Here is a 115,343-nt window from a genome sequence, read left to right on the forward strand (position 1 = left end):
CTTCGAGGCGCCGCAAGGTGAGATCGAAACCGCGCTGGCCGCGATCTGGGCCGAAGTGCTCAAGGTCGAGCAGGTTGGTCGCCATGACCACTTCTTCGAGCTGGGCGGCCATTCGCTGCTCGCGGTGAGCCTGATCGAGCGCATGCGCAAGGCCGGCCTGGATGCCGACGTGCGCGTGCTGTTCGCCCAGCCGACCCTGGCTGCGCTGGCGGCTGCTGTTGGCTCCGGGCGTGAAGTGGCAGTGCCTGAGAACCGTGTGCCGCAAGGTGCGACGCAGATCACCCCGGACATGCTCAGCCTGATCGACCTGGACCAGGCCAGCATCGATCGTATCGTCGCCACCGTGCCGGGGGGGCCGGCCAACGTGCAGGAAATCTACCCGTTGGCGCCGCTTCAGGAAGGCATCCTCTTCCACCACCTCAGTGCCGAGCAGGGTGACCCATACCTATTGCAGACCCGCCTTGCCTTCGACAGCCTGGATCGGTTGCAGGCCTGCGCCGAAGCCCTGCAACAGGTCATTGACCGCCACGACATCCTGCGCACCTCGGTGGTCTGGGAAGGGCTGGGCGAGCCGGTGCAGGTGGTCTGGCGCCAGGCCCAGCTTGCAGTCAACGAAGTCACCGGGCTCGGCGAAGAGGCGGTGATCGAGCGGTTGCACGCGCACTTCGATGCCCGCCTGCAACGCCTGGACCTGACCCAGGCGCCGCTGCTGCGCCTGACGTACGCCTTGGACCCGGCCCTGCAGCGGGTGGTGGCCGTCCTGCACTTCCACCACCTGGCCCTGGACCACACGGCGATGGAGGTGATCGTCCACGAGCTGCAGGCGATTCTCTCCGGTCGCCAGCACCTGTTGAGCGCGCCCGTGCCGTACCGCACCTACGTGGCCCAGGTACGCCTGGGCGCCGCCGAGGCGGGGCACGAGGCGTTCTTCCGCGACATGCTCGGCGATGTCGACGAGCCCACCCTGCCGATGGGCCTGGCCGATGTGCAGGGCGACGGGCGCGATATCGAGGAGTCGCGCCTGCCGCTGGATCCGGCCTTGTCGCGCCGGGTGCGCGAGCAGGCAAGGGCCCTTGGGGTCAGCGCCGCGAGCCTGATGCACCTGGCCTGGGCACGCGTGGTGGGTGTGCTGGCGGGGCGTCGCGACGTGGTGTTCGGCACCGTGCTGATGGGCCGCCTGCAAGGCGGCGAGGGCGCCGACCGGGCGCTGGGGGTGTTCATCAATACCTTGCCGCTGCGCATCGACACCGCCAAGGGCACCCGCGCCGCGGTGCAGGCCACCCACCAGCGGCTGTCGGCGCTGCTCGGGCATGAGCATGCGTCGTTGGCGCTGGCCCAGCGTTGCAGTGGCGTGCCGGCCTCGGCGCCGCTGTTCAGTGCCTTGCTCAACTACCGCCACAGCCCGACGGATACGGTCGGTGTGGATGCCGCAAGCTTCCAGGGCATGCATCAGCTGGGTGGTGAAGAACGCAGCAACTACCCGTTGACGCTGAGCGTGGACGACCACGGGGAAGGCTTCAGCCTCAGCGTGCTGGCCCAGCTGGGGATCGGTGCCGAACGGGTCGCAGGTTGGATGACCGCCGCCGTGAGCCAGTTGATCCAGGCGTTGGAGCAGGGTGGCGCGGCGCAGGTCGACAGGCTGCCCATCCTCGACGTTACGCAGCGAAGCCAGGTTCTCGAAGGTTTCAATCCCACGGACATGGACTACCCACAAGGGCAGACCGTGCACGCGCTGGTCGAGGCCCAAGCGCCTGAAGCATTAGCTGTTGTACAGGGTGAGTTGCGTCTGACCTACGGCGAGCTCAACCAGCGTGCCAACCGCCTGGCTCATCACCTGATCGAGCGTGGCGTGGTCTTGGGCGACCGTGTGGCGCTGTGCCTGGAACGTGGTCCGCAACGGATGGTGGCGATGCTGGCCGTGCTCAAGGCCGGCGCGGCGTATGTGCCGGTCGATCCGGGCTATCCGGCGCAGCGGATTGCCTATCTGCTCAGCGACAGCGCGCCAGCGCTGGTGCTGGTCGAATCGACCACCGAAGCGTTGGTCGGCGATGTAGCTAAAGTCTTGATGGATGGCGATGACTGGCTCGACCAGGCGGCCAGCAACCCTGTGGTTGCAGGGCTGGACGCGCATCAGTTGGCCTATGTCATCTACACCTCCGGTTCCACCGGCCAGCCCAAGGGGGTGATGGTCGAGCACCGCACCCTGGCCAACCTGATCCACTGGCATTGCCAGGCGTTCGCGCTAGGCGAGGGCAGCCATACCTCCAGCGTCGCCGGTTTCGGTTTCGACGCCATGGCCTGGGAAGCCTGGCCGGCCCTGTGCGCCGGGGCGGTGCTGCACCTGCCGCCGGCGTCCATCGGCGGCGAGCATGTCGATGAACTGCTCGACTGGTGGCTGGAGCAGCCGCTGCACGTGAGCTTCCTGCCGACACCAGTCGCCGAGCAGGCGCTGCGCCGCGAACGCCAGCACCCGACCCTGCGCACGCTGCTGGTCGGCGGTGATCGCCTGCGCCAGTTCGACCGTGATCCGGGCTTTGCGCTGGTCAACAACTATGGCCCGACCGAAACCACCGTGGTGGCGACGTCGGGGCAACTGCAACCGGGCGGTGCGCTGCATATCGGCAAGCCGACCGCCAACACCTGCGTCTATGTGTTGGACGAGCAACGCCAACCCGTACCGGTGGGTGTGATTGGCGAGTTGTACATCGGTGGTGCGCAGGTCGCCCGAGGTTACCTCAACCGTCCTGAACTGACCGCCGAGCGTTTCCTCGACGATCCGTTCAACGGCGGCCGGATGTACCGCACGGGCGATCTGGTGCGCTGGAATGCCGACGGCACGCTGGACTACCAGGGCCGCAATGACGACCAGGTGAAGATCCGTGGCGTGCGGGTCGAGCTGGGCGAGATCGAAGCCGCGCTGAAGGCTGAGCCGGGTATCGCGGATGCCGTGGTACTGGTGCGCAACGAACGCCTGCTGGCCTGGTTCACAGCAACCGCCGTGGTCGATCTCGACACCCTGCGCCAAGGGCTGCAAACCCGTCTTCCGGGCCACTTGATACCGCAAGCCTTCGTGCACCTGGACGAGTTGCCACTGACCCGCCACGGCAAGCTGGACCGCAAGGCTTTGCCGGAGCCGGCCATACTCGCCGACCAGGCCTACGCCATGCCGGAAGGCCCCGTGGAGACCATTATCGCGGCACTCTGGGCCGAGGTACTGGGCATTGCGCAGGTCGGTCGCCACGACAACTTCTTCGAACTCGGCGGCCACTCGCTGCTCGCGGTAAGCCTCACCGCGCGCCTGCGCCAGGCCGGCCTGCAGGCCGACGTGCGCACGTTGTTCGGCCAGCCAACGGTAGCGGCGTTGGCGGCGACCCTGGGCCATGGCCGCCAGGTCGAGGTGCCGGCCAACCGGATCCCGGCCGGCTGCACCCGGATCACTCCGGACATGCTGCCACTGGTGGACCTCGAACCGGCCGCCATCGAGCGCATCGTCGCCACGGTGCCGGGCGGCGCGGCCAACGTGCAGGACATCTACCCACTGGCGCCGTTGCAGGAAGGCATCCTTTACCACCACCTCAGCTCGCCGGAGCACGATCCCTATGTGCTGCAGTCGCGCATGGCCTTCACCAGCCGTGACCGGCTGTACGCCTTCGTCGATGCGCTGGGCAAGGTCATCGCCCGTCATGACGTGCTGCGTACTTCAGTGCTGTGGGACGGCCTGCCGCAGGCATTGCAAGTGGTCTGGCGCCAGGCTGACCTGGCGTTGCTCGAGGTGGCTGAAGAGGCAGCGGTGCCCCACGCTTTGGCCCTGGATCAGGCGCCACTGGTGCGCCTGTACCACTGGCCGGACGCGCAGGGCGCCGGACGGCAGGCTGTGCTGCAGTTCCACCATATCGTCCTCGACCATACCGCGCTGGATGTGCTCGGCCGGGAACTGGTCGGTTATCTGCAAGGTGCGTCGGTGCCCGCCGAACAGGGCGCGCCGTACCGCAACTACGTGGCCCAGGCGCGGCTGGGCGTCAGCCAGGCCGAGCACGAGGCGTTCTTCCGCGAGCAGTTGGGGGATATCGACGAGCCGACCCTGCCGTTCGGCCTGAGTGATGTGCAGGTCGATGGGCTCGGTATCGAAGAGGCCCAGCTGTGGCTGGACGAACCCCTGGCCACCGCTCTGCGTCAGCAGGCCCGGCAGCTGGGCATCAGCGTCGCCAGCCTGTTCCACCTGGCCTACGCCCGCTTGCTGGCCGCCGCCAGCGACCGTGACAGCGTGGTATTCGGCACCGTGCTGCTCGGTCGCCTGGAAGGCGGCGCGGGAGCGGACCAGGCGCTGGGCATGTTCATCAACACCTTGCCGCTGCGCCTGGACCTTGCAGGCATCAACCTGCAGGACGCTGTGCGTCAGACCCAGCAGCGCCTGAGCGCCTTGCTCGCCCATGAACATGCCTCGCTGGCCCTGGCCCAACGTTGCAGCGGCGTGCCGGCCCCGGCGCCGCTGTTCAGCGCGATGCTCAACTACCGCCACGGCAGCCAGGCGGACGAGGAGCAGCGTCAGGCCCTGCAAGGCATCGAGACCCTCGACAGCAACGAGCGCAGCAACTATCCGCTGAGCCTGAGCGTGGACGATATTGGCGAGCGCTTCCGCCTGGTCACCCTGGCCCCGGCGGCGGTCGGCGCCGCGCGTGTCTGCGAGCAGATGCGCCGGGTGCTGGAGGCCATGGCCGAGGCCTTGGCCCATCAGCCACGGCAAGAGCTGCTGCAACTACCAGTGCTGTCGGGCGAGGAACGCGACCAGCTGGTGCACGACTTCAACCGCACGGCGCAGCCCCACGACCTGAATCGGACCCTCCAGGAACTGTTCGAGGCCCAGGCCTTGCGCAGGCCCGAGGCCGTTGCGCTCAGCGCCGAGCAGGGTGAACTCAGTTATGAGCAGCTCAATGCCCAGGCCAACCGCCTGGCCCATCACCTGATCGCGCTGGGTGTGCGGCCCGACGACCGGGTGGCGATCTGTGTCGAGCGCGGGCTGTCGCTGGTGGTCGGCCTGCTGGCGATCCTCAAGGCCGGTGGTGCCTATGTGCCGCTGGACCCCGACTATCCAGCCGAACGGATCCGCCACATGCTGGTCGACAGCCAGCCAAGGGCGGTCCTGGTGCAGACGGCCACCCGGGCGCTGATGGGGGATCTGCCACTGACGCAGGTTGATCTCGACCAGGCGGACTGGACCCGTCAGCCAAGCCACAACCCACAGGTGCCGGGCCTGACCGCCGCCAACCTGGCCTATGTGATCTACACCTCCGGCTCCACCGGGCTGCCCAAGGGGGTGATGGTCGAGCACCGCAACGTGGTCAACCTGGTGCGCTGGAGCGCCGGGTTGTTCCCAGGTGAGGGTGCGTTGTTGCACAAGACCCCGGTGAGCTTCGACGCCTCGGTGTGGGAGCTGTTCTGGCCGCTGTGCAGCGGCGTGCGCCTGGTGCTGGCGCGCCCGGACGGCCACCGCGACCCGCAGTACGTGGCCGAACTGATCCGCCAGCAACAGGTGGGCGTGGTGCAGTTTGTGCCGGCGCTGTTGCAACAGTTCCTCGAACACGACGCCAGCGCGGCCTGCGACAGCCTCACTGATATCGTCTGCGGCGGTGGCGAGCTGACCGAGGTCCTGGTGCGCCAGGTGCGCGAGCGCCTGCCACGGGCAAGGCTGCATAACGTCTACGGGCCGACCGAAACCACGGTCGATTGCAGCGTCTGCACTTTGCACCCGCAGGATCCGCTGACGCCGGGGGCGCTGCCGATTGGCCGGCCCATCGACAACACCCGTCTGTACGTACTCGATGGCCACGACCAGCCTGTGCCATTGGGCGTCGCCGGCCAACTGCACATCGGCGGCGCCGGTGTGGCGCGTGGCTACCTGGGGTTGCCGGAGCAACAGGCCGAGCGCTTCATCGCCAGCCCGTTCGCCGACGGCGAGCGCCTGTACCGCAGTGGCGACCGTGTGCGCCAGCGCGCGGACGGCAGCCTTGAGTTCCTCGGCCGCACCGACCACCAGATCAAGCTGCGCGGCCTGCGCATCGAGCCGGGCGAGATCGAAGCCTGCCTCACCCGGGTGCCTGGGGTACGTGAAGCCGTGGTGCTGGTGCACGACGCCCAGCCGGCCGGCCCGCGCCTGGTGGCCTACGTCACCGGCGACGTGCCGCCCGCCGAGGCCTTGCGCGAAGCGCTGCTGGGGCAACTGCCCGAGTACATGGTCCCGGCGCTGTTCATGGCCCTCGACACCATGCCGCTGACCCCCAATGGCAAGCTTGACCGCAAGGCGCTGCCGCAGCCGGACCTGCCAGCGCGGGCCTACGAGGCGCCGCAGGGCGACACCGAACAGCTGCTGGCGCGTATCTGGGGCGAGCTGCTGGGCGTGGAGCGGATAGGGCGCCACGACAACTTCTTCGAACTGGGCGGCCACTCGCTGCTGGCCGTGACCCTAACCTCGCGCTTGCGCGAGGCGGGCCTGGAGGCCGACGTGCGCAGCCTGTTCGAACACCCGACGCTGGCAGGCTATGCCGCCATCACAGACAGAATGGAGATCGTCCTGTGAGCATCAACGAACTACTGGCGACCTTGGCCGCCAACAATGTCCAGCTGGCCCTCAAGGATGGCCAGCTGGTAGTCCAGGGCAATCGCCAGGCCCTGAGCGACGCCGCGTTGGTGGCGCGGCTGCGCGAGCACAAGCCGGCGCTGCTGGGGATGCTCGAGCGTGGCGAGTACGTGGCGGCGCGCCAGGGCAACGTCGAGGTACCGGAAAACCGCATTCCGGCCGGCTGCACTCGGATCACCCCAGCCATGCTCAGCCTGGTCGAACTCGACCAGGCCAGCATCGACCAACTGGTCGAAGGCGTGCCCGGCGGCGCGGTCAATGTGCAGGACATCTACCCGCTGGTGCCGTTGCAGCAAGGCATGCTGTTCCACCATGCCAGCGCCGGCGACCACGATCCCTACGTGATGCAGGCGCGCTTCGTGTTCGCCAGCAGCGCCCGGGTCGAGACCTTCGCGCAGGCCCTGCAAGGGGTAATCGACCGTCACGACATCCTGCGCACCTCGGTGCACTGGAAGGCCCTGGAGACGCCGGTGCAGGTGGTCTGGCGCCGGGCCCGGCTGCGGGTCATCCAGCTCGCCGAGGGCCAGCTGCCGGACAGCGGCTTCGACCTGACCCAGGCACCGTTGATCCGCCTGCAATGCCAGGCGCCGGAGGCGGATGGGCAGGTCCACGCGACCCTGCAGTTCCACCACGTGGCCATGGACCACAGCGCCCTTGAGGTGGTGCGCCACGAGATGCTCGCCTTCCTGCTCGGCGAAAGTGCCCGGCTGGGCCGCCCGCTGCCGTTCCGCAACCATGTGGCCCAAGCCCTGCTGGGCATCGGCGAGGCCGAGCACGAGGCGTTCTTCCGCGACATGCTCGGCGGCGTGGACGCGCCGACCCTGGCCTATGGCCTGGCCGATGTGCAGGGCGATGGCGCGGCGCTGAACGAGCACGCGCTGGACCTCGACCTGGCGTTGTGTCGCGAGCTGCGCGCCCATGCCCGCAGCCAGGGGGTGAGCGTCGCCAGCCTGTTCCACCTGGCCTGGGCACGGGTGCTGGGCGGCCTGACCGGGCGCGACCAGGTGGTGTTCGGCACCGTGCTGATGGGCCGCCTGCAAGGCGCCGAGGCTACCGACCGGGCGCTGGGCATCTTCATCAACACGCTGCCGTTGCGGGTGGACCTTAACGACGCCGACTTGGCCTGCGCGATCAAGGCCACCCACCAGCGCCTGAGCACGCTGATGCGCCATGAGCACGCGCCCCTGGCCCTGGCCCAGCGCTGCAGCGGCGTGGCAGCGCCGTCGCCGCTGTTCAATGCCTTGCTCAACTACCGCCACAGCGCGGCCTCGGGCTCCGAAGCGGTGCTGCGCGCCGGCTGGGCCGGGATCGAGATCGTGCATGCCGCCGAAGCCACCAACTACCCCTTGACCTTGAGTGTCGACGACTTCGGCGAAGCCTTCCGCCTGACCCTGCTGGCCAGTCCCGAGGTGCCGGCACGGCGCGTCTGCGCCTATCTGGAGCAGACCCTGCGCAGCCTGCTTGCGGCGACGCCCGCCACTGAAGTCAGGGCGCTGCCGATGCTGCCTGCCGACGAGCGTGAGGAGCTGCTGGAAACCTTCAACCAGACCCCGGGCATCGAACAGCCGCACGGTCCGCTGCATCGGCGCATCGAGGCCGTGGCCCAGGTCCATCCCCATGCCCTGGCCGCCACTGCCAACGAGCAGTCGCTGACCTACCAGCACCTGAACCAGCGCGCCAATGCCCTGGCCCACCACCTGATCGATCTGGGCGTTCGTCCCGACGACCGCGTGGCAGTGTTCGCCCGCCGTGGCCTGGACACGCTGATTGGCCTGGTCGCGGTGCTCAAGGCCGGCGCCGGCTACGTGCCGGTGGACCCGGCCCACCCGGACGAGCGTGTGCGCTACCTGCTCGACGACAGCGCGCCAGTGGCCGTGCTGACCCAACACGGCTTGCGGGGGCGCCTGGGTGGCATCACGGTGCCCGTGCTGGTGCTCGATCAGCCTGACTGGCCGCAGCGGTTGGACGACCCCGTCGTCGCCCTGGGACCGGAACACCTGGCCTACGTGATCTACACCTCGGGCTCCACCGGGCAGCCGAAGGGGGTGATGGTCGAGCACCGCACCCTGAACAACCTGGTGGACTGGCACTGCCGGGCCTTCGATCTGTGCCTGGGCCGGCACACTTCGAGCCTGGCCGGTTTCGGCTTCGACGCCATGGCCTGGGAGGTCTGGCCGGCGCTATGCGCCGGGGCCACCCTGCACCTGGCACCCGCCGGCGAGGGCCACGAGGACCTCGATGCGTTGCTGGCCTGGTGGCGCGAGCAACCGCTGGATATCAGCTTCCTGCCGACGCCGGTGGCCGAATACGCTTTCAGTCATCAGCTTGGACACCCGACCCTGCGTACCCTGCTGATCGGCGGCGATCGCCTGCGTCAGTTCAATCGCACCCAGACCTTCGCCGTGGTCAACAACTACGGCCCGACCGAGACCACCGTGGTGGCCAGTTCCGGGGTGCTGGAGGCGGGGGGGCCGCTGCACATCGGCGGCCCCGTGGACAATGCCCGCCTGTACGTGCTCGATGCCGGTCTGCAGCCCGTGCCATTGGGCGTGGCGGGCGAGCTGTACATCGGCGGTGCCGGGGTCGCCCGTGGCTACCTCGGCCGCCCGCAGCTGACCGCCGAGCGCTTCCTCGACGATCCGTTCTCGGCAACGCAGGGCGCGCGCATGTACCGCACCGGCGATCTGGTGCGCTGGCTGGCCGACGGCACCCTCGACTATCTGGGGCGCAACGACGACCAGGTGAAGATTCGCGGGGTGCGCATCGAGCTGGGAGAAATCGAGAACCGGCTGAACAGCCTGCCGGGCATCGGCGAGGCCGTGGTGGTGGCCCGCGAGGACCAGCCAGGCCAGCCGCGGCTGGTGGCCTATTTCACCGCGCAAGCCGGCCTCGAGGCGCCCTTGCCTGAGATCCTGCGCACGCAACTGCTCGCCCATCTGCCGGAGTACATGGTGCCGGTGGCCTTCGTCGCCCTGCAGGCGCTGCCGCTGACCGCCAACGGCAAGCTCGACCGCCGGGCGTTGCCGGCACCGGAGCGTTCGGCGCTGTTCGAGCGTGGCTACGTGGCCCCCGAGGGTGAACTGGAAAGCGCCCTGGCCCAGCTGTGGGCCGAACTGCTGCAGGTGGAACGGGTCGGGCGGCATGACCATTTCTTCGCCCTGGGTGGCCATTCGCTGCTGGCCATGCGCATGGTGTCCCAGGTGCGCCTGCGGCTCGGCGTCGAGCTGACCCTGGCCGAGCTGTTCGCCAATCCCGAGCTGGCCGCCGTGGCCCAGGTGCTGGCCAGCGCCGGGCACAGCGCGCTGCCGGCCATCGTTGCGGTGTCCCGCGAGCAGCCCCTGCCGTTGTCGTTCGCCCAGCAGCGCCTGTGGTTCCTGGCCCAGCTGGAGGGCGGCAGCCAGGCCTATAACGTGCCGCTGGCCCTGGGCCTGCGCGGCTCGCTGGATGCCGACGCACTGGAGCGTGCCCTGCTGTGCATCGTCGCGCGCCATGAGGGCCTGCGCAGCCGCTTCGTGCCCGCAGGCGACAGTGCCGAGGTGCACATCGCCGACAGACCGCAACCGGGCTGGCTGCGGCGCCTGAGCCTGGCGCCCGATGACCTGGCCGCGCACCTGCAGGCCGAGGCCACCGCGCCGTTCGACCTGGTCGAGGGGCCCTTGCTGCGCGCCAGCCTGCTGCGCCTGGAGGATCAGCACCATGTGCTGCTGCTGACCCTGCACCATATCGTCGCCGACGGCTGGTCCCTCGGCGTGCTGACCCGTGAGCTGGGCGCGCTGTACCCGGCCATGCGCCAGGGCCTGGACGATCCGTTGCCGACCCTGGGGATCCAGTACGGTGACTACGCCGTGTGGCAGCGGCGCTGGCTGGCCGGTGAGCAGCTGCAACGCCAGGCCGACTACTGGCGCCAGGCCCTGGATGGCGCGCCGACCCTGTTGAGCCTGCCGAGTGATCGGCCACGGCCGCCACGCCAGGACTTCAGCGGCGCCAGCCTGGCGCTGCAGTTGGATGCGCGTCTCGGTGCCGGCCTGCGGGCGCTGGCCCAGCGGCATCAGGCGACCCTGTACATGGTGCTGCTCAGTGCCTGGGCCGCGACCTTGGCACGTCTGTCCGGGCAAAATGAGGTCGTGGTGGGCTGCCCGGTGGCCGGACGCGGCCATGCCGAGCTGGAGCCGCTGGTGGGGTTGTTCGTCAACACCCTGGCGCTGCGCATCGACATGTCGGGCGCGCCGAGCAGCGAGCGCCTGCTGGGTCAGGTGAAGGCCCGCCTGCTCGACGCCCAGGCGCATCAGGACCTGCCGTTCGAGCAGGTGGTGGAGATCGTCCGCCCGGCGCGCAGCCTCGGCCATACGCCGTTGTTCCAGACCACCCTCAACTGGCTGGCCACCGAGGGCGCCGCGCCGAGCCTGGCGGGATTGCGCCTGGAGGGCGTGGCCCAGGCCAACCAGGTGGCCAAGTTCGACCTGTCGCTGAGCATGGGCGAGCAGGGCGAGGCGCTGGTCGGCAGCCTCGAGTACGCCACGGCGCTGTTCGATGAAAGCAGCGTGCGCCGTTTCGCCGGTTACTTCGAGCGCCTGCTGCAGACGATGGTCGCCAACGACCAGGCCTCCCTGGCCGAGGTCGAACTGGTCGGTGACGTCGAACGCCGGCGCCTGCTGCAGACCTTCAACGGCAGTGCCCGGCCATTCCCGGTCGACCAGACCCTGCCGACCCTGATCGAGGCCCAGGCCACCCGTGCCCCACAGGCGCTGGCCGCCGTGGCCGGCGATGCACGCCTGAGCTACGGCGAGCTGAACCAGCGCGCCAACGCCCTGGCCCATCACCTGATCGAACGGGGCGTGGGGCCCGACGACCGGGTGGCGGTGGTCGCCCGGCGCGGGTTGGATACCCTGGTGGCGCTGCTGGCGGTGCTCAAGGCCGGTGGCGCCTATGTGCCGGTGGATCCGACGCATCCGGATGAGCGCCTGCGCTACCTGCTCGAAGACAGCGCCCCCGTGGTGGTCCTGGCCCAGCAGGCGTTGCTGGCGCGCCTGGAGGGGTTGGCCGTGCCCGTGCTGGCACTGGACCGGGCGGACTGGCCGGCGCGCACGGACAATCCCGGGCGGCACGACCTGTTGGCCAGCCACCTGGCCTACGTGATCTACACCTCCGGCTCCACCGGGCAGCCCAAGGGCGTGATGGTCGAGCACCGTACCCTGGCCAACCTGGTGCACTGGCACTGCAAGGCCTTCGAGCTGGGCGCCGGCGAGCACACTGCCAGCGTCGCCGGCTTCGGCTTCGACGCCATGGCCTGGGAGGTCTGGCCGGCCCTGTGCGCCGGCGCGGTGCTGCACCTGCCACCGGCCGAGCTGGGCAACGAACAGCTCGACGGGCTGCTGGCCTGGTGGCTGGAGCAACCGCTGAAGGTGGCCTTCCTGCCGACACCGGTCGCCGAATATGCCTTCACCCAGGGGCTGCGCCATCCGACCCTGCGCACCCTGCTGATCGGTGGCGACCGCTTGCGCCAGTTCACCAGCGATCCGGGCTGCGTGGTGGTCAACAACTACGGCCCCACCGAGGCGACGGTGGTCGCCACCTCCGGCCTGGTGCTGCCGGGCGGGGCGCTGGACATCGGCCGGCCGATCGCCAATGCCCGGGTCTACCTGCTGGACGAGGCGCGGCAACTGGTACCGTGCGGCGTGACCGGCGAGCTCTACGTGGGCGGTGCCGGGGTGGCGCGGGGCTATCTGAACCGTGCGCAACTGACGGCCGAGCGCTTCCTCGACGACCCGTTCAGCGAGCAGCCCGGCGCACGCATGTACCGCACCGGCGACCTGGCCCGCTGGAACGCCGACGGCACCCTGGACTACCTGGGCCGCAACGACGACCAGGTGAAGGTGCGCGGCCTGCGCATCGAGCTGGGGGAGATCGAGGCACAACTGCTGGCCTTGCCCGGCGTCGCCGAAGCGCTGGTGCTGGCCCGCGAGGACCAGCCCGGCCAGCCGCGACTGGTGGCCTACTACATTGCCGGCCCCGAGGCGCAGCCGGTCGGTGCCCTGCGCGCCGCCCTGCAGCAGCGCCTGCCGGCCTACATGGTGCCGGCGGCCCTGGTGCGCCTGGATGCCTGGCCATTGACCGCCAACGGCAAGGTCGACCGCCGGGCGCTGCCGTTGCCTGAGCGCGAGGCGTCGGCCAGCCAGGCCCACGAAGCCGCCGAAGGCGCCCTGGAAACGGCCCTGGCCGAGCTCTGGTGCGAGCTGCTGCAGCTGGAACGGGTGGGGCGCCAGGACCGCTTCTTCGAACTGGGCGGCCATTCGCTGCTGGCCATGCGCATGGTCGGCCAGGTGCGTGCACGCCTCGGCCGGGAGTTGTCGCTGGGCGAGCTGTTCGCCGATGACCGTCTGCTGGCGGTGGCGGCGACCCTGGCCGAGCGCGGCGGCGAGGTGCTGCCGGCCATCGAACCGACGCCCCGTGGCCAGTCCCTGCCGCTGTCGTTCGCCCAGCAGCGCCTGTGGTTCCTGGCGCAGATGGACGATGCCAGCGCCGCCTACCATATTCCCCTGGGCTTGGTCATGCGCGGCCCGCTGGACCGTGCGGCGCTGGAGCGGGCACTTGCGCGCATCATCGAGCGTCACGAAAGCCTGCGCAGCCACTTCACCCAGGAAGGCGCCGAGGCGCGGGTGCGCGTGGCCCCAGGGCGCGGTGGCTTCGCCCTGGCCTGGCACGACCTGCGCGGCGCCGAGCAGCAGCTGCCCGAACTGATGCACGCCGAAGCGCTGCTGCCCTTCGACCTGGCGCACCAGTTGCCGGTGCGCGGCCGCCTGCTGTGCCTGGCGGCGGAGCATCATGTGCTGCTGCTGACCTTGCACCATATCGTCGCCGATGGCTGGTCGATGGGGGTGTTCACCCAGGAGCTGGCGGCGCTGTACCAGGCCTTCAGCGCAGGGCGCGACGACCCACTGCCGGCGCTGGCGATCCAGTACGGCGACTACGCCCTGTGGCAGCGCCGCTGGCTGGCCGGCGAGGCGCTGCAGCGCCAGGGCGAATACTGGCAACAGGCACTGGCCGGCGCGCCGGTGCTGCTGACCGTGCCGACCGACCGGCCGCGGCCGGCCCGCCAGGACTATCACGGTGACCGGGTCGAGATACGTTTGGACCGGCGTCTGAGCGAAGACCTAAAGGCACTGTGCCTGCGCCACGGGGTCACCCCGTTCATGCTGTTCGGCGCCGCATGGGCGGCGCTGCTGGCGCGGCTGTCCGGCCAGGCCGAGGTGGTGATCGGCACGCCGGTGGCCAACCGTCGGCAGGCCGAGGTCGAAGGGCTGATCGGGCTGTTCGTCAACTCCCTGGCCCTGCGCATCGATACCGCCGGACTGCCGGACGTCGGCGCGCTGTTGGCGCGGGTCAAGGCCTGCGTCAGCCAGGCCCAGGACCATCAGGACCTGCCGTTCGAACAGGTGGTGGAACTGCTGCACCCGCCGCGCAGCCTGGCCCATACCCCGCTGTACCAGGTGTCGCTGGCCTGGAACGGCGTCCCGGCCGAGGCCCTGCAACTGGGCGACCTGCAACTGGAGGCGCTGGGCGGCGCGCAGACCTTCGCCAAGTTCGACCTGACCCTGAGCCTGGGCGAGACCGCCGACGGCTACGGCGGTGCCCTGGAGTTCGCCACGGCGCTGTTCGACCGGGCGACCATCGAGCGCCATGTCGGCTACCTGGAACAACTGCTATGGGCGATGGCCGGCAGTGACCAGGCGGTGCCGGCGAAGGTCGAGCTGCTGGGCGCCGCCGAGCGTCGCCAGGAGCTGGTGACCTGCAATGCCAGCGAATTGGTCGGCGGCTTGCAGCAACCGGTGCAGGCGTTGTTCGAGGCGCAGGTGGCGCGCATGCCGCAGGCGTTGGCGGTGCAGGCCGAGGACGGCCAGATGAGCTACCGGCAACTGAACGAGGCGGCCAACCGCCTGGCCCATCAACTGATCGCCCAGGGCGTGGTCGCCGACAGCCGGGTCGCGGTGTGCCTGGCCCGTGGGCCGCAGTTGCTGGTCGGACTGCTGGCGGTGCTCAAGGCCGGCGGCGCTTACGTGCCGCTGGACCCGGGCTACCCCGACGAACGCCTGGCCTACATGCTTGCCGACAGCGCGCCGCTGGCGTTGCTGGTGGATGCCGGCAGCCGCGGGCGCTTCGCCGACAGCCGGGTACCGCGCCTGGACCTCGATCAGCCGGCCTGGGCCGGCCAGTCGCCGGACAATCCGCAAGTCCCGGGGCTGGGGGCCCGCCACCTGGCTTACGTGATCTACACCTCCGGCTCCACGGGCACGCCGAAAGGGGTGATGGTCGAGCACCGCAGCCTGTGCAACCTGGTGCACTGGAGCTCGCGGCTGATCGCCCCGACCGTCGAGGGCGCGCTGCTGCACAAGACCCCGGTGAGCTTCGACGCCTCGGTGTGGGAATTGTTCTGGCCGCTGTGCGCCGGCCTGCGCCTGGTGCTGGCGCGTCCGGACGGCCAGCGCGATCCGGCCTACCTGGCGGCGCTGATCCAGCGCCAGCGGGTCAGCGTGGTACAGTTCGTGCCGGCGCTGCTGCAGCAGTTCCTTGCCCTGGAGGCCAGCGCGGCCTGCGACAGCCTCACCGATATCGTCTGCGGCGGCGGCGAGCTGACCACGGCATTGCTGCAACAGGTGCGCGAGCGCCTGCCACAGGTGCGGCTGCACAACGTCTATGGCCCGACCGAGGCTACCGTCGATTGCAGCGTCTGGACCCTGGAGCCTGGGCAAGCGCTGCCTGTAAGCGCGCCACCGATCGGCCGGCCGATCGCCAATACCCGGCTGTACGTGCTCGACCGCAACGGCCTGCCGGTGCCCCGTGGCGTGGTGGGCGAGCTGCACATCGGCGGCGTCGGCGTGGCCCGTGGCTACCTGGGCCTGCCGGAACTGGATGCCGAGCGCTTCGGCGACAGCCCGTTCGTGGTCGGTGAGCGCCTATACCGCAGCGGCGACCTGGTGCGCCGCCGCGCCGACGGCGAGCTGGAATTCCTCGGCCGCGACGATTTCCAGGTCAAGCTGCATGGCCTGCGCATCGAACTGGGCGAGATCGAGGCGTGCCTGGCCAGTCATCCGGCCATTCGTGAAGTGGCGGTGCTGCTGCGTGGCGAACGGCTGGTCGCCTGGTTTACCGCCCATGATGAGGCGCCTGGAATCGAGTCACTACGTCGGCATGCCCTGGCGCAGCTGCCGGACTACATGGTGCCGTCGGCCTATGTGGCGATGCCGGCCATGCCGCTGACCGCCAACGGCAAGCTCGACCGCCAGGCGCTGCCCGAGCCCGGCGCCGAGTCTGTGCTCAGCCGTGCCTACGAGGCGCCGCAAGGCGAGGCCGAAACCCATCTGGCAGCGCTTTGGGCCGAGCTGCTGAACGTGTCGAGGGTAGGGCGCCAGGACCACTTCTTCGAACTGGGCGGCCACTCGCTGCTGGCGGTGACCCTGATTGCCCGCCTGCGTGCCGAGGGCCTGGAGGCGGATATCCGCGTGTTGTTCGCCGAGCCGACCCTGGCCGCCCTGGCCGCGACCCTGGGCCAGCATGGCGGGCCCCGGGTGCCGGCCAACCGTATTGGCGCCGGCTGCCGACGCATCACCCCGGACCTGCTGGCGCTGGTGGCGCTGGACCAGGCGGCCATCGACCGCATCGTCGCCCAGGTCCCGGGTGGTGCCGCCAATGTGCAGGACATCTACCCGCTGGGGCCGCTGCAGGCGGGGATTCTCTACCACCACCTGGCCAGCGAGGGTGATGATCCGTACCTGTTGCAGGCGCGTTTCGCCGTGGCCGACCGCGCGCGGCTGGAGGCGCTGCAGCGGGCCTTGGACCAGGTAATCGCCCGTCACGATATCCTGCGTTCCTCGCTGTACTGGGACGGCCTCGCCGAACCGGTGCAGGTGGTGTGGCGCCAGGCATCGCTGCCGGTACAGGAGGTGACCCCGCAGACGCCGCCGGTCTTGCGCCTGGACCTGACCCGCGCCCCCATGCTGCGCTTGCTGCACAGCCAGGACCCGGCCAGCGGTCGCATCACCGCGACCTTGCTGTTCCACCACCTGGTCATGGACCATGTGGCCCAGGATGTGCTGCGCGCCGAACTGCAGGCCTGCCTGCTTGGCGAGCAGCACCGGTTGCCCGCGCCGGTGCCGTACCGCAACTACATCGCCCAGGTGCTGCACGGCGCGGACGAGGCCGGGCACGAGGCGTTCTTCCGCGAACAACTGGGCGACATTGACGAGCCAACCTTGCCCTACGGACCGCATCCGCTGGCGCATCAGGGCGCCGAGGCCGAAGCTCGGATACTGCTGGACGACGGGCTGGCGCGATGCCTGCGCGAGCAAGCGCGATTGCTGGGTGTCGGTGCCGCCAGCCTGATGCACTTAGCCTGGGGGATGGTGCTGGGGCAGTTGTCGGGGCGCGACAGCGTGGTGTTCGGCACCGTGCTGCTCGGTCGCCTGCAGGGTGGCGAAGGCGTGGAGCGCGCCCTGGGCGTGTTCATCAACACCTTGCCGCTGCGTCTGGAGGTGGGCCGCCTGCCGGTACGCGAGGCGTTGCTCGACACCCACCGCCGGCTTACCGGGCTGCTGGTGCACGAGCATGCGCAACTGGCCCTGGCCCAGCGTTGCAGCGCGCTGCCGCCCGGCGCGCCGCTGTTCAGCGCCTTGCTCAACTACCGTCACAGTGCCACGGCCCTGGTCCGCGACAGCGCGGCCGGGCGTGCCTGGGAAGGCATCGAGCTGCTGCATGCCGAGGAACGCAGCAACTACCCGCTGGCCATGAGCATCGACGACCTGGGCGAAGGCTTCGGCCTGACCGCGCAGTGCGCGCCGGGCCTGGATGCGCGGCGCCTGTGCGGTTATCTGCAGCAGGCGCTGGAAAACCTGGTCGAGGCCCTGGCGCAGGATCCCGAGCGAGGCCTGGAACAGCTGGACATCGTGCCGGCCGACGAACGCCAGCGGCTCTTGGTGGGTTACAACGCCACGCAGCGTGACTACCCGCGGCAACTGCCCGTGCAGCATCTGTTCGAGCAGCAAGTGGCGCGGCACCCGCTTGCGCTGGCGGCGCGCCATGATGAACGTCAACTCACCTATGGCGAACTCAACGAGCAAGCCAACCGCCTGGCCCATTGGCTGATCGGCGAGGGCGTGGCGGCAGGTGACCCGGTGGCGATCCTGCTGCCGCGTTCGTTGCCGTTGCTGGTGGCGCAACTGGCCGTGCTCAAGTGCGCGGCCATCTATGTGCCGTTGGACATCAACGCCCCGGCCGAGCGTCAGGCATTCATGGTTCAGGACTGCCAGGCGGTGGCGCTGCTGACCCTCGGCAGCCTGGCGGCGGAATGCGAGGCGCGGCGCATCGATCTGGATTGCCTGGCCCTCGACGACCAGCCGGCGCACAACCCAAACCTCGCGCAGGAGGCCGACGCGGTGGCCTACGTGATGTACACCTCGGGCTCCACCGGCACGCCGAAGGGAGTGCGGGTGACCCATCGCGGCATCACCCGGCTGGTGCTGAACAACGGCTATGCCGACTTCGACGCCAGCGACCGTTTCGCCTTTGTCTCCAACCCGGCGTTCGACGCCGCCACCCTGGATGTCTGGGGCGGCCTGCTCAACGGCGGCCAGGTGCTGGTGATCGATCACCAGACCCTGGTCGAGCCGGCGCAGTTCGCCAGCGCGTTGCGCCAGGGCGGCGCCAGCGTGATGTTCGTCACCACGGCGCTGTTCAACCAGTATGTGCAGCTGATCCCCGAGGCCCTGGCAGGGCTGCGGGTCCTGCTGTGCGGCGGCGAGCGCGGCGAGCCCGCCAGTTTCCGGGCGTTGCTGGCGCGGGCGCCGAGCCTGCGCCTGGTGCACTGCTACGGGCCCACCGAGACCACCACCTTCGCCACCGCCTGCACCGTGCGGGCCGTGGCCGACGGCGCCGAGCACGTGCCGATCGGCGGCCCGATCGGCAATACCACGGCCTATGTCCTCGATGCACACGGGCGGCTGTTGCCCGAAGGCGTGACTGGCGAGCTGTACATTGGCGGCGACGGCGTCGCGCTGGGCTACCTGAATCGCCCGCAACTGACGGCCGAACGTTTCCTCGACGACCCGTTCGGTGCTGGGCCTGGCGCGAGGTTGTACCGCACCGGCGACCTGGCCCGCTGGCGTGATGACGGCCAGCTGGAATGCCTGGGCCGCACCGACGATCAGGTGAAGATCCGTGGTTTCCGCATCGAGCTGGGCGAGATCGAGCAGCACCTGGCCCAGTGCCCGGGCGTCGACGAAGTCGTGGTCATGGCCCTGCGCCTGGAACAGGGGCCGCTGCGCCTGGTGGCCTGGTACACTCGCACCGACACGGCCCTCGATGGTGTGGCGCTGCGTGGCTTCCTGCGCGAACGGCTGCCGGAGTACATGCTGCCGGCGGCGTTCGTCGCGCTTGCGGCGCTTCCGTTGACCAACAATGGCAAGGTCGACCGCCGGGCGTTGCCACTGCCAGGTGCCCAGGACCTTGCAGTGGCGGTGTTCGAGGCCGCTGCAACGCCGGTCGAGCAGGCGTTGGCCGCGCTGTGGGCGCAGGTGCTGGAAGTCGAGCGGGTGGGGCGCCATGACAGCTTCTTCGAACTGGGCGGGCATTCGCTGTCGGCGATCCGCCTGGTGGGCGAGATGCGCCAGGCCGGCCTGCACACGACCCTGGCGGAGTTGTTCCAGCACCCGACCATCGCCACCCTGGCAGCGCGCCTGGGCGAGGGCGCGGACGAGGACGAAGGCCTGGTCACGGTGCGCGCCGCAGGCAGCCAGCCGGCATTGTTCCTGATCCACGAGTTCAGTGGCCTGGACCTGTACTTCCCGGTCCTGGGGCGGCATATCGAAGGTGATTTCCCCGTCTACGGCCTGGCTGGCGTCGCCCCCGGGGAAGCGCAGCTGAACACCATGGAGTGCCTGGCGGCGCGCCTGGTAGGGCGGATCCGCGCCGTGCAGCCCCACGGGCCGTATCGGCTGGCGGGCTGGTCGTTCGGCGGTGTGCTGGCCTACGAGGTGGCCGCGCAGTTGCTGGGCGCGGACGAGCCGGTGGCCTTCGTCGGCCTCATCGACACCTACGTGCCGCGCCTGAGCGACCAGGGCAAGGCGCGCTGGCAAGGGCCGCATCTGTTGCAAGGACAGCTGTTGCTGCATTGCCGGGTGCATTGGCAGGCGCAGGGCGAGGCGGGGGCGGCGCAGTTGGCCGAAATCGAGGCATTGCAGCCCGGGGCGCTGGCCTTCGATGCGCTGCTCGCCCACTGCCGTGAGCGCCAGCTCCTGGTGCCCGGCCTGGTCCAGGCCAGCGACGGGCAATTGCGCCACTTCTTCGAGCGTCACCTGGCCCATGGGCATGCCTTGGCGCATTACCGCCTGGCACCGTTGCCGGTGCCACTGCACCTGTTCCTGGCCGAGCAGCGCAGCGCCGGCATCGTCACCGACAGCCCGACCCTGGGTTGGGCCGAGGCCTTGCCGGGGCAGGCGTTGCATTGCCTGAGCGTGCCGGGCGACCACCAGAGCATGGTGCAGGATCCGCAGGCGGCGGTGTTGGGCCAGGCCATCGCGCAGGCGATGCAGGCCGCTCCCGGTCTGTTGCCGCCGGCGCACCAGCCGCTGCTGGCGATCCAGAGCGGTACGCCGTCCCATGTGCCGGTGTTCTGCGTGCCGGGGGCCGGTGACAGCGTGACCAGTTTTATCGGCCTGGCCGAGGCGCTGGGGCCGGACTGGCCGGTGCATGGCTTGCAGGCCCGGGGCCTTGCCGTGGGTGAGGTGCCGCACAGCGCGGTGGAGGCCGCCGCCGACTGCCATGTCCGGGCCATCGAGGCGCTGTACCCCGAAGGCCCGTTGAACCTGGTCGGGCATTCGTTCGGTGGCTGGGTGGCCCATGCCATGGCGCTACGCCTGCAGGCCAAGGGGCGTGAAGTGCGCTCCCTGACCCTGATCGACAGCGAGGCGCCGGGCGCGGGGGGCAGTTGCGGCAAACCGTACACCTTTACCCAGGCCCTGCAGCGGCTGATCGAGTCGTTGCAGCTGTCCACCGGCAAGTCGTTGGGCATCGAACCTGCGGTCTTTGCCGAAGCTGACGATCAGGAGCAACTGCGCCAGTTGCACGCGGCCATGGTGCGGGTCGGCCTGATGCCGTCGCGTTCTTCGGCTCAGGCGCTCGAGGGCGTGGTGCGGACCTTCGCCACGGCCCTGCGCACGGTGTACCGTCCCGACGGCGGGTTCAACGGTCTGGCGCGGCTGGTACTGGTGGCTGATCCGAGCCTGGATCTCGCCGGCAACCAGCGTGAACAGCAGGCCATGGAGCAGGGCTGGCGCGAGTGGCTGCCGCAACTGGAGGTATGGCAGGGGCCGGGCAACCACTTCAGCATCCTCAAGGTGCCGGATGTGTTCAGCCTGGCGGCGTGGTGGCATGACGGGCAGGCCCTGTATCACGGCAGGGTGAAGCAGTAACACCGTCGTGGGCGCGGGCCATGCCCGCGCCCACGGGACCTCAGCGGATTCTGGAAGAACGGTTTTATGGAAAAGACGAAGTTTCGCAAGATCACCCTTGGGCTCGCCGCGGTCCTGGTCGCCGGCATCGTGCTGTACGCGGTGCAGGCCCCGGCCAAGCCGCCGCAGTACATCACCGCCACGGTCGAACGTGGCGACATCGAGAACGCGGTGCTGGCCACCGGCACCCTGGAGGGCATCCGCCAGGTGGACGTTGGCGCCCAGGTTTCCGGGCAGCTCAAGTCGCTGAAGGTCAAGCTCGGTGACAAGGTCAGCGAGGGCCAGTGGCTGGCCGAGATCGACCCGCTGGTGCCGCAGAACACCCTGCGCCAGGCCGAGGTCGACGAGGAGAAGCTGCAGGCCGAGCGCCGCTCGGTGCAGGCCAAGCTCAAGCAGGCCAGGCGGGTCTACGAGCGGTACGAGGTGCTGCAGGACGACGAGTCGATCTCGCGCCAGGATTTCGAGAGCGCCGAGTCCGAGTTCGAGGTGCAGCAGGCCAACCTGCGCTCGTTGGACGCGCAGATCAAGAGCGCCCGGGTACAGATCGACACCGCCAGGGTCAACCTCGGCTACACCCGCATCGTCGCGCCGATCAATGGCCATGTGGTGGGCATCGTCACCCAGGAAGGCCAGACGGTGATCTCCAACCAGTTGGCGCCGGTGATCCTCAAACTGGCCGATCTCGACACCATGACCATCAAGGCCCAGGTGTCAGAGGCCGACGTGATCCATATCAGCCCCGGCCAGCAGGTGTACTTCACCATCCTCGGCGATGACCAGCGCTATTACGCAAAGCTGCGCGGCACGGAGCCCGCGCCGCAGAACTACCTGGAGAGCAGCGACAAGAACAGCGGCGCGGCCAAGCAGGCCAGCGCGGTGTTCTACAACGCACTGTTTGAGGTGCCCAACCCCGAGCACCGCCTGCGCATCTCGATGACCGCCCAGGTGCGCATCGTCCTCGACACCGCCCAGGGCGTGCTCACCGTGCCGGTGGCGGCACTGGGCCCTCGCGACGCCGACGGCAGCTTCCCGGTACGGGTGATCGATGGCAAGGGCTTCGCCCAGGTGCGCAAGGTCCAGGCAGGTATCAACAACAACGTCAAGGTGCAGGTCAAGGACGGCCTGGCCGAAGGCGACCGGGTGGTGATCGGCGAGCCGGTGTCGGGCGAGGCGGGGGCGTGAGCATGAACATGACCGTCGAGCTGTCACCGCACCTGGCGCGGCCCGCTGGCCAAGAGCAGCCGCTGTTGCGCCTGCAAGGGGTCAGCCGCAGCTTCATGGCCGGCGACCGTGAGTTCCTGGCGCTCAAGGGCATCGACCTGCAGATCCATGCTGGCGAACTTGTGGCGATCATCGGCGCCTCGGGCTCGGGCAAGTCGACCCTGATGAACATCCTCGGCTGCCTGGACCATGCCAGCGCCGGCAGCTACCAGGTCAGCGGCCAGGAAACCCGTGACCTGGACGACGACGCCCTGGCCGCGCTGCGGCGCGACCATTTTGGTTTCATCTTCCAGCGTTACCACCTGTTGCCGCACCTGGATGCCCTGCGCAACGTCGAGATCCCGGCGGTGTATGCCGGCGTGTCCCAGGCCGGGCGCCATGCCCGCGCCCGCGAACTGCTCGGCCGGCTGGGCCTGGCGAGCCATCTGGCGCACCGCCCGAGCCAGCTGTCCGGCGGCCAACAGCAGCGGGTGAGCATCTGTCGGGCGCTGATGAATGGCGGCGAGGTGATCCTCGCCGACGAACCCACCGGCGCCCTCGACACCGCCAGCGGCAAGGAGGTGATGAACATCCTGCTGGAACTGCACGCTGCCGGGCACACGGTAATCCTGGTGACCCACGATCCCAAGGTCGCCGCCCACGCCGAGCGGATCATCGAGGTCAGCGACGGGCAGATCGTCAGCGACCGCCGCACCCGGCCCGAGGCACCGGCGCCGACCGCCGCGGCCGCGCCGACTGTCGAGCAGGCGCGGCCGCGGCTGGTGGCCAGCCTGGGTTTGTTCCGCGAGGCGTTCAAGATGGCCTGGATCGCCCTGGTCTCGCACCGCATGCGCACCTTGCTGACCATGCTCGGGATCATCATCGGCATCACCTCGGTGGTGTCGATCTCGGCCATCGGCGAAGGCGCCAAGGGCTACGTGCTCAGGGACATCCAGGCGATCGGCAGCAACACCATCGACATCTATTCGGGCACCAGTTTCGGCGACAGCCGGGCCAAGGCCATCGAGACCTTGATGCCGGCCGATGTGACGGCGCTCAACGCGCTCTACTACGTCGACAGCGCCACGCCGGTGATCGGCCAGAGCTCGCTGGTGCGCTACCGCAACATCGACGTCGACGTACAGCTCAACGGCGTCAGCGAGCAGTACTTCCAGGTGCGCAACATTCCGCTGGCCTCGGGGATCGTGTTCAGCGCCGACGACGCCCGGCGCCAGGCGCAGGTGGTGGTGATCGACCACAACACGCGCAAGCGCCTGTTCGGCGACGGGGTCAACCCACTGGGGCAGGTGATCCTGGTCGGCAAGCTGCCGTGCACGGTGATCGGCGTGACCGCCGAGAACAAGAACCTGTTCGTCGCCGGCAACACGCTCAACGTATGGATGCCCTACGAGACCGCCGCCGGGCGGGTGCTCGGCCAGCGCCACCTGGACAGCATCAGTGTGCGGATCAAGGACGGCATGCCGAGCAAGCGGGTGGAGGAGGAGGTCAACAAGCTGATGCTGCAGCGCCATGGCACCAAGGACTTCTTCACCAACAACCTCGACAGCATCATGCAGACCGTGCAGAAGACCAGCCGCTCGCTGACCTTGCTGCTGTCGCTGATCGCAGTGATTTCACTGGTGGTCGGGGGGATCGGGGTGATGAACATCATGCTGGTATCGGTCACCGAGCGGACCCGGGAGATCGGCATTCGCATGGCGGTGGGGGCGCGGCAGTCCGATATCCGCCAGCAGTTCCTGGTGGAGGCGGTGATGGTCTGCCTGATCGGTGGGGTGATCGGGATCGGGTTGTCCTATGGGATCGGTTATTTGTTCGCGTTGTTCGTCAAGCAGTGGGAAATGGTGTTTTCGCTGGGATCGATCGTCACGGCGTTCGTGTGTTCGACGCTGATCGGAATCGTGTTCGGCTTCGTGCCGGCGAGGAATGCGGCGCGGTTGGACCCGATCGAGGCGTTGGCGCGGGATTAGACGGTGTTGCGCCTGCCGGCGCGGCACAATGGTTCATCATGTCGCATATGGCATTCGTGCGTTTCTCGTGCACACTGTGTAGGGCCATGCTGTCAGTGGCGTAATCCATGGTACGAGGAGCGCAATGAGCGGACATTGTCTGGGCCTGTCTGTGTTGTTGTCGTTCGCCTTGGCGGTGGCGCCCAAGCTTGCCGTTGCCGTTGCCGCTGACGCCTGCCAGCACCTGACCGCCACCGGCAATCCGGACTATCCACCCTACCTGTGGCGTGATCCGCATGACCCCGGGCGGCTGATCGGCGCCAACGCCGACCTGCTCAAGCAGGTGGCCAAGGAACTGGGGCTGGTGGTGGACGTGGTGTATGTCGGGCCGTGGTCCAGAGCCCAGGAAGAGGTGAATACCGGGCGTGTCGACATGCTCGCGGGGTATTTTCGCACCCAGGCGCGGGAGCAACTGGTGGACTTCGTCAGCCCGCCGTTCCTGTTCAACTCCAGCGTGGTCTGGGTACGCAAGGGCGAGGGCTTCGCCTACAGCGACTGGTCCGACCTCAAGGGGCGGCGTGGCGGAACACTGGTCAACAACAGCCACGGTCAGGCCTTTGACGACTATGCGCGGGCGCAGCTCGTGCTCGAGGCCGTGCCCAGCGTCACCCAGGCCTTCCAGAAACTGCTGCTCAAACGCAGCGACTATGTGATCTTCGAACACTACCCAGGCCTGGCCCTGGCCCGCATGCTGGGCAAGGAACAGGCGCTTGAAGTGCTCGACCCACCGGTCTCCAGCGAGGGGTTGTACCTGGCACTGTCGCACAAGTCGGGCTGCAACAAGCCGGCGCTGCGCGAGCAGCTGGCGCGCAAGATGAAGGCGCTGGTCGGCGGGCCATTGCCCGAGCAACTGGTGGCCGAGAACCTGCAGCGCTGGCAGCGTCAGCAGACGGGCCAATAACGCATCCGCCTGCCTGTCGCAAGAAGGTCGCCGCGTTGATCGAGCGAGCGCTGGGCTAGCCTTTGCACCTGGCCACGACCACCTGGCAGGTGTGCGGGGTGCCGCCCGACCTGCCGGCGTAGCGCACGCAGCTGTCCAGTGACTTCTTGCTGGCCATGGCCAGGGTGGGGCCGAAGGCCAGGCCGCCTTCGCCGCTGCTGGGCAGAGCCTTGGCGTAGCAGTTTGCGCCTTGGGCCGCGTAGCGGGTGGTGGAGTGTTTGCTTGAACAGCCGGCAGTCAGACACAGCGCGAAGACAAGCAGGGTGAGCAACGCTGCCTGGGTGGGTGGGATGGCCATTGCGAGCTCCTGGGGCAGCAAGTTTGCAGGGGGGCGGCCTGTTTAGATTAGCTGGAGTCGCTTCGTTTGGCTTGGGTTTCGTCGTGACGCGATGAGGCCCGAAACGACAAGTGGCAATATGCCTTCAATTGCTGGGCAATGCGCTCTAGCCCAGTCCCTGCGGCGCCTCCTGCCGTTCATTGGATCCATTGAGCTTCGCGAAAACCCCGTGCGTTTCGCCAAAGCTTGAGTACAATCATCGGCTTTTTCCGGGCCTTCCCCCCGGCCTGTTCCTGGAAGTGCTAATGCTGATCGGTAGTTACTCATCCTCGCTGGTGTTGATCTCGCTGTGCGTGGCCATCCTTGCCTCTTATACGGCCCTGGACCTCACCGGGCGCATCGCCACGGCCAAGGGGCGCGCGGTGTACCTGTGGATGGGCGGCGGGGCGTTTGCCATGGGCATCGGTATCTGGTCGATGCACTTCATCGGCATGCTGGCGTTCAGCCTGCCGATCGAGCTGGGTTATGACACCACGCTTACGGTCCTGTCGCTGCTGATCGCGGTGGCCTCCTCAGGCTTTGCGCTATGGCTGGTGAGCCAGCCGCGACTGCCGTGGCTGCAGTTGGTGTTCGGCGCCTTGATCATGGGCACCGGCATCGCCTGCATGCACTACATGGGCATGGCCGCGCTGCGCATGCAGCCGGGCATCGACTACGACCCGACGCTGTTCGGCGTGTCGCTGGCCATCGCGGTGGGGGCGTCGGCGGCGGCGCTGTGGATCGCCTTCCGCCTGCGTCAGCACACTCCCTATGTGCGTCAGATCCGCGGCGTCGCGGCGGTGGTGATGGGTATCGCCATCGTCGGCATGCACTACACCGGCATGGCCGCGGCCAGCTTCCCGGCGGGCAGCTTCTGCGGCGCGCTGACCACGGGCCTGGCCGGCGACGGCCTGGACTACCTGGTGCTGATCACCACCCTGGCGGTGCTGGCGGTTGCCCTGTTGACCTCGGTGCTGGACGCCCGCCTGGAGGCGCGCACGGCGGAACTGGCCCGCTCGCTGACCCTGGCCAACCAGGAGTTGACCCAGCTGGCCCTGCACGACACCCTGACCGGCCTGCCCAACCGCACGCTGCTGGCCGACCGTATCGACCAGGCCATGGGCCGGGTGGCGGAACAGGGCGGCTGCTTCGCCCTGATGTTCATCGACCTGGACGGCTTCAAGCCGGTCAACGATGCCTTCGGCCACCATGTTGGCGACCTGTTGCTCAAGGCCGTGGCGGCACGCCTGCGCGGCCATCTGCACAGCCAGGACACCCTGGCGCGGATCGGCGGCGACGAGTTCGTGCTGCTGGTGGAGCTGGATGAGCCGGACGACGCCATGAACGTCGCGGTCAAGCAGGTCAACCTGATGGCCAGGCCATTCCGCGTGGCCGAACACGACCTGCAGCTGTCGGCGAGCCTGGGCATCGTGCTGTACCCGGGCAACGGCCTGGACCAGCATGAGCTGCTGCGCAATGCCGACGCAGCCATGTACCACGCCAAGAGCGCCGGCAAGAACGGCTACAGTTTCTTCGACGCCTCGATGAACAGCAACGCCCGCCAGCAACTGCAACTGCTGCAGGACCTGCGCACGGCCCTGGAGCACAACCAGTTCCGCCTGCATTACCAGCCCAAGTTCGACGCCGTGCAGCGCCAGCCCATCGGCGCCGAGGCCCTGCTGCGCTGGGAGCATCCGCAACATGGCCTGATACTGCCGGACCGCTTCATCGGCCTGGCCGAGAAGACCGGCCTGATCATTCCGATCGGCGAGTGGGTGCTGGGCGAAGCGTGCCGGCAGATGCGCCAGTGGCTGGACGAGGGCAACCAAGACTGGCGCATCGCGGTCAACCTGTCGGCCATTCAGTTCTGCCATGCCGGGCTGGTCGACAGCGTGGCCCAGGCCCTGAGCGAGAACGGCCTGCCGGCCAACCGCCTGACCCTGGAAATCACCGAAACCACCGCCATGCGCGATGCCGACGCCAGCCTGCATGTGCTGCAGCGTCTGTCGGACATGGGCGTGGACCTGTCCATCGACGATTTTGGCACCGGGTATTCCAGCCTGATGTACCTCAAGCGCCTACCAGCCAATGAGCTGAAGATCGACCGCGGCTTCGTGCGCGATCTGGAACAGGACAGCGACGATGCGGCGATTGTCTCGGCCATCGTCGCCCTGGGCCAGGCGCTGGGCTTGCGGATTGTCGCCGAAGGGGTGGAAACCGACCGCCAGCAGGACTTCCTCACCCGCCTGGGCTGCGATTCGCTGCAGGGCTACCTGCTTGGCCAGCCGGTGCCGCCCGAGCAGTTCATGAAAGGGTTGCAGACGTTGAAGGCGCGCCAGGAACAGGCAATCTAGACGGCGCTGCGCATGGGGCTGGCCAGCAGGTCGAAGATTTCCATCTCGGCTTCCACAGCCTCGATGATCCGCTCGACATCGGCGGCGGGCATGATGGTGGCGCAGGGGATGCCGGCGATTGCCAGCAGGGTCTCGCCAGTGACCCGGTCGAACAGCCGGGCGACCATGCTGCGCGGGGCATCCATGCTGGCCTCGAAGCCCAGCGGATGGAAATGCCAACGCATCACCTGGCAGGCGTTGGGGAACGTCATCTTGTTCATGCCAGCCTCCTTGTTCGTGTCCTGAACGCGGTGATTTCGTAGCGGTAACACTGTGGCCTTCCTGGCAGTCGGGACTCTAACCATAGCACCTGCCATGGCAGTAATCGCCAGAAAATAAGGCAGATGTACTAATACATGACGGCGGTCACAGTCCTGTCACGATGAACGGTGGGTGTCTATCCGCCGGGGCAAACGTTTTCCCTGTGGGCGGGCGGCTAGCAGCGAGAGTTGCTCTGCTATGTTTATCGGCAGCGCTTTTCGGACCAACGGTGTCGGCCGGGCAGACAGGGAGACAGTCATGCGTTTTTCCACGCTTACCCAACGTATTGCCGGCCATGCAGTCGCCGCCTGGGACATTCATTACCAGGCCCTGGAGCAACGCCGCCTGGGGCGCGAAATCTTTCTGCTATCGGTGGGCGACCCGGACTTCGATACCCCGGGCCCGGTGGTCGAGGCCGCTGTGGCCAGCTTGCGGCGCGGCGATACCCATTACAGCGATGTGCGTGGCAGTCTCGCCTTGCGTGAGGCTGTGGTGCGCCACAGCCAGTTATCTTTGGATCCCGCGCAGGTCGTGGTGACCGCCGGAGCCCAGTGCGGCCTGTTCGCGACCTTTCAGTGCCTGTTCGAGCCCGGCGACGAGGTGATCGTCGCCGAGCCCATGTACGTGACCTATCACGGCGTGTTCGGTGCCTGCGGTGCACGGGTCGTACAGGTCGCGGTGCGGCCGGATCAGGGGTTTCGCCTGGATCCTGCCGCGGTGGCCAGGGTGATCACTCCGCGCACCCGGGGCCTGCTGCTCAACAGTCCGCACAATCCGACGGGCGCGATGATCGACCAGGCCGACCTGGAGCGCCTGGCGCAGTTATGTCGGGAGCATGATCTGTGGCTGGTCTGCGATGATGTCTACCAGTCGCTGCTGTACGAAGGTGAGGCGCCCAGTCCGTTGAGCCTGCCAGGCATGGCCGAGCGCTGCGTGTCGATCGGCAGCCTGTCCAAGTCCCATGCGATGAGTGGCTGGCGGGTCGGCTGGGTGATCGGCCCGCCGCTGTTCGCCCAGCACCTCGGCACATTGGTGATGAGCATGCTGTTCGGCCTGCCGGAGTTCGTCATGCATGCGGCTTGCGTGGCACTGGACCAGGCTGGGGTAGACGTACGGCGGATGCGTGAGGTCTACCGACAGCGGCGTGACCGGGTCTGCGCGGCGCTGGGGGGCTGCCCGGGCATTCATGTCCATCGGCCGGTCGGCGGCATGTTCGTGATGCTTGATATTCGCGGCAGCGGGCTCGGCGCCCAGGCGTTCGCCCAGCGCCTGCTGGACGAGGAGGGCGTGGCCCTGCTGCCGGGGGATGGGTTCGGGCCGAGCGCGGCGGGACATCTGCGCCTGGGGCTGGTGCTGGAGGCCGCGGTGCTAGAGCAGGTGTGTCGGCGCATCGCCGCCTGCGCGCTGCGGGTGCTAGCCGAGCAACCCGGCGGCGATGTTGATGGTAAAACCGAGGATCGCCGTGTTGAACACGAAACCTACCAGTGAGTGCGCCAGCACCACCCGGCGCATGGCCCGGCCGGCGACGCCGATGTCCGAGGTCTGCACGGCGACGTTGATGGTGAACGAGAAGTAGTGGAAGTCCCAGTAGTCCGGGTTTCGCTCGCCGTCGGCAAAGCGCAGGGGCGGTTCATGGCGGTCGCCGGTATAGAACAGCCGGGCGTAGTGCAGGCTGAAGATGCAGCCGATCAGCAGCCATGAACCGGCCACGGTCAGGCCGGTGTACAGATAGTGCAGGGCCAGGGCGCCGCCCTCCAGGCCGCGGCTGGATACCAACTGCTGGGTGACGGCGGCCAGGCTGGCGATGGCCGAGACGCAGACGGTGATCAACACCAGACCGGCGTTTTCATCCTCGATGCGGGCGACCTTGCGTACCCGCTCGGCATTGGCCCGAAGGCTCAGCCACAGGACCATGGCCAGGTACAGCCAGACGCCAAGGTTCCAGCCGGCAAGGATGTGCTGCACGGTGTCGCCGGCGGGGATCAGCCAGCCGCCGAGCAGGCCGTGCAGGGTGGCGATACTGAGACGGGGGTGGGTGCGGGTGAGGTGGTGGAAGGCCATGCGGTCCCTTGGTGGATGAGCGTGGGTGAACTGTAGACCAGATGCGGCCCTGGCGCGGGGCAAGCCTGCTCCACCTCGTTCAGCCCGGCATGCCGTCCACCCGCGGCCGCAGCAGGATCGGCAGGTAGTGCCGGAGGAACAGCAGCAACGCGGCGCTGCCGAACAGCACCGATACCCCCAGCCCCAGCGGCGTGAACGGCGTCACCACGACCCGGGCCAGCGCCGACAGCTGGATCAGCGCGAACGCCCAGCCAATGCTGCGCGGCACCGCCAGCGGCCGCCCGGTATGCCCCAGGCTGACCCGGGCCATCATCGCCACGATCAGTCCGGTCATGGCGCCGACCGTCAAGGCGTGGGCGGCCAGGCTCGGATTGATCGCCACCCCGGCATGCCACAGCGCCAGGCCCAGGCAGGCCGGGATCAGCCAGGCGTAGGCCAGGTGCAGCGACCACAGCAGCGGCACCCGCCACAGGCCACGGTCATGCCAAAGCACCAGGCGCACGCCGTGCAGCACCGCCAGGGTGGCGAACAGCAAGGCCATTGGCGGCTGCGGCGCATCGTTGAAGCCGAGCACGTAGGTGAGCGGCAGCGCCACGCTGCCCAGCAGGCAGGCGCGGTCCAGCCAGGGGCGGGCCGGTGCAGGGCTCATGTTGCCCAGGCCGCGACGGGTGAAGAACGGGATCACCCGCCCGCCAATCACGCTCATCATCGCCGCCACCAGCCAAAGCCCGGCCAGCACGCCGCGCCGTTGCCACAGCTCGTTGTCCTGCAGCCCGCCGGCCAAGGTCAGCCACTGGCAGGCGGCAATCAGCAGCACCAGTGCGACGATGGGATAGTTGTTGCGCAGCCGCCGCTGCACGATCGGTCGCGCCAGGGCCAGCGCCACCAGCGGCAGGAAGGTACCCTCGATCAAGACCAGCAGCCAGGCCGGCAAGGGCAGGAACCAACTGATCCGACCCAGCAGCCAGAGCAGGAACAGCCCCTGCAGCGGCCGGCCGCTCAGGCCCGGGATACCGCTCCAGTTCTGCACGGCGGTGAGCAGAAAGCCGGCGACAATGGCCACCGCGAAGCCGAACAGCATTTCATGGCGATGCCAGGCCAGCATGCCACCCGCCGGGTTGAGCTGGAGCGCGCCGGCCAGCTCGCCGGCCCACAGCAGCAGGGCGAGCAGGGCGAACAGGCTGCCACCGAGGAAGAACGGGCGAAAACCCAGGGCCCAAAGGGCCTGACGTGGGCGAGCGGTGATCGGCTGGACGAGCATGGCGGGGACCTTGGTTCGATCGAAGCGGTTGAATGGGGTACCATCACGAACCATGCCAGCGTTCAAAGGCCTTGAATATCAAGGTGATGGCACTGCTTAAGGTCATTATGACTCTTTTTGTTTGTAGTCTTTTTGACCTTGATCAGGGTTGAAATGACTCGCTTTGCGCCGTCTTGCGCTCGCCGCGCATTCGGCTTTGCTACAGGATCCCCGCTGTGACCGACCTCCTGCGCAATCCGCTGCTGCAGTACCTCGCCCGCCTGGCCCCGTCCAGCCAGTTGACCATGCGCTACATCCTGCAGGATGCCGCCGACCGCCTGGGCTTCGCCGATGACGATATCGCCGATGTGCCTTGGCACCGTCTCGAGCCCGGCCATGTGATCGCCCTGGTGGCGGCGCTGCGCGCCGATGGTTACGCGCCCAATACCTCGTCGCTGTACGTCAATGCGGTGCGGGGGGTGATGAACGAGGCCTGGCGCCAGGGGCTGATCGACCACGAGCAACTGCTGATGATCCGCGAGGTCAAGCCGGCCGGCGGCAGCCGCCTGCCGCCGGGACGCAACCTGCGGCGCAACCTGATCCGTGAACTGATGGACGTGTGCGCCGCCGACCCGCGCCCCCAGGGCGTGCGCGACGCGGCGATCCTGGCGTTGCTCTACGGCACCGGCATGCGCAAGTCGGAGTCGGTGGATGTCGACCTGGACCAGGTGGACTTCCAGGAGCGCAGCGTGCAGGTGCTGGCCAAGGGCAACCGCCAGCTGGTCAAGTACGCCCCGGCCTGGGCCTTCGACAAGCTGCAGGCCTGGCTCGACCTGCGCCGCCAGCACCTGCCTGCCGGCGAGCGCGACGACAGCTTCCTGTTCAACCGCATCCGTCGCGGCAGCCATATCACCCGTGCGCGCATCACCAAGCACGCGATCTATTACATTGCCCGCCAGCGTGGGGCGCAGGTGGGGGCCAAGATCATGCCCCATGATTTTCGCCGGGCGTTCATCACCCGGGTGATCGAGGAGCACGACCTGTCGATCGCGCAGAAGCTCGCGCACCATGCCAATATCCAGACCACGGCGAGCTATGACCGGCGCGACGACAACGAGCGGCGGCGGGCGGTGGAACGGTTCGACTACTGAGAGCGAGCGCGGGCCTCAGCACACCTCGGCATAGCGCAACGCCCGGCCACGCCCCTGATGCTTGGCCGCGTACAAGGCCCGGTCGCCCATCGACAGCAGCCGCGATAGCTCCCCTGGCGCGGCCGGCTGGCTGACTATGCCGATACTTACACCCAGCAGGCCCGGTTCCAGCAACGCCAGCCCGGAAAAACCGGCGCAAATCCGCTGCGCCACCTGTTCGGCCTCGGCCTCGCTGGCGCCGCGCAGCAGGCAGGCGAACTCCTCACCGCCGATGCGCGCAAACAGGTCGTCGCGGCGCAGGTGGCGAGCGGTTTCCCGGGCGAACGCCAACAGCACCTCATCCCCGGCGGGGTGGCCGAATCGGTCGTTTATCCGTTTGAAATGGTCCAGGTCGCACAGCAGTAACGCCACCGGCACCTGACTTGTTGCGCAGTCATGCAGCAACTGGTTGCCACGCTCCATAAACGCCCGGCGGTTGTCGATGCCGGTCAGCGGGTCGCTGTAGGCCGCGGCGCGGAGCAGGATCTCGGCGCGCTCGCGAACCATTGCCAGGGTCACATAGGAAATACCGATGGCGAACAGCATCGACTCGAACAGGATGAAGGCAAAGAAGCCCGGGCTGGCGCCGCCGTTGTTGATCGCCTGGTCGAGGGCGACACCGTCCTCGAGCAGCGTGCGCATCAGGTAGAGCGCTGCATGCAGGGTGGTCAGGATCAGCGCCGGGGTATAGGACACCTGCAGGCGCACCCGTGGCCGCAGCAACTCGCCGATGCTCAGGCCGGTATAGCCCAGGGTCAGCAGCGAATACACCTTCACCCGCAGGCCGAGATCGCCGTAAAAGCCCGGCCATAGGCTGAACAGCCCCCAGAACACGGCGCCGGCCAGCAGCAGCGGCCAGTGCGGTTTGCGCCCGCCGAGCACGCGCATGGCCGTCCAGCCCAGGCCGGTGCCGACCAGCAGGACGATATTACCCAGTACCAGGGCCAGGTAGTCCGCGCCAAACCCGCGCAGGGCGTTCAGGCAGACTCCCAGGCCCGAGATCAGCAGCATCGCGCCCAGGTAGCCCAGGCTCGGGTCGCTGGCGCAGCGCCGCCAGGCGTGCAGGGTCAGGATGCCCATCAGGGCCAGGATGAAAACGGCGACCAGGATCAGGGTCGGCAGGCTAAGCGGCACGATTGAAGGGCTCTAGAGGCAAACCGGCGATGCTAAGCCATGCGCATGGCCATTTGCTACCTCGCTCAGTGAATGCTCGACGCCAGTTCGAAGATCGGCATGTACATCAGGATCACGATCAGCCCGATCAGCAGGCCGATGAAGGTCATCAGCAAGGGTTCGAACAGTTTGACGAACCATTCGACCCAGCGGCCGATCTCCTGGTCGTGGAAATCCGCGCAGCGCTCGAGCATCTCGCCCAGGTTGCCCGATTGCTCGCCGGCGCGCAGCAGGCGCAGCGAAACCGGCGTGACCAGTTGCCCGGCCAACAGCGCGTCGGACAATGGCAGGCCTTCGGCGACCCGTCGGCTGGCCTGCTCAAGGCCTTCGGCCGCACTGCTGCCGAGCAGCCCCCGGGCCATGCCCAGGGCGGTGAGGATGGGAATGCCGCCTTGCAGGAGGATCCCCAGCGAGCGGTAGAAACGCGCCAGCTCGTACATCACCAGGCGTTGGTGCAGGGCCGGTAGCCGGCGCAGCAGGCGACCGGCACCACGGCGCAGTGCCGGATGGCGGCGCAGGGCGACCAGCGCGCCGAGGCCGGCGAGGGTGCCCAGCCCCAACGGCAGTTGTTGGGCATGCAGGAACAGGCCGATCTGCATCAGCACCCGTGACAACCAGGGCAGCTCGCTGCCCATGCCCTCGAACACCAGGCTGAAGCGCGGCACGACATAGCCCAGCAGGAACAGCACCACGCCGCCGCCCACCAACAACAGCAGCAGCGGGTAGACCGAGGCGCCGACCAGCTTCTGGCGCACCAGGTCCAGCCGCTGGCGATAGCCGATGTAGCGGTTCAGCGCATCGCCCAGGGCGCCGGTGCGCTCGCTCGACTGCACCAGGGCCACGTACAGGGCGGGAAACACCCGTGGCTGCTGGGCCAGGGCCTGGGACAGCGAACGCCCCTCGTACAGCTGGCCCACCAGTTGCGCCAGGGTCTTGCGCGTGGCGCCGCCGGGGGCTTTCTCGGCCAGGCTTTCGAGGGCGTCGATCAGCGGCAGGCCGGCGCCGAGGAGGGTGGCCAGTTCCTGGCTGAACAGCATCAGGTCGAACGCTGCCGGGCGTCGGCGCAGGGCCAGGCCCCGGCTACGCACACTGAGCACGCGCAGGCCCTGGTCCTCGGCCTGGCGCCGGGCCTGGTCGCTGTCCTCGGCCTCGACCTGCATTTGCACCACGCCCTGGCTGCCCAGGGCCTTGAGCTGGTAGCGCATGGTCGGGCTCCTCACTGCCAACTGGTGATCTCGGCATTTTCTCCGTCGCCGCCGGGCTGGCCGTCCTTGCCCATCGACAGCAGGTCGTACTCGCCGCCGTTCTCGCCGGGCTGCTTGTAGATGTAGGGGCGTCCCCAGGGGTCCTGGGGTACCGCTTTTTGCAGGTATGGCCCCGACCAGCGCGCCTCGCCGCTGGGGGCGGCCACCAGGGCCTGCAGGCCCTGTTCGCTGCTGGGGTAGTGGCCGACTTCCAGGCGATAGAGGTCCAGGGCCTTGCCCAGGCCTTCGATCTGCGCCCGCGCCACTTTGGCCTCAGAACGGCCCAGCTGGCTGAAGTACTTGGGCGCGACGATGCCGGCCAGCAGGCCCAGCACCACCAGCACCACCAACAGTTCGAGCAGGGTGAAGCCGCGTTGGCTGTGGATGTTGCGCTGCATGGTGAAATCCTCCAGTGCGTTTACCCCTGCCATGCAACAGCCGTGCACGTCTGCGCCGGGCCCTTGCGCCATGAGCGCTGGCGGGCGGCACGGCGCTTGCGTCATAGCCGAAAAGCCCGATTCGACGGGCCATTTTCCCCACATCGGGGGCCACTGTTGTTCTTGTGCGGCGGGAGGTGATCGACATGCGTGGACTGATCCTGGGATTGGCGGCGGGGCTGATGGCGCTCGGCGCCCAGGCCGACATCTACATCGCCAGTGATGGCAAGGGCGGCTTCGTGCTGTCCAACGTGCATCGGCCAGGACGGCACTATGAGCGGGTCATCAAGGAGAGCGGCTTGGCTGGCGGGCCGGTCAACGCCCAGCTGGTCACCGGGCGGCCCTATGCCGACCTGGTGGCGGCCGCGGCCCTGGCCAACGATGTGTCGCCTGCACTCTTGCATGCGCTGATCAAGGCCGAGTCCGGCTACAACCCCAAGGCCCGTTCGGCCAAGGGGGCGGCGGGGCTGATGCAACTGATGCCGGACACGGCGAAGGAGATGGGTGTCGCGGATGTGCTGGACCCGGCGTCCAACGTGCAGGGCGGGGCGCGCTATATCAAACGCATGCTCAAGCTGTTCGACAACGACATCACCCTGGCGGTGGCGGCCTACAATGCCGGGCCCGACGCGGTGCTCAGCCGGGGGCGGGTGGTGCCGCCGTTTGCCGAGACGCGGCGGTATGTGCCGGCGGTCTTGCGAGAGTATCGGTTGCTGCGCGGACTGGCTGAGGATGCGCCGCTTTGAGGGCGGCCGGCGCTCGATCTCAAAGGCGCTGCAAGGCTCGCGGCGAGCACCTGGCAGCCTTCATGCGACTATTAGCCCGACCGACACACCATGGTTTCCCCAACTCTGGGCTATAACCTCTAAAGGTGCCCAGCCGCGGAGCCCGCCATGGACCTCGCCCCCCGTCCCGACACACTGCTGCCCGCCGAGACCGCCCCGGCGCGCAAGCCGTTCAACCTGCTGCGCTGGTACGCCTGGGTGAGCCTGGCTGTCATCGTCTCGGTGGGTGTTGGCCTGGGCCTGATCTCCAGCCGCTTCATCATCAATGAGAGTGTCGAGCGCGACGCCTTGCTTACCGCGCAGTTCATCACCTCCATCGCCGATGCCGAAGTACGTCATGTGTCGATCCCCAACGTGCGGACCATGGGCGAACTGCTCGACCCGCGTACCGACAAGGCCCTGTCGGACGTCGACCCCGAGGCCCGGCGCCGTGCCCGGGGTGAGTTCCTCGACCATATCGCCCATCTGCCGGACATACTCCTGGCCAACATCTACGCCCCCGATCGCACGGTGATCTGGTCGAGCAACCCGGCGCTGATCGGCAAACTGATCGAGTCCGACGACGACCTCGACCGGGCCTTCGCGTACAAGATGCGGGTGTCGGCCAGCTACCACGACTTCGAGCGGGCGCGCAGCGAGCAGAAGTTCGTCACCCCGCCCGAGGAGCTGTTCATCGAGAACTACATTCCCCTGTTCGATGCCGACGACGAAAACGTCACGGCCATGGTCGAGATCTACAAGGAGCCCCACGACCTGATCGTGCGCATCGAGCACGGCCTGCTGCTGATCTGGCTGGCCATCGCCGTGGGCGCCGGGCTGGTCTACGTCGGCCTGTACGGCATCATGCGCCGCGCGGCGCGGCTGATGGCGGTGCAGCAGAAGCGGCTGATCGGCAATGAAACCTTCGTCGCCCTGGGCGAGGTGTCGTCGGCGGTGGCGCACAGCCTGCGCAACCCGCTGGCGAGCATCCGCTCCAGCGCCGAACTGGCCCAGGCGTTCGATGATGGCCCGGCGCAGAAGAACATCAGCGACATCATTAGCCAGGTCGACCGCATGTCGCAGTGGGTGCGTGAGCTGCTGCAGTCATTGCGCCCGCTCGGTGACGAGGCCGTGCCGGTGGATGTGGCCCAAGCCGTGCGCGACAGCTTCCTGGCCCATGACCAGGCGCTGCGGCAGAGGGGGGTGCGTCTGGTCATGGACGAGCTGCCGACGGCCCGGGTGCTGGGCCAACCGGCTTTGCTCGGGCAGATCTTCAACAGCCTGATTGCCAACGCCCTGGAGTCGATGGAGGCGGGTGGAGAGCTGCGCGTGGAGGTGGTGCGCCACGACCGCCGCACCCTCAGCCTGCGCCTCTCGGACACCGGCAAGGGCATGAATGAGCAGCAGCAGCGCATGGCCTTCCGGCCATTCTTCACCACCAAGCAGGGTGGCGTGGGCGTGGGGCTGATGCTGGTCAAACGGATCATGGAGTGCTTTGGTGGTTCGGTGCGGTTGAGCAGTCGCGAGGGGATGGGGACACGGGTGTTATTGAATTTTCGTGTCGCAGTTATGTGATTATCAACTGTAGGAATGCCTATTAACCTATTGTTTTATAAGTATTTATTTTTTCTGGGTGAAGGTTCCCCAGAAGTGGGGGATTCTTCTATATTTAACATTAATAAATCTATTCAAGTATATGATTTATAAGGTAAATTAAAATAATTTATAGGCTGGCCGAGTTTTTGCTTCACCTGATACAAGCCTGAGGCGGCACCGTCCGCCCGGCCTCAATGGAGTCACTTTGCTACCATCGGTAGCGATGGCATGCCGATAGCCTTCATCGGCCCCAGGCGGGAGCGACGCAATGCAGACGCTCGACAATGATGCCTCTGACAAGCCCGGCAGTATCGCTTCTGGGTTGGCCGCGCCGCTGAGCGAGTTCAACCTGCTGCGCTGGTTCTCGCTGGTCAGCCTGTTGATTATCGCCTCGGTCGCCGGCGGGTTGGGATATGTCTCGACGCGTTTCGTGGTGCGTGACAGCGTTGAACGCGACGCCATGCTCACTGCCCAGTTCATCCAGGCCATGGCCCAGGCGGAGGTGCGCCATTCGCAACTGCCGCCCGGCATCACCATGGGCGAGCTGCTTGACCCGCGTATGGACCAGCAACACCTGCAGTTCACCCCACAACTGGCCGAGTCGACCCGGGTCGAGTTCCTTGACCACATCGAACACCTGCCCGACACCCTGCTGGCCAATGTCTACGGTCGCGACCGCCTGGTGGTCTGGTCGACCAACTCCAACTTGATTGGCAAGCGCATCGACGAGGACGCGGACCTGGAGCGCGCCTTCCATTCGCGCAAGTCAGTATCGGCCAGCTACCACAAGGCCGATGAGGAGCGCGAGGAGCAGAAGTTTCAGCGCGAGCCCCGGCACCTGTTCATCGAGAACTACATACCGCTGTTTGACAGCCAGGGCGAGCAGGTGCTGGCCATGGTCGAGATCTACAAGGAACCCCAGGACCTGGTGCGGCGTATCCACCGCGGCTACGTGCTGATCTGGGCCTCGACCCTGGTCGGCGGGGCGCTGATCTACTTCGGCCTGTTCTGGATCGTGCGCCGCGCCGCCAGCCTGCTGCACCACCAGCAGGACCGCCTGGTGGCCAGCGAGACCTACGTGGCCCTGGGCGAGATGTCCTCGGCGGTGGCTCACAGCCTGCGCAACCCGTTGGCCAATATCCGCTCCAGCGCGGAGCTTGCGCAGGACATCGCCAGCCCGGCGGCGCAGAAGAATATCGGCGATATCATCACCCAGGTCGATCGCATGTCGCGCTGGGTCCGCGACCTGCTGGTATCGCTGCGCCCGGCCAGCGACGAGCCCGAGTCAGTGGACCTGGTGGCGGCCATCGAGGATACGCGACAGACCTTCGCCCCGCAGATCGAGCGCAACGGCGTGCGCTTCGCCTTCGAGGGGCCGTCAACACAATGGGTGGCCAGCCAGCCGCTGCAACTGACGCAGATTCTCAACAGCCTGTTCGCCAACGCCCTGGAGGCCATGCCCCAGGGCGGCGAGCTGCGCGCCGAGGTGCGCCAGCTGGAGGACCAGCAGGCCCTGTTGCAGCTCAGTGATACCGGCAGGGGCATGAACGAGCAGCAACGGCGCATGGTGTTCAAGCCGTTCTTCACCACCAAGCAGGGCGGCCTGGGTGTCGGCCTGGCCCTGGTCAAGCGGATCATGGAGCGCTTTGGCGGCGCGGTCGAGCTGACCAGCCGCGAAGAGGAAGGAACCCGCGTCAGCCTGACTTTCAAAATTGCAGCGGGAGGGGACCATGGAGCACAGCATCCTGGTGGTCGAGGATGATGAAATCCTCGCCGCCAACATTCGCACCTACCTGGGCCTGAAAGGCTTCGAGGTCACGGTGTGCCACAGTGCGGAACTGGCGCTGGAGCAGATCAAGCGCGCCCGGCCCGACGCCGTGCTGACCGACAACTCGCTGCCCGGCATGAGCGGACACGACCTGCTGCGCACGCTGGTGGCGCAGGCGCCGGAGCTCAAGGTGATCATGATGACCGGCTATGGCAACGTCGAGGACGCCGTGCTGGCCATGAAGGAGGGGGCGTTCCACTACCTGACCAAACCGGTGGTGCTGGCCGAGCTCAAGCTGATGCTGGACAAGGCCCTGGCGGCCGAGCGCATGGAACGCACGCTGTCGTTCTACCAGGAACGCGAAGCACAGAAGTCCGGGCTGCAGGCGCTGATCGGCGAGTCGCCGGCCATGCTCGAACTCAAGCACACCCTGCGCCAGCTGCTCGACGCCGAGCGGCGCATGGCCAGCGGCGACCTGCCGCCGGTGTTGGTCGAGGGCGAGACTGGCACCGGCAAGGAACTGGTGGCCCGCGCCCTGCATTTCGACGGCAGTCGGGCCAAGGGGCCATTTATCGAGTTCAACTGCGCCTCAATTCCTGCCAACTTGTTGGAGGCCGAGCTATTCGGTCATGAGAAGGGCGCCTTCACCGATGCCAAGGAGCGTCGTGTGGGCCTGGTCGAGGCGGCCGATGGCGGCACCTTGTTCCTCGACGAGATCGGCGAGATGGACCTGGTGCTGCAGGCCAAGCTGCTCAAGCTGCTGGAGGATCGGACCATCCGCCGGATCGGCGCGGTCAAGGAGCGCAAGGTCGACCTGCGGGTGATCAGTGCCACCAACTGCAACCTCGAGCAGATGGTCCAGCAGGGCAAGTTCCGCCGCGACCTGTTCTTCCGCCTGCGCATCATCGCGCTCAAGGTGCCGCGCCTGTATGCCCGCGGGCAGGATATCCTGCGCCTGGCGCGGCATTTCCTGGCCCACCACGGGCGGCGCTACGGCAAGCCCAACCTGCGCTTCTCGGCCGAGGCCGAGGCGCTGATGCTGGGCTACGGTTGGCCGGGCAATGTGCGGGAACTGCGCAACATGCTCGAGCAGACGGTGCTGCTGGCGCCCAGCGAGGTAATCGGCGCTCATCAGCTGAACCTGTGCCTGACCCTGGTCGACGAGCCCCAGGCGCAACCTGCGCAGGTGCTGGCGTTCGAAGCGCCGCGCCACGAGCCCCCGGGTACCGCCAGCCTGCCGGATATGGAGCGCGACATGGTCTGCCGCACGCTGGATCGCACTGACTGGAACGTCACCAAGTCGGCACGGCTGCTGGGACTGTCGCGGGACATGCTGCGCTACAAGATCGAAAAACTCGGCCTGACCCGACCGGACAAGCGGCAGTGGTGACCAGCCCCGCGCGATCGATGTGTGGCGGCCTTGTGCCGCGAAAGGGCCGCACAGCGGCCCCGGCAGGCCCAAGTCGGACGTCAATTATCAACACCTTGAAAGGGCTGATGTTAAAGACGAAAGTGGGGGTGCCCCAGTACCTATGAGGCGCTACGGACTTGAGCCATAGGATAAAACGTATGAAGCACTGCTGTTATCAGCTTGCCATCGATTTCAGGGTCATACTCACGCAGAGGCCTGGGCTTACCATTCTCTAACGGTTGATTGATTAGGTGGGCCTTGGGTGCTTTGAGCTTTCCCATGACTGCAATAACTGGTCTATTCAATGTATTGGCAACAATCTGCGCAGCGGCGGTCCCTGCATAGCATCCGAGCAACATGAAAGGCTTGTTTGGGTCTTTGCGGTAGGCTTTCAACCCCTTTAGTCTGGGACCGATTTCCTCCTTCGCCACTAATTTCGCATTGTTTAAGTTACCGAATTCATCTAATAATAGCGGGCGGTCTAGTTTGGAGTGTGTAACGAAACCTGCCATCCCACTAAGTAGTACCTCTTTATGGAACACGGTTGGCGCAATCTTGTCAGTGCCTTTGTATAGCACCTGGTATGGCCCTTCGAACTCGACCCTTCCGGTAATAGCATTACGGACTTTCTCCAAGATATGCCCGGATGGGTCAGTATTGTTGACCGGGTCACCCGCGCAGTAGGTATAGACGTTGATGCCTCCATCACCGAACGGGCTTTTACTATCGGCGGAGTGGAAGCGCATCAAGACGCTATTGAAGGCGCGATAGCCATTGCCCAGAAGGTAGAGGGGGATGGGTAGCTCCAGAGGCTGTCCGTTGAACCTCAACAACGTTGAGTCGTTACGTTCTGGCAGGTAGCCGTAAGGGCAATAGGTGAATATGGAGGGCTGTGATACATGGCTTCTCCTCAATACAGTGGCCTGCCGGTCGACAGCCAGTATTCCCGGTGCTGCTGAACGGCCCCGGTTTGATTTGTCCATGTGTCGCCCCCGACCAGTATTCCCTGGTAATACTGGTGCGCCACTGGGTGCTGTACAACTGGTAAAAATGTCAGGTGGCAGGGACTCAGGGCTTGCTGCTCCCTGAGCTTCCCCCGTCACGCCCCATCCCCTCCGACCCACTACTACCCATCCCCGGCAGATCACGATCATCGTTCTGCTCGGCTGGCGGACTTTCCGGGTCATTGCCCTTGATCCGGGGGTCGGTGTCCCGCGGCATGGGCTTCTCGATCGGGTTGAGGGTGCTGTCGACCCCCGGCTGTGGCGCCGGATTGTGCGGATCGTCAGGGTAGGTGGCGCCGGTACCGGCGGCCAAGGCCAGGGGCGAGGCGAGCAGGGCGGCGAGGAGGAAGGCGTGTTTCATGGGGCAGGCTCCTTTGCGACGGAGAAAGCGGCCCTGCCTGTGCAGGGCCTCTGTCTCACTTGGGCCTGTGGCCCGTCAGCAAGGTGCCATGACGGCGACCAACGGTCACACCACCATCGACAGCAACATGATGAAGATGATGCCGACCACCGAAAGGATGGTCTCCATCATGCTCCAGGTCTTGAAGGTCTCGGCCACGGTCATGTTGAAGTACTGCTTGACCAGCCAGAACCCGGCGTCGTTGACGTGGGACAGGATCAAGGAACCGGCGCCGGTGGCCAGCACCAGCAGTTCACGGTTCACCCCTGGCACCAGGTCGATCACCGGGGCGACGATGCCGGCGCCGGTGATGGTGGCCACGGTCGCGGAGCCGGTGGCAATGCGGATCACCGCCGCCACCAGCCAGGCCAGCAGGATCGGCGAGATCTCGGCCTGCACCGCCATCTGCCCGATCACGTTGCCGACGCCGGTGTCCACCAGCATCTGCTTGAAGCCGCCGCCGGCGCCGACGATCAGCACGATGGCGGCGGTGGGCGCCAGGCTTTGGTCGAGCATCTTCATGATCTGCTGGCGGTTGAAGCCGCGGGCCGAACCGAAGGTGTAGAAGGCCAGCAGCAGGGCGGCGAGAAGGGCGGTGATCGGGTGGCCGATCAGGTCCATCCACTGGCGCACGATGTGCTCGGCCGGCAGTACCACGTCGGCGAAGGTTTTCAGCAGCATCAGCACCACCGGCAGCAGCACGGTGATCAGGGTCACGCTGAAGCTCGGCAGGTTCTGCTGGTTCGAGTCGCGGGCGATCTGGTCCATCAGCTCCTGGGACGGGTTGCCCGGGATATAGCGCGAGATGAAGTTGCCGAACAGCGGGCCTGCGATCACTGCGGTCGGCAGGGCCACCAGCAGGCCGTAGAAGATGGTCTTGCCGATGTCGGCGTGGAAGATGCCGATCGCCAGCAGTGGCCCCGGGTGCGGCGGCACCAGGCCGTGCACCACCGACAGGCCGGCCAGCAGCGGGATGCCGATCTTCACCAGCGACACGCCGGAGCGGCGGGCGACGATGAACACCAGCGGGATCAGCAGCACGAAGCCAATCTCGAAGAACAGCGGGATGCCCACCAGGAAGGCGGCGAACATCATCGCCCAGTGCACCTTCTGCTTGCCGAAGGCGCGGATCAGCGTCTGGGCGATCTGGTCGGCGCCGCCAGAGTCGGCCATCAGCTTGCCGAGCATGGTGCCCAGCGCGAGGACGATGCCGACGAAGCCGAGTACGCCGCCGAAGCCGTCCTGGAACGACTTCATCACCTTGGCCACCGGCATGCCGGAGGTCAGGCCAAGAAAGCCCGCGGCCAGGGTGAGGGCGACGAAGGGGTGGACTTTGAAATGGGTGATCAGCAGGATGAGCCCGACGATGGTGACCAGTGCGTCGAGCAACAGGAAGGTATCGGTAGCCAGTCCGAACATGGTTCGTGAACCTCGGTCTTTTCGTTGTTGTTTTGGTGTCGCGTGTCTTGCGTCATTGCGTCTTGAGAAGCAGGGAGACAGCGCTGTCTTTGGTGAGCCGGAAAAACCGCCGGTTCAGGCAGTCCGCGCCAGCGCCTGCTCACCGCAAGGCTTTAGCCATTGGTGCACGTCCTCGGCCAGCGTGGTCAGCGGGCGGGTGGCATCCAGGGCCAGGGTCAGGGGTTCGGCGTGCGGCGGCTCCAGTGCGGCGAACTGGCTGTCGATCAGGCTGGCTGGCATGAAGTGGCCGGGGCGGGCCAGCACGCGCTTCTCGGCTTCTTGCGGGGTCAGTTCGAGGAACACGAAGCACAGCTCGGGCACGGCCTGGCGCAGGGTGTCGCGGTAACGGCGCTTGAGGGCCGAGCAGGTCAGGATCGGGCGCTCGCCGGCGGCCAGGGTGTCTTGCAGCGCCTGGCCCAGAAGCACCAGCCAGCCGGCGCGATCGTCGTCGTCCAGGGGAATGCCGGCACTCATCTTGGCGATGTTCGCGGCGGGGTGGAAGGCATCGCCTTCGATCAGGCGGCCGCCGCTGCGGGTGGCGATGGCGGCGCCGACGCTGCTTTTACCACAGCCGGCTACGCCCATGACCACGATCGCGGACAGGGAAGGGTTCATCTGTACCTCCTGCTGGGTGAGATAGCGCTGTCTCGGTCGGGACGGACCGAACGTCATGCGCCACCCTCCCGGGTGTTATTGATCTTGTCTTTGGCAGTATGGACGCTGAACGCATGCCTGCTACCAAGATTGCATTGCCTGCATTCAGAGACAGCGCTACCTTAGTGACCGTTCCCCATTCCTGCAAGCGGTAAAATTACAACACTCATGTCCCGCACTGGCTCGCGCACTACCGGTCGTCCCACCCTGGCGGAAGTCGCCAGGCTTTCCGGGGTTTCTCCCATCACCGCCTCCCGCGCGCTGCGCGGCGTCAGCACGGTCGCGCCGGAGCTGGCGCAGAAGGTCATGGCCGCAGCGGCCAGCCTGGGCTATGTCGCCAACCCGGCGGCACGCGCCCTGGCTTCGGCGCGCAGCCAGTCGGTGGTGGTGTTGATCCCATCGTTGTCCAACCAGTTGTTCATCGACACCCTTGAGGCCATCCACGAGGTGATGCGCCCCCGTGGCCTGGAGGTGCTGATCGGCAACTATCACTACGATATTGCCGAGGAAGAGAACCTCATCCGCAACTACCTGGCCTACCAGCCGTGCGGCATGCTGCTCACCGGCTTCGAGCGCAGCGACGCTTCGCGGCAGATGCTCGCCGCCAGTCGGGTGCCGTGCGTACATATGATGGAGCTGGGCGGCGAGGCCGATGCCCTGTCGGTGGGCTTCTCCCAGCACGAGGCAGGACGCGCCGCGGCGCGCCACCTGATCGAGCGCGGTCGGCGGCGCCTGGGCTTCATCGCCGCGCAGCTCGACCCGCGGGTGATGCAACGCGCCGAGGGCTTCCGCCAGGCCCTGGCCGAGGCCGGTCTGCAGGCGCCCGAGCTGGAAATGCTCGATCCGCAGCCGTCGTCCATCGGTCTGGGCGGCACGCTGTTCAGCCGCCTGCTGGCCAAGGCGCCGGATGTCGATGGCATCTTCTTCTGTAACGACGACCTGGCTCAGGGCGCGGTGCTGCAGGCGCTGCGCGAAGGCGTCGAGGTGCCGCGGCGAGTGGCGATGGTCGGCTTCAACGACCTGCCGGCCTCGGCGCACATGGTCCCGCGCCTGACCTCGATCCGCACCCCGCGCGCGGCGGTCGGGCGTGGCGCGGCGCAGGCGTTGCTGGCATTGCTCGATGGCAAGCGGGTGGCCACCGGGCAACAGGACCTGGGGTTCGAGCTGATGGTGAGGGAGAGTTCCTGAGCCGCTACAGGCACTGCACGATCCGGATATCCTTGTCTCAACCACAGCTCCAGGGCTGGCGCGTGCGATCAGCGGACACGCGTCACTGCACTGGCAGGAAGTTCATCAGCAGCAGGCTCTGCGCATAGTTCAGGCCGATTCGCCGGTAGCGTTCGTCGAGCATTTGCGCCACCAGGTCCAGGCGCGCGACGACCTTGCCGAACTCCACCGCGAAGCTCAGGTTGCTGCCCTGTTCGGAAATTTCGTTGGAAAACAGCAGGAGCACGCCATTGGCATCCTGGCGCTGGCTCAGCATCCAGGTGGCTTTCTCGATGTTGCGGGCAGCGTTGTTGATGAACAAGGGGTCCAGGGTGTCCGTCATGTAGAACGCGGTGCGTCCGCCATGGGCGGTGACCAGCATGCTGCCGATGGCGTAGATGAATGCGCCGACCCGGTCGCCGCGAAACTCCGGGCTCAGGGCGTAGCTCAAGGCTGCCAGGTCGCGGCGCTCGCCCAACTGCGGCAGTGGTTGGCGCTGTTCGATGGCGATGCGAATCTGCCGCGCCGCCGTGGTGGCGTCGAGGTAGCCCGACAGCCTCCACTGGCTGGGGTTGCGCAGGTACAGCTTGTCCATCAGCAGGTACAAGCTTTGCAGGTTGTCGCGCATGGCCAGGGTAGCCATGCGGTCGACACTGGTCTGGAACAACTCGTCTGGCTTGCCGTTGCCGATCTGGGTGAGCATGTCGCGCCCCTGCTGTTGGGTGCAGGCTGTCAGGCACACGAGGGCAGCGGCCAACATCAGGCGGTGGTGAAGCTCGGCGGGTTGTCGTACGGCCATCGGCACCGGTGGGAGTCGTCGGTTCTGCCGGGGATCGGCGGAGCCTGGCCATGGATAGAGCGCAGTAAGGCGAAAAAGTGCAATATCGCGACCCTTGACTCACGATAAGCCGTGGTCAAGGGGCGCGCGGGTCAGGCGACATCGACCAGCACGATCTCGCTGTCTTGCAGTGCCGTCACCTTCAGCACCGTCTCCTGCTCGATCGCGACGCCGTCGCGCGCCTTGGCCTGGAGCCCGTTGACCTCGATCAGCCCCTTCGCCGGTACCAGGTAGCCGCGTCGACCAGCATCGAGGCGGTACTCGGCGCTTTCGCCGGCGCGCAGAGTGGCAGCCACCAGGCGTGCGTCGGTGCGGATGCGCAGGCTGTCCTCATCGCCCTCGCGGCCACTGGCCAGGGTCACGAAGCCCTCGCCACGTTCACCCTTGGGGAACGGCCGGGTGCCCCAGGACGGCGCATCGCCGACCTTCTCGGGAATGATCCAGATCTGGAAGATCCGCGTGTCGACCTTCTCCAGGTTGTATTCGCTGTGGACGATGCCGCTGCCGGCACTCATCACCTGTACGTCCCCGGCCTCGGTACGGCCTTTGTTGCCCAGGCTGTCCTGGTGGGTGATAGCCCCTTCGCGGACGTAGGTGATGATTTCCATGTCACGGTGCGGATGGGGCGGGAAGCCTGCGCCGGCGGCGATCAGGTCGTCGTTCCAGACCCGCAGGTTGCCCCAGTGCACACGTGCCGGGTCATGGTACTCGGCGAAAGAGAAGTGATGATGAGCGTCCAGCCAGCCGTGGTTGGCGTGGCCAAGGCTTTCGAAGGGTCGCAGTTGCAGCATGATATTGCTCCTCTGATTCGGTGGAATGGTGCCATGATGCGGTTTTGAAAGATCGATAAAAAGCGTAAATATCGGCTTTATATGATCTATTAATTCGATTCGAATGGATGCGAATCAACATGCGCTTCATCGCCTAATTGACTGATACACAAGCATTCGCTGGCACTTTCTTGCGGATGAGGTGAACATGCCCGCTGTTCTGATTCTCAATGGAGTGACCGTGCCTCACGAGCATCCCCAGGCCCCGGCCGACCTGACCCCGCCCGCCCAGTTGCCGTGGCTGCGCCGCCTGGCGGCCCGCCTGTTGGGGCGCGGCTTGTCGCGCCTGAAGGCGCAGCACCGTGACTCCTGGTTCCTGGGCCACGCCACGGGCCAGCGCAACGGCCATGCCGATGGCCTGCGCGAAGGCTACGAGCGGGGCCGGGTGGACGGCTACGAGGCCGGGCGCCAAGTCCTGGTGATCCGTGATACCCGCCCCGAGCATGTCGCTGTGCCGGGCCAGGACGACAACCTGTTCGACGACTGGCGCCTGCCGCTGACCGCCGAGCTGAAGAAGCGCTTCAAGGCCGATGTCGCCCAGCGCCTGCCCGCCGAGATGCAACCGAGCGCGGCGCAGTGGAAGCTGATCTTCAGCGATACCCCGTCCACCTGTGTGGTGGCCGGCGCCGGGGCGGGCAAGTCGACCTCGCTGGTGCTGCGCATCCTGTTGCTGCGCCATTACCTGGGCTTCGAGCTTGATGCTCTCACCGTGGTGACCTTTACCCGCGAGTCGCGCAAGGACTTCATGCAGCGCCTGCTGCAAGTGTTCGCCCAGTGGCAGGTCGAACTGTCGCCGGCCCAGGGGCGTGAGCTGGTGCGCACCTTCCACTCGCGCATCCTGCCGCTGGTACGCAGCCTGCCGGGCTTTGCCCAGGTGCGGGCGTTCGAGACGCTGGGCAGCGAGATGCCTGTCGGGGGCGAAGCCAACGCCGACAGCAACCCTTTCGACCTGCGCCTGAACGACGCCCAGCGCCAGCAGCTCAACCTGTGTTACCGCGACCTGATGGGGCATAGCCCGCGTTTCGCCGAGTTGATCGCCGCGCTGCGCCAGGAAGCCCTGCTGCTCAAGCCGCTGGATCCGGATCACCCGGATGTGCAGAAACGCGCCCAGGTGACCCAGCTGGCGGCCCAGCGCGACGAAGAACTGTGCGATGTGATCGAGGACCTGTGGTTTGCCGCCGGGGCCTGGCCTATCAAGGGTATCGAACCTTGCCGGGACACGGTGCAGATCCGTGGTAGCCGCTTTCATGTGCACGGACGCCTGGAAGGGCTGGATGCCTGGGTGGTGTTGGGCTTCGACCCGGCCGAGAGCGGCCAGTACCAACGCCCGGGCGCCAAGCTGGCGGTGCGTGCGGAGTGGGCGGTCAAGCGAACCCTGTTTCAAGCCTTCTGCGACAAGCCATTGATATGGTTGGATAACTATTCTTCTGCAAAACGGCTGGCGGCGTCTCTGGCGGGTGATGCCGTGGCGGGGCCGGGCTTCGAGTACAAGGTCAAGGGCGAGCTGGCCCCGGCGCCGTTGCTCGACGCCTTCGTCACTGCGGCCAGTTTCATCGAGAACCTAGGCCTGGACGTGAATGCGGCGGTGGCGGCCATGAGCTTCCCGTCCGGCGACACCGACGCGACCTTCTTCGAAGCCCTGGCCCTGTACTGGAAGGCGCTGGAGGCGCACCTACTGGGCCAGTCGCCGCCGGTGATGACCTACAACCGCATGTTCGCCCTGTTCGGCGAGAACAACCCGGAGAACCTCGGGCTGTTGCCCGACCCGTTGCTGCGCCCCCTGGCGCACCTGATGATCGACGAGTTCCAGGACGTCTCGCCGCAGATCGTCAGCTGGCTGCGCGCGAGCCTGGCCGAGATCCGCCGCCGTGGGCCGGACCTGCATGTCGGGCGGGTGGCGCAGCATTCGTCGCTGATGTGTGTCGGCGATGACTGGCAGTCGATCTACGGCTGGCGCGGCAGTTCGCCGAAGTACTTCATGGAGTTCACCAAGGCGTTTCCGTCGCCCGCCAACACGCGTGTGATGCTGGTAGAGAACTACCGTAGCCAGCAGCACATCATCGATGCCGCCGAACACCTGGTCAAAGGCGCGCCGGCCATCACTGGCAAGAAGGCCAAGGCCGCAGGGCTGGCGGCTGAATTGCCGTTGGCACCGGTGAGGGTCTTCGACCGGGACGAGGCGGCACTGGCCGAGACCGTGATCGAGCACTATCAACGTGGCGAAACAGTCATGATACTGTTTCGAAAATCCAGCGATAAACTATTGATAGAGCAATATATATCATCGATTGTTAAAGTTGATTCTAGCTTGCCGATCGGCCAGCGCCGCCTGCGCCAACTGACCTATCACAGTGCCAAGGGCCTGCAGGCTGACACGGTGTTCATGCTGGGCGATTGCCAGTACCTGACCAGCTCGCCCTACAAGAACCAGGTCTACCGTCTGGCCGGCCTGGGTAAGCCGGGTGATGCCCAGGCGTTCGACACGGCGCAGAAGGAAGAGGTGCAAAGACTGGCCTATGTGGCTGTCACGCGAGCAGTCCGGCATTGCTACTGGCATGTGGAAAAGGCCAGTGGCGAGGTGGCCGGGCAGCCGCGCGCGTCGAGCCAGGTACACGGCCGGCAGGTCTTCTTCGAAGACCTGCGCGGCCAGTAGGCTCAGTTGTTGGGGTCGCGGCGTGCGGTCAGGCCAAGGTAGAGGGCGTCTTCGTCCGCTTCCAGGCCCAGGGCCATGCGGTTCATGCCCGCGACATACTGTTCACTGGTGAGGGTCTGGCGCAGGGGCTGGCCATCTTCGCCAAGGGGACTGCGCCCCAGCGCCTGGGTCAGCGCTTCGATCACCGGGGGTTCGAGCGTGCCGTCCAGGTCATTGCCCTCCAGGAAGTCCATGCCGACATCCCAGCGACGCCTGAGCACATTGAAGCGAGTAATGAATTCCCGGTGCAGCAAGCGGCGCCAGGTCGGGTGTCGAGAGATCCACTGGCGACGCCTGTCGGCGCTAGTGTCCCGTGTCTCGACCTCATTGCGTACCGCATCTTCGGTCTGCGCCGAGATTTCGGCGGTTTGCCGGTACAGCATGTCCTGTTGGAACTCGGGGAAGTCCAGTATCCTCGACAGGCGAGTGCGCAGGGCCAGGCGAATCTCGATCAGGTCCAGGCCTTCGCCAAGGCCATTGTGCAGCACGTCGTCCGACAGCGTATCGAAGCGATGCAGCTCGCTTACTGCGGGCCTGGCACCGCGCTCGTCCAATGGCTGGGCATGCCAGGCATCCATTGCACGTAGGGCATCGCGTCGCGCAAGCCTGGCGTTGAACAGGTCCTGGGCCAGGGCGTTCACCTGGTCTCGTCGGAACAGGCGCCTAAAGAACTGGAACAGTGGTGGCGTGGCAACCTCGTCACCGGCGATTCCATAGTCGGCCTTGATCTCTGCGGCCTCATCGTAGGCCATTACTTCGACCTGCAAGGTATCGAAACCATCGGCACCGGCATCGCCGCAGGTCACCGGGAACTCGCTGGCCACCTCGTTAAGGCGGGTGCGCAAGCGAGTGCTGGCGGCAGCCCGATCAAGCAGTCTCCAGACCTGACGGGCAAAGGCCCTGGGCTGACGCAGCGCGCTGGCTGACATGCCGACCTGTTCGATGACCTCGCGCAAGCTGGTGTTGCGGTCCTCGTCAAACAATGCGTTCCAGGTGGCTTGGCGGGCTTCGCTGGCACCGCTCAGCCAGTCGATTCGCTGCGCAGGTGCAGGCAAAGGCGCCTCGATCGTTTCTTCCTCGGCGGAGGCGCCGATGACCCTCAGGCTTGTGCGGGTGCGTTCATCCAAAGGGTTGTAGTTGAAGCGCCAGCGATAGCCAGGACGTCTGGCCAGCAGTGCGTCTGAATAGGCTGAGTAGATCAGCGAGTCGAAATCGGGAATCTGCGTGATGCGATTCATGCTCAGGTCCACTTCGCGCAGCATGCATGGGGTGCGCTGCATCAAGGTGCCGAGCCCGGATGGCCAGTGCTGCAACTGGGTGCTGTCCAGACGCAGGGTGGCCAGGTTCTCCAGGTTGCCCACGTCAGGGCCGAGGCCCAGCGGATTCAGGCTCAGGTGCAAGTGCCGCAACGCACGCATCGAGCCAAAGGCCCCCGCCATTTGCGCATCCAGCGCAATGCGGTTGACCCGCAGATCCAGGGTCTCCAGGCGCAGGCCCGCAATCATCTGCAGGTCCGGCAGGGTCAGGGTGAGGCGGTTGCGGGGCAGTTCCAGGCTGCGCAGATTGTCCAGTGTCGGCAATACCTCGTGGGCGACAGCTGGCAGCTCCCCCAGGCGTGCCCCGCTCAGACGCAGTTCACGCAATTGCGGAGCATTGCGCAGTGCCCGCAGGACCGAAGCGGCGCTCAACTGCGGGCTGCTGCGCACATCGATTCGCCGTAATGACACAAAGGCCTGCAGGAAGTCGGCGGGCATTTCGATCACGTTGAGGTTCTCCAGCGTCAACGTGGCGATGTGATCGAAACGCGCCGCTAGCGGCGGCAACGCATCGAGGGTGATATTGGACAGGCTGAGTACTTCGCCGTCCAGGCGCTGCCAGGCCCGGACCAGTTGGTCGGCGGTCCTGGTGAAGTAGGCGCCGACTTCTTCGCCCCAGTCGTCGGCGCCTTTGCTGGCCCAGGCGCCGAGCTGTTCACGCAGTGTTGCCAATTGAGCACGCAATGCCTGAATCTGTTCAGTAGCGCTGCCCCTGACGCGCAGGGTAACCAACAATTGCCTGACCTCGCGATCACCGAGCCCGGGGTACAAGGCATGCAGCTCGCGTTCGGCCCGGGAGGCGAATACGCCTGGGCTCAGCGGGTAGCCATACCTGCCATCGCTCAGGCGCAGGGGCGAGCGAAAGCCGGGGCTCACCGGTTGCTGGCCGATCAGCCTGGCGGCTGCGGGACGGTCGGCAAGCGCCGCGTGATAGCGCTGTTGCGCGGACCTTTGTGGGTAGCGGGCCAGCAGGTTGTCGCTGATCAGCTGGCTATCGGCGTTGGCCAGGCTGTTGCGGTACAGGCCCAGGATTGCCCGGTCCAGTCGCACGCGGGCTTGCAGCAGCCGTGCTTCCTCGGCAATACGCAGGGGAACCCGGCCTGCAAGCAGGCTGTTGCGTTCGGCGCTGCTGGCCTGGCTGGCCAGTTCGTCGAGTGCCTGCCGGGGCAGGCCGGGAAACTGTCGACCGATGGCCAAGATCGTGGGCGTGGCTGCGCTGGTATGAGCGTTGTAGAGGCTGTCGAACAGCGCCGACCGACTTGCGCTCAACCGGTCGGCCATCAGCGTCTGCAAGGCCTGTTGGCGTTGCCCGGCTGAGGCACCCTCGGGCAGCAGGGCGTTTACCGTTTCTTCGTCCAGGTTTTCCAGGACGATCCTGGCCAGGTCGCCGTTGTCCAGGTCGCTGCGGGTCAACTGGATTACCTGGTCACCGAGCCGATCGCGCCCATAGCGGGTGGCGCTGCCCATCGGCTCGACCCCCTCGAAAACCTCCAGCACCACATCCTCGGGCCAACCGGGCAGTTCGCCGAGCACACTGATGGCGAATTGTTTGTAGGCTGCCAACGGGCGGCCCTGGCGGGTTCTGGCGATGATCTCGTCGGCGGTGCTGTCGGCCTTGAGCCGGCGCAGGGCGTCCTCGAGCAGCGCCGGAGGGCGCCTGCCGTCGGCGTGGACCTGCTCCAGCACGCCACGGTCCAGGCCGCTGCTGTCGAGCGCTGCCAGCAGTTCTTCATCGTTCAAGCCCTTGCAGAGCGGACCGAGGCGGCGCATCAGCTTGACCCGGCTCCAGTCCTGCGGCCGCTCGTGCGACAAGCGCCAAGCCCCTTCGCCATTGCCACGCAGTCGTGGCTGATAGGCCTGTGGATCTTCCGGATGGACAATGCGCCAGTCTTCATCGCTGTGCTTTCGCACCTCGTGGAGCGAATCGTCCAGTTCGATGAAATGCCGATTGTCATACTGCAGGATGCCTTGGTTGTCCGGTTGCAGGTCCGCCGGCAGTTCGACCGGGCTGCGGTAGGGCTGCAACTGCGGGTGCCACAGTCGCTGCTCGCCATTGATCCAGAGGCTTTCCATCCCGTCGACAAAGCCGCTGGCCCTGGCCAGCTTGGCGACGCCAGCGATGGCGATCACGCTGCCGAGGTTGATGAGCAGCGACTCGACCTGCCCTGCGGCCTGGGCGTTGTCACCTTCGGACCAGGCTTCGAAACCGTGGAAGATACTGCTCATGACCTGGCCTGCGCCCACTGCCAGCATGGCGACGTCCAGGCCGGGGACGAACATGGCCGCCACCCCCAGCAGGTTGAAGCCGCGCTCGCCCCACAGCATCAGGCGCTCACGCCGTGCCTTGGCGTCGACATCGGCCGTCGGTACCGCCACCCCGCGCGCGTCGTCCTGCAGGCGTTGTACATGGTCGTTGAACAGCTTGGGCCACACCGGGAAGGCGATGGGGGTTTCATGGATCGCCAGCACCGGGAAGCGGACGGGTCGCGGTGTTGGTGGCTCATCTGCTTCGCTGGCCGTTTCCTGTCCTTGCCAGGGATGCGTGCCAGGTTCGGTCTCGGCAAACGCGGAGGAAGGCGTCTCGAGGGGGATCACCTGCGCCCGGGGGCCTTCGAACAGCCTGGCCTTGAGTTTTCTTGCCATCTCGGGGCGATCCTTCAGGGCGACATGTTCCAGAAAACGTTCGCGATAGCCGGGCTCCAGCAGCCGGCGCCGTAGGTACCTGCCGAAGGCGAGCAGGTTGATGAACTCCTGTACAGGTTGATCGTCGTCGAAGGGCAGGTAGGCGATACAGGCGGGGGCGGGCTGGCTGTTTGCTTTCAACAGCCACAGGTCGTGCAATTGAGTGCCCAGCATGCTCAAGGTCAGCACCGAGGCCGTTGCCGTCCCGTAACTTGGCGCTTGGTCGGTGGTACAGAGCTGGAGCAATGCCTGGAGGCCTTCATCCGTCAGGTGTCTGCGCATATGGGCGATCAGCGCCTGCACGGCAAGCTCATCGCGCCGCGCTTGGCTCCATAGCGGTTGCAGCACGGCATTTCGCGTGCCGCCGTAGATGCTTTGCAGGTGCTGCTGATAGCGCTTGCCCAGGTCGAGTGCACGGCAGTGGCTGACAAAAGCGTTTGTACTCAAGCCAGGGATTGGTGTGGTGTCTTCGACACTGAGCTGCAAGGTGCTGAAGGGGCCAACCTCAGCCATGCCTTCGAAATTGTGCAGAGCGGCTTCCAGCAGGCTGGTGAGCGTGGCGGCGCCGGTCGGTTGCTCGGTCAGGATCACCGGGCGGGGCATGACATGGGATGCGTCCGGATCGGGAAACCCACCCATCTGGCCCTGCGTAAATGGCTGACGGTTGAACTGCGCTTGTGTAAGGGAGACCTGCACGCCCAGTCGCGCCTTCAGCAAAGGTTCGCAGAACTCGGTGATGCCCCGCAGAGCCTGTAAGGCCTTGGCCAGTGCCTTGCTACTGGTCGTTCGCTGCTTGATGGCCTCGCGCAGTTCTGCCTGGCGGACCGGCGAGGCCTGGACGAACCAGTCCGCGAACTGTCCGTCCGGGTTGATGTGTTCCCGGTGTGCCCGACGCAACAGCCTTTGAGTGTGGGTTGGATGCAGATGCCTGGTCCAGCCCGGCAGGCTGCGCAAGATCTGTTGCTGGTGGTAGGGAGGATCGAGGCTGTGCATGGTCGCATTCCAATAAGGGGGAGCGACCATTCAAGGACAGTGGGAAGGGCTTGAGGCGGTACATAGTTGAGCCGCTTCCAGGGCGATGGCTGACATGTCAGGAGCCGTTTGGCCCACAGCACCTGCGGCGGACCTACCGTCGGCCATTGACGGCGTCGGCCTAAGGTCAGCCGGCGGGGACGCTGCTATGGTCTAGACAAAGCCTGAACGTGGAGCACTGCCATGCCAGCTTTCACCATCCTGCATATTGACCACCTGGTCCTGCGCGTCGGCGATCTGCAGCGCAGCCTGGCCTTCTACCATGAACTGCTTGGCTGTCCGGTGCGCAAACGCAGGGATTCGCTGGGGATGATCCATCTGGGGGCCGGCGACGGCCTGATCGACCTGGTGGCTGTCGATGGTCCGCTGGGGCGCCAGGGCGGCCCGCTGCCCGGCCCGAGCGGGCACAATGTCGACCATTTCTGCCTGCGCATCGAGCCGTTCGACGAACCGTCGCTGAGCGCACGGCTGCGTGAGGCCGGGGTAAGGGTCGAGGCCGCAGAGAAACGCTACGGCGCTGAAGGTGAGGGTGTCTCGCTGTACTGTTACGACCCCGATGGCAACCGCGTCGAACTCAAAGGGCCGCCCATTCAGGCATAAAGGTGCTGCGATGCGCACTCAGCTTGTAGACCCAAGCAGCAACCCCGCCTGCTGACGTTTGGGCAAGCGCTGCACCACCAGTTGGTGCGACCGCTTAAGCAGGTCGCTCAGCTCGTCGCGGCCCATCGGGTAGGGCGGCAACATGCTGATCCACTTCGCCCGCGCCAGGTAAGGCGCCGGGCGAATGCCGGGGCGGTCGCAGTAGCCGAGGAACAGCTCGTCGGCCACCTTGAACGACAAGCCGGCGCCGCCCAGGTCCTGCACGGCGAACATCTTGTTGCCGGCCACCGAGAACACCCGGATGCCGCCCCATTTGTAGTCTTCCCGCGCCCCAGGCAGGGCCAGGCACAGCGCCGCCACCTGCTCCTCGGACAGCCTTTTCTCAGACATAACGCTCTCCACAGGCTTCGAATGAAGCCGCCAGGTGATCGATCCATGCGCGTACCGCTGGCAGCAGGCCCCGGCGGTGCGGGTAGACCGCCTGCAGGTAGCCGCCGGGCAGCGACCAGTCTGGCAGCAGGCGCACCAGTTCGCCACGGGCCAGTTCTTCCTCGCAGAACATCGACGGCAGGGCGGTGAAGCCCAGCCCTGCACGTACCGCGGCGTTGCGCACGACAAAGTCGTCGATGGCCAGCCGCGGCTCCAGGGCGACTTCCTCCTGACGGTCATGGGGCCCGTGCAGACGGAAGTGCACCAGGCGGTCGGCTTCGGCCGCGCCGAGCACCGGCAGGGTCGCCAGCTCGGCGGGCTCGCGGATATGATCGGCGAAGCCCGGCGCGGCCACCAGCTGCATCTGCGCCTGGCGCAGGCGCCGGGTGACCAGCGCCGGGTCCTCGTCGCCCAGGTCGCGTACCCGCAGGGCGACGTCGATGCCCTCGGAGATCAAGTCGACCCGGCGGTTGAGCAGCACCATGTCGAGCTGCACCTGGGGGTATTGGGTGAGAAAGCGACTGATCACATCCGGCAGGAAGGCGTGGGCCAGGGCCACCGGGCAGGACACCCGCAGGCGACCCCGGGGCTCGCTGGACATGCTGGCCACTACCTCGTCGGCCATCTCCGCCTCCAACAGCATGGCCTGGCAATGGTTCAGGTAGCGCTCGCCCACGGCGGTGAGCTTGAGCTGCCGGGTGGTGCGCTGCAGCAGGCGGGTGCCCAGGCGCTCCTCCAGCTCGGCGATGCGCCGCGACAGGCGCGACTTGGGGATGCCCAGCTGGCGCCCAGCGGCGGCGAAACCACCGGCTTCGACCACCCGGGCGAAGTAGAAGAGGTCGTTGAGGTCTTGCATTTGACAGTCTCATTGTTCCATCAGTGGAACAAACTAACGCGTTTTTACCGACTTATCAGCTATTCGATGTGCCGATAGGATTGCTCCCATCGTGATCGCCCACCGCCGCGGTCTTCATTCACAGGAGAGTCCCATGAAACTGTTGCATATCGATTCGAGCATCCTGGGCGACAATTCCGCCTCCCGCCAGCTGAGCCGCGAAGTGGTCGAGGCCTGGAAAGCCGCCGACCCGAGCCTCGAAGTGGTCTACCGCGATTTGGCTGCCGATGCCATCAGCCACTTCTCCGCCGCCACCCTGGTCGCCGCCGGCACCCCGGAGGAGATGCGCGATGCCGCCCAGGCCCACGAGGCCAAGCTGAGCGCCGAGACCCTGGAAGAATTCCTCGCCGCCGACGCCGTTGTGATCGGCGCGCCGATGTACAACTTCACCGTGCCGACCCAGCTCAAGGCATGGATCGACCGCGTGGCGGTGGCCGGCAAGACCTTCCGCTACACCGAGGCCGGCCCTGAAGGCCTGTGCGGCGACAAGAAGGTGATCCTGGTGTCCACCGCCGGTGGTCTGCACCAGGGCCAGCCGACCGGTGTCGGCCATGAGGACTTCCTCAAGGTGTTCCTCGGCTTCATCGGCATCACCGACCTGGAAATCGTCCGCGCCCATGGCCTGGCATATGGTCCGGAGCACCGTGCCAAGGCCATCGACGCCGCCCAGGCGCAGATTGCCGGTGAGCTGTTCGCCGCCGCCTGATTGCGACTGCTTGACCAAAGCCGACTGCCGCCCAGCGCGCCAGTCGGCTTTTTTCATCCAGTTTTCATGTGCTGGCTGCGAGCCGGGTTCTATGCTGGCCTCCATACCCGAGTGCTGCGCAGTGCCTTGCGACGAGGAGTGCCCTGCGATGAAACGAACCCGTATGCTGATGGCGCTGTTGCTGCTCGGCGGCCTGCTGGCACACGCCGACGCGGCGCCGTGGGTGGCCGGGTTGCACCGCCTGACGCTCACTGACCCGGTGGACGCCCGGCCCATGCAGGCGCTGGCGTTCTATCCTTCCAGCGGCGAAGCGCGCCCGGTGCGCATTGAGGGCTACCAGACCCGTGTCGCCGAAGAGGCGCCGGTGGCCATGGGCCAGTTCCCGCTGCTGGTGATCTCCCACGGCAACACCGGCAGCCCGATGGCCTTGCATGACCTGGCCAATGGCTTGGCTCGCCAGGGTTTCGTGGTGGTGGCGGTGGTCCACCCCGGGGACAACAACCGTGACCATAGCCGCCTGGGTACCCTCAGCAACCTCTATGGCCGGCCACTGCAAATCAGCGCCGCGATCACCGCGGCGCGCAACGACAGGCTGCTCGCGCCGTATCTGAATGACGGCAAGGTCGGGGTGATTGGCTATTCCGCCGGCGGCGAGACCGCACTGATCCTGTCCGGCGCACGGCCCGACCTCGAACGCCTGCGCCGCTATTGCGAGCAACGCCCCACCGACACCGACGCCTGCAAGACCCATGGCGTGCTGATCGCCGACCACAGCGAGCTGGCGCCCCGCGCCGATCCCCGGGTGGGCGCGGTGATGCTGATGGCGCCGCTGAGCCTGATGTTCGGTCGTCACGCATTGGCCGGCGTGCAGGTGCCGGCGCTGATCTACAGCGGTGACAACGACCAGTTGCTGGTGTTGGAGCACAATGCCGATGCCCTGGCGCGCAAGCTGCCGGTCACCCCCGACTACCGCCTGCTGGCCGGCGCCGGGCACTTCGTGTTCATGGCCCCTTGTGACGATGAGCAGCATCAGCGCATGCCGGTGCTGTGCAAGGACGCCGAGGGCGTCGACCGTCAGCATATCCACCGCTCGCTACGCAGCGAGACCACCGCCTTCTTTAGCCAGGCTCTGGGCGCGCCGGAGCCCGCTGAGCGTTCAGCCGCGGCGGGCCAACAACAGGGTCAGGCCCACCCCTGACAGGGCGAGCAGGGCGGCGACGCAGAAGATCGAAGCGTACCCCAGGTGCACCGCCACCGCGCCCATCACCGGGCCCGCGATGGCCAGCGCCAGGTCGAAGAACACCGCGTAGGCGCCCAGCCCGGCGCCACGGCTGCTGCTGGGGACCTGGCGGATCGCCTCGACGCCCAGGGCCGGGTACACCAACGACAAGCCGAAGCCGGTCAGCCCGGCGCCAACCATCGCCCACAACGGCGACGGCGCCAGCCACAGCAGGCTCAGCCCGAGCACCTCGGTGGCCATGCAGGCGATGGCCACGTTGTAGCCGCCGTAGCGGTTGACCGCATTGACGAACAGCAGTCGCGAGAGGATGAAGCACAGGCCGAAGGCGCTCAGGCACCAGGCGGCGCCGACCCAGCCGCGCTCGAGGTAATACAGGGTGACGAAGGTGGTCAGGGTGCCATAACCGATCGACGCCAAGGTCAATCCCACGCCACAAGGTGCCACGCGGCCGAACGCCGACCAGAACGGCAACCGTTCGCCGCGCACCACCACCACGTCCGGCCGCGTACGCAGCACCAGCAGGGCCAGCAGCGCCAGGCCCAGCAGTGCAGGCCCGAGCACGGCAAAGCTCAGGCCGTCCACCAGTAGCACGCCAGCGGGCGCGCCAATGGCGATGGCGCCATAGGAGGCGATGCCGTTCCAGGAGATGACCCGCGCGGTATGTTCCGCTCCCACCTGGCCGATGCCCCAGCTCAGCGTCGCGACGCCGATCAGCCCTTGGGCGATGCCCAGCAACAGCCGGCCGCCCAACAGCAGCGCCAGGCTCAGCCAGGGCAGGGCGAGGGCCCAGGCCGACAGCAGGGTCAGCACACCGCAGCCGGCGATGCCGTACAGGCCGTAGCGGATCGCGCGCTTGCCGCCAAGGGTGTCCGCCACCCGCCCGGCAAAGGGCCGGCTGAGCAGGGTGGCCAGGTACTGCAGGCCGATGGTCAGGCCGGCGATCACCGCGCCGAAGCCCAGCTGGTCGTGCACATGGCCAGGCAGCACCGCGATCGGCAGGCCGATGCAGAGGAAGGCGATGAAGGTGTAGAGGACGATCGAGAGAATCTGCAGGGTGACGCTGGAGGCGTGTGGCGCGGTCATGGGCTCGTTCGCGGGCGGGCGGTGGGGCTGTGCCCATCATGGCTGCCGCGCGACGGAAAAGAAAGCAGGCTAACTAATTAAACGTGTCGCGGGGCAAGTCGCATCGGCGTACCGCCGCGACTTGCCCCGCGATGAAGGTTACTCAGCGTTGGCTCAGACCACCACGCCCTGACTGCGCAGGTAGTCGTCATAGGTCCCGCTGAAGTCCACCACGCCATCGGCTGTCAGCTCGATGATGCGGGTGGCCAGCGACGACACGAACTCACGGTCGTGGCTGACGAACAGCAGGGTGCCCGGATAGTTCTCCAGTGCCAGGTTCAGCGCCTCGATCGATTCCATGTCCAGGTGGTTGGTCGGTTCGTCCATCACCAGCACGTTGGGTTTTTGCAGGATCAGCTTGCCGAACAGCATGCGGCCCTGCTCACCACCGGAAATCACCTTCACCGACTTGAGGATCTCGTCGTTGGAGAACAGCATGCGCCCCAGGGTGCCTCGGATCACTTGCTCGCCGCTGGTCCACTGGCCCATCCAGTCGAACAGGGTCATGTCGTCTTCGAAGTCGTGGGCGTGGTCCTGGGCGTAGTAACCCACCTCGGCACTGTCGGTCCACTTCACTTCGCCCTTGTCCGGGGTCATTTCACCGACCAGGGTGCGCAGCAGGGTGGTCTTGCCGATGCCGTTGGGGCCGATGATGGCCACGCGCTCGCCGGCTTCGATGGTGAAGCTGAAGTCCTTGAACAGCACCTTGTCATCGAAGGCCTTGGCCATCTTCTCGACGGTGACCGCCTGGCGGTGCAGTTTCTTGGTCTGCTCGAAGCGGATGAACGGGCTGACCCGGCTCGACGGCTTGACCTCGGCCAGCTGGATCTTGTCGATCTGCTTGGCGCGCGAAGTGGCCTGCTTGGCTTTCGAGGCGTTGGCCGAGAAGCGGCTGACGAAGGTCTGCAGCTCGGCGATCTGGGCTTTCTTCTTGGCGTTGTCCGACAGCAGTTGCTCGCGGGCCTGGGTAGCCGCGGTCATGTATTCGTCGTAGTTGCCTGGGAACAGGCGCAGCTCGCCGTAGTCCAGGTCGGCCATGTGGGTGCAGACGCTGTTGAGGAAGTGGCGGTCGTGGGAAATGATCACCATGGTGCTGTTGCGCGCGGTGAGGATGGTTTCCAGCCAGCGGATGGTGTTGATGTCCAGGTGGTTGGTCGGCTCGTCGAGCAGCAGCACGTCCGGATCGGAGAACAGCGCCTGGGCCAGCAGCACGCGCAGCTTCCAGCCGGGAGCGACTTCGCTCATCGGGCCGAAGTGCTGCTCCAGCGGAATGCCCAGGCCCAGCAGCAGCTCGCCGGCACGGGACTCGGCGGTGTAGCCGTCCATCTCGGCGAATTCGGTTTCCAGCTCGGCGACGGCCATGCCGTCTTCCTCGGTCATCTCCGGCAGGGAGTAGATGCGGTCGCGTTCAGCCTTGACCTTCCACAGCTGCTCGTGGCCCATGATCACCGTGTCGATCACGGTGAATTCTTCATAGGCGAACTGATCCTGGCGCAGCTTGCCCAGGCGGGTGTTGGGCTCGAGCATCACCTGGCCGCCGGATGGCTCCAGGTCGCCACCGAGGATCTTCATGAAGGTCGACTTGCCGCAACCGTTGGCGCCGATCAGGCCGTAGCGGTTGCCGTTGTTGAATTTGACCGAGACGTTTTCGAACAGGGGCTTGGAGCCGAACTGCATGGTGATGTTAGCGGTGGAGATCAAGTGCCTTACCTATCAATAACTTACGTGGAGTCTTCGCAGCTACGGACCAATTTCGGACCAATTTGGAGCTTTTCGAGCTCCTGCCAGTCGCTGGACGAGTTGATCCAGCGTGCATACGTCGATAAGAGCATCTGCACGCTGTGCCCGAGCTGTTGGGCGATAAATGCGGGGTTGAGACCAGACATTAAACATATTGTCGCATAGGTGTGGCGGCAGTTGTATGGCGGCCGGTATCGAATCCCTAGTCGTCGGAGTAGCCGGTACATCAGGGGCAGCTCGATGCCCGCACGCAGCAGGATGGCCTTGCAGTCATCCTTGCCCAAGCTGCGGTCAATCAGCGGGACGATCACTGGGCGGTCTGGGTTTCGCTCCCTGAAGTCTTCCAGGCGGTCGGCTTCCTCGGCGGTGTAACCGAACACCATCACATCACCTGGCTGTTTCCACGAGTCGAGCAAGCGCCGCTTGAGGATCTTGGTACACGGCGTCCCGGTTCGGCCTTTCATGTAGCGCTTGCGGCGAAACACCTCGTGGGCGTCGGCGCCGTACTTCTCGTCCCGCAGGACGGTGATCGGCTGGCCGAACCATGTTTCGCAGTCCTGGGCGAATCGGCGGTTGTCGGATTCCTCATTGGCAAGGAACGCATTGATGATCTGCACGTCGTGCGTGCTGCCGTACTCTGCCAAGGCCAGCTTGGTGGCCACCGCCGAAGCGGCGCCGCAACTGAACTGGCAGACGATCCTTGCGCTCATTGCGGCGCCTTCCAGATGCTGCCTGCTTTGCTGGTGGCCAGGATGCGTATTCCCCTGGCGGCAGTTCGTCGGTCACATCGCGACCGGCCCACTGTAGGAACCTGTCTATCGGCATGCGCGGATAGTGGCGCCCAGGGGCCACTGATGGTCCGTCGTACTGGACCTTGTCCACGCCGATATAGATAACGGTGCGATCGTTCACCAAGCCGCAGCTGCGCACGCATGCGGGCTTCTTGCCGCGTTAGGTGCGGCCGCGCTCCAGTTTGAGTATTTCAGGCATGACGATTCCTTGGCCGCCATATCGCGGCAGTTGTGAAAGTTCGTAACCGATTCAATTTATTTCTGGATAAGCTGAGGAAGCTCTATACGCTGACTGTTACGTCAACTTTCTTCCATTCTTCTCGAAGGCCCGACCATGCGTAATCGCGGGAAGGTGTACTGGGATTGGGCCGATCCGCAGCTGCATTTCCGCAACTGCGATGAGCGTCTGTCCTGCGGCACCCTGATCAATGTACAAGTGCGCACTTCGCCTCTCGGGGCTACCCAGCTCTTCTTTGGTATCTACAAAGAGAAGGGTGAAATGCTGGTCGAAGAGAGCTATGCAGACTGCAAGGGGCAGACCATGAGTGCGGCAATGGCATGGGCGCTGCAGCATGCGAAGGAATGGGTTGCAACCACCTTTCCGGCGATACCCGTTCAAGCGAGACAACCCTTGCCGAGGAAGGGATCGCGACTCGCAAAGTAGAGGGAGAGAGGTTACAGCTGGGTGGAGTACAAATGTGCTCCGTACGGATTCCCTAAGTGATCGCTTCAATTTAGTGTCACAATGACGGCGCAGGGACATCGGCACGTATTCTCGGGCCAGCCCTTTAGGACATCAGTCCAATGCTAAGCAATGATGATTTTCGATACATGGCTCATCGGCACCTCCTCGAACTGGATGCCTCAAGTTCCAGGCTCAGGTACCTGGTTTCTAGCGGCGAGATTAAAGGCGTCCCTTGGGACGATGCGGTGGCCTGGCACCAGAAGTCATATGACGCTTGGGTCATCTTCCTCAGCCAGAAAGCTCAAGCTCCGTTGTCAGGTTGATCCGAAGTCGCAGAGGATCTGCGACTTTCAGCCTCGATCCCTGCTCAGACCTTTCCTGTAACACAGCTCTGGCAATCGAGCCGTCCTCTAGGGGCGCGCAGCTTGCCCTGTGCATGTTGCTGGATTGGTTTTCTGTTGGCATGGTCATCTCCTCTGGGTCGGCGTTATCGTTGAATAGGGGAAGGCGCTGGCGGGCAACGCCGTATGTGGCTCAGTTAAGCGAGTGGTATGCTTCGCCGCTTACCAAACAAGGAGCGTGGTAATGGGGTTGCGGGAGAGGCATAAGGCTTTGCAGGAGTGGCTCACTCCAAGGCGCCGGCGGCGCACTGGGGCAACTCTGATCGTCGCTTGGATCGCTGCGGCGGTAGTGTGGCCAAGCATCAGCTGGGCCTGGATCGGTGGACCAGGCGTCTACATCTTCTTCAGCGCATGGCCGCCTGAGCTGCACGATAATCGTTGAGGTACTGGTGGGCAGCTCCAAATTGGGCTATTGCTTCCTTCTCGGTCAATCCACCAAGGAGTGTGAGATGAAGAGATTAGTGTTGGGGACATTGTTGGTGGTGTCTGGCGCGGCCCAAGCCGGTATTCCGCTGGTGAACGCCACATGCCCAGGAAACATCGAGGTTCACGCCGACAAGGGCGGCCCGATCTACATCAATGGCAAGGAAGCAAAGCTGAAGAAGTTCAACGACAACTACTTCGAAGCCAAGGGCAGCGATGTGACTATCTCGCTGTCGATCAACCCGGATGGCTCGCCTGATGTTTCATATACCGGTAAGAACCGAGCCAACGGGGTCTGCCAGGTAAAGGGTGCGGACTCCTAAAGCGCTGCCGGCTGTGCAGTGAAGTCAGTCGTAGGCTTCTTCGCTGTAGCGGATGTTGCCAACGTACATCTGCTCGTATTCAACCTTGGTGCCGCCCGTGTACAGGTTCAGTACCAAGGCCTCGGCGCCGTACGCGCTGCCAAGAATCAGCGACTTCTTCATGTCGGTTTCGCCAACACGCAGGGAGTAGCACTCACCTTCACCAGTGAACGCCATCTGCACCTGACAGGAATACTTGTCCACCCCCTCGTTGGCATCGGCATAGAGGTGCCAGTATTCGGAGGTGAACGAGTAGCCCGTGCCTTTCTCGACAATGAAAGTCGGCGCCTCGCTACCATGCTTGTCGCGGAGGTGGCTGTCTTCGAAGGCCCTAGGTTCTGTATGAAAACCTTTGAAACCTCACCGGAGTCTCTGGCGGCCTGATTTTCCGTAGAGTTCTCGCTTTTTAGGCGAAGGATTCTGCCATGTCCAAGCGATACGAACTTTCCGGCGCAGAATGGGAAATAGTCGCGGACCTCTTCACCGCACATCGACGTACAGGACGCCCAAGAGTTGACGATCGCTTGATGCTCAACGGCGTGTTGTGGGTGCTGTGCTCAGGTGCAACCTGGCGGGACATGCCTGAACGATTCGGGCCGTGGTCGACGGTCTATCAACGATTTCGAGACTGGCGAAACCAAGGAACCTTCAACAAAATGCTCAAGCGGTTACACCTCAAACTCAATGCACAGGGCCAGATTGACTTGACCACCTGGTGCATCGACTCAACCGCCGTTAGGGCCACCCGAGCCTCTGCCGGAGCAGGCAAAAAAGGGGGGCTGAAGAACCAACGGACCACGCACTTGGACGAAGCCGGGGCGGGTTGACGACGAAAATTCACATGGTCAGTGACGCCCGTGGCATCCCACTCCACTTCACGCTCTCTGGTGGTAATGCCAGCGACATCTCCCATGCTCAGCGCCTGCTGGACGGTGTCCACATCCCTTCGAATCGAGGTAGGCCACGCAAGCGCTGCCGCTGGCTCCTGGCCGACAAAGGCTATGACGCAGAATCCTTGCGGCAATACTGCGACCGCTATCGGATGCAGCCGGTGATTCCGCTGCGTGACATGAAACGCAAGCCGAAGCCGGGCTTGCCGTGGCTATTTGACAAGCCCAAGTATCGGCAGCGGAACGCTATCGAACGCCTATTTGGTTGGTTGAAGGAGCACCGCCGCCTGGGTACACGCTATTGCAAGCTAGCGGAAAGCTTCGCTGCAATGCTCACGCTGGCTTGCTGGCGGCGGTGTTTACGACATTACTTTTCGTACAGTGCCTAGAAAGCCTTATGCACATTCGGCATGGGGCATCTCGGACCAGATTCGGACCAATTTGCGAACCAGCGGATGCGTTCCGGTAGGGGATTGAGGGGGATTTGGCCCAACAAAATCGACACATCCCCACCCGCCAAATCCCATCGTATAGCGCATGGTGATATTAGCGGTGGAGATCAAAGCGCTTACCTATCAGTAACTTACGTGGCTGGATTTTCAGCTGATACCGATCTGATACCAATCCTGAGCGTGTCCAGCTCGTTCCAGTCGGAGCTTGAGTTGAGCCAACGCGCATGCGTCGACAGCAGCATGCGCACGCTGTAACCCAGCTGTTGGGTGATAAATGCGGAAGTTGAGGCCAGACATTGCGGCTATTGTCGCGTAGGTGTGACGACAGTTGCATGGGGCTCTCCTGATCCCCAGTTCACTCAGCCTCTTCACCATGGGCGCCAGTGGGTGACCCACGCCACGCAACGGCGTCTATAGAGGTCTGTGCAAGGAAGCAAAAAGGACGTTACGTGATTTGCAAGGCGATTTTACTGGTGCTGATAGCCAGCTTGAGTGGGTGCATGGCTACCGCCATGCGCATGGATTATGACAAGCACCGATGCCCCTACATCGGCCTCAGGTTCGATTGGTGGCTGGTCGGCACCTCCAAAGGCAAGCTGATCCCTTTTTTACTGATTGATGCGCCGTTTTCCCTGGTGGTGGACACCGTTTTCTTTCCCTTTGAGTATCAATACACCTGCAACCTCTGATCATGGGCCAGTCTTTGGCTGAGCCTTCCAACGGCAAGTGCAGCGCGCAGCATCCGGCTGGCGCTCGCTGACGGTTCGGGCAGGGCCTGCTCAGTCAGTGGCTGCCCCTTCGAGTGCGGTTCTTCTCATTCCTGCCTGACGAACCTCTCGCGGTGGCAGCGGTTTCGCCGCGCTGGGCCCATCGCCAGACTGCATCCCCTTCAATTCGCTGGGCGGAATGTGGACATGCAGCTGCCGACGGCGCTGCTGGATGATCTTCTGGATGCGTCTCATGGGGGCACACCTTGATGGGCATCCTTGCGCGAGCCAGGGGCATGTTCATCAGTAAACGCCTGTTTGCCCGAAACGCCCGTCTCGCCTGACCAATGGACATGGCCCCGGCGCGGGCAGGCTGGAATGGGAGTTGCTTGAACCCAGGAAAGCGATCATGCGGGGAGAGCGGACATGTTCCAGAATGATTTCGATTTCATGAGCTTCGTCGTGGCTGCCGTGCTGGCTTTGGATGTGGTGGCGGTTTTTGTGTTTCTCCAGGCCGGTGCCTGATCCCCATTCCTGGGGATACGGCCCCTGAACTGGCGCTTGTGCCTGCACGCCACGGCAACATCGACCCAGCAGCCGGGTATCGAATATGATTCAGTCTTTGCCGGCCAGGGGAGTTCTGATGGGATGGTTGGATCGTATGAGGTCAACGAGAGAGCGGATCAGCGCTCGGCAACGCTGCTCTGCGAAATGACCAGCAACCCCTCGATGTAGTCATGCACCTCTGCCTCGACGGGCATCTGGTCCATGCGCAGCACCTTGATGTTCGAACACCCCACCTATCCCAGCACGGTGGATTTCCACGCGTGGGGCAAACCTTCGCTATTGACTCAAGATCCAGTAGTGGCATGGCAACCTCCTTGTTGCGAGGAGTGCCTGGTAGAAGGGAGTTTCAGTTTACCCATGTTCATCGAAACACCGCGTCTTGTCCTGCGCCCCTGGGCCGATCGGGACATCGAGGCCTTTGCCCTCGTCAATGCCGACCCCGAAGTCAGGCGCTACTACTACCCTGCGATACTGTCTTCCGATCAAACCCGGTCGATGCTCGCGGACTGCGATCAACATCTGCAGGTCCACGGGTTCGGTTTCGTCGCCGTCGAGCGCAAGGCCGATGGCGCATTGGTCGGTGGGCTTGGGCTGTCCCTGACCGGGGATGAGATCCCGGGCGGCCCGCAGGTCGAAATCGGCTGGATCCTCGGACGCAGCCACTGGCGGCAGGGCTACGCATTCGAGGCGGCCAGCGCATGCCTGGAGCACGCCTGGTCGACGCTTGGATTAAGGCAAGTCATCGGCTACACCTCCAGCATCAATACCCCATCACGGGCATTGATGGAGCGGCTGGGTATGCGTTCGGACCCGGCGGAGGACTTCCCCGATCCAACGGTGCCTGAAGGCAATGCATTGCGCCCGCATGTGCTCTACCGAATCGACAAGCCGACCTGAAAGCCTGGCGATATAGCGAACCGGCCTACCGTGCCCGTCACCCCGGGCTAGTCTTGTAGATCGTAAGCAGACTATTAAAAAGGGTGGTGGGTGTATGACCCTGTCCAGGGCTTGCTGCTGGGGTGGTTGGAGTCTGTATGAGCCGTTTGACGATGGCAGTGGTGGCCAGCCTGTTGCTTGCCGGCTGCGCACATGATCCCGATATCCGCGCGGGCCGAGACAACACTTTCGGCATGACCTCGAAAAGCCCGCCGGAGTACCTGAACTGCGTCAAGGCCGAGCTTCCCGATACGGCCACGACCTATGTCATGCAGAACCAGGACGCCCTGGAGCTGTTTGTCGCCAGCACCGACCCGAACAAGGCCGAGGGGCTGGTCAAGGTTCAAGGCGCCGCCGGGCAGCATCAGTTCTCGGCGTACCAGCGTGATGCCTGGTATGACAAGGGGCGTCTGCTCGATGCCGCGCTGATGTGTTCGCGGGTATGATCGCAGCGTAGCGGGGCGCGCTCGTTTCCATCGCGCTCCGTGAAGCGATCCCGCCTCACTTCACCTCAGGTGTCCCTCATGTTGAACGGACTCAACCATCTCACCCTGGCGGTTTCCAGCCTGCCGGACAGCATCGTGTTCTATCAGCAGGTCCTGGGCTTCAAGCTTGCTGCGCGCTGGGACCGCGGTGCCTATCTGAGTCTGGGCGACCTTTGGCTGTGCCTGTCGGTCGACCAGATCGAGGCAGGCGACTTACAGCGCAACTACACGCACTACGCATTTTCCATCCGCCAGGCCGACTTCGCGGCATTCGCCCAGCGCTTGCATGAGCATGCCGTGCAACTTTGGAAACACGACAGCAGCGAGGGCGATTCGCTGTACTTCCTCGACCCGGACGGCCACCAGCTCGAAGCCCATGTCGGCGATCTGCAGTCGCGACTGGCGGCCTGTCGGGCCAAGCCCTACGCGGGCATGGTGTTCTACGGCTGACGCATCCGCGCCATGCACAGCGCATCGACATACACCCCGTCACGCACGCCGTAATCGCGCAGCCGGCCTTCGGTCTCGAAGCCGAACTTGCGATACAGCGCCAGCGCCGGCTCATTGTCGGCGTAGACGGTGAGCTGGACCCGGCGCAGGTTCATCCAGTTGTCGGCAATGTCGAGGATGGCGGCCATCAGCCGCGAGCCGACGCCCCTGCCTTGCCAGGCCTGGGCAACACCCATGAGCAGCTCGCCCAGGTGCGCCTGGCGGATGCGCGTGCTCTGGTCGAGGCCGATGTTACCGATCACCTGGCCCTGGTGCACCGCCACCAGGCGGACCTGTCGCTCATGGTAGGTGGCCAGGCGCTCACGCCAGACTTCGACGGACTGATAGGGCATCTGCAGTACCTGGCGGCACACGGCAGGTTCGTTGTAGAGCGCAGTGATGCCCTGCAGATGCTGCTCGGCAAAACGTTCGATGACGATGTCGGGCGATGGGTCGTTCACTGTGTTTCCATCCTTTGAAAAACGAGTGGCGCCTCAGTGTACGAGGCGCAGGCCAAAGCTGGCCAGTGGCGATGGCCGGGCAAGAAAGCGGATGCGCCGTCGTGCCGCGATGGGTAGAGTGCAGCGATCGTCGTCTTGCCGGAGCCTGTCATGTCTTGTGCCTTCACCCTCATGCAATCGCCTGTCGGCCCCTTGACCCTGGTGGCGCGGGGCGAGCGGCTGGCCGCCGTGCTGTGGGAGCACGAGCGGGAGAACCGGGTGCGCCTGGGCGACCTGCACCGCGACGACCGGCACGGCGTGCTGCGCGAGACCGCCCGCCAGCTGGGCGAGTACTTTGCCGGGCAACGCCAGCGTTTCGAGCTGGAACTGGATTTCGCCGGCACCGAGTTCCAGCGGGAGGTCTGGGCGGCGCTGTTGACCATTCCCTTCGGCCAGACCCGCAGCTACGGCGAGATCGCACGGCAGATCGGCAAGCCCGATGCGGTCCGTGCGGTAGGCGCGGCCAACGGACGCAACCCGATCTCGATCATCGCACCGTGCCACCGGGTGATCGGAGCCTCGGGCAGTCTCACCGGTTTTGCCGGCGGCCTGCCGGCCAAGCAGTTCCTGTTGGCACTGGAAGGGCGGCAGAGCCTGGCGCTGGATTTCTAGGCGTCAGTCGAGCCAGAAACAGAGCAGCGCCAACACGAGGGCCAACAGCGTGCCCGCAAACAGGCTGTAGTGGCGGTGTGCGCGGCGGGCGTGGGCTTCGACTTCTCGCAGGTACTGCCCTGGAGGCGGGGCGTCCGGGCGATGGCGCAGGCCTTCGGCAATATCGGCCAAGCGTCCGCGAATCAGGGTGCCCACCAGATACCAGGCGCTGGTATAGCTGGCCAGGATCACCAGCACATACTTCATAGGGGCGATACCCCGGCAGTGCCTGCCGGTGAGACCGGTCGTAGCATGCGGGTCCTCATGGTGCATCCGTCCTTGGCATGTCGTCGGCTGACGAGGATACAATCGATGGGCGCTGACTCCCAGCGCCGATGTGTCGATTTCATGGACGAGACCGCAATGACCCATGCCGCAGCCATACCCGCCGACTCATTGATCGCCCCCCACGCCGCGCAGGCGGGCTTTCGTCATTGCCGGGCGATCGACCTGGCGGACGACGGGCTGCCCGCCATGGCGCACTTCCTGCGCCTTATGGCGAGCATGCCCGGCTGGATCGACGAACTGATGGTGCTACGCAATCGCCTGGTCGGGCTGCTTGGGCTGAAGAACCTGGGCCGGTTGACCGCCATCGACCCGGCCCGCGCCCCGGACAGCTACCAGCCCGGAGAGCGGGTGGGCATCTTTACGTTGATCAGCAACAGCGCGAATGAGGTGCTGTTGGTCGACCGCGATCATCATCTGGACGTACACATCGCCCTGATGCGTCGCCCGACGGCCCCGGGGCGGTGCGAGGTGCTGGTCAGCACCGTGGTGTGCACGCACAACTGGCTGGGCCGCCTGTACATGCTGCCGGTGGCGCCGTTCCATCGCTTGATCGCGCCCATCGCCCTGCGCCGGCTGGCGCGGTGACGATCAGGACGGCGGCGCGAAGCGTTGACGGAACCAATCACCGAGCATGGCCTTTTCCGCATACAGCCGGTCGTTACTGCCCAGGCGGCCGGGGCGGCTGAGGTACATCTTGTCGCTCAGGTGTTCCTGGGCCTTGAGCGCGGCCTGCCCTGGCTGCTGAAGGGTGTAGTCGAGGTCGATGCTGGGCCAGGTGACCTCGCGCATGAAGCGCACATCGTAGGCCTGGCTGTGCCAGGGCTCGAAGCGCCCGGCCAGGTCGATGTCGCGGATGTCGATGACCAGTTGCTGGCCGGGTCGCAGGTAGCGCTGGCCGAGCTTCTGCAGGTGCTGGGTGAGGGCCTTCATCACTTGCGGGTCGGCGCCTTGGGGATAGCCGCGGTTGTCGAGGCTGGCATCGCGGAATTTTTCCGGGTGGTCGAAACGCACCTCGACCTGCGCGGTCGGGGTGCCCTGTGCCATGCTGTCGAATGCCAGCACCAGCAACAGGGCGCTGGCCAGGGTGGTACGCATGATGCACCTCCGGGGTGGGGCGGCTTGCCTGCCTATTTTACGCCGGTACGGGGCATAAGCAGAGGACTGATGCAATGAGCGCTTTTCGGCGGATGACCGCCAATACCCGCGGGCGTGACCTGGCCGTGGGTGATATTCACGGGCACTTCGAACGCTTGCAGGAATGCCTCGAGGCCGTCGAATTCGATCCGGCGGTGGACCGCCTGTTCAGCGTCGGTGACCTGGTCGACCGCGGGCCGGCCAGCCCGCAGGCGTTGGAATGGCTGGCCAAGCCCTGGTTCCACGCGGTGCAGGGCAACCACGAGTCACTGGCGGTCAATCACCTGCGCGGCGGGCGGGTTGACCTGGACATGTACCGGGCGGCCGGCGGCGGCTGGTTCCTCGACCTGCCGAAATCAGAGCAGGCGCGTTTCGTCGAGGCGTTCGAGCGGCTACCGATCGCGTTGCAGATCGATACACCCAACGGTCCGGTCGGGCTGCTGCACGCCGACAGCCCGTTCGATGACTGGGAGCATCTATGCGTGAACCTGCAGGCTGGGGATGACCCCGAGGTGCGCGAGGTGTGCCAGTGGTCGCGACGGCGCCTGAAGGAGGGCGACAGCCGACCGGTGAAGGGCTTGCGTGCCTTGCTGGTCGGGCATACGCCAGTGCTGGAGGTGAAAGTGCTGGGCAACGTCTGGCACCTGGACACCGGCGGCTGGAGCCGTGGTCACTTCAGCCTGCTCGAGCTGCGGGGGCTGACGTTGCTCAGCCCAAGGCCAGGTGCATGAACACGCCGCTGGCGAGCAGGATCAGCATCACCCCCGAAGTCCGTTCCAGCCAGGGCAGGGCGCGGGCGAAGCGGTGCAGCACCCGCTGATTGCCGATGGCCAAGGCCACCAGCAGGTCCCAGGCCAGGACGATGGCGAACATCCACATGCCATAGGCCAGCTTGGCCAGGGCGCCGCTGCTGGCGGTCATGCTGGCCAGGCTGGCGTAGAACAGTGCGTTCTTCGGGTTGAGGATGCCCGAGGCGAAGCCCATGCCCAGGCTGTTCAGCCAACTGCCGGCGTGGGATGAAGCATGGGCGGCGGAACCCGTCAGGCCGCTCTTTCCAGCATGGCGCAGGAACAGTTGCCCGATATACAGCAGGTAGCCGCAGCCGGCCAGTTGCAGGGCGACGAACAGCGGGCTGCCGTCGCGCAGGAACGACACCCCGGTGAACGCCGCGCCAATGAACACGCCATTGGCCAGGGCGATGCCGGCGCAGGCGCCACTGGCCACCCGCCAGCCGGCGCTGGCCGAGGTTCGGGCCACCAGGAAGAAGTCCGGTCCTGGCGAGAGCAGGGCGAGGAAGTGGGCGGTGGCGATGAGCAGGAACAGTTGCATGGTCGGGCTTCCAGGGAGAGGAAGCCGCAGTCTGTGGCGGGGTGACAGGGCGGGTATTGAAGATTATTGCAAGGCTGCGCGGTATGTCCCCGGTGTTACCCCGGCATGCGCCTTGAACACCCGCTGGAAGTGACTCTGGTCGGCAAAGCCCAGGCCGTAGGCGACTTCAGCCAGCGGCTGGCCCTGGCGCAACAGTTGCCGAGCCTTGTTTACACGGGCGTTGAGCAGGTAGGCATGGGGCGTCATGCCGGTGGCGAGGCTGAAGGCGCGGATCAATTGATAGCGCCCCATGCCGGCCAACCGTGCCAGGCGGTCGAGGCTCAGTTCGGCCAGCGTCTGCTCCTCGGCATGGCCCAGCAGGTCGCGGAGTGTCGAAGGTGGCAAGGGCGGCGCAGGTGGCAGGTGCGGATGGATGGAGAAGTCGTTGTCGCCGAGAAAGGCCACCAGTGCCGCCTCTTTCTCGAACGCCGTCGCCCTGGAAAACAGCAGGGTGTTCAGTGTGCAAAACCGCCGGTACAGAGCTGCCGAACGGCTGATCCGGGCCGCCGCGCTGGGTTGGTCGGCGGCAATCCCCGACTCCAGGCGCAGGCAACGCAGCCAATCGGCGTCCAGGTGCAGCATCTGGTAGCTCCAGGCCTGTCCGGCTTCGGGGTTGCAGGCATGCACCCGCTGGGCCGGCACGAACACCAAGGTGCCGGGTGCCAGCCGCACCTGTCCGTCGCCGGCCCCGGTGAAGCGGCTATGACCGGCATCCACCGCACCAATGGAAAAGCTCGGGTGGCTGTGGGCCTTGTAGCAGGCACGGCTGTGGCAGGCGCGTCGGCTCTCGACGTAGGGCAGGGCCGAGTCGTGCCAGATTTCGCTGCTCGATGGGGTCATGGCGAGAGGGCCTGGAGGGGAGCGCAGGGCGCCAGTCTAGCGCGTGCCTGCTGTTCCGGCCATTTACCGTGCCACTGTGCTTGACGCGCCTGCCCGCCGGGCGCGACGCTGCGACGGTCACCGCTGGAGAAGAATAATGGACCTGTCGAGCCTGCTGCTGTTCATCCCCGCCTGTTTCGCCCTGAACATGGCGCCGGGCCCCAACAACCTGCTGTCCCTGCACAACGCCAGCCGTTACGGCCTGCGCACCGCCTGCGTGGCCGGCGCCGGGCGCTTGCTGGCCTTCAGCGGCATGATTGCCCTGGCTGCCATGGGCCTGGCCGTGGTACTGCACACCAGCGAGTACCTGTTCCTGGCGATCAAGGTGCTGGGCGCTGGCTACCTGTTCTATATCGCCTGGCAGCTGTGGCGGGCGCCGGTCGGCGAGGCGGTGGTGGCCGGCGAGCAGCCGCGCGGCACCTGGAAGCTGGCGCGCCAGGAGTTCTGGGTGGCGGCGGGCAACCCCAAGGCCATTCTTATCTTCACCGCCTTCCTGCCGCAGTTCGTCTCGGTGGGCAGCGCCACGCCGGTGAGCGAGCAGTTCCTGCAGCTGGGCGTGCTGTTCCTGCTGCTGGAGTGGGCGGCTATCGCCATCTACGCCGGGCTCGGCGCCTACCTGCAGCGCTGGTTCGAACGGCCCGGGCCACGTCGGCTGTTCAACCGGGTCAGTGCCTCGCTACTGGGGTGCGCGGGGCTTGGCCTGCTCGCGGCTCGTCGTTGATCCGCTGTTTTTCAGTGCAGCTGAGTATTGCCGCACTGTGCGCTTGCTGAGACCTTTCCCTGTTTCTGCCCGGCGCTTTTGCGCCGGGTGACAATAGGTGGGTCTATCCCGGGAGCGTGGTGTGAAGTGGTGGAGCAAGGCAGGTCGGCAAGACCCGCAGATCAAGGAGCTGAACCTCGCGCTCGAACGTAGCCGCTCACAGCTGGCGGCGTGGGAGCAGCGCGCCCGCGAGGCAGAATCGAAGGCCACGGAACTGGCACGGGAGAACCAGGTGCTCGCCCACCTGGCCGGCAACCTCTCGGCATTCTCGCATTCCCTGGAAATGACCCAGACCTCGTTCGCCAGCCTCGCCCACAGCATGGAGCAGGAAAGGCAGTACGCCATCCGCATCCAGGGTATCGCCAGCAGCAACCAGGCCAGCATTGATGCCATCGCGACCAATCTTGAGCAACTGGCCGATGCCTCCGGCGAGGCGTCGGAGAAGGTTGGCAGGCTCGATCACCAAGCCCAGCAGGTCGGTGGTGTGCTGGAGATCATCCGCGAGGTGGCGGACCAGACCAACCTGCTGGCCCTGAATGCGGCCATCGAGGCGGCGCGGGCCGGGGATGCCGGGCGCGGCTTTGCCGTGGTCGCGGATGAAGTCAGGACCCTGGCCAGGCGCACGGCGGACGCCACTGCCGAAATCGGCACGCTGGTCTCGGCCATTCGAGCCGACAGTGCGCAAAGCCGCGGGCATATCGCCAGCCTGGCCGATCATTCGTCATCGTACAGCGGTGTTGGCCAGACGGCGGCCAGTACCATGCGCCAGTTGCTGGACATGTCGACGGTGGCGGAGGGTTCGGCATCGGTGTCGGCACTGCGCAGTTTCTGCGAGCTGGCCAAGCTCGACCACCTGATCTACAAGTTCCGCGTCTACAAGGTGCTGTTCGGGGTCTCGCAGGAGCGCGGCGCGGACTTTACCGACCATACCCTTTGCCGCTTGGGCAAGTGGTATCGCGAGGGGGACGGGGCCCTGCACTATGCACATCTTGCAGGATACAAGGACATCGACGCGCCCCATGCCGCCGTGCACCGTTGCGCATTCGACGCCATTGATGCCCATGCCAGCGGCAATACCGCAGCGATGCTCAAGGCAGTGGCCGACATGGAAAGCGCCAGCCTGGCCGTGCAGGAAGGCTTGGAGCGCGTGGTCGCCAGTGGCGAACAATCGCCAGCGCTGCTGCAAAGGCGCCGCGCCGATGAGGCTCAGTCGCGGTAGAACGTCTGCACCAGGTGATAACCGAACTTGCTCTTGATCGGCCCGTGTACCACGCGCAGGGGCTTCTTGAAGATCACCTGGTCGATGGCGCCGACCAGCTGGCCCGGGCGCACCTCGCCCAGGTCGCCGCCGCGCTTGCCGGACGGACAGGTGGAGAATTTCTTCGCCAGCACGTCGAAGGCCTCGCCGTTGGCGATGCGCTGCTTGAGCTTTTCGGCTTCGTCAGCGGTCTTGACCAGGATGTGGCGGGCTTGGGCTTTCATGGGCTTACCTGTGCTTCGGGGGCAAAAGGTCGACATTATGCCTGATGGCGTCATCAGCGTAACTCCGGTCTGTCGCGGAACTGCTCCAGCGCCTCGGGGTTGGCCAGCGCATCGGTGTTCTTCACCGGCAGGCCATGCACCACGTTGCGGATCGCCAGCTCCACCAGTTTGCCGCTGAGGGTGCGCGGGATATCGTCGACCTGGGCGATCACCGCCGGCACATGGCGCGGCGTGGTGTACTGGCGGATCACCAGGCGGATGCGCTGGCGCAGGGCGTCGTCCAGTTGCAGGCCGTCGCGCAGGCGCACGAATAGCACCACGCGCACGTCGTTGTGCCAGTTCTGGCCGATGGCCACGCTCTCCAGTACCTCCTCGACCTTTTCCACCTGGCGATAGATCTCCGCGGTGCCGATGCGTACGCCGCCGGGGTTGAGCACGGCATCGGAGCGGCCGTGGATCACCAGGCCGCCGCCCGGGATCTGCTCGGCATAGTCGCCCTGGCACCAGATACCCTCGAACTGGCTGAAATAGGCGTCATGGTAGCGGCTACCATCGTCGTCCCCCCAGAACCCCAGCGGCATCGAAGGAAAGGGCTGGGTACAGACCAGCTCGCCTTTCTCGCCAGTGATCGATTGCCGCTGTTCATTCCACACGTCCACCGCCATGCCCAGGCCCTTGCCGGCGATTTCGCCGCGGCGCACCGGCAGCAGCGGGTTGCCGAGCACGAAGCAGGCGACGATATCGGTGCCACCGGACATGGACGCCAGGCACACGTCGGGCTTCACCTTGGCGTATACATAGTCGTAGCTGTGTGGTGACAGGGGCGATCCGGTGGAGAGGATCAGCCGCAGGCTGTCGAGGCGGTGGGAGCTTGCCGGTTCGACGCTCGCCTGTTCCAGTGCGGCAAGGTACTTGGCGCTGGTGCCGAAGGCATGGATCCCTTCGGCGTCGATCAGGTCGATCAGGCGCTCGGGGCCCGGATGAAACGGCGAGCCGTCGTACAGCACCAGGGTGGCGCCGACCGCCAGGCCGCTGACCAGCCAGTTCCACATCATCCAGCCGCAGGTGGTGTAGTAGAACAGCACGTCGTCGGCCTTGAGGTCGTTGTGCAGACCGTGTTCTTTCAGGTGTTGCAGCAGCACGCCACCGGCACGGTGGACGATGCACTTGGGCACGCCGGTGGTACCGCTGGAGTAAAGGATATAGAGCGGATGGTCGAAGGGCAGGGCGGTAAAGTCCGGGGTGCCGCCCGGGGTGAAATAGTCATCCCACAGCACGGTCTGCTGGGTGCTGAACTCATCGGCGCGGGTCTGCGGTCGGGTGTGGGGCACTACCAGCAACCGCTCGACACTGGGGAGTTGGAACGCGACCTGGTTGATCTTCTCCACCTGGTCGATGGTCTTTCCGGCGTACTGGTAACCGGCGCAGGCCACCAGCAGCCTGGGCGCGATCTGCCCGAAACGGTCGATGATGCCGTGGGTGCCGAACTCCGGCGAACAGCTCGACCAGACCGCGCCAAGGCTGGTGGCGGCGAGCATGGCCACCAGGGTTTCCCAGGTGTTGGGCATCACTGCGGCGATACGGTCGCCGGGCTGGATGCCGGCGTGCCTGAAGGCCTGTTGCAGCCCGGCGACCTGGGCGGCCAGTTGATTGTGGGTGAGGCTGTGGCGGGCGCCGTCCTCGCGCAGGGCCACCACGGCCGGGCGGTCGTCGCGGCGTAGCAGCAGGTGCTCGGCGACATTCAGGGTGGCGCCGCGGAACCAGCGGGCCTCGGTCATGTGCTCGCCTTCCTCGAGGATGCTTGCCGGTGGCGTGTGCCAGCGCACATGGAAGTACTCGGCCAGGGCCTGCCAGAACTGTGGGCGCTGTTCGATGCTCCAGCGGTGCAGGGCGGCGTAGCTGTCGAGCTGGAGGTTGAAGCGCCGGTTGACCCGGCGGCGGAAGGCTTCCATCCGGCTCGCTTCGATGCGGGTGGTGGAGGGGCGCCAGAGGACGTCGTTCATGCCGGGACCCTCGGTAATGGCTACTGGTCTGATAACAGGCAAGCGCAATCCCTGGAGCGGCCTTGCGTCGCGAAAGGGCCGCGCAGCGGCCCCAGGGTTTCAGCGTTGACGCACCAATCGGCGGGGCTGCTACGCAGCCCTTTCGCGACGCAAGGCCGCTCCTACAAAAAACGTGTATCCCTGATCATTCGGCGTCAGGTCGTCCTTACTCCACTTTAGCCGCTTACTGGGCCAGCCAGCCGCCATCGACGTTCCAGGCGGCGCCACGCACCTGGCTACCGGCCTCGCCGCACAGGAACAACACCAGCTCGCCGAGATGCCGGGGCGTGACGAAGGCCAGCGAGGGCTGCTTCTCGGCCAGCAGGTCGTGCTGCGCCTGCTGCGCGTCGCCCCCATTGGCGGCGCGGTCGTCGATCTGCTTCTGCACCAGCGGGGTCAGCACCCAGCCCGGGCAGATGGCATTGCAGGTGACGTTGCTGGTGGCGGTCTCCAGGCCGATGACCTTGGTCAGGCCGACCACGCCGTGCTTCGCGGCGACGTAGGCGGCCTTGCCGGTGGAGCCCACCAGGCCGTGCACCGAGGCGATGTTGACGATCCGCCCCCAGCCCCGCGCGCGCATGCCCGGCAGGACCAGGCGGCTGCCGTGGAACACCGCCGACAGGTTCAAGGCGATGATCTTGTCCCAGGCCTCCACCGGAAACTGCTCGACCGGCGCCACGTGCTGGATGCCGGCGTTGTTGACGAGGATGTCGACCGCGCCGAACTCGCGTTCGGCCAGGGCGAACATCTGCTCGATCTGCGCCACGTCGGACAGGTCGGCGGGGTGATGGACCACCTTGACCCCGTGCTGCCTGATCTCGGCAATGGCGGCCGCCGGGTCGCCAAAGCCGTTGAGCAGGATATTGGCACCGGCCTCGGCCAGCACCTGGGCTATCCCCAAACCGATGCCGCTGGTGGAACCGGTGACCAGTGCGGTCTTGCCTTTGAGCGTCATGCCGTTCTCCTTCATACGATGCCGGTGGCGTAGAACGTGGCGATGACCACGAATACGGCCAGGGTCTTGATCAGGGTAATACCGAAAATGTCCTTGTAGGCCTCGCGGTGGGTCAGCCCGGTCACCGCCAGCAGGGTGATCACCGCGCCGTTGTGCGGCAGGGTGTCCATGCCGCCGCTGGCCATGGCGGCGACCCGGTGCAACACCTCCAGCGGGATGTTCGCCGCGTTGGCGGCGGCGATGAAGCTGTCGCTCATGGCCGCCAGGGCGATGCTCATGCCGCCGGAGGCGGAGCCGGTGATGCCGGCCAGCAGGGTGACGGTGATGGCCTCGTTGACCAGCGGGTTGGGGATACCGCGCAGGGCGTCGGCCAAGACCAGGAAGCCCGGCAGCGAGGCGATCACTGCGCCGAAACCGTATTCCGAGGCGGTGTTCATCGCCGCCAGCAGGGCGCCGCTCACGGCGCTCTTGGTGCCTTCGGCCAGGCGCTGGCGAATGGTGCCGAAGGCGCACACCAGCACCATCAGGATGCCCACCAGCAGGGCCGCCTGCACCGCCCAGATCGCCGTGAGCTTGGCCACGTCGCTCTGCACTGGCGTGGCCATGCCCGGCAACTGCAGGGTGTGGCTGGCCCCGTACCACTGCGGGATCCAGTGGGTGAACAGCAGGTTCATCACCCCCACCAGCAGCAGCGGCGCCAGGGCCAGCCACGGGTTGGGCAGGGCGATGTCGTCGGCGGTTTCCGGCTCGTTGCGCAGGTTGCTGCCGTAGCCTTCGCCCTTGCGCTGGGCCTTGTTACGCTGGCGTTGCAGGTAGAGCATGCCGGCGCAGAACACGAACAGCGTGCCGATCAGCCCCAGCCAGGGCGCGGCCCAGGCGGTGGTGTTGAAGAAGGTGCTGGGGATGATGTTCTGGATTTGCGGGGTGCCGGGCAGGGCGTCCATGGTGAAGGAGAACGCGCCCAGGGCGATGGTCGCCGGGATCAGCCGCTTGGGAATGTCGCTCTGGCGGAACATCTCGGCGGCGAACGGGTACACCGCGAACACCACCACGAACAGCGACACGCCGCCGTAGGTAAGCAGGGCGCAGACCAGCACGATCACCAGCATGGCCTGACGGGTGCCGAGCAGGCGAATGGCGGCGGCGACGATCGAGCGTGAGAAGCCCGACAGCTCGATCAGCTTGCCGAACACGGCGCCGAGCAGGAATACCGGGAAATAGAGCTTGATGAAGCCGACCATCTTCTCCATGAACACCCCGGTGAAGGCCGGGGCCACGGCGGCGGGGTCGGTGAGTAGCACGGCGCCAAGGGCGGCGATGGGGGCGAAGAGGATCACGCTGTAGCCGCGGTAGGCGGCGAGCATCAGCAGGGCCAGGGCAGCGAGGGCGATGAGCACGGTCATCCTAAGGGGATCTCCAACTGTTGTTTTTATGGTTGGAATACCAGTAGCGGGAATTGTGCCAACTTGTTAAGTCATTGAAATTATTGAATTATCTTGAATTTATAAAGATCGATGTCTCGAATTTGAGAAAGTGGGGCCGCGTTGCGGCCCATCGCCGGCAAGCCGGCTCCCACAGTGGATTGCGGTACGCCATGTGGCAGGCGCCTTGTCGGCGGCCGCGGGCGCAACCATCGCGCTGGTCTCAATAAAGAGATACATATCTCCTTATTGAGACTCGATATCCAGCGCAACCATCTTTTTGTACAAGGTCGACCGTCCCAGCCCCAATGCCTGCGCTGCCTCCGGCACATTCCCGCCAGTGCGCCCCAAGGCCCGCACAATCAGCCCGCGTTCAAACTGCGCACAGGCCTCCCGGTACCCCAACTGCGGTGCCGTCTCGGCCACCGGGCTCAATGGTCCCAGCGCGTTTGTCAGATCATGCACGCCCAGCCGTGGCTGGTCGGCCAGCAGGGTCGCCCGTTCCAGCACATTACGCAGCTCTCGGATATTCCCCGGCCAGGCATGGCGCCCCAACAGTGCCTGGGCCTCGGCCTCCAGCTCATACTGGCTGCCCAATTCGGCAAGAATCGCCTCGCACAGCGCCGGCAGGTCCTCCAGGCGTTCGCGCAGCGGCGGCACCTGCACCGGCAGCACATTCAACCGGTAGTACAGGTCGGTACGAAACGCTCCCCGGGCCATCGCCGCCTGCAGGTCGATGGAGGTGGCGGCGATGATCCGCACATCGCTGCGCAGCATCTGGTTGCTGCCCACAGGCTCGTATTCCTTCTCCTGCAGCACGCGCAACAGCTTGCTCTGCAGGGCCAGGGGCATGTCGCCGATCTCGTCGAGGAACAGCGTGCCGCCTTCGGCCAGTTGCAGCTTGCCGCTGCGGCCCTTGCGGTCGGCGCCGGTGAAGGCCCCGGGTGCGGTGCCGAAGAACTCGGCCTCCAGCAACGCTTCGGGGATCGCCGCGCTGTTGATGCTGACGAACGCCTTGTGCGCGCGCGCCGAGGCGGCGTGGATGGCGTGGGCCAGCAGTTCCTTGCCGGTGCCGGTCTCGCCGAGTAGCAGCACCGGTGAGTCGCTGGTCGCGCCGCGGCGGGCGCGGCGCTTTGCTTCAAGGCAGGCCGGGCTGCTGCCGACGAACTGGGCGAAGCTGTAGCGGGCCTGGCGCGCACGCAGTTGCGAGCGGGTCGAGGCCAGTTCCTGCTGCATGCTGGCATAGCGCTTGAGCAAGGGCGACAGGCTGCGTAGCTCGTCGAACAGGGCAAAGCCAATGGCGCCGATCAGCGCGCCCTGGTCGTCGTGGATCGGCAGGCGCATCACCACCAGCGGCTCGTTCGGCGTGTCGAGCATGTCCAGCAGGATCGGCTTTCCGTTGCTCACCACCTCGCGCATCAGGCTGCCGGGGATTACCGCCTCGCAGGGCTGGCCGATGGCGCTGGCGGCGTCCTGCAGGCCGAACCGTCGGGCATAGCGCTCGTTCATCCAGACGATGCGCGCCTGGCGGTCGACGATCACCGTGCCTTCGCTGGATTGCTCGATGATCTCGAACAGCGAGCGGATGGCCAGTTGGCGGACCTGGGGGTAGTCCTTGAGGTTGTCGTGCATGGAAGACGTATCCGTTGAGACAAGTGTCGTGCGCCCCTGTAGAGCGGCCTTGTGTCGCGATAGGGCCGCTCCTGCAGTGACCGAGGTAAGGCTATGAGCGGGGATCGAACGCCTCGCGCAGCGCATCGCCGATAAATACCAGCAACGACAGGATCAGCGCCAGGGCAAAGAACGCGGTAAAGCCCAGCCACGGCGCCTCGAGGTGCTGCTTGCCCTGGGTCACCAGCTCGCCCAGCGAAGCGCTGCCGGCGGGCATGCCGAAGCCGAGAAAGTCCAGCGCGGTGAGGGTGGTGATCGCCCCGGTGAGCATGAAGGGGACATAGGTCAGGGTCGCGTTGAGGGCGTTGGGCAGGATATGCCGCAGCATCACCTGGGTATCTGACAGTCCCAGTGCGCGAGCGGCCTTGACGTATTCCAGGTTGCGCCCACGGAGGAACTCGGCGCGCACCACATCGACCAGGGTCAGCCAGGAGAACAGCGCCATGATCCCCAGCAGCCACCAGAAATCCGGCTCGACGAATCCTGACAGGATGATCAGCAGGTACAGCACCGGCAATCCCGACCACACTTCCAGCAGGCGCTGGCCGAACAGGTCGACCCAGCCACCGTGGTAGCCCTGCAGGGCACCGGCCGTCACGCCGATCAGCACGCTGAGCAGGGTCAGGGCGAAGGCGAACAACAGCGAAACCCGTGTGCCATACAATACCCGCGCCAGCACATCGCGGCCCTGGTCGTCGGTGCCCAGCCAGTTGCTCGCGCTGGGCGGGCTGGGGGTGGGCACCTGCAGGTCGTAGTTGGGGGTATCGGCGCTGAACGGGATGGGCGCGAACAGCATCCAGCCGCCCTGGCCCTCGATCAACTGGCGCACGTACTGGCTGCGGTAGTCGGGCTGGAACGGCAGCTGCCCGCCGAACTGCTGCTCGGTGTAGCGCTTGAGCGCCGGGGTGTACAGCTCGCCCTGGTAGCCCAGCAGCAAGGGCTTGTCATTGGCCACCAGTTCCGCGCCCAGGCTCAACAGCAACAGCCCGGCGAACAGCCACAGCGAGATCCAGCCGCGGCGGTTGTCGTGAAAGCGCCGCAGGCGCCGCCGGGCGATGGGCGAGAACATCAGCGGCCCCTCGCGTCGAAGTCGATGCGCGGGTCGAGCACCGTGTAGCACAGGTCGCCCAGCAGGCGGATCAGCAGCCCGGCCAGGGTGAAGATGAATAACGTGCCGAACACCACCGGGTAGTCCCGCGACACCGCTGCCTCGTAGCTCATGCGCCCGAGGCCGTCGAGGGAGAAGATCACTTCGATCAGCAGCGATCCTGCGAAGAACACCGTGATCAATGCCTGGGGCAGGCCGGCCACCACCAGCAGCATGGCGTTGCGCAGTACATGGCCGTACAGCACCCGGCGCTCGCTCAGGCCCTTGGCCCGTGCGGTGACCACGTACTGGCGGGCGATCTCGTCGAGGAAGGCGTTCTTGGTCAGCAGGGTGAGGGTGGCGAAACCGCCGATCACCAGGGCGCCAACCGGCAGCACCAGGTGCCAGAAGTAGTCGGCGACCTTGCCCAGCAGGCTGAGCTGGTCGAAGTCCTCCGACACCAGGCCGCGCACCGGGAACCAGTTGAGCGAGGTGCCGCCGGCGAACAGCACGATCAGCAGCAGGGCGAACAGGAACGAGGGCAGGGCGTAGCCGATCACGATCAGCGCGCTGCTCCAGGCGTCGAAGCGGCTGCCATGGCGCACCGCCTTGCGAATGCCCAACGGGATCGACACCAGGTAGGTGATCAGCGTGGCCCAGAAGCCCAGCGACAGGGTCACCGGCAGTTTCTGCACGATCAGCTCGGTGACCGTGGCGCCGCGAAAGAAACTCTGGCCGAAGTCCAGCCGTGCATACTGGCCAAGCATCAGCCACAGCCGTTCGGGCGCGGACTTGTCGAAACCGTACTGGCGCTTGATCTCCTCGATCAGCTTCGGGTCCAGACCGCGGGTGGCGCGGGACTCGCCCTGTACTGCCTCGACGCGGGCACCCGGCGCGCCGCCGCCGATGCCCTGCAGGCGCGCCACGGCCTGTTCCACCGGCCCGCCGGGCGCGGCCTGGACGATGGCGAAGTTCACCAGCAGGATGGCCAGCAAGGTGGGGATGATCAGCAGCAGGCGGCGCAGGATGTAGGTGGTCATGGCATGCTCCGCAAGCGCTCGGCCATCCGCGGGTTGGTCAGGGCCCGGGGGCTGACTTCCCACCAGGTGTCCAGGCCTTCGTCATAGGCCGGCTGTACCTTGGGCAGGCCGAAGCGGTTCCACCACACCGTCGAGCTGCCCGGCGGGTAGTAGTTGGGAATCCAGTAGTAGTTCCATTGCAGCACCCGGTCCAGGGCGCGGGCGTGGCGCTGCATGTCGGCCTGGCTGGTGGCGCGTACCAGGCCGTCGAGCAGGCGGTCCACCGCCGGGTCCTTGAGCACCATCAGGTTGTTCGAGCCCGGATCATTGGCTGCGGCGGAACCGAAGTAGTTGTACTGCTCGCTGCCCGGCGACAGGGTCACCGGGTAGCCGGTGACGATCATGTCGTAGTCGCGGGCCATCAGCCGGTTGACGTACTGGGCAGAGTCGACGTTGCGGATGTTCAGTTCGACGCCGATCTGCGCCAGGTTGCGCTTCCACGGCAGCAGCAGGCGTTCCATCCCCGACTGGCCATTGAGGAAGGTGAAGCTCAACGGCTGGCCCTGGGCATTGACCAGTCGATCGCCCTGGGGATGCCAGCCGGCGTCCTGCAGCAAGGCCAGGGCCTTCAGTTGCTGCTGGCGGATGATGCCGGAGCCATCGGTGACCGGTGCGTTGAATACCTGGCTGAACACCTGGTCCGGCACCTGGCCGCGCAGCGGTTCGAGCAGCTTGAGCTCCTCGGCGTCGGGCAGGGCGCGGGCAGCCAGGGGGGTGTTCGAGTACAGGCTCTGCTGGCGGATGTACATGTTGCGCATCATCTGCCGGTTGCTCCATTCGAAGTCCCAGAGCATGGCCAGGGCCTGGCGCACGCGGCGGTCCTTGAACTGCGGCTGGTCCAGATTGAACACGAAGCCCTGGGCGATCTGCGGCTTGGCCGGAGCCAGGTGGGCGCGCTGCAGGCGCCCGTCATCCAGCGGGGCACCGTTGTAGCCGAGGGTGTAGGCGGTGGCGGAATACTCGCGGTTGTAGTCGTAGCCTCCACCCTTGAGCACCTGGCGGGCCACCTCGGTGTCACCGAAGAATTCGACGCCGATGCGGTCAAAGTTGTACAGCCCGCGGACGACCGGCAAATCCCGCGCCCACCAGGTCGCATCGCGCTCGAAGGTGATGCTGCGGCCGTTGTCGATCCTGCTGATGCGGTAAGGGCCGCTGCCCACCGGCTTGTCGAAGCCGGCGCCGTTGGCGAAGTCGCGTTGCTGCCAGTCGTGCTCGGGCAGCACCGGCAGGCCGGCCAGCTCAAGGGGGAGCGTACGGCCATGGGGCTGTTTCAAGTCGAAGCGCACCTGACGCGGGCCTTCGACCGTGACCGCGGCGACATCGGCGAACTGGGTACGAAACTTGAGGCTGCCCTGGTTCATCAGCAGCTCGTAGCTGAAGCGTACGTCTTCGGCCCGTACCGGCTTGCCGTCGGCGAAGGTGGCGCGGGGGTCGAGGTAGAAGCGCAGCCAGGCGTCATCGGGGCCGCGCTCCATGCGCTGGGCGACAAGGCCGTATACGGTGTAGGGCTCATCAAGCGAGCGCACGGCCAGCGGTGCGTACAACCAGCCATCGACCTGGCTGACGCCGATGCCTTTGTCGATGTAGGGCAGGACATGGTCGAACTGGCCGATCTCGATGGCCGAGCGGCGCAGGCTGCCGCCCTTGGGGGCGTCGGGGTTGACGTAGTCGAAATGGTGGAAATTCGCGGGGTAGCGCGGGGCTTCGGCGTAGACGGTGAGGGCGTGGGTGGGGGCGGCATGGGAGGTGGCAGTCAGGCACAACAGCATGAACCCACACAACAACTGTGGGAGCGGGTTTACCCGCGAATGCGTCAGCTCAGGCAACGATGTTGCATGGACCGGCGTATTCGCGGGTGAACCCGCTCCCACAGGGTACGTCATCGGCTGCGATGACTTAGTCCTGACGGCTGGTCACTTCCAGCAGGTGGTAGCCGAACTGGGTCTTCACCGGACCCTGGACGACATTCAGCGGCGCGCTGAAGACCACGGTGTCGAACTCGCGAACCATCTGGCCCGGGCCGAACGAACCCAGGTCGCCGCCCTGACGGCTGGACGGGCAGGTAGAGTGGGCCTTGGCGACTTCGGCGAAGTCGGCGCCGCCTTCGATCTGTGCTTTGAGTTCGTTGCACTTGTCTTCGGTGGCAACCAGGATGTGGCGGGCGGTGGCACGGGCCATGGGTACTGCTCCTTGGGATCGAAAAGGCAAGCCTAGCGCACTTGTTCGTGCCGTGTCTCGCAAGGCTTGCCATAGAGGCCTACAGGCGAGCGGCGGCCTCGCGCAGCAAGGCCTCGGTCGCCTCCCAGCCCAGGCAGCCGTCGGTGATCGACACGCCGTACTTCAGCGCGCCCTTGCCCAGGGCCTGGCAGCCATCGAACAGGTGCCCTTCGAGCATTACCCCGACCAGCGAACGGTCGCCGGCCAGGCGCTGGGCAAGCACATCCTCGAACACCGCCGGCTGGCGAGCCGGGTCCTTGCCGCTGTTGGCGTGGCTGCAGTCGACCATGATCCGTGGCGCCAGCCCGGCCTTGGCCAGGCCCTGGCGGGCCAGGGCGACGCTCTGGGCGTCGTAGTTCGGGCCCTGGTGCCCGCCGCGCAGCACCAGGTGGGTGTCAGGGTTGCCCAGGGTCTCGATGATCGCCGGGTGGCCTTGGACGTCCATGCCGAAGTGACGGTGCGGGTGGGCGGCGCTGCGCATGGCGTCGCAGGCGATGCCGATACCGCCGTCGGTGCCGTTCTTGAAGCCGACCGGCAGCTCGAGGCCGCTGACCATCTCGCGGTGGATCTGCGACTCGGTGGTGCGCGCGCCGATGGCGGCCCAGCCCAGCAGGTCGTCGAAGTAGCCGGCGGCCATCGGCTGCAGCAGCTCGGTGGCGATCGGCAGGCCGCGTTCGAGCATGCCCAGCATCAGGCCGCGGGACAGGGCGATGCCGGCGTGCATGTCGTCGCTGCCATCAAGGTGCGGATCGTAGGCCAGGCCTTTCCAGCCCACGGTGGTGCGCGGTTTCTCCACGTAGGCGCGCATCACCAGCAGCAGCTTGTCGTCGACGTCACGGCTGAGTGCGGCCAGGCGGTCGGCGTATTCGAGGGCCGAGCGCGGGTCATGGATCGAGCAGGGGCCGACCACCACCAGCAGACGTGCGTCGCGGCCTTCGAGGATGGCGCGGATTGCCTGGCGGTGAGCGTGGACTTGCTGGGTGAGTTCGCAGGACAGCGGCATCTGCTGCTTGAGCAGGTGCGGGCTGGGCAGGCGCTGGCTGACGGTGGTGTTGGCAGCGTGCGGTTGGGTCAGGGGCAGGGCGAGGTTCGAGGCTTGCATGGCGTTTTTTCCCTGGGCGGACGGCGGGTTCTGGCCCGCGTCGTCGGCCCTATCGAGGTGTTCGACTGATCGTCAAATGGGGTGTCTGTGGGGCATTGCCACCGGAAATCGACCGAACGGAGGCGGCAGGCTGGCCCGAACGGAACTGGCTAAATCGCCATGCATAGGTGCGGTAGTACGTGGTGTAGTTCATGTCGCTGTCCTCAAGGTAATCGGTATGTTTCTTGGGTCCGGAAAAGCAAAACCCCCGGTCGGGGAGCCGACCGGGGGTTTGAGTATTCTCATGTTCGGCGGCCCCTCGAAGGTGGGCGCCGGATGGGTCATCGGCGCCTAGTGGCTAAACCAATACCCAAAATAAAAGCTGGCAACGGCGTTACGACCGGCAACGGCCAGCACGCGGTGCGCGGAGCGACCGGTGTGGTTGGCGTGGTTGCGGGTTTGTTTCGACATGTTGCTCTCCAGTGGTTGGGACCGAGCTTACTGCACCTTTGCGCTGGCGTTCAATCACTAAATGCTATTGGGGTCATTGTGTTCCTGTACTGGCCTTATCGCCGGCAAGCTGGCTCCCACGGGGAATGTGCTGGCAAAGGCCTGCGTAGCAGCCCCTGATCCGGGGCATGCCACTGGGTGATTTTCCCCGAATCGCATGGTCATAATTCATAACTTATTGAAAAATAGCAGTTAATTGGCTGGCATGGCCCTTGCTCACCTTTGTGCATATTCCTGTGTTTCCGGAGGTGCCCCATGTCGACCCCTCGCAAAGGCCCGGTCCTGTCCACCTTCCTGCTGGCCCTGCTGGGCTGGCAGGTCTCCAGCGAGGCCGCGGTGCAGTGCCAGCGCACGCTGGTGGCCAACGTGGTGGCGCTGGATCAGCCGCTGATGTTCAACCGCCTCGGCGCGCAGAACGCCAACGGCATGATGTACGCCCTGCGCCAGGACGTGGTGGATGAGCACCAGGTGCCCTTGGGCAAGGGCGGCGCCGCGGTGCCGGGCAAGGTCACCCTGCGCCCGGACAAGCGCCCGCGGCCGATCGTGCTGCGGGTGGCCGCCGGTGACTGCCTGACGGTCAACCTGACCAACCTGCTGGCCTACCAGGCCAACCCCAACAAGCACGGCATCGACCATGACGAAACCGGGGTCGAAGGGGAGGAAGAAGAGGGCGCCGAGGTCGAGAACGAAGGCGGCGAACACTTCGTTGCCGACGAGCAGGTCACCGACCGCCATGTCGGCTTCCAGGTCAACGGCCTGCAGGCGGTCAACAGCATCGGCGACATCGCCGCCAACACCGGGCGCAACGGCAACTTCCTGGTCGCTCCGGGCGGCACCCGCAGCTACACCCTGTACGCCGAGCGCGAGGGGGCGTTCGCCGTCACCAGCCAGGGCGCCACCTTCGGCGGCCAAGGCGGTGCCGGCAACGTCGCCAACGGCCTGTTTGGCCAGGTGGTGGTGGTGCCCAAGGCCGGGCGTACCTATCGCAATACCCTGACTGAAGAAGAGATGCGCCTGGCCACCACGGGGCGCACGGCCACCGGGCAGCCGGTGATCGACTACCAGGCCCGCTACCCCAACCTCGAGCCGTGGATCGCCGAGGGCAAGGCCGGCAAGCCGATCATCGCCATGCTCGACGGCAACGAGATCCTCAGCAGCGAGACCGACGCCATCGTCATGGGCCCCAACCCCGACGGCAGCTTCCCGGCCAGCACCTATCCACTGGAAAGCGTCGGCAAGCGCAACCCGGCGTTGCCCAACCGGCTGGAGGCGTTCCGCGACTTCGCCTCGCAGTTCGCCGACGAGGTGGCCGCGACCCAGGCCTTCCCCGCCTACTGGGCGGACCCGGTCATGGGCCATGTGCTCGAGCCGACCCGCGACTCCTTCATGATCAACTACGGCTCAGGCGGGATGGGCGCCGAGGTGGTGGCCAACCGCCTCGGCGTGGGGCCGATGCACGACTGCCTGTCGTGCGCCTACGAGGAATTCTTCCTCAGCGCCCATACCGTCGGCGATGTCGGTACGTTGGTGGATATCCCGGCCAATGTTGGGCTGGAGCACATCCGTCCTGGCGAAACGCCGCCTGCCAGCGCCACCGGGGTCAAGGCGACCATGGCCCTGTACCCGGCCGAGCCCGCCAACGTGCATCACAGCTACATTGGTGACTTCACCAAGTTCCGCAACACCCATAACGGCCACGAGCAGCACATCTTCCACTTGCACGGACACCAGTGGCTGTTCAATCCCAACGACGACAATTCCGACTACATCGACGCCCAGGGCATTGGCCCTGGCGTGGGCTACACCTACGAGATCGCCAACGGCGGTTCGGGCAACCGCAACCGTGTGGCGGGCGATGCCATCTATCACTGCCATTTCTATCCGCACTTCGCCCAGGGCATGTGGGCCATGTGGCGGGTGCACGATGTGTTCGAGCCGGGTACCCGCCTGGAGGTCAGTGGCGAGGGCGCCAACGGCTTCCACAGCACGCCGTTCGCCTTGCGCAATGGCAAGCCGGCCCAGGGCGCCCGTGCGCTGCCGGACGGCGAGATCATCGCCGGCACGCCGATCCCGGCCATCGTGCCGTTGCCGGGCAAGGCCATGGCGCCGATGCCGGGCAAGGTCACCGTGGTGCCCAAGCTGTCCGAGACCCTGGTCGCCGGGCATGAAGATGACGATGAAGAGGAGGAGGGCGATGATCATCCGGATCAACCGCCCATCCCGCGCGCCGTCGGTTCCCTGGCCCTGGTCGACCGCAGCGAGACCAATCGCAACGCCGACGGCAGCCTGAAGAACCCAGGCTACCCGTTCTGGATTGGCGGCATGGAAAGCAGCGTCGGCCAGCGCCCGCCGACCCCGCCGCTGGACATGCTCGACCCGGCCCTGGCCCGCCAGCTCAAGGACAGCGGCAAGGCGCTGTGGGCCAACCTCGACCCCAACCAAGTCGACGGCTGGGACGGCGGCCTGGGCCGGCACACCCTTGACGGTGTGTCTGCCGGTGGCGATGCCGTGACCACCACCACCAAGCTGGATTTCTCCAAGGTGGTGCACAAGGCCAAGCCGATCTACCTGCCCGAGGAGGGCACCGAGGTCGAGCAGGCTGCCATGCAGTTCCACGCCAAGGCCGAACATCCAAGCTTTGCCCTGATCCCCGGCGGCGCGCCGGTGGCCAAGGCCTTTCGCACCAACGGCGCCTTGCCCACGGCGGGCGCGCCGTTCTACGAGCCGTGCATGGACGACCGCGGCAAGCGCCTGACCCAGTCCTCGGGCGTCGGCGAGTTCTTCAGCGGTGAAAACCTCACCGGCATGAGTTTCCGCGGTTCGTCCACGTTCACCGCCGACCGCCCGCGCATCTACAAGGCGGCCAACATCCAGTTCGACGCGGTGTACAACAAGGTTGGCTACCACTTCCCGCAGGCGCGCATCCTCGCCCTGTGGGAAGACGCCTGGCCGGTGATCACCAAGCAGCGCCCGCCGGAGCCGCTGGTGATGCGCATGAACACCTTCGACTGCACCCAGTACGTGCATACCAACCTGATCCCGTCGTTCTATGAGATGGACGACTACCAGGTGCGCACGCCAACCGACGTGATCGGCCAGCATATCCACCTGCCCAAATGGGACCTGACCGCCGCCGACGGCTCTGCCAACGGCTGGAACTACGAGGACGGTATCCTCTCGCCCGGCAGCGTGGTCGAGCGTGTGCATGCCATCCGCAGCTTCAACAACTGCACCGAGGGCGACACCCGCGACGGCACCGCCGCCTGCCCGAAAGCCAAGCAGCATCCGTATTTCGGGCGCTTCGGCCGGGCCGATTGGCTCGGCGCGCGCAGCGCCATGCAACGCTGGTTCGCCGACCCGCTGGTGAACGTGTACAACGTCGATCGTGGCCTGGGCACCATCTTCACCCATGACCACCTCGGCCCATCGACCCACCAACAACTGGGGCTGTATGCAACCGTGCTGGCCGAGCCCGCCGGTTCCACCTGGTACCACGCCGAGACCGGCGAGCAGCTGTACAACCCGGCCACCCGCCAGGACGGCGGCCCGACTTCGTGGCAGGCGGTCATCCAGACCGGTGACCACGACGGCGATGGTAAAAACGACAGCTATCGCGAGTTCTTCCTCGAGTACAGCGACTTCCAGCACGCCTACGAGGCTGGCGTGTATGTCGGCGCAGGCCCCAACGGCATACCTGACGGCCAGGCCTATCCGGCCACCGCCGACAGCTTCCGCTACGCCATCAACCCGCCCGTGCGGCAGAAAGCCTCGACGCTGCTCGAGTCGGTGGTCGAATCCCGTGGCGGGTTGAGCCCAGGTTGCCCGACCCGGCCATGCCCGCAGGCGATCTCGGTGGATGACCCGGGCATGTTCGTCGTCAACTACCGCAACGAGCCCCTGGCCCTGCGCGTGTTCGACCCCAACAAGGTCGGCCCCGACGGCAAGCGCGGCATGCAGGCCGACGGCCTGGGCGGTGACCTGGCCTACGCCATGCAGAGCCGCACCGACCGCGCCATCCCGGCAATGAACCTGGCGCCTTCGGCGATCACCCAGGCCACCGGCCCCACCGGCGGCACCACGTTGTTCCCGCCCCATATCAACAAGGGCACCGAACCGGGCGACCCGTTCACGCCGCTGCTGCGTACCTACTCCGGCGACAACGTACGCCTGCGCATGCATGCCGGCGGCCATGAGGAGGAGCACAACGTCACCCTGCACGGCGTGAAGTGGCTGCAGAACGGCTCGGGCTTCGGCAACAGCTCCAACTCAGGATGGAAGTCGTCGCAGATGATCGGCATCTCCGAGCAGATGGGCTTCATGGCGCCGGTGTCGATGATCTCCAGCTCCGCCGCCACCAATGGCGATTACCTGTACTCCATGGACGCGGCTCTGGAAGGCTACTGGAACGGCATCTGGGGCATCATGCGCAACTACACCGCCCAGCGCGCCGACCTGTTCACCCTGCCGAACAACCCTCAACCGGTGGCCATGCGCAACACTGTCAACTTCGACGGAATCTGCCCGAAAACCACGGCCAACGCCAATGGCATCGGCACCCGGCCGACGGTCAAGCGCAGCTACGAGATCGTCGCGGCCCTGGCCAACGACATCCTCGAGAACCGCCATGGGGTCAGCATCAGCGACCCGGCCGGTATTGGCCAGCACGTGGGCGGGGCGCTCAAGGCCAATGGCGGCACCCTGGTGTTCAACAGTCGCAAGGTCGATATCCCTCTGGCCACGGTCACCGACGAAGAGGACGGCGCGACTTTCACCGTCGGTGGCCACAGCTCGCCATTGCACGACCCGACTGCCGTGCTCTATGTGCGCAAGGCCGACCTCGATACCAGCACCGGCAAGCTCAAGGCCGGCGTGCCGGTCGAGCCCCTGGTGCTGCGGGCCAATGCCGGTGACTGCATCAGCATCACCCTGGAGAACCGTCTGCCGCTGATGATGCCGGACCTGCCCAGCACCGCGGTGATGCAGAACGTGGTCAAGCGCGATCGGGCCGGCGGCGAGGGCTCAACGGCGTTCAACAACAACCTGATGCGCCCGTCCAGCCACGTCGGCCTGCATGCGCAGCTGCTGGCCTACGACATTACCAAGTCGGATGGTGTCAACGTTGGTCTCAACCCGGTACAGACCGTGCCGCCGCGCGTCGGCAGTAGCGGCGCCTACCCGAGCCGGGTGTACCAGTACTACGCCGGGCACCTGGAGCGCGAAGGCAAGCCGGTACTGCAACTGGGCCGCACGGTGGACAACATCAACACCACGGCCATCGAGTTCGGTGGCCTCAACCTGACCCCGGCGGATGTCATCAAGCAGCCGCAGAAGGGCCTGGTGGGCGCAATGAGCGTGTTGCCGCAGAGCGCGACCTGGACCGAGGACAACGCCAGCCGCGCCCAGGCCACGGTGAAGGTCAGCGGCCAGCCCGACTACCGCGACTTCGTCACCGTGTGGCAGCGCTCGCTGAACATGCGCTGGTCCGATGGCCGGCCGGTGGAGGGCATCGCCACCGAGGGCAATGGCGTACCGGGTGATCCGAAGGACAACGGCAACATGGCGATGAACTACAAGAGCGAGCCGCTGTGGCTGCGCTTCGGCCTGGCGCCGGACGCACCGTTCGGCCATGCCGACGGCTTCGGCTTCGCCGACGTGCCCAACGCCCACATCGCCTACAGCAACGCCCTGGTCGGCGGTGATCCGCAGACCCCGGTGCTCTGGGCCAAGCCGGGCCAGCCTGCGCGCAGCCATGTGCTGATGCCCAGCGGCGGCAGCCGCGGCATTACCTACCAGCTCGACGGGCACCTGTGGCCGCTGCACAACTACCAGGCCGAGAAGAACGATGTGAACGGCTACCCCATGGGCCTGCCGGGCATCGGCTCGGTGCGCTACGGCTACAACCCGATGGCGATATACGTGGGCGCCCAGGAGAGCGTGCTGCCGGCGGCGCACTTCAGCTTCATGCTGCCCAGCGCAGGCGGCGCCAACGCGGTGCCGGGGGATTATCTGTTCCGCGACTATGCCGCGTACGGCAATGCCTCGGGTCTGTGGGGCATCCTGCGGGTGACCAACGAGGCGCCGCCGGCCACGGCGCCGGCGCAGTAAAGGGGGCTGGTAGCCTGGCTTGGGAGTGGGGGAGGCCACCAGCTGTCTGGCGACAAGGATGCAGCGCCTATGAGATCGAGCGCCGCCCGCACGGCGCGTTGCCAGCTTGCCGGCGACGCGCCATGCGGGCGGCGCTCGATTTCATAGGCGCTACAAGGCGTTCGTCTTACACGCATCGCGCATTGAGCCTGAAGGGGGCGCAAAGCGCCCCCGTGTTTGGGGCAGCCTCCCCAATACTCTCCGCTTGTTTCTCCAAAACCCTGATTTAAAACAATTTTACTGATGGCATAGCGCTTGCTTCCACCCTCCACAGAACCCTTGAGCCCCGTGGAGGTGCAGCATGGTCATCCCGCTCGAAGGCGCTGCCCCGTGCGCGCCCATACCCGCCAACGGAGTACGGACATGAACCGCAAGCTACGCCCAGCCTACCTGGGCCTGCTGCTGGGCACCGCGCTGATCGGCCTCGGCGTGGCCTACGAAAAGCTCTGGTGCGATCCCCGCGAACTGCTGCAGGAGGCCGCCGATCCCCAGGCCCTGCACACCCTCAGCCGCGACGGCGTGACCGTGGAGTTCGAGGCGCGCCCCTTAAGCGGCGGCGAACTGCGCGAAGGCGACTTTGCCAATATCCGTTTCAAGGTCAGCGATCAGAGCAGTGGCCAGCCGCTGTCGGGCATGGCTCCCGGCGCCTGGCTCGACCCCGCGCAGTCGGCACCGGTGGGCGACCGCGACAGCAGCTGCAAGGCGCGGGTGGCGCTGTTCCTCAAGAGCAGCATCGGCGCGCGTCCGTTGCTCGATCTGAACAGCTACTTCCTGCTGGTGCTGAACAAGGACGCCAGCCTTACCGTGATCGACCCGACCGTGTCGGTAGGCGGGGTCACCAGCACCCTGGCGCGCATCGACCTGCCGGGACGGCCCATGGACTGGGTGGCCACGGGCGATGACAAGCAGGTGTTCGTGTCCATGCCCGAACGCAACCAGGTGGCGCTGATCGACTCCGAGACCTTCACCCGCGTGGCCACCCTGGAGGCCGGCGAGCAGCCGCTGCGGGTGGCGCTGCAACCCGACCAGCGCCTGCTGTGGGTGGGCAACAACAGTCAGGACCCGGCCAAGGGCGGGGTGACGGTGATCGACGTCCCCAGCCGGACCATGCTCAAGTCGTTTGTCACCGGCTCTGGCCACCACGAGATCGCCTTCAGCGCCGATTCGCGCTTCGCCTTCGTCAGCAATCGCGACGGCGGCACCCTGAGTGTCATCGACACCGCGCAGATGCGCCTGGTGAAGACGCTTGAGGTCGGTCCGCATCCGCTATCGGTGGCTTACTCGCCCTTGTCACAGGCGGTGTACGTGGTCGATGGCCAGGAGGGCACGGTGCGGGTGATCGACGCGCGCAGCCTCAGCCTGCGCCACACGGTCCAGGCCGAGCGGGGCCTGGGGCCGATGCGTTTCAGCCACGATGGCCGCTACGGCGTGGTGCTAAACACCCTGGAGAACCAGGCGCTGGTGATCGACGCCAGCACCGACCAACTGATCCACCGCATCCCGGTGGCCGCCGAGCCCTACCAGCTGACCTTTACCAAGGCCTACGCCTACGTGCGCGGCCTGGCCTCGCCGAAGGTGAGCATGATCAACCTGGCAAGCCTGGGGCAGGGGCGCACGCCGATCGTCCAGGGCTTCGAGGCCGGCCCGGCGGCGCCGCGCCAGGCCGGTGATCTGCCGCTGGCCCAGGGCGTGAGCATCTCCCGCGACGACAACTCGGTGTTCGTGGTCAACCCGGTGGACAACACCACCTACTTCTACGCCGAGGGCATGAACGCGCCGATGTCGGGCTACAACAACCGCGGCCACCAGGCCCGCGCCGCGTTGGTCATCGACCGTAGCCTGCGCGAGGTGGCCCCGGGGGTATATGGCTCGACGGTCAAGCTGCCGGCGGCCGGCACCTTCGACGTGGCGTTCCTGCTCAACCAGCCGCAGATCATCCACTGCTTCAGCACCGAGGTCGCGGCGCTGCCGCAGTCGAGCCTGCGCAAGCGGGCCCATGCCGAATTCATCGGCACCGCCCGGCCGTTGCGCCAGCACGCGCCCTACATGGCCCAAGTGCGCATCCTCGGTGAGGACGGCAAGCCGCGCCAGGGGCTTGAAGACCTGAGCCTGCGCTACTTCCTGGCGCCTTCGTCGCTGCCGCGCAATGTAGCGCTGGTCGAGGTGGGCGAGGGGCTCTATCAGGCGCCGCTGGAACTGGCCACGGCTGGCGCCTGGTACCTGCATGTGCAGTCGCCCACCCTCGGGCGCAGCTTCGCAGAAGACAACTACACCAGCCTGCGCGTCCTGCCGGCCGCAACGGCACCAACCGCTTCCCAAGGGGAACCCAGGAGTGTGCGATGAACCGTCCGCAGGGTGGAAAACTGTTTGGCCTGAGCCTGCTGCTGGCCAGCAACCTGGCCTTGGCGCATGCCGGCCACGACCATGGCGGCCAGCCCGAAGCCCCACCGGCCGCCCACCAGGAAAAGGCCAGCGTGCGCTTCGCCGACGTGGCGCTGCTGGATCAGGACGGCATGCCGATACGCCTGGAGAAGGACCTGGTGGGGGATCACCTGGTGGTCATGGGCTTCATCTACACCAGTTGCACCACGGTGTGCCCGGTGGTCTCGTCGATCATGAGCAAGGTCCAGCAGCAGCTGGGCGGGCGGGTGGGCGAGGAGATCCGCCTGGTGTCGATCAGCGTCGATCCGCAGCGCGATGATTCGAAACGCCTGGCCGGGTATGCCCGGGCGTTCCAGCACGGGCCGGGGTGGAGCTGGCTGACCGGCTCGCCCTATGCCATCAGCGAGACGCTCAAGGGGCTGGGCAGCTTCAGCGCCAACCTCAGCGAGCACCCGCCGCTGATCCTGGTCGGTGACGGGCGCAGCGGGCACTGGACGCGTTATTACGGCTTCACCGACCCCAACGTGCTGATCGGCGAGATCAACCGCCTGAGCGCACGCCGGGTGCACGCCAAGAGCACAGCCATTGCCGGGCAGGAGGCACAGCCATGAGCGCGCAGACTTCTCGCCACGCCGGCATGCGCAGCCTCGACTGGCTGGTGCTTGGTGGCTGCCTGTGGATCCTCGCCTCGGTCGCGTTCGCCCACGAAGGTCACGCGCCGGCACCGCAACCCGCGCCGCAGCCGATGGTCAGCGGCGGCGGCACCCGCGATGCGCAGGCCTGGTTCACCGACACCGTGCTCAAGGACCAGGACGGCCGCGAGCTGCGCTTTTACAGCGATGTGCTCAAGGACAAGGTGGTGATGCTCAACGTGATCTTCACCCACTGCAACGACGCCTGCCCGCTGATCACCCGCAAGTTGCGCGAGGTGCGCGAGGCCATGGGGCCGGAGCTTGCGGCGCAGGTGACCTTCGTCTCGGTGAGCAGCGATCCTTTGAACGACACGCCCGAGGTGCTCAAGGCGTTTGCCCGCAAGCAAGGGGTGGAGGGGCCGAACTGGCTGTTCCTGACCGGCGACAAGGCCAGCGTCGACCTGGTGCTCGGGCGCCTGGGGCAGTTCCTGCCCAGCCCCGAGCAGCATTCGACGCAGTTGATCGCCGGCGACGTGGCAGGCAAGCGCTGGAGCAAGATCCGCCCGGACGCGCCACCGGCGGCGATTGCCCAGCGCATGCAGCTGCTGGCTCAGCCGCTGGCGGGGCGGTGAGCGCATGAACAGGCGCACCGTCGCTCCCACGTTGGTCATGCTCATGATGGGGTGGTGCCTGTGCGGGGCGGTGCAACTGAGCGAACAGGAACTCGCCGGCAAGCGCCTCTATCGCGAAGGCGTCTCCAGCAGCGACGCCCAGTTGCTGGCCCGGGTGGGGCCGGGGGACATGAGCGTGCCGGCCAGCGTGCTGCCGTGTGCCAGTTGCCACGGCAACGACGGGCGCGGCCGCAGTGAGGGCGGGGTGCGCCCGCCGAGCCTGGACTGGCAGCGCCTGGCCCTCGGCACGGGCGATCGCGAGGCCAACAACCGACGCTATCCGGCCTATACCGAAGCCAGCCTGGCGCGGGTCGTGCGCAGTGGGGTCGATCCTGCCGGCAATCGGCTGGACCCGGCCATGCCGCGCTTCGAGCTGAGCCTGGCCGACCAGCGCAACCTGGCGGCCTACCTCAAGCGCTTGGGCGAAGACCGCGATCCGGGCGTGGAGGAGAGCACCTTGCGCTTGGGTACCTTGCTCCCCGAACAGGGCCCGCTGGCCGAGACCGGACGGACGGTGAGGGCGGTGCTGGAGGATGGCGTCGCACAGCTGAACCAGGCGGGGGGCATCCATGGCCGCCGCTTGCAGCTGATTGCGCTGGACCCGGGACCGGATTCGGCCAGTACCGCGCAGGCGCTGGGCCAGTTGATCCAGCGTGAGCGGGTTTTCGCCCTGATTGCGCCCGTGGCACCGCAGCTCGACAGTCGCCAGCTGGAACAGGCGGGCCTGCCGCTGATCGGCGCCACGCCGCGCAGTGGCGGCAGCGCTCAGGTATTCGACCCTTTACCGGGCGTACCCGAGCAATTGCTCAGCGTGGCCCTGCATGCTCGCGATAGCCTTGGCCTGGCCCGCGATGCCGTGCAGTTGGTCTATGCCGGCGAAGACCAGGTCGAGGCGGCGCAGGTCGTACAGCAGCGTTTGCGCCAGTTGGGCTTTACCGGCGTATCCGCGCAAGCGTTCACGGGCCAGGCGCTGGCGGGCGAGGGCATCGTCTTCCTGGGGCGTGCCCAGGGGTTTGCCGAGCTGGCCGCCAGTCTGCAGGCCGGCGGGCGCAAACCCTACCTGCTTGCCGCGTCGAGCCAGGTGGCCGGTGCCGTGCCGGGGCTGGCACCGGCTTGGTCGCGGCGGGTGCTGCTGGCCTATCCGTTCGTGCCCGGCGACTGGACCGCTCGTGGCCGGGAGACCCTGGCCGGCGTGCAGCAGCGCCAGGGGCTGGAGCCACGTCAGGCGTCATTGCAGGTCAGCACGCTGTGCGCCTGGCAGTTGCTGGTCGAAGCGCTGAAACAGGTGGGACGCGACGCCAGCCGCGAAGAACTGCTCGGCGCCCTGGAACAGTTGCATGACGTCGACACCGGCCTGACACCGCTGCTGGGCTTCGGCCCCGGACGTCGCCAGGGCATGGCCGGCGCCCATGTGGTGGCGGTGAGCCTGCCGGGGCCGAGCTTTGCCGAGGTGGCGCCGTACCGTCCGGTACCTGACACACCATGACCCTTTCAGGAGTGGATCACCATGCGCGTACTGATTGCCTGCCTGCTGTCATTGCTTGCCCTGGCAAGCCACGCCGACACGCCAGTGGCGCGGGTCAATGGCGTGGATATCGGCGTGCTGCGCCTGGAGCACTACTTCAGCGAATACCTCCAGGCCCAGGGGCGGGCGGTGGCGAGCATCCGCAACCCCAACCTGTACCAGCGTCTGCGCGAGCAGGCCCTGGATGAGCTGATCGACAAGGAGCTGCTGTGGCAGGAGGCCCAGCGCCAGGGTATCGAGGTCAGTGACGCGCAGGTGACGGCGCGGGTCGGCGAGGTGGAGGCGGCCTTCGGCAGCCCGGCGGTGTTCGAGCGGCGGCTGGAGGAGGCGGGCTTCGATCGGCGCAGCTTCGCTGACTACACTCGACAGGAGATGGCCGCCCAGCAGGTCTACGCCCGTTTGACGGCGGTGGCGTCGCCCAGCGAAGCCGAGGTGGCGGCCTTCCATCAGGCCAATGGGCAAAGACTGCAAGGGATGCAGAACCAAAGTGATAATACTTCTGTCTCATCTGAACACGGCCTGCGCCTGGCCAGGGATGCGCTTGTCGCGCAATTGCAGGCCCAGGCGCGGCAAGCAGTGCGCCAACGTTTGCGTGATTCCGCTACAGTGGAGCGCGCCGACTGAAGGGACGCCAAGGCGTTTCCCCATTGTTGGGGAATGCCCCAAAGGCAAAGTGCCATCAGCTTCCCCGGTTGTGGGGGAAGGTCTGCCGGCACGACCTGAAATGGATTGAAAGCTACAACGATATCAATGACTTGAAAGCGGTGCGCAATGACTTTTCATGCCTGGCACGAAGCCTGCTCAAGCCTCTACAAGGCCGCACTTCGCAGACCGGGGAACCGGGCAGTTCATGGGAGTGGACCTTGGTGAACAGAGTATTGGTAGTCGATGACGAACAGACCCTTGCGCAGAACCTGCAAGCGTATCTGCAGGCGCAAGGCCTGGAGGTCCATCTCGCCCACGACGGTACTGCGGGTATCGAACTGGCCGAGCAACTGGCACCGGACGTGATCGTGCTGGATTACCGCTTGCCCGACATGGAGGGGTTTCAGGTCCTGGAGACCGTGCGCAGGAACAGGTCGTGTCATTTCGTGCTGATTACCGCCCACCCGACCGCCGAGGTCCGTGAGCGCGCCGCCGAGCTGGGTGTGACCCATGTCCTGTTCAAGCCGTTCCCGCTGATGGAACTGGCCCGCGCCGTCTTCGACCTGATGGGCATCGAGCGCCAGCGCAGGAGCACCGACCAGCCGGCCGCGGGGTTCGTCGAACGACGCCAGAACAGGAACGAATCGTTCCCCTTGCAGTTGTACGATGGCAGCTGGGTGCTGGCCGACCGCCGACGCAACGGCGCCAAGCCAGGCGAACCTGACGACGAACAACTGCTCACCGGGGAATAGCGGCGCCCAAGGTCCCCCAGCCTGCGGCGCCGCCCCTGAGCGGAGTCGCTGGCCATGTCCCAGGCATTCGATGCAGATTCATCGCTACCCACGATCGCTGGCTACCCCCGTGACCTCCTGGCCCAGGCCCGCCAGCAAGCCGGCGAAGAGCGCTTGCTGGCCTGCCTGGAGCGGCTCTCCCGCGACACGCCCAGCACCTTCACCCAGCGCCTGGCCATCACCCTGCATTACCCGGTGCTCGCCACCCAGACCTTGTTCGCCTGCGCCCCGGCCTTCGACCTGGTCAGCCTGGCGCAATGCCTGAAGCGTGAATTCGCCCTGGTCGAGCACGATGGCGAGCGCCTCGGCGTGTTCGCCGACCCCTTCGACAGCGCCCGCCTGGCCTGGATCGACGACTGCCTGCAGGGCGCGCCGCTGTACCTGGTCCATGCCGCCGACCTGGCCGCATTCCTGGCCCGCCACGAAGAGAGCTTCCACGCCGTCGACGCCCTCGGCCACGACGCGGAGGCCGGCGGCGAGGCCGACCCGCTGCAGCGCCTGTCGCTGACCAGCATCAGCGAAGACCAGAGCCGGGTGGTCAAGCTGGTCAACTCGACCCTGTATGACGCCCTCAAGCTGCACGCCAGCGACATCCACTTAGGCATGACCGGCCAGGGCCTGACCATCAAGTACCGCATCGACGGCGTGCTCAACGGTGCCGGCAAGGCCAGCGGCAGTGCCTTCGCCGAGCAGGTGATCTCGCGGATCAAGGTCATGGCCGAACTGGACATCGGCGAAAAGCGCGTCCCCCAGGACGGGCGCTTCAAGGTGGCCATCGGCGAGCGGCAGATCGACTTTCGCGTCTCGATCATGCCAAGCATCTTCGGCGAGGACGCGGTGCTGCGGGTGCTGGACAAGCAGGACCTGTCCGACCAGGTCAGCGGCGTGCAGTTGCAGGCCCTGGGTTTCGAGGAACACACCCTGCGCGCCCTGCGCCGGCTGGCCAGCGAGCCCTACGGCATGATCCTGGTCACCGGGCCCACCGGCAGCGGCAAGACCACCACGCTGTACGCCATGCTCAGCGAGATCAACCACGGCGTCGACAAGATCATCACCATCGAGGACCCGGTCGAGTACCAGCTGCCCGGCGTGCTGCAGATCCCGGTCAACGAGAAGAAGGGCCTGACCTTCGCCCGCGGCCTGCGCTCGATCCTGCGCCACGACCCGGACAAGATCCTGGTCGGCGAGATCCGCGACCCGGACACCGCGCAGATCGCCGTGCAGTCGGCGCTCACCGGGCACCTGGTGTTCACCACCATCCACGCCAACAACGTGTTCGACGTGATCGGCCGTTTCAGCCAGATGCAGGTCGACCCCTACAGCTTTGTCTCGGCGCTCAACGCCGTGCTGGCCCAGCGCCTGGTGCGCCTGGCCTGCGTGCATTGCGCGGCGCCCTGCGAGCCCGACGACGAACTGCTCGCCGCCTCGGGCCTGGCCCGTGACGCGGTGGCCGGCTGGCGCTTCGTGCGCGCCCAGGGTTGCGGCCAGTGCCGTGGCAGTGGCTACCGCGGGCGCAACGCCATCGCCGAGCTGCTGCACCTGGACGACGACCTGCGGCAGATGATCGTCGAACGCCGCCCGCTCGCGCAGATCAAGCAGCTGGCCTGCCAACGTGGCCTGCGCCTGCTGCGTGCCTCGGCCCTGGACCTGGTCCGTGACGGCCGCACCACACTCGAGGAGATCAACCGTGTCACATTTATCGCCTGATCGGTACTGCGCCGTGCTCGGCGCCGAGAGTGTCGGCCTGGGCCGCTGGCACGGTCATCAACACCAGTGGCTGGGCAGCCGCGCCTTCAGTTGCGACGCCACCCAACCCGCCTGGGCCCCGGCCCTGGAGGCCCTGGCCGGCCTGCTCGGCGAGCACCCGGCACGCGGTGCGCAACTGCGGGTGCTGCTCTCGGCCCGCTACAGCCGCTTCTGCCTGGTGCCCTGGAGCGACGCCATCGGCACCCCGGGCGAGCTGGACACCTACGCCCGGGCCTGCTTCGAACACCTCTACGGCCAGGCCCTGGACGACTGGCGCATCGTGCTGTCGCCGGAGCCGGCGGGTGCCGCGCGCATCGCCACCGCGCTGCCCGAGGCGCTCCTTCAGGGCCTGCAGGCCCTGGGCCGGGAAAGCCATCTGAGCCTGCGCTCGGTGCAGCCTTACCTGATGGCCGCCTACAACCGCTGCTCGGCGCAGTTGGCCCAGGGCGACTTCCTCTTCGTGCTTGCCGAGCCGCGCCGCAGCGTGCTGCTGCTGGCCGCCGGCGGCGCTTGGCAACAGGTGCTGGCCCAGGGCTGTGCCGACAGCGACCAGGCCCTGCAGGCGCTGATCGAGCGCACGTGCGAGCTGTACGGCGAGCAGCCGCCGCGGGTGTACCTGCATGCGCCGGGGCGCACGACGGCCTCGCACCTGGTGGCGGTGCAGCTGTGCGCGCCGAGCGCCGAGGCCGACCCGCTGTGCGCCATGTGGCGGGCGGTGGCCTGAGATGCGCCGCCTCGACCTGGAATTCCAGCCCCGTCACAGCAGCCCCCTGGCCTGGTCGCTGCTGGCCCTGGGCGGTGCCGTGCTGGCGGTGCTGCTGCTGGCCCAGCAGCAACTGGTGAGCGAGCAGGTGGACCTGGAAGGCCGCGTGCATCAGCTCGAACTCAAGCTCGGCCGGCGCCCGGCCACCGCTGCCGTGCAAAGCAGCGCGGTGATCCGCGAGCAGGCCGAGCGCCTGGCACAGATGCGCAGCGTCTCGCAGCAGCTTCAGCGGCCCTGGCAGCAGCTGTTTGCCATGCTCGAGGCGATGCCGCAGGAAGACGTGGCGCTGCTCAGCCTCACCCCTGACGCGCGCAAGGGCCAGGTTCGCATCAGTGCCGAGGCGCGCAACCTCGAAGCGATGCTGCAGTACCACCAGCGCCTGGAACGCAGCAGCGAGCTGTCCGATGTGTCGCTGCTCAACCATGAGGTGCTGGCCGGGCAAGCCGAGCATCCGGTGCGTTTCAACCTCACTGCCACCTGGGAGACCGGCCATGCGCGTCCCTAGCCTGATCGTCCATGAAACGCTGCGGCGCCTGGGCCGGGCAGGGCTGGCCGCACTGCTGGTCGGCGTCCTGGCGCTGGCCGTCTGCCTGGCCGGGGTGCTGCCACAGTGGCAGACAGTGCGCGAGCTGCGCGCCAGCGAGGCCGACGCCAGCGCCCAGGTGCAGCGTCTGGCGCGTGGCGAGCTGAAGGTCCAGGCCCGGCCCGAGCAACAGGCGCTGGACGAACTGCGCCAGCAGCTGCCCGGCCAGCCTCAGGCCAGCGAACTGATCGAGCGCCTGTACCACCTGGCCAGCGCCGAGCGCATCAGCCTGTCCCGCGGTGAATACGCCCTGGGGGTGGACCCCAAGACCCAGTTGGCGCGCTATCAGATCGTCCTGCCGGTACGCGGCAGCTACCCCCAGATCCGCGGCTTCCTCAAGGCGCTGATCGGCCAATTGCCGACCCTGGTGCTGGAAGACCTGGAGCTGCAACGCAAGCGGATCGGTGACCGGGAACTGACCGGTCGTGTGCGCATGACCCTTTACCTGTCGAGGTCGTGATGAACACTCAGCGTGCGGTGATGTGGGCAGGGTTCCTGGGGCTGAGCGCCGCGCTGGCGTGGGCGCCTGGTCACTGGTTCGGCCTGGAGGAAGAGGAGGCTGGTCCGATCGCGGGGCAAGCCCGCTTCCTCGCAACTTCCACCCACGTGGAAGCGGGCTCGCCCCGCGATGAGGCGGTAAGCCCCTCACGCGACCTGTTCCCCAGCCAGCAATGGACCCCACCCCAGGCCCTGGCCACCGTCACCGAACAACCCGTGGTCACCGCCCCGGTGACCGTCGCGCCCACCGCCCCGACGCTGCCGTTTCGCTTCATCGGCCGCATGGGCGAGCGCGACGACCTGCAGATCTTCCTGCAGAGCGGCGACAAGCTCTACGTCGTGCGCCAGGGCGATGTGATCGATGACACCTACCGTCTGGACCACGTCTCGGCCACCGAGCTGGGCCTGGTCTACCTGCCACTGCACCAGCCACAGACCCTGTCTGTCGGGAGCGCACCATGAAATCGTCGAAGTTGTGCAAGCCTGCGCCGTTCATGCTCCTGGCCCTGTGTGTGGCCATCGGTGGATGCGGCTCGAGCGCCGTGCGCAAGGACAGCCAGGAACTGATCAAGGAAGGCCAGTACGAGGCGGGGATCGCCCGCCTGGAGGAGGCCCTGCGCGAGGACCCGCGCGACACCGAACTGAACATCGCCCTGGCCCATGGCCGTCAGGCGGCGGTAGAGGCGCTGCTGACCCAGGCCGACAGCGACCGCGCGCGCCACGACTTCGCCGGCGCGCGCATGGGCTACGGCCGGGTGCTGACCATAGAGGCCAACAACCGCCGCGCCCAGGAAGGCATCCGCCAGCTGGAGTTGATCCGCACCCTAGACGATCGCGTCGCCCTCGGCCAGGCGGCGTTGCGCCAGGGCGACCTGTTCGGCGCCGAACGCTACATGCGCGAAGTGCTGCGCCTGGATCCGCAGAACCAGAAGGGCCAGACCCTGCGCAGCGACATCGAGAACGTCCAGGCGCGTACCGCCACGCCGTACCCGCAGCTGCGCAGCAAGCTGGAGCGCCCGGTGACCCTGGAGTTTCGCGATGCCGATCTCAAGACCATCTTCGAGGTGCTGGCCCAGGTCGCCGGGATCAACTTCATCTTCGACAAGGACCTGCGCCCGGACATGAAGGCCACCATCTTCGTGCGCGAGGTGCGCATCGAGGACGCCGTGGCCCTGTTGCTGGAGCAGAACCAGTTGCGCCAGAAGATCGTCAACGACAACACCCTGCTGGTCTACCCGGACTCACCGCAGAAGACCAAGGACTACCAGGAACTGGTCATGCGCACCTTCTACCTGACCAGCATCGACGCCAATACCGCGCTGAACATGGTCAAGACCATGCTCAAGACCCGTGACGTGTTCGTCGACGAGCGCCTCAACACCCTGACCATGCGCGACACCCCCGACGCCGTGCGCATGGCCGAGAAGCTGCTGCAGTCCCAGGACCAGTCCAACCCCGAGGTGGTGCTGGAGGTGGAGGTGATGGAGGTGGCCACCTCGCGCATCCTCGACCTCGGCCTGCAATGGCCCAACACCTTCGGCGTGCTGACCAGCGATGGCAAGTCGGTGAGCGTGCTCGACCAACTGCGCGGCATCGACTCCAGCCGCATCAGCATCTCGCCGGCGCCACAGGCCAAGATCAATGCCCAGGACAAGGACATCAACACCCTGGCCAGCCCGGTGATCCGGGTCAGCAACCGCGAGCAGGCGCGCATCCACATCGGCCAGCGGGTGCCGATCATCAGCGCCACCTCGGTGCCCTCGACCCAAGGCCCGGTGATCACCGAAAGCGTCACCTATCTGGACGTCGGCCTCAAGCTCGAAGTACAGCCCACCGTGCACCTGAACAACGAGGTGGCGATCAAGGTGGCCCTGGAAGTGAGCAACGCCACGCCCCTGGAAGCGACCCGCCAGGGCACCATTCCGGTCCAGGTCGACACCCGCAACGCCCAGACCAGCCTGCGCCTGCACGACGGCGAGACCCAGGTGCTGGCCGGGCTGGTGCGCAACGACCACAACGCCAGCGGCAACAAGATCCCGGGGCTGGGTGACATTCCCGGCCTGGGTCGGCTGTTCGGCAGCAACAAGGACGACATGAGCAAGTCCGAACTGGTGCTGGCGATCACCCCGCGTATCGTGCGCAACCTGCCGTACCAGAGCCCGTCGGACATGGAGTTCGCCACCGGCACCGAGTCGGCCCTGCAGGTGCGCCAGCTGGCCCAGCCGGTGCCGGCCAGCGCCGTGCCCACCGAGGCCCCGGACGACGAGTCGCAGGGGGCGCCACGGGTGGAAGGGCAGATGGCGGTGGTGCCGGCCAGCCCGAGGCCACGGCCATGACACCCCGCCAGCAGGGCTTTAGCCTGATCGAGGTGGTGCTGACCCTGGCGCTGCTCGGGCTGCTCGCCAGCATGGCCGCGCCACTGACCGAAACCGTGGTGCGACGGGGCAAGGAGCAGCAGCTGCGCGAGGCCCTGTACCAGATCCGCGACGCCATCGATGCCTACAAGCGCGCCTTCGACGCCGGCTACATCGAGAAGCGCCTGAACGCCAGTGGCTATCCGCCGAACTTGCAGGTGCTGGTAGATGGCGTGCGCGATGTGCGCAGCGCCAAGGGCGCGAAGTTCTACTTCCTGCGGCGCATCCCCCACGATCCGCTGCGTGCGGTCAAGGCCGACGACCAGGGCGACTGGGGCCTGCGCGCCTATGACAGCGCTGCCGACAATCCGCGCGAGGGCGAGGACGTGTTCGACGTCTATTCCAAGGCCGCCGGCAAAGGCCTCAACAACGTTCCCTACGGGCAATGGTGACGGCGATGAAACCGAGCAAGGGCTTCACCCTCATCGAGCTGCTGGTAGTGATGGCAATTATCGCCACCTTGATGACCATCGCCATGCCGCGCTACTTCAACAGCCTGGAGGCCTCCCGCGAGGCCACCCTGCGCCAGAGCCTGGCGGTGCTGCGCGAGGCCCTGGACCACTACTACGGCGACACCGGGCACTACCCCGATTCCCTCGACCAATTGGTGGAGCAGCGCTACCTGCGTAACACCCCGGTCGACCCGATCACCGAGCGCCGCGATGCCTGGCAAGTGGTGCCACCGCCTGAGGGCGTGGCCGGCGGGGTGGCCGACATCAAGAGTGGAGCCAGCGGGAGGGCGCGTGATGGCAGCCTCTATGCCGAATGGTGAAACCGGCTTCACCTACCTGGGCGTGCTGCTGCTGATCGCCGTCAGCAGCGTGGCCCTGGCGGCCACCGGCACCCTGTGGGCCACCAGCGTGCAGCGCGAGCGTGAGCGCCAGCTGCTGTGGGTGGGCGGTCAGTATGCCCAGGCCTTGCGCAGCTACTACCGCGCATCGCCGGGCTTGGCCCAGTACCCACATGACCTGGGTGAACTGGTGGAGGACAACCGTTTCCCGGCACCGCAGCGTCACTTGCGCAGGCTCTATCCAGACCCGATCGGCGGTGAAGAATGGGGCCTGCTGCGCGCGGTCGATGGCCGCATCACCGGGGTGTACAGCCGCTCCGAGGCCACGCCGCTCAAACGCAGCGGCTTTGATGCCCAGTGGAGCGGTTTCGAGGGGCTGGAGCACTACAGCGACTGGCAGTTCGTCGCCGAGCAGGCGTTTGCCGAAAGCGCCGGCGGCGCCCGCCAGCACGCAGGCCCGGGAGAAGCGCCATGAAACGCCTGGCCGCGTTGCTGTGCCTGTGCCTGGCGCTGCTGCAGGGCCAGGCCCGGGCGGGCGCCGAGGACGAGATGATGGGATTTATCGTCGACAACACCATCTCGCACATCGGCCACGACTTCTATCACGCCTTCAGCGACCGGCTGCGCGCCACCAGCCGGCTCGACTTCAACCTGGTGGTGCGCGAACGCCCGGATGCCCGCTGGGGCAGCCTGGTGACGGTGGAGTACGAGCGCGAGGTGCTGTACCGGCGTTTCCTGCCGCCCAACACCACGCAACTCAACGACGAGGCCATCGCGGCCGCCGACCTGGTCAGGCAACAGATCGTTCAGCGCAAGCTGCAACGACTGCTGCAGGACACAACTGATCTTGAGAGGGACGAGCTATGAGCACCCACCTTGCACGACGCATCGCCGCCTGCCTGCTGGCTGCCGGCCTCGGTGGCCAGGCCTTGGCCACGGAGCTGGTGTACACCCCGGTCAATCCGTCCTTCGGCGGCAATCCGATCAATGGCACCTGGCTGTTGAACAACGCCCAGGCGCAGAACGACTACGACGATCCAGACCTCAAGGACCGCACTTCGGCGTTCGCCGGTACCTCGGCCCTGGAGCGCTTCAGCAACCAGCTCGAATCGCGCTTGCTTGGACAACTGCTGGACAACATCAGCAACGGCAACACCGGCAGCATGTCCACCGACGCCTTCCTGATCGACGTCATCGACGATTCGGGGGCGCTGAGCATCAAGGTCACCGACCGGGCCACCGGGGAAGTCTCGATCATCGAGGTCAGCGGCCTGAACCCCTGAGAGGGACGGGTCTTTACTGGGGAGAGAACGCCATGAAACGCCTGCTGAGCACACTGCTGGTCCTCGCCGCCCTGGGTAGCCTGCACGGCTGCGGCCTGCGCGAGCCGATGCCCGCCGAACAGGACCCCGAGACCCCGACGCTGACGCCGCGGGCCTCGACCTACTATGACCTGGTCAACATGCCGCGGCCCCGCGGTCGGCTGATGGCGGTGGTGTACGGTTTCCGCGACCAGACCGGGCAGTACAAGCCGACCCCGGCCAGCTCATTCTCCACCAGCGTCACCCAGGGGGCGGCGAGCATGCTGATGGACGCGCTCAACGCCAGCGGCTGGTTCGTGGTGCTGGAGCGCGAGGGCCTGCAGAACCTGCTGACCGAGCGCAAGATCATCCGCGCCTCGCAGAAGAAACCCGATGTGGCGGAAAACATCCAGGGCGAGCTGCCGCCGCTGCAGGCGGCCAACCTGATGCTCGAGGGCGGCATCATCGCCTACGACACCAACGTGCGCAGCGGCGGCGAGGGCGCCCGCTACCTGGGCATCGGCCTGTCCCGTGAATACCGGGTCGACCAGGTTACGGTCAACCTGCGGGCGGTGGACGTGCGCACCGGCCAGGTGCTGGCCAATGTGATGACCAGCAAGACCATCTACTCGGTCGGGCAGAACGCCGGGGTGTTCAAGTTCATCGAGTTCAAGAAGCTGCTCGAAGCCGAGGTGGGCTATACCACCAACGAGCCGGCGCAGCTGTGCGTGCTGTCGGCCATCGAAGCCGCGGTGGGGCACCTGCTGGCCCAGGGGATCGAGCGGCGGTTGTGGCAGGTAGCGGGGGATGGGGCGGGGGACAAGGCGGTGCTGGACAAATATCTGAGTCAGTATCAGCAGCCGTAAGCCGAGGTAACGCTCCTACAGGGGAAACGCATTGCGTGAGGATCCTGGATCCGGCTTCATATCATAGCGTTGCCGAGCCTGAACAATCGCTGGCATGTTCGACTCCGCCCAATGCGCCGGTTGCTCCACCGTGCTACCCAGTGTCGCGCCCAGTTCGGTCAGGGCGTATTCGACGGTGGGCGGTACGGTCGGGTGTACCTGGCGTTCCACCAGGCCATCGCGCTCGAGCTTCTTCAGGGTCTGCGACAGCACCTTCTGCGAGACGCCGGCGATATCCTGTCGACCCTGCCGCCGGGGCGGGCGCAGGGCGTTGAAGGGCCGCTGAAGGCTTCCCGGGCATTCCGCGCGGCGGTGCCGGACCTGCGCTGTGAGGTGCTGCAGATGATCGTCGCGGGCGACCGGGTCACCGCGGCGCTGCGCTTCACCGGCCACTTCACCGGCACGCTGGGCGAGCACCAAGGCCAGGGCCAAGCCATCGACTTCATCGCCATGGACATCTACCGCATTGCCGATGGCCGGATCGCCGAGGACTGGCACCTGGAGGACAACCTGGCGTTCATGCGCCAGGCGGGCCTGGTGGGGCGTTGAACCCTGTGATCAGCTAAACCCCCGAGGCGGATTGACCGGCGCGTCGTCCTGGGCCAAGGTCCAGCGAGCGATGTCGTCCTTGCGCATGAAGGCCACCCCGGCATGGCTGCGGGCGTAGGCGAAGAACTGGTCCAGCGCCCGCACCACGGTGGGCGTGCCGCCGATGCGGTCATGGGCCGACAGTGACATCAGCCGGCGGCGCTGGCTGCCTTCGGCGTACAGCACGTCGAACTCGTCCTTGAGCTCCTGCAGCAAGGCGGCGCCGGTCATCGCCGTGGATCCGGCGATGCGGCCGATGTCATTGTTGCGCAGGGTGTAGGGCACCACGGCGAACGGCTTGCCGCGCACCGGGGTGATCGAGGGCTCGTCACGGGCCAGGTCGTCGATGTGGTAGAGGAAGCCCAGGTCCTGGAGGATATTCAGGGTCTCGCGGGAGTGGCGCATCCAGAACGCGTTGAAGCCCAGCGGACGCTGCCCGGTGACGCGTTCAATGATAGCGCTGGCCTGCTCGTACTGGCGGCGCTCCTCTGCAGGCGTCAGGCTGTACTGGGGTGCCCAGTGCAGGCCGTGCCCGGCGGCCTCATGACCGCGCCGGACCACCTCGGCCGCCAGCTCCGGGTAGGCTTCAACAGCCTTGCCGACCATGTGCGAGGTGACTTTGATGCCGTGCCGGTCGAACAGCGCGAGCAGGCGCGGCACGCCTTCCAGCGGGCCGTAGCGGTACCAGCTGGGGGCTATGGTGTCGGGGTAGCGTGGGTCCAGTGGCGGGAAAGGGCTTTCGGCATGCTCCGGCTGCCCACCTGATTCGAACTGCAACGACACCGAGATCACCAGTTGCGCGCCGTTGGGCCAGAACGCCTTGCCACCGCCGTTACCGGGCGTCGTTCCGTTGCTGCTGCCGGGCTGGCTTGCCAGTGCCGCGCCCGCCGCCACGGCGATGCCGCCGGCGAGGGTGCCTTTCACGAAGTCTCTTCTGCTGGTCATCGGTTCGCTCCTGAGTGCGGGGGTTTCGATACCGGGCAGTGTAATTAGCGGAAAAATCGCTAATAATTAGCCAAAAGACAAAATCATATTTCGGAAAAATCGAAAGCTATGTTGGATCAACTGGCGTTGTTCCTTACCATCATCGAAAAAGGCAGTCTGTCGGCGGCGGGCCGTGAACGCGGGCTGTCACCGGCCACGGTGTCCGAGCGCCTGTCGGCGCTGGAGGCGCATTACGGGGTGACGCTGCTGACCCGCAGCACCCGCTCGCTCAGCCTGACCGACGCCGGTCGCCTGCTGGCCGACGGCGCCCGGCGCCTGCTGGCCGAGGCCGAGGAGTTGCAGAGCCAGCTGCAGGACGGCCAACAGAAGATCTCCGGGCTGGTGCGCCTGAGCGCGCCGGTGGACCTCGGCCAGCACTGCATCGTGCCGCTGCTCGACCGTTTCCTCGCTGAGCACCCCGACGTGTCGATCGACCTGGACCTGACCGACGGCTACGTCGACCTTGTCGGGCAGGGCATCGACCTCGCCATCCGCTACGGCACATTGGCCGACAGCTCCCTGCGCGCCAGACCCCTGGGCGACAACCGCCGGGTGGTGTGCGCCGCGCCCGACTACCTGCGCCGGCATGGCATACCGCTGCACCCGGACGACCTGGCGCGGCACGACTGCATCGTCATGCGCTTCGGCATCCACACCGAGCGGGTCTGGCCGTTCCGTCTGGGCGCGGCGGCGTATCCGGTCAGCGTGCGCGGCCGGCGCGTCGCCAACAACGGCGAGCAGGTGCGGCGCTGGGCCCTGGCCGGGCATGGCCTGTGCCTGAAGTCGCTGCGCGATGTGCAGGATGACCTGGACGAAGGCAGGCTGGTGGAGGTGCTGGGTGACTTCAGCGCCGGGCCGGTGGCGCTGCAGATCGTCTATCCGCCGACCCGGGTGCAACCGAGGCGGGTGCGGGCGCTGATGGAGGCGATCGTGGCGCAGCTTGGTTGAACAGGCCGCTCCTACAGGGGATAGACAGTTGCCTGGCTGAACTATAGTGATGAGCGGCCAGTGCGTGACGACAAGGGACTTCGATGGCAGCAGCCAGGAAACACACTGATGACGGCCTCTTCGCGGTCACCGGCGAGGGCCGCGCCGTGTCGTTGTTCCGCCTGGTGCTGGGTTTCATGGCGGTGGTGATGCTGGCGTTCGTGCTGATCGAGGGCTGGCGGATCTGGCGCGATTACCGGCAGGCGTTCGGCGACGCCGAGAACGCGGTCACCAACCTGGCCCGAGCTACGGCCCAGCACGCCGAGGACGCCATCCGCCAGGTGGACGCGATCACCGCCGTCCTGGCCGAGCGCTTGGAAGGCGATGGCTTTGCCCACGTCGATCGACCGCGCCTGCACGCCCTGCTCAAGCAACAGGCGCAGATAATGCCGCAGTTGCACGGCCTGTTCGTTTATGGCGCCGATGGCAGCTGGATCGTCACCGACAAGGATGCCGTGCCGCCGGGGGCCAACAACGCCGACCGCGACTATTTCCTCTACCACCAGACCCATGCCGACCGCCAGGTGCGCATCGGCTCGGTGGTGCGCAGCCGTTCCACGGGCGACCTGATCATCCCCATCTCGCGGCGTCTGGACCTGCCCGATGGACGCTTCGCCGGGGTGCTGCTGGGCACCATCAAGGTCGACTGGTTCGTGCGCTATTACGGCGACTTCAAGATCGATGAGCGTGGCGCCCTGGTTCTGGCCAAGCGCGACGGCACCATCCTCGTGCGCCGGCCCTTCGTCGAGCAGGTCATCGGCCGCAGCCTGGCGGGCAGCGAGATCTTCCGACACTACCTGCCCTACGCCAATGAAGGGGTGACCGAGGCAGTGGCGGTGGTTGATGGCACGACGCGGTTGTATGCGTTCCGCGCGCTGTCCAGTTACCCGCTGGTGGTGCAGGCGGGCTTGTCCCTCGAGTCGATTGTCGGGCCCTGGCGGCGTGACATGATCAAATCGTTGGCGGTGCTGGTTCTGCTGCTGGTCGGCCTGGCCGGCTTCGGCTGGATTGTCCTGCGCCAGTTGCGCGAGCGCATCGCCATCGAGCGCGCGCTGCACCAGGCCCACCAGACCCTCAAGGCGCTGGCCCTGAGCGACAGCCTGACCGGACTGGGCAACCGTCGACGGCTGGACGCGGTGTTCGAGCCGGAGATCCGCCGGGCGCGGCGCCAGGGTCGGCCGCTGGCCCTGGTCATGCTCGACCTGGACTACTTCAAGGCCTACAACGACCGCTACGGCCACCCGGCGGGCGACCAGTGCCTGCGGCGTTTCGCCGAGCTGCTACGTCAGGCGCTCAAGCGCCCCGCAGACCTGGCGGTGCGCTATGGCGGCGAGGAGTTCACCCTGTTGTTGCCCGATACCGATGTCCAGGGTGCCAGCCAGATCGTCCAGGAGATCCTGCAGCTGTTGCGCCGGCTGGCCATCGAGCATGCCGGCAGCCCGTTGGGGCATGTCACGGCCAGTGCCGGTATCGCGGTGGGCGCGCCGACGTTGGAGACGGTGACCCCGGAGAACCTGATGGCAGCGGCGGATGCGGCGCTTTATGCAGCCAAGCGCCAGGGGCGGGATCGCTACTGCCTGGCGGGCAGTGTGGAGCAGCATCCGGCGCATTGAGGCCCCAGGGATCATTCAGCCATCACCAGCGTTGCGCGCCCATGCCAGGATCCCCCTTAGGCGTTACTCCACCTCGACCACCACCCCATCACGGCCAAGCCGATAACGCTGCAGGTCCCGGGCCAGGGTCAGGTGCCCGTTGTAGTGCGCTTGCGCCTCCTCGCGCACTTCCTCGATGGAGCCGCCGCGCCCGCCGCCGGATTGGTAGCGGGCGCTGAAATGCGTCAGCACCAGGTTCCTGACACCCGCCGTTTCGGCGAAGCGCGCCACCGCGGCGGCGGTGCTGTGGCCGAAGGTGGCCTGGGTACGTTCGACCACCGGCTGGGTGAAGGTGGCCTCATGCACCAGTACATCCACATTCGCCGCTAGCGTGCTCAATAGCTCCGGGCGGTCGTTGTCGCCGCAGACGATGATCCGCTGCGCCGGGCGTGTCGGTTGCAGGTAAGTCTGCGGATCGAGCTGACGCCCCTCGTGCTCGACAGTCCTGCCACGGGCCAGTTGCCCCCACATCGGCCCGGCGGGGATGCCGTCGGCCTGCAGGCGCTGGGTGTCGAGCCGGGGCTCGGGGTCACGTTCCTCGAACACGAAACCGTAGGACGGTACCCGATGCGACAGCTCGACCACGCCGATCTGCACATTGCCATGTTCCAGCCCGGTGAAGGTCTCGACCGGCTGCATCTGCAACTCGAAAGGCAGGTAGGTATCGCTGACCGCCAGGCTCTGGCGCACCCAGGTCTGCAGGTCGGCCGGCAGCACCAGTTGCAACGGCTCCTTGCGCCCTGACATGCCAGCGCTGGCCAGCAGCCCCGGCAACCCGAAGCAGTGGTCGCCGTGCACATGGGTGATGAGGATGGCGCGCAGGTCGCGCACCGACAGCGGGCTGTGCAGCAGCTGGTGCTGGGTGCCTTCGCCGCAATCGACCAGGTACCACCCAGTGCCGGATGCCTCGATGACCGCAGTCGCACTGACGTTGCGGGCCTTGGTGGGCACACCGGAAGAGGTGCCCAGAAACTGCAGGTCCATTGCCTGACTCCTTGGTTCGATGTTGTTGCGACCCCGCAGGGCGGGGCG

At 66.3% G+C, this 115,343-nt stretch carries 88 protein-coding genes and 3 pseudogenes; 52 read left to right on the top strand and 39 right to left on the bottom strand.

Annotated elements, in window-relative coordinates; genetic code table 11:
- The 5 genes from AC25MA_RS20315 to AC25MA_RS20335 all read left to right on the top strand — a co-directional run.
- Nucleotides 1-6,574: amino acid adenylation domain-containing protein (locus AC25MA_RS20315; RefSeq protein WP_486972335.1), on the top strand; the 6,574-nt coding region annotated here is incomplete at its 5' end.
- Nucleotides 6,571-21,093 carry an amino acid adenylation domain-containing protein gene (locus AC25MA_RS20320; protein ID WP_486972336.1) on the top strand — a complete coding sequence of 4,841 codons (14,523 nt, stop codon included), beginning with the start codon at nt 6,571-6,573 and terminating at the stop codon, nt 21,091-21,093. The genes AC25MA_RS20315 and AC25MA_RS20320, both read left to right, overlap by 4 nt.
- A gap of 66 nt (nt 21,094-21,159) precedes the next feature.
- Complete coding sequence (gene macA / locus AC25MA_RS20325) at nt 21,160-22,314, top strand: macrolide transporter subunit MacA (RefSeq protein WP_088853023.1); 1,155 nt, start codon at nt 21,160-21,162, stop codon at nt 22,312-22,314.
- Nucleotides 22,315-22,316: 2 nt separating this feature from the next.
- Nucleotides 22,317-24,320, top strand: coding sequence for a MacB family efflux pump subunit (locus AC25MA_RS20330; RefSeq protein WP_088853022.1), 2,004 nt, complete (start codon nt 22,317-22,319; stop codon nt 24,318-24,320).
- 124 nt (nt 24,321-24,444) lie between these two features.
- On the top strand, nt 24,445-25,260 hold the full coding sequence (locus tag AC25MA_RS20335) for a substrate-binding periplasmic protein (protein WP_486972337.1): 816 nt from the start codon (nt 24,445-24,447) through the stop codon (nt 25,258-25,260).
- Between the two features lie 55 nt (nt 25,261-25,315).
- On the opposite strand, the gene AC25MA_RS20340 is transcribed toward AC25MA_RS20335, so the two are convergent.
- The gene (locus AC25MA_RS20340; RefSeq protein ID WP_486972338.1) at nt 25,316-25,597 is read right to left on the bottom strand and encodes a hypothetical protein; all 282 of its coding nucleotides are present in this window, start codon (nt 25,595-25,597) and stop codon (nt 25,316-25,318) included.
- Between the two features lie 284 nt (nt 25,598-25,881).
- On the opposite strand from AC25MA_RS20340, the gene AC25MA_RS20345 reads away from it, so the two are divergent.
- A complete protein-coding gene (locus AC25MA_RS20345) occupies nt 25,882-27,969 on the top strand; it encodes a putative bifunctional diguanylate cyclase/phosphodiesterase (RefSeq protein ID WP_062363091.1) in 2,088 nt (695 codons plus the stop codon).
- Here AC25MA_RS20345 and AC25MA_RS20350 read toward each other — a convergent pair.
- Nucleotides 27,966-28,229 (bottom strand): DUF1652 domain-containing protein, encoded by a 264-nt coding sequence (locus AC25MA_RS20350; RefSeq protein WP_028691502.1) that lies wholly within the window; start codon nt 28,227-28,229, stop codon nt 27,966-27,968. The genes AC25MA_RS20345 and AC25MA_RS20350 overlap by 4 nt on opposite strands.
- 298 nt (nt 28,230-28,527) lie before the next feature.
- Between AC25MA_RS20350 and AC25MA_RS20355 the strand changes: the two genes are divergently transcribed.
- Entirely contained in the window at nt 28,528-29,757 is a 1,230-nt protein-coding gene (locus AC25MA_RS20355) for a pyridoxal phosphate-dependent aminotransferase (RefSeq protein ID WP_486972339.1), read from the top strand.
- On the opposite strand, the gene AC25MA_RS20360 is transcribed toward AC25MA_RS20355, so the two are convergent.
- Nucleotides 29,683-30,330 carry a DUF1345 domain-containing protein gene (locus AC25MA_RS20360; RefSeq protein WP_486972340.1) on the bottom strand — a complete coding sequence of 216 codons (648 nt, stop codon included), beginning with the start codon at nt 30,328-30,330 and terminating at the stop codon, nt 29,683-29,685. The two genes, AC25MA_RS20355 and AC25MA_RS20360, sit on opposite strands and share 75 nt — an antisense overlap.
- 79 nt (nt 30,331-30,409) lie before the next feature.
- Complete coding sequence (locus AC25MA_RS20365) at nt 30,410-31,591, bottom strand: NnrS family protein (protein ID WP_486972341.1); 1,182 nt, start codon at nt 31,589-31,591, stop codon at nt 30,410-30,412.
- 215 nt (nt 31,592-31,806) lie between these two features.
- Between AC25MA_RS20365 and AC25MA_RS20370 the strand changes: the two genes are divergently transcribed.
- Nucleotides 31,807-32,721: a site-specific integrase gene (locus AC25MA_RS20370; RefSeq protein ID WP_463402289.1), complete on the top strand. Its 915-nt coding sequence runs from the start codon at nt 31,807-31,809 to the stop codon at nt 32,719-32,721.
- 15 nt (nt 32,722-32,736) lie between these two features.
- Here the strand turns inward: AC25MA_RS20370 and AC25MA_RS20375 are convergent, their stop codons facing one another.
- The 3 genes from AC25MA_RS20375 to gspG all read right to left on the bottom strand — a co-directional run bounded on the left by AC25MA_RS20375 (nt 32,737) and on the right by gspG (nt 35,575).
- On the bottom strand, nt 32,737-33,894 hold the full coding sequence (locus AC25MA_RS20375; protein WP_028691858.1) for a GGDEF domain-containing protein: 1,158 nt from the start codon (nt 33,892-33,894) through the stop codon (nt 32,737-32,739).
- 65 nt (nt 33,895-33,959) lie between these two features.
- Nucleotides 33,960-35,138 carry a type II secretion system F family protein gene (locus AC25MA_RS20380; protein ID WP_028691859.1) on the bottom strand — a complete coding sequence of 393 codons (1,179 nt, stop codon included), beginning with the start codon at nt 35,136-35,138 and terminating at the stop codon, nt 33,960-33,962.
- Between the two features lie 11 nt (nt 35,139-35,149).
- Nucleotides 35,150-35,575 (bottom strand): type II secretion system major pseudopilin GspG, encoded by a 426-nt coding sequence (gspG, locus tag AC25MA_RS20385; protein WP_028691860.1) that lies wholly within the window; start codon nt 35,573-35,575, stop codon nt 35,150-35,152.
- A 221-nt stretch (nt 35,576-35,796) separates the two neighbouring features.
- Between gspG and AC25MA_RS20390 the strand changes: the two genes are divergently transcribed.
- The 4 genes from AC25MA_RS20390 (at nt 35,797) to AC25MA_RS20405 (ending at nt 41,132) form a co-directional block, all read left to right on the top strand.
- Nucleotides 35,797-36,360 carry a lytic transglycosylase domain-containing protein gene (locus AC25MA_RS20390; RefSeq protein ID WP_371877799.1) on the top strand — a complete coding sequence of 188 codons (564 nt, stop codon included), beginning with the start codon at nt 35,797-35,799 and terminating at the stop codon, nt 36,358-36,360.
- Nucleotides 36,361-36,507: 147 nt separating this feature from the next.
- Nucleotides 36,508-37,953 carry a sensor histidine kinase gene (locus AC25MA_RS20395; RefSeq protein WP_028691862.1) on the top strand — a complete coding sequence of 482 codons (1,446 nt, stop codon included), beginning with the start codon at nt 36,508-36,510 and terminating at the stop codon, nt 37,951-37,953.
- A gap of 289 nt (nt 37,954-38,242) precedes the next feature.
- Entirely contained in the window at nt 38,243-39,736 is a 1,494-nt protein-coding gene (locus AC25MA_RS20400; RefSeq protein WP_028691863.1) for a sensor histidine kinase, read from the top strand.
- Nucleotides 39,705-41,132, top strand: coding sequence for a sigma-54-dependent transcriptional regulator (locus tag AC25MA_RS20405; RefSeq protein ID WP_486972342.1), 1,428 nt, complete (start codon nt 39,705-39,707; stop codon nt 41,130-41,132). Before AC25MA_RS20400 ends, AC25MA_RS20405 begins: the two co-directional genes overlap by 32 nt.
- Before the next feature lie 140 nt (nt 41,133-41,272).
- Here AC25MA_RS20405 and AC25MA_RS20410 read toward each other — a convergent pair whose 3' ends face one another.
- From AC25MA_RS20410 to AC25MA_RS20425, 4 genes are all read right to left on the bottom strand, one after another.
- Nucleotides 41,273-42,136 carry an RHS repeat-associated core domain-containing protein gene (locus tag AC25MA_RS20410; protein ID WP_088853017.1) on the bottom strand — a complete coding sequence of 288 codons (864 nt, stop codon included), beginning with the start codon at nt 42,134-42,136 and terminating at the stop codon, nt 41,273-41,275.
- Nucleotides 42,137-42,221: 85 nt separating this feature from the next.
- Nucleotides 42,222-42,518 (bottom strand): hypothetical protein, encoded by a 297-nt coding sequence (locus AC25MA_RS20415; RefSeq protein WP_028691865.1) that lies wholly within the window; start codon nt 42,516-42,518, stop codon nt 42,222-42,224.
- Between the two features lie 105 nt (nt 42,519-42,623).
- Entirely contained in the window at nt 42,624-43,976 is a 1,353-nt protein-coding gene (locus tag AC25MA_RS20420) for a GntP family permease (protein WP_028691866.1), read from the bottom strand.
- 114 nt (nt 43,977-44,090) lie between these two features.
- Nucleotides 44,091-44,630, bottom strand: a complete 540-nt coding sequence (locus AC25MA_RS20425; protein WP_028691867.1) for a gluconokinase — start codon at nt 44,628-44,630, stop codon at nt 44,091-44,093.
- Nucleotides 44,631-44,837: 207 nt separating this feature from the next.
- Here AC25MA_RS20425 and gntR point away from each other — a divergent pair, with 207 nt between their 5' ends.
- Nucleotides 44,838-45,857 carry an HTH-type transcriptional regulator GntR gene (gntR, locus tag AC25MA_RS20430; protein ID WP_062363105.1) on the top strand — a complete coding sequence of 340 codons (1,020 nt, stop codon included), beginning with the start codon at nt 44,838-44,840 and terminating at the stop codon, nt 45,855-45,857.
- An 82-nt stretch (nt 45,858-45,939) separates the two neighbouring features.
- Here gntR and AC25MA_RS20435 read toward each other — a convergent pair whose 3' ends face one another.
- Nucleotides 45,940-46,674, bottom strand: coding sequence for a hypothetical protein (locus AC25MA_RS20435; RefSeq protein ID WP_062363108.1), 735 nt, complete (start codon nt 46,672-46,674; stop codon nt 45,940-45,942).
- A gap of 131 nt (nt 46,675-46,805) precedes the next feature.
- Nucleotides 46,806-47,504 (bottom strand): pirin family protein, encoded by a 699-nt coding sequence (locus tag AC25MA_RS20440; protein ID WP_280060588.1) that lies wholly within the window; start codon nt 47,502-47,504, stop codon nt 46,806-46,808.
- Between the two features lie 187 nt (nt 47,505-47,691).
- On the opposite strand from AC25MA_RS20440, the gene AC25MA_RS20445 reads away from it, so the two are divergent.
- Nucleotides 47,692-50,196: a UvrD-helicase domain-containing protein gene (locus AC25MA_RS20445; RefSeq protein ID WP_486972343.1), complete on the top strand. Its 2,505-nt coding sequence runs from the start codon at nt 47,692-47,694 to the stop codon at nt 50,194-50,196.
- A 2-nt stretch (nt 50,197-50,198) separates the two neighbouring features.
- Here AC25MA_RS20445 and AC25MA_RS20450 read toward each other — a convergent pair whose 3' ends face one another.
- Nucleotides 50,199-55,226, bottom strand: coding sequence for an NEL-type E3 ubiquitin ligase domain-containing protein (locus AC25MA_RS20450; RefSeq protein ID WP_486972344.1), 5,028 nt, complete (start codon nt 55,224-55,226; stop codon nt 50,199-50,201).
- 222 nt (nt 55,227-55,448) lie between these two features.
- Here AC25MA_RS20450 and AC25MA_RS20455 point away from each other — a divergent pair, with 222 nt between their 5' ends.
- Nucleotides 55,449-55,865 carry a VOC family protein gene (locus AC25MA_RS20455; RefSeq protein ID WP_028691873.1) on the top strand — a complete coding sequence of 139 codons (417 nt, stop codon included), beginning with the start codon at nt 55,449-55,451 and terminating at the stop codon, nt 55,863-55,865.
- 18 nt (nt 55,866-55,883) lie between these two features.
- On the opposite strand, the gene AC25MA_RS20460 is transcribed toward AC25MA_RS20455, so the two are convergent.
- Nucleotides 55,884-56,255, bottom strand: coding sequence for an MmcQ/YjbR family DNA-binding protein (locus AC25MA_RS20460; RefSeq protein ID WP_028691874.1), 372 nt, complete (start codon nt 56,253-56,255; stop codon nt 55,884-55,886).
- The gene (locus AC25MA_RS20465) at nt 56,248-57,150 is read right to left on the bottom strand and encodes a LysR substrate-binding domain-containing protein (RefSeq protein WP_028691875.1); all 903 of its coding nucleotides are present in this window, start codon (nt 57,148-57,150) and stop codon (nt 56,248-56,250) included. The genes AC25MA_RS20460 and AC25MA_RS20465 overlap by 8 nt, the downstream gene beginning before the upstream one ends.
- A gap of 133 nt (nt 57,151-57,283) precedes the next feature.
- Here AC25MA_RS20465 and AC25MA_RS20470 point away from each other — a divergent pair, with 133 nt between their 5' ends.
- Together AC25MA_RS20470 and AC25MA_RS20475 are read left to right on the top strand one after the other, a co-directional pair.
- Nucleotides 57,284-57,895: an FMN-dependent NADH-azoreductase gene (locus tag AC25MA_RS20470; RefSeq protein WP_062363121.1), complete on the top strand. Its 612-nt coding sequence runs from the start codon at nt 57,284-57,286 to the stop codon at nt 57,893-57,895.
- Between the two features lie 148 nt (nt 57,896-58,043).
- On the top strand, nt 58,044-59,093 hold the full coding sequence (locus tag AC25MA_RS20475) for an alpha/beta hydrolase family protein (protein ID WP_186596914.1): 1,050 nt from the start codon (nt 58,044-58,046) through the stop codon (nt 59,091-59,093).
- Here AC25MA_RS20475 and AC25MA_RS20480 read toward each other — a convergent pair.
- From AC25MA_RS20480 to AC25MA_RS20490, 3 genes are all read right to left on the bottom strand, one after another.
- Nucleotides 59,052-60,218, bottom strand: coding sequence for an MFS transporter (locus AC25MA_RS20480; protein WP_028691878.1), 1,167 nt, complete (start codon nt 60,216-60,218; stop codon nt 59,052-59,054). The genes AC25MA_RS20475 and AC25MA_RS20480 overlap by 42 nt on opposite strands.
- A gap of 153 nt (nt 60,219-60,371) precedes the next feature.
- Nucleotides 60,372-61,958 carry an ABC-F family ATPase gene (locus AC25MA_RS20485; protein ID WP_028691879.1) on the bottom strand — a complete coding sequence of 529 codons (1,587 nt, stop codon included), beginning with the start codon at nt 61,956-61,958 and terminating at the stop codon, nt 60,372-60,374.
- Nucleotides 61,959-61,978: 20 nt separating this feature from the next.
- Nucleotides 61,979-62,707: a site-specific integrase gene (locus AC25MA_RS20490; protein ID WP_082750482.1), complete on the bottom strand. Its 729-nt coding sequence runs from the start codon at nt 62,705-62,707 to the stop codon at nt 61,979-61,981.
- 415 nt (nt 62,708-63,122) lie between these two features.
- Here AC25MA_RS20490 and AC25MA_RS20495 point away from each other — a divergent pair, with 415 nt between their 5' ends.
- Nucleotides 63,123-63,452 carry a hypothetical protein gene (locus AC25MA_RS20495; RefSeq protein WP_028688980.1) on the top strand — a complete coding sequence of 110 codons (330 nt, stop codon included), beginning with the start codon at nt 63,123-63,125 and terminating at the stop codon, nt 63,450-63,452.
- Between the two features lie 871 nt (nt 63,453-64,323).
- Nucleotides 64,324-64,620 carry a hypothetical protein gene (locus AC25MA_RS20500; RefSeq protein WP_028688978.1) on the top strand — a complete coding sequence of 99 codons (297 nt, stop codon included), beginning with the start codon at nt 64,324-64,326 and terminating at the stop codon, nt 64,618-64,620.
- A gap of 24 nt (nt 64,621-64,644) precedes the next feature.
- On the opposite strand, the gene AC25MA_RS20505 is transcribed toward AC25MA_RS20500, so the two are convergent.
- Entirely contained in the window at nt 64,645-64,836 is a 192-nt protein-coding gene (locus AC25MA_RS20505) for a hypothetical protein (protein WP_186596912.1), read from the bottom strand.
- 248 nt (nt 64,837-65,084) lie between these two features.
- Between AC25MA_RS20505 and AC25MA_RS20510 the strand changes: the two genes are divergently transcribed.
- A protein-coding gene (locus tag AC25MA_RS20510; RefSeq protein WP_486972345.1) for an IS5 family transposase occupies nt 65,085-65,938 on the top strand; the annotation gives its coding sequence in 2 pieces (ribosomal slippage) (nt 65,085-65,426 and nt 65,429-65,938; 852 coding nt in all).
- Between the two features lie 194 nt (nt 65,939-66,132).
- Here the strand turns inward: AC25MA_RS20510 and AC25MA_RS20515 are convergent.
- Nucleotides 66,133-66,364 (bottom strand): annotated as a pseudogene (locus AC25MA_RS20515) (site-specific integrase); the annotation flags it as partial.
- Between the two features lie 86 nt (nt 66,365-66,450).
- Between AC25MA_RS20515 and AC25MA_RS20520 the strand changes: the two are divergent.
- The 4 genes from AC25MA_RS20520 (at nt 66,451) to fos (ending at nt 69,146) form a co-directional block, all read left to right on the top strand.
- A complete protein-coding gene (locus AC25MA_RS20520; protein WP_028688974.1) occupies nt 66,451-66,690 on the top strand; it encodes a YceK/YidQ family lipoprotein in 240 nt (79 codons plus the stop codon).
- Nucleotides 66,691-67,632: 942 nt separating this feature from the next.
- A complete protein-coding gene (locus AC25MA_RS20525) occupies nt 67,633-68,172 on the top strand; it encodes a GNAT family N-acetyltransferase (protein ID WP_062363130.1) in 540 nt (179 codons plus the stop codon).
- Nucleotides 68,173-68,309: 137 nt separating this feature from the next.
- A complete protein-coding gene (locus AC25MA_RS20530; RefSeq protein WP_232108862.1) occupies nt 68,310-68,657 on the top strand; it encodes a hypothetical protein in 348 nt (115 codons plus the stop codon).
- A gap of 78 nt (nt 68,658-68,735) precedes the next feature.
- Nucleotides 68,736-69,146 (top strand): fosfomycin resistance glutathione transferase, encoded by a 411-nt coding sequence (gene fos / locus AC25MA_RS20535; RefSeq protein WP_486972346.1) that lies wholly within the window; start codon nt 68,736-68,738, stop codon nt 69,144-69,146.
- Here the strand turns inward: fos and AC25MA_RS20540 are convergent.
- Entirely contained in the window at nt 69,137-69,646 is a 510-nt protein-coding gene (locus tag AC25MA_RS20540; protein ID WP_028688970.1) for a GNAT family N-acetyltransferase, read from the bottom strand. The two genes, fos and AC25MA_RS20540, sit on opposite strands and share 10 nt — an antisense overlap.
- Nucleotides 69,647-69,796: 150 nt before the next feature.
- Between AC25MA_RS20540 and AC25MA_RS20545 the strand changes: the two genes are divergently transcribed.
- The gene (locus tag AC25MA_RS20545; protein WP_088852522.1) at nt 69,797-70,297 is read left to right on the top strand and encodes a methylated-DNA--[protein]-cysteine S-methyltransferase; all 501 of its coding nucleotides are present in this window, start codon (nt 69,797-69,799) and stop codon (nt 70,295-70,297) included.
- Between the two features lie 3 nt (nt 70,298-70,300).
- On the opposite strand, the gene AC25MA_RS20550 is transcribed toward AC25MA_RS20545, so the two are convergent.
- Nucleotides 70,301-70,543 (bottom strand): hypothetical protein, encoded by a 243-nt coding sequence (locus AC25MA_RS20550; RefSeq protein WP_028688968.1) that lies wholly within the window; start codon nt 70,541-70,543, stop codon nt 70,301-70,303.
- 156 nt (nt 70,544-70,699) lie between these two features.
- Here AC25MA_RS20550 and AC25MA_RS20555 point away from each other — a divergent pair, with 156 nt between their 5' ends.
- Nucleotides 70,700-71,209, top strand: coding sequence for a DUF2867 domain-containing protein (locus AC25MA_RS20555; protein WP_373875720.1), 510 nt, complete (start codon nt 70,700-70,702; stop codon nt 71,207-71,209).
- A gap of 3 nt (nt 71,210-71,212) precedes the next feature.
- On the opposite strand, the gene AC25MA_RS20560 is transcribed toward AC25MA_RS20555, so the two are convergent.
- Nucleotides 71,213-71,719: a DUF3016 domain-containing protein gene (locus tag AC25MA_RS20560; protein WP_028688966.1), complete on the bottom strand. Its 507-nt coding sequence runs from the start codon at nt 71,717-71,719 to the stop codon at nt 71,213-71,215.
- Between the two features lie 74 nt (nt 71,720-71,793).
- Between AC25MA_RS20560 and AC25MA_RS20565 the strand changes: the two genes are divergently transcribed.
- Nucleotides 71,794-72,489, top strand: coding sequence for a metallophosphoesterase (locus AC25MA_RS20565; RefSeq protein WP_486972347.1), 696 nt, complete (start codon nt 71,794-71,796; stop codon nt 72,487-72,489).
- Here AC25MA_RS20565 and AC25MA_RS20570 read toward each other — a convergent pair.
- Together AC25MA_RS20570 and AC25MA_RS20575 are read right to left on the bottom strand one after the other, a co-directional pair.
- A complete protein-coding gene (locus AC25MA_RS20570; protein ID WP_486972348.1) occupies nt 72,467-73,087 on the bottom strand; it encodes a LysE family translocator in 621 nt (206 codons plus the stop codon). The genes AC25MA_RS20565 and AC25MA_RS20570 overlap by 23 nt on opposite strands.
- Before the next feature lie 63 nt (nt 73,088-73,150).
- On the bottom strand, nt 73,151-73,966 hold the full coding sequence (locus AC25MA_RS20575; RefSeq protein ID WP_213883292.1) for an AraC family transcriptional regulator: 816 nt from the start codon (nt 73,964-73,966) through the stop codon (nt 73,151-73,153).
- 136 nt (nt 73,967-74,102) lie between these two features.
- Between AC25MA_RS20575 and AC25MA_RS20580 the strand changes: the two genes are divergently transcribed.
- From AC25MA_RS20580 to AC25MA_RS20590, 3 genes and pseudogenes are all read left to right on the top strand, one after another.
- Nucleotides 74,103-74,726, top strand: coding sequence for a LysE family translocator (locus AC25MA_RS20580; RefSeq protein WP_028688962.1), 624 nt, complete (start codon nt 74,103-74,105; stop codon nt 74,724-74,726).
- A gap of 523 nt (nt 74,727-75,249) precedes the next feature.
- A pseudogene (locus AC25MA_RS20585) lies at nt 75,250-75,489 on the top strand (methyl-accepting chemotaxis protein); the annotation flags it as partial.
- Nucleotides 75,490-75,543: 54 nt separating this feature from the next.
- A complete protein-coding gene (locus AC25MA_RS20590; RefSeq protein ID WP_232108865.1) occupies nt 75,544-75,984 on the top strand; it encodes a CZB domain-containing protein in 441 nt (146 codons plus the stop codon).
- On the opposite strand, the gene AC25MA_RS20595 is transcribed toward AC25MA_RS20590, so the two are convergent.
- From AC25MA_RS20595 to AC25MA_RS20640, 10 genes are all read right to left on the bottom strand, one after another.
- Nucleotides 75,972-76,247 (bottom strand): peptidylprolyl isomerase, encoded by a 276-nt coding sequence (locus AC25MA_RS20595; RefSeq protein ID WP_008095636.1) that lies wholly within the window; start codon nt 76,245-76,247, stop codon nt 75,972-75,974. The two genes, AC25MA_RS20590 and AC25MA_RS20595, sit on opposite strands and share 13 nt — an antisense overlap.
- Before the next feature lie 53 nt (nt 76,248-76,300).
- Nucleotides 76,301-78,250 (bottom strand): acetoacetate--CoA ligase, encoded by a 1,950-nt coding sequence (locus AC25MA_RS20600; protein ID WP_280063504.1) that lies wholly within the window; start codon nt 78,248-78,250, stop codon nt 76,301-76,303.
- 223 nt (nt 78,251-78,473) lie between these two features.
- Nucleotides 78,474-79,244 carry a 3-hydroxybutyrate dehydrogenase gene (hbdH, locus tag AC25MA_RS20605; protein ID WP_062363155.1) on the bottom strand — a complete coding sequence of 257 codons (771 nt, stop codon included), beginning with the start codon at nt 79,242-79,244 and terminating at the stop codon, nt 78,474-78,476.
- 11 nt (nt 79,245-79,255) lie between these two features.
- Nucleotides 79,256-80,647: a GntP family permease gene (locus AC25MA_RS20610; protein ID WP_088852526.1), complete on the bottom strand. Its 1,392-nt coding sequence runs from the start codon at nt 80,645-80,647 to the stop codon at nt 79,256-79,258.
- Between the two features lie 264 nt (nt 80,648-80,911).
- Nucleotides 80,912-82,297 (bottom strand): sigma-54 interaction domain-containing protein, encoded by a 1,386-nt coding sequence (locus AC25MA_RS20615; RefSeq protein WP_028688958.1) that lies wholly within the window; start codon nt 82,295-82,297, stop codon nt 80,912-80,914.
- Nucleotides 82,298-82,388: 91 nt separating this feature from the next.
- Nucleotides 82,389-83,405 carry an ABC transporter permease gene (locus AC25MA_RS20620; protein WP_486972349.1) on the bottom strand — a complete coding sequence of 339 codons (1,017 nt, stop codon included), beginning with the start codon at nt 83,403-83,405 and terminating at the stop codon, nt 82,389-82,391.
- Nucleotides 83,405-84,463, bottom strand: a complete 1,059-nt coding sequence (locus AC25MA_RS20625) for a microcin C ABC transporter permease YejB (protein WP_028688956.1) — start codon at nt 84,461-84,463, stop codon at nt 83,405-83,407. Before AC25MA_RS20625 ends, AC25MA_RS20620 begins: the two co-directional genes overlap by 1 nt.
- A complete protein-coding gene (locus AC25MA_RS20630) occupies nt 84,460-86,385 on the bottom strand; it encodes an extracellular solute-binding protein (protein WP_028688955.1) in 1,926 nt (641 codons plus the stop codon). The genes AC25MA_RS20625 and AC25MA_RS20630 overlap by 4 nt, the downstream gene beginning before the upstream one ends.
- Before the next feature lie 13 nt (nt 86,386-86,398).
- Nucleotides 86,399-86,680, bottom strand: coding sequence for a peptidylprolyl isomerase (locus tag AC25MA_RS20635; protein ID WP_028688954.1), 282 nt, complete (start codon nt 86,678-86,680; stop codon nt 86,399-86,401).
- Nucleotides 86,681-86,759: 79 nt separating this feature from the next.
- On the bottom strand, nt 86,760-87,821 hold the full coding sequence (locus AC25MA_RS20640; RefSeq protein WP_028688953.1) for a 3-deoxy-7-phosphoheptulonate synthase: 1,062 nt from the start codon (nt 87,819-87,821) through the stop codon (nt 86,760-86,762).
- A gap of 744 nt (nt 87,822-88,565) precedes the next feature.
- Between AC25MA_RS20640 and mnxG the strand changes: the two genes are divergently transcribed.
- The 19 genes from mnxG to AC25MA_RS20735 all read left to right on the top strand — a co-directional run bounded on the left by mnxG (nt 88,566) and on the right by AC25MA_RS20735 (nt 110,061).
- Nucleotides 88,566-94,415, top strand: a complete 5,850-nt coding sequence (mnxG, locus tag AC25MA_RS20645) for a manganese-oxidizing multicopper oxidase MnxG (RefSeq protein ID WP_486972350.1) — start codon at nt 88,566-88,568, stop codon at nt 94,413-94,415.
- Nucleotides 94,416-94,817: 402 nt separating this feature from the next.
- Nucleotides 94,818-96,797: a cytochrome D1 domain-containing protein gene (locus AC25MA_RS20650; protein WP_247282920.1), complete on the top strand. Its 1,980-nt coding sequence runs from the start codon at nt 94,818-94,820 to the stop codon at nt 96,795-96,797.
- Nucleotides 96,794-97,447: an SCO family protein gene (locus AC25MA_RS20655; RefSeq protein WP_062363173.1), complete on the top strand. Its 654-nt coding sequence runs from the start codon at nt 96,794-96,796 to the stop codon at nt 97,445-97,447. The genes AC25MA_RS20650 and AC25MA_RS20655 overlap by 4 nt, the downstream gene beginning before the upstream one ends.
- Entirely contained in the window at nt 97,444-98,100 is a 657-nt protein-coding gene (locus AC25MA_RS20660) for an SCO family protein (RefSeq protein ID WP_280092512.1), read from the top strand. Before AC25MA_RS20655 ends, AC25MA_RS20660 begins: the two co-directional genes overlap by 4 nt.
- A 37-nt stretch (nt 98,101-98,137) precedes the next feature.
- Nucleotides 98,138-99,625: a cytochrome c/ABC transporter substrate-binding protein gene (locus AC25MA_RS20665; RefSeq protein WP_486972354.1), complete on the top strand. Its 1,488-nt coding sequence runs from the start codon at nt 98,138-98,140 to the stop codon at nt 99,623-99,625.
- A 21-nt stretch (nt 99,626-99,646) separates the two neighbouring features.
- Nucleotides 99,647-100,288 (top strand): SurA N-terminal domain-containing protein, encoded by a 642-nt coding sequence (locus tag AC25MA_RS20670; RefSeq protein ID WP_028688947.1) that lies wholly within the window; start codon nt 99,647-99,649, stop codon nt 100,286-100,288.
- A 239-nt stretch (nt 100,289-100,527) separates the two neighbouring features.
- Nucleotides 100,528-101,061, top strand: a complete 534-nt coding sequence (locus tag AC25MA_RS20675; protein WP_028688946.1) for a response regulator — start codon at nt 100,528-100,530, stop codon at nt 101,059-101,061.
- 54 nt (nt 101,062-101,115) lie between these two features.
- Nucleotides 101,116-102,807 (top strand): GspE/PulE family protein, encoded by a 1,692-nt coding sequence (locus tag AC25MA_RS20680; RefSeq protein ID WP_062363179.1) that lies wholly within the window; start codon nt 101,116-101,118, stop codon nt 102,805-102,807.
- Complete coding sequence (locus AC25MA_RS20685; RefSeq protein WP_486972351.1) at nt 102,788-103,570, top strand: hypothetical protein; 783 nt, start codon at nt 102,788-102,790, stop codon at nt 103,568-103,570. Before AC25MA_RS20680 ends, AC25MA_RS20685 begins: the two co-directional genes overlap by 20 nt.
- A 1-nt stretch (nt 103,571) precedes the next feature.
- On the top strand, nt 103,572-104,114 hold the full coding sequence (locus AC25MA_RS20690; RefSeq protein WP_028688943.1) for a PilN domain-containing protein: 543 nt from the start codon (nt 103,572-103,574) through the stop codon (nt 104,112-104,114).
- Nucleotides 104,101-104,652: a type 4a pilus biogenesis protein PilO gene (gene pilO, locus AC25MA_RS20695; RefSeq protein WP_028688942.1), complete on the top strand. Its 552-nt coding sequence runs from the start codon at nt 104,101-104,103 to the stop codon at nt 104,650-104,652. Before AC25MA_RS20690 ends, pilO begins: the two co-directional genes overlap by 14 nt.
- A complete protein-coding gene (locus AC25MA_RS20700) occupies nt 104,652-105,152 on the top strand; it encodes a hypothetical protein (protein WP_062363192.1) in 501 nt (166 codons plus the stop codon). The genes pilO and AC25MA_RS20700 overlap by 1 nt, the downstream gene beginning before the upstream one ends.
- Nucleotides 105,149-107,026 (top strand): secretin N-terminal domain-containing protein, encoded by a 1,878-nt coding sequence (locus tag AC25MA_RS20705; RefSeq protein ID WP_028688940.1) that lies wholly within the window; start codon nt 105,149-105,151, stop codon nt 107,024-107,026. Before AC25MA_RS20700 ends, AC25MA_RS20705 begins: the two co-directional genes overlap by 4 nt.
- Nucleotides 107,023-107,496 carry a type II secretion system protein gene (locus tag AC25MA_RS20710; protein ID WP_028688939.1) on the top strand — a complete coding sequence of 158 codons (474 nt, stop codon included), beginning with the start codon at nt 107,023-107,025 and terminating at the stop codon, nt 107,494-107,496. The genes AC25MA_RS20705 and AC25MA_RS20710 overlap by 4 nt, the downstream gene beginning before the upstream one ends.
- Nucleotides 107,497-107,501: 5 nt before the next feature.
- Entirely contained in the window at nt 107,502-107,876 is a 375-nt protein-coding gene (locus tag AC25MA_RS20715; RefSeq protein WP_028688938.1) for a type II secretion system protein, read from the top strand.
- On the top strand, nt 107,851-108,369 hold the full coding sequence (locus tag AC25MA_RS20720; protein ID WP_069016728.1) for a type II secretion system protein: 519 nt from the start codon (nt 107,851-107,853) through the stop codon (nt 108,367-108,369). The genes AC25MA_RS20715 and AC25MA_RS20720 overlap by 26 nt, the downstream gene beginning before the upstream one ends.
- Nucleotides 108,366-108,761, top strand: a complete 396-nt coding sequence (gene csgE / locus AC25MA_RS20725; RefSeq protein WP_028688936.1) for a curli production assembly/transport protein CsgE — start codon at nt 108,366-108,368, stop codon at nt 108,759-108,761. The genes AC25MA_RS20720 and csgE overlap by 4 nt, the downstream gene beginning before the upstream one ends.
- On the top strand, nt 108,758-109,177 hold the full coding sequence (locus AC25MA_RS20730; protein ID WP_062363197.1) for a curli assembly protein CsgF: 420 nt from the start codon (nt 108,758-108,760) through the stop codon (nt 109,175-109,177). The genes csgE and AC25MA_RS20730 overlap by 4 nt, the downstream gene beginning before the upstream one ends.
- Nucleotides 109,178-109,209: 32 nt before the next feature.
- The gene (locus AC25MA_RS20735) at nt 109,210-110,061 is read left to right on the top strand and encodes a CsgG/HfaB family protein (protein ID WP_028688934.1); all 852 of its coding nucleotides are present in this window, start codon (nt 109,210-109,212) and stop codon (nt 110,059-110,061) included.
- Between the two features lie 15 nt (nt 110,062-110,076).
- Here the strand turns inward: AC25MA_RS20735 and AC25MA_RS20740 are convergent, their stop codons facing one another.
- Complete coding sequence (locus AC25MA_RS20740; RefSeq protein WP_486972352.1) at nt 110,077-110,313, bottom strand: winged helix-turn-helix transcriptional regulator; 237 nt, start codon at nt 110,311-110,313, stop codon at nt 110,077-110,079.
- A 30-nt stretch (nt 110,314-110,343) separates the two neighbouring features.
- Here AC25MA_RS20740 and AC25MA_RS20745 point away from each other — a divergent pair.
- Nucleotides 110,344-110,649 (top strand): annotated as a pseudogene (locus tag AC25MA_RS20745) (ester cyclase); the annotation flags it as partial.
- A 9-nt stretch (nt 110,650-110,658) separates the two neighbouring features.
- On the opposite strand, the gene AC25MA_RS20750 reads toward AC25MA_RS20745, so the two are convergent.
- On the bottom strand, nt 110,659-111,633 hold the full coding sequence (locus AC25MA_RS20750; RefSeq protein ID WP_197866410.1) for a polysaccharide deacetylase family protein: 975 nt from the start codon (nt 111,631-111,633) through the stop codon (nt 110,659-110,661).
- A gap of 108 nt (nt 111,634-111,741) precedes the next feature.
- Here AC25MA_RS20750 and AC25MA_RS20755 point away from each other — a divergent pair, with 108 nt between their 5' ends.
- Both AC25MA_RS20755 and AC25MA_RS20760 read left to right on the top strand, forming a co-directional pair.
- Nucleotides 111,742-112,620 (top strand): LysR family transcriptional regulator, encoded by an 879-nt coding sequence (locus AC25MA_RS20755; protein ID WP_088852840.1) that lies wholly within the window; start codon nt 111,742-111,744, stop codon nt 112,618-112,620.
- Between the two features lie 83 nt (nt 112,621-112,703).
- The gene (locus AC25MA_RS20760; protein ID WP_028688931.1) at nt 112,704-114,272 is read left to right on the top strand and encodes a sensor domain-containing diguanylate cyclase; all 1,569 of its coding nucleotides are present in this window, start codon (nt 112,704-112,706) and stop codon (nt 114,270-114,272) included.
- A gap of 63 nt (nt 114,273-114,335) precedes the next feature.
- Here the strand turns inward: AC25MA_RS20760 and AC25MA_RS20765 are convergent, their stop codons facing one another.
- The gene (locus AC25MA_RS20765; RefSeq protein WP_028688930.1) at nt 114,336-115,295 is read right to left on the bottom strand and encodes a ribonuclease Z; all 960 of its coding nucleotides are present in this window, start codon (nt 115,293-115,295) and stop codon (nt 114,336-114,338) included.
- Between the last annotated feature and the right edge of the window lie 48 nt (nt 115,296-115,343).

The organism is Pseudomonas sp. P65(2024) (genome assembly GCF_057480955.1).

Excerpts from the sequence above, each read along its gene's own strand:
- AC25MA_RS20680 (WP_062363179.1), top strand. The coding sequence starts at position 101,116 with ATGTCCCAGGCATTCGATGCAGATTCATCGCTACCCACGATCGCTGGC.
- AC25MA_RS20335 (WP_486972337.1), top strand. The coding sequence starts at position 24,445 with ATGAGCGGACATTGTCTGGGCCTGTCTGTGTTGTTGTCGTTCGCCTTG.
- pilO (WP_028688942.1), top strand. The coding sequence starts at position 104,101 with ATGCGCGTCCCTAGCCTGATCGTCCATGAAACGCTGCGGCGCCTGGGC.
- AC25MA_RS20435 (WP_062363108.1), bottom strand. The coding sequence starts at position 46,674 with ATGGCCGTACGACAACCCGCCGAGCTTCACCACCGCCTGATGTTGGCC.
- AC25MA_RS20600 (WP_280063504.1), bottom strand. The coding sequence starts at position 78,250 with ATGAACGACGTCCTCTGGCGCCCCTCCACCACCCGCATCGAAGCGAGC.
- AC25MA_RS20560 (WP_028688966.1), bottom strand. The coding sequence starts at position 71,719 with ATGCGTACCACCCTGGCCAGCGCCCTGTTGCTGGTGCTGGCATTCGAC.
- AC25MA_RS20445 (WP_486972343.1), top strand. The coding sequence starts at position 47,692 with ATGCCCGCTGTTCTGATTCTCAATGGAGTGACCGTGCCTCACGAGCAT.
- AC25MA_RS20595 (WP_008095636.1), bottom strand. The coding sequence starts at position 76,247 with ATGAAAGCCCAAGCCCGCCACATCCTGGTCAAGACCGCTGACGAAGCC.
- AC25MA_RS20765 (WP_028688930.1), bottom strand. The coding sequence starts at position 115,295 with ATGGACCTGCAGTTTCTGGGCACCTCTTCCGGTGTGCCCACCAAGGCC.
- AC25MA_RS20355 (WP_486972339.1), top strand. The coding sequence starts at position 28,528 with ATGCGTTTTTCCACGCTTACCCAACGTATTGCCGGCCATGCAGTCGCC.
- AC25MA_RS20635 (WP_028688954.1), bottom strand. The coding sequence starts at position 86,680 with ATGGCCCGTGCCACCGCCCGCCACATCCTGGTTGCCACCGAAGACAAG.
- AC25MA_RS20630 (WP_028688955.1), bottom strand. The coding sequence starts at position 86,385 with ATGACGTACCCTGTGGGAGCGGGTTCACCCGCGAATACGCCGGTCCAT.
- AC25MA_RS20700 (WP_062363192.1), top strand. The coding sequence starts at position 104,652 with ATGAACACTCAGCGTGCGGTGATGTGGGCAGGGTTCCTGGGGCTGAGC.
- AC25MA_RS20410 (WP_088853017.1), bottom strand. The coding sequence starts at position 42,136 with ATGGACAAATCAAACCGGGGCCGTTCAGCAGCACCGGGAATACTGGCT.
- AC25MA_RS20690 (WP_028688943.1), top strand. The coding sequence starts at position 103,572 with ATGCGCCGCCTCGACCTGGAATTCCAGCCCCGTCACAGCAGCCCCCTG.
- AC25MA_RS20730 (WP_062363197.1), top strand. The coding sequence starts at position 108,758 with ATGAGCACCCACCTTGCACGACGCATCGCCGCCTGCCTGCTGGCTGCC.
- AC25MA_RS20460 (WP_028691874.1), bottom strand. The coding sequence starts at position 56,255 with ATGTCTGAGAAAAGGCTGTCCGAGGAGCAGGTGGCGGCGCTGTGCCTG.
- AC25MA_RS20470 (WP_062363121.1), top strand. The coding sequence starts at position 57,284 with ATGAAACTGTTGCATATCGATTCGAGCATCCTGGGCGACAATTCCGCC.
- AC25MA_RS20550 (WP_028688968.1), bottom strand. The coding sequence starts at position 70,543 with ATGAAGTATGTGCTGGTGATCCTGGCCAGCTATACCAGCGCCTGGTAT.
- AC25MA_RS20750 (WP_197866410.1), bottom strand. The coding sequence starts at position 111,633 with ATGACCAGCAGAAGAGACTTCGTGAAAGGCACCCTCGCCGGCGGCATC.
- AC25MA_RS20365 (WP_486972341.1), bottom strand. The coding sequence starts at position 31,591 with ATGCTCGTCCAGCCGATCACCGCTCGCCCACGTCAGGCCCTTTGGGCC.
- AC25MA_RS20465 (WP_028691875.1), bottom strand. The coding sequence starts at position 57,150 with ATGCAAGACCTCAACGACCTCTTCTACTTCGCCCGGGTGGTCGAAGCC.
- AC25MA_RS20660 (WP_280092512.1), top strand. The coding sequence starts at position 97,444 with ATGAGCGCGCAGACTTCTCGCCACGCCGGCATGCGCAGCCTCGACTGG.
- AC25MA_RS20480 (WP_028691878.1), bottom strand. The coding sequence starts at position 60,218 with ATGACCGCGCCACACGCCTCCAGCGTCACCCTGCAGATTCTCTCGATC.
- AC25MA_RS20440 (WP_280060588.1), bottom strand. The coding sequence starts at position 47,504 with ATGCTGCAACTGCGACCCTTCGAAAGCCTTGGCCACGCCAACCACGGC.
- AC25MA_RS20625 (WP_028688956.1), bottom strand. The coding sequence starts at position 84,463 with ATGACCACCTACATCCTGCGCCGCCTGCTGCTGATCATCCCCACCTTG.
- AC25MA_RS20350 (WP_028691502.1), bottom strand. The coding sequence starts at position 28,229 with ATGAACAAGATGACGTTCCCCAACGCCTGCCAGGTGATGCGTTGGCAT.
- AC25MA_RS20380 (WP_028691859.1), bottom strand. The coding sequence starts at position 35,138 with ATGCGCTACCAGCTCAAGGCCCTGGGCAGCCAGGGCGTGGTGCAAATG.
- AC25MA_RS20580 (WP_028688962.1), top strand. The coding sequence starts at position 74,103 with ATGGACCTGTCGAGCCTGCTGCTGTTCATCCCCGCCTGTTTCGCCCTG.
- AC25MA_RS20570 (WP_486972348.1), bottom strand. The coding sequence starts at position 73,087 with ATGCAACTGTTCCTGCTCATCGCCACCGCCCACTTCCTCGCCCTGCTC.
- AC25MA_RS20555 (WP_373875720.1), top strand. The coding sequence starts at position 70,700 with ATGACCCATGCCGCAGCCATACCCGCCGACTCATTGATCGCCCCCCAC.
- hbdH (WP_062363155.1), bottom strand. The coding sequence starts at position 79,244 with ATGACGCTCAAAGGCAAGACCGCACTGGTCACCGGTTCCACCAGCGGC.
- AC25MA_RS20565 (WP_486972347.1), top strand. The coding sequence starts at position 71,794 with ATGAGCGCTTTTCGGCGGATGACCGCCAATACCCGCGGGCGTGACCTG.
- AC25MA_RS20420 (WP_028691866.1), bottom strand. The coding sequence starts at position 43,976 with ATGTTCGGACTGGCTACCGATACCTTCCTGTTGCTCGACGCACTGGTC.
- AC25MA_RS20670 (WP_028688947.1), top strand. The coding sequence starts at position 99,647 with ATGCGCGTACTGATTGCCTGCCTGCTGTCATTGCTTGCCCTGGCAAGC.
- AC25MA_RS20400 (WP_028691863.1), top strand. The coding sequence starts at position 38,243 with ATGCAGACGCTCGACAATGATGCCTCTGACAAGCCCGGCAGTATCGCT.
- AC25MA_RS20710 (WP_028688939.1), top strand. The coding sequence starts at position 107,023 with ATGACACCCCGCCAGCAGGGCTTTAGCCTGATCGAGGTGGTGCTGACC.
- macA (WP_088853023.1), top strand. The coding sequence starts at position 21,160 with ATGGAAAAGACGAAGTTTCGCAAGATCACCCTTGGGCTCGCCGCGGTC.
- AC25MA_RS20715 (WP_028688938.1), top strand. The coding sequence starts at position 107,502 with ATGAAACCGAGCAAGGGCTTCACCCTCATCGAGCTGCTGGTAGTGATG.
- AC25MA_RS20760 (WP_028688931.1), top strand. The coding sequence starts at position 112,704 with ATGGCAGCAGCCAGGAAACACACTGATGACGGCCTCTTCGCGGTCACC.
- AC25MA_RS20575 (WP_213883292.1), bottom strand. The coding sequence starts at position 73,966 with ATGACCCCATCGAGCAGCGAAATCTGGCACGACTCGGCCCTGCCCTAC.
- AC25MA_RS20530 (WP_232108862.1), top strand. The coding sequence starts at position 68,310 with ATGAGCCGTTTGACGATGGCAGTGGTGGCCAGCCTGTTGCTTGCCGGC.
- AC25MA_RS20495 (WP_028688980.1), top strand. The coding sequence starts at position 63,123 with ATGCGTAATCGCGGGAAGGTGTACTGGGATTGGGCCGATCCGCAGCTG.
- fos (WP_486972346.1), top strand. The coding sequence starts at position 68,736 with ATGTTGAACGGACTCAACCATCTCACCCTGGCGGTTTCCAGCCTGCCG.
- AC25MA_RS20610 (WP_088852526.1), bottom strand. The coding sequence starts at position 80,647 with ATGACCGTGCTCATCGCCCTCGCTGCCCTGGCCCTGCTGATGCTCGCC.
- csgE (WP_028688936.1), top strand. The coding sequence starts at position 108,366 with ATGAAACGCCTGGCCGCGTTGCTGTGCCTGTGCCTGGCGCTGCTGCAG.
- AC25MA_RS20545 (WP_088852522.1), top strand. The coding sequence starts at position 69,797 with ATGTCTTGTGCCTTCACCCTCATGCAATCGCCTGTCGGCCCCTTGACC.
- AC25MA_RS20490 (WP_082750482.1), bottom strand. The coding sequence starts at position 62,707 with ATGAGCGCAAGGATCGTCTGCCAGTTCAGTTGCGGCGCCGCTTCGGCG.
- AC25MA_RS20655 (WP_062363173.1), top strand. The coding sequence starts at position 96,794 with ATGAACCGTCCGCAGGGTGGAAAACTGTTTGGCCTGAGCCTGCTGCTG.
- AC25MA_RS20405 (WP_486972342.1), top strand. The coding sequence starts at position 39,705 with ATGGAGCACAGCATCCTGGTGGTCGAGGATGATGAAATCCTCGCCGCC.
- AC25MA_RS20735 (WP_028688934.1), top strand. The coding sequence starts at position 109,210 with ATGAAACGCCTGCTGAGCACACTGCTGGTCCTCGCCGCCCTGGGTAGC.
- AC25MA_RS20615 (WP_028688958.1), bottom strand. The coding sequence starts at position 82,297 with ATGCACGACAACCTCAAGGACTACCCCCAGGTCCGCCAACTGGCCATC.
- AC25MA_RS20620 (WP_486972349.1), bottom strand. The coding sequence starts at position 83,405 with ATGTTCTCGCCCATCGCCCGGCGGCGCCTGCGGCGCTTTCACGACAAC.
- AC25MA_RS20705 (WP_028688940.1), top strand. The coding sequence starts at position 105,149 with ATGAAATCGTCGAAGTTGTGCAAGCCTGCGCCGTTCATGCTCCTGGCC.
- gntR (WP_062363105.1), top strand. The coding sequence starts at position 44,838 with ATGTCCCGCACTGGCTCGCGCACTACCGGTCGTCCCACCCTGGCGGAA.
- AC25MA_RS20340 (WP_486972338.1), bottom strand. The coding sequence starts at position 25,597 with ATGGCCATCCCACCCACCCAGGCAGCGTTGCTCACCCTGCTTGTCTTC.
- AC25MA_RS20345 (WP_062363091.1), top strand. The coding sequence starts at position 25,882 with ATGCTGATCGGTAGTTACTCATCCTCGCTGGTGTTGATCTCGCTGTGC.
- AC25MA_RS20650 (WP_247282920.1), top strand. The coding sequence starts at position 94,818 with ATGAACCGCAAGCTACGCCCAGCCTACCTGGGCCTGCTGCTGGGCACC.
- AC25MA_RS20640 (WP_028688953.1), bottom strand. The coding sequence starts at position 87,821 with ATGCAAGCCTCGAACCTCGCCCTGCCCCTGACCCAACCGCACGCTGCC.
- gspG (WP_028691860.1), bottom strand. The coding sequence starts at position 35,575 with ATGCAGCGCAACATCCACAGCCAACGCGGCTTCACCCTGCTCGAACTG.
- AC25MA_RS20425 (WP_028691867.1), bottom strand. The coding sequence starts at position 44,630 with ATGAACCCTTCCCTGTCCGCGATCGTGGTCATGGGCGTAGCCGGCTGT.
- AC25MA_RS20455 (WP_028691873.1), top strand. The coding sequence starts at position 55,449 with ATGCCAGCTTTCACCATCCTGCATATTGACCACCTGGTCCTGCGCGTC.
- AC25MA_RS20390 (WP_371877799.1), top strand. The coding sequence starts at position 35,797 with ATGGCGCTCGGCGCCCAGGCCGACATCTACATCGCCAGTGATGGCAAG.
- AC25MA_RS20755 (WP_088852840.1), top strand. The coding sequence starts at position 111,742 with ATGTTGGATCAACTGGCGTTGTTCCTTACCATCATCGAAAAAGGCAGT.
- AC25MA_RS20720 (WP_069016728.1), top strand. The coding sequence starts at position 107,851 with ATGGCAGCCTCTATGCCGAATGGTGAAACCGGCTTCACCTACCTGGGC.
- AC25MA_RS20500 (WP_028688978.1), top strand. The coding sequence starts at position 64,324 with ATGAAGAGATTAGTGTTGGGGACATTGTTGGTGGTGTCTGGCGCGGCC.
- AC25MA_RS20450 (WP_486972344.1), bottom strand. The coding sequence starts at position 55,226 with ATGCACAGCCTCGATCCTCCCTACCACCAGCAACAGATCTTGCGCAGC.
- AC25MA_RS20590 (WP_232108865.1), top strand. The coding sequence starts at position 75,544 with ATGTCGACGGTGGCGGAGGGTTCGGCATCGGTGTCGGCACTGCGCAGT.
- mnxG (WP_486972350.1), top strand. The coding sequence starts at position 88,566 with ATGTCGACCCCTCGCAAAGGCCCGGTCCTGTCCACCTTCCTGCTGGCC.
- AC25MA_RS20330 (WP_088853022.1), top strand. The coding sequence starts at position 22,317 with ATGAACATGACCGTCGAGCTGTCACCGCACCTGGCGCGGCCCGCTGGC.
- AC25MA_RS20505 (WP_186596912.1), bottom strand. The coding sequence starts at position 64,836 with ATGGCGTTCACTGGTGAAGGTGAGTGCTACTCCCTGCGTGTTGGCGAA.
- AC25MA_RS20475 (WP_186596914.1), top strand. The coding sequence starts at position 58,044 with ATGAAACGAACCCGTATGCTGATGGCGCTGTTGCTGCTCGGCGGCCTG.
- AC25MA_RS20395 (WP_028691862.1), top strand. The coding sequence starts at position 36,508 with ATGGACCTCGCCCCCCGTCCCGACACACTGCTGCCCGCCGAGACCGCC.
- AC25MA_RS20360 (WP_486972340.1), bottom strand. The coding sequence starts at position 30,330 with ATGGCCTTCCACCACCTCACCCGCACCCACCCCCGTCTCAGTATCGCC.
- AC25MA_RS20665 (WP_486972354.1), top strand. The coding sequence starts at position 98,138 with ATGCTCATGATGGGGTGGTGCCTGTGCGGGGCGGTGCAACTGAGCGAA.
- AC25MA_RS20525 (WP_062363130.1), top strand. The coding sequence starts at position 67,633 with ATGTTCATCGAAACACCGCGTCTTGTCCTGCGCCCCTGGGCCGATCGG.
- AC25MA_RS20415 (WP_028691865.1), bottom strand. The coding sequence starts at position 42,518 with ATGAAACACGCCTTCCTCCTCGCCGCCCTGCTCGCCTCGCCCCTGGCC.